The organism is Pseudomonas sp. ME-P-057 (assembly GCF_030208975.1).
GTDB classification, from domain to species: domain Bacteria; phylum Pseudomonadota; class Gammaproteobacteria; order Pseudomonadales; family Pseudomonadaceae; genus Aquipseudomonas; species Aquipseudomonas lutea.
Window position 1 is genome coordinate 1 of the sequence record NZ_JARVSX010000020.1, and the last position, 115,343, is coordinate 115,343.

The 115,343-nt window shown below is 60.1% G+C and carries 87 protein-coding genes, 7 tRNA genes, 2 pseudogenes and 1 riboswitch (1 of these 97 running past the window's edge); of the genes and pseudogenes, 60 read left to right on the forward strand and 36 right to left on the reverse strand.

Annotated features, from left to right (window positions below):
- Positions 1 to 579: 579 nt before the first annotated feature.
- The 13 genes from aotJ to astE all read left to right on the forward strand — a co-directional run bounded on the left by aotJ (position 580) and on the right by astE (position 14,174).
- Positions 580 to 1,356: an L-arginine-binding protein AotJ gene (gene aotJ, locus QRN48_RS10370; protein ID WP_285350441.1), complete on the forward strand. Its 777-nt coding sequence runs from the start codon at positions 580 to 582 to the stop codon at positions 1,354 to 1,356.
- Between the two features lie 90 nt (positions 1,357 to 1,446).
- The gene (locus tag QRN48_RS10375; protein WP_037013746.1) at positions 1,447 to 2,136 is read left to right on the forward strand and encodes an ABC transporter permease; all 690 of its coding nucleotides are present in this window, start codon (positions 1,447 to 1,449) and stop codon (positions 2,134 to 2,136) included.
- Positions 2,133 to 2,831 (forward strand): ABC transporter permease, encoded by a 699-nt coding sequence (locus QRN48_RS10380; protein WP_191944801.1) that lies wholly within the window; start codon positions 2,133 to 2,135, stop codon positions 2,829 to 2,831. The genes QRN48_RS10375 and QRN48_RS10380 overlap by 4 nt, the downstream gene beginning before the upstream one ends.
- A 1-nt stretch (position 2,832) precedes the next feature.
- Complete coding sequence (locus QRN48_RS10385) at positions 2,833 to 3,945, forward strand: succinylglutamate desuccinylase/aspartoacylase family protein (protein ID WP_285350446.1); 1,113 nt, start codon at positions 2,833 to 2,835, stop codon at positions 3,943 to 3,945.
- A gap of 21 nt (positions 3,946 to 3,966) precedes the next feature.
- Positions 3,967 to 4,731 (forward strand): ABC transporter ATP-binding protein, encoded by a 765-nt coding sequence (locus QRN48_RS10390; RefSeq protein WP_285350449.1) that lies wholly within the window; start codon positions 3,967 to 3,969, stop codon positions 4,729 to 4,731.
- 147 nt (positions 4,732 to 4,878) lie between these two features.
- Positions 4,879 to 5,862: a transcriptional regulator ArgR gene (argR, locus tag QRN48_RS10395; RefSeq protein ID WP_285350450.1), complete on the forward strand. Its 984-nt coding sequence runs from the start codon at positions 4,879 to 4,881 to the stop codon at positions 5,860 to 5,862.
- Positions 5,863 to 6,086: 224 nt separating this feature from the next.
- Positions 6,087 to 7,307 carry an aspartate aminotransferase family protein gene (locus QRN48_RS10400; RefSeq protein ID WP_191944798.1) on the forward strand — a complete coding sequence of 407 codons (1,221 nt, stop codon included), beginning with the start codon at positions 6,087 to 6,089 and terminating at the stop codon, positions 7,305 to 7,307.
- A 173-nt stretch (positions 7,308 to 7,480) separates the two neighbouring features.
- Positions 7,481 to 8,512 carry an arginine/ornithine succinyltransferase subunit alpha gene (gene aruF, locus QRN48_RS10405; RefSeq protein WP_037013740.1) on the forward strand — a complete coding sequence of 344 codons (1,032 nt, stop codon included), beginning with the start codon at positions 7,481 to 7,483 and terminating at the stop codon, positions 8,510 to 8,512.
- Between the two features lie 111 nt (positions 8,513 to 8,623).
- Entirely contained in the window at positions 8,624 to 9,649 is a 1,026-nt protein-coding gene (astA, locus tag QRN48_RS10410; RefSeq protein ID WP_037013739.1) for an arginine N-succinyltransferase, read from the forward strand.
- Entirely contained in the window at positions 9,646 to 11,115 is a 1,470-nt protein-coding gene (astD, locus tag QRN48_RS10415; protein ID WP_285350455.1) for a succinylglutamate-semialdehyde dehydrogenase, read from the forward strand. Before astA ends, astD begins: the two co-directional genes overlap by 4 nt.
- Positions 11,116 to 11,428: 313 nt before the next feature.
- The gene (gene astB / locus QRN48_RS10420) at positions 11,429 to 12,775 is read left to right on the forward strand and encodes an N-succinylarginine dihydrolase (protein WP_285350456.1); all 1,347 of its coding nucleotides are present in this window, start codon (positions 11,429 to 11,431) and stop codon (positions 12,773 to 12,775) included.
- Positions 12,776 to 12,853: 78 nt separating this feature from the next.
- Positions 12,854 to 13,147, forward strand: coding sequence for a hypothetical protein (locus QRN48_RS10425; RefSeq protein ID WP_037017250.1), 294 nt, complete (start codon positions 12,854 to 12,856; stop codon positions 13,145 to 13,147).
- Positions 13,148 to 13,166: 19 nt separating this feature from the next.
- Positions 13,167 to 14,174 (forward strand): succinylglutamate desuccinylase, encoded by a 1,008-nt coding sequence (gene astE / locus QRN48_RS10430; protein ID WP_191944795.1) that lies wholly within the window; start codon positions 13,167 to 13,169, stop codon positions 14,172 to 14,174.
- Positions 14,175 to 14,578: 404 nt separating this feature from the next.
- Here astE and QRN48_RS10435 read toward each other — a convergent pair whose 3' ends face one another.
- A complete protein-coding gene (locus QRN48_RS10435; protein WP_191944794.1) occupies positions 14,579 to 15,073 on the reverse strand; it encodes a 6,7-dimethyl-8-ribityllumazine synthase in 495 nt (164 codons plus the stop codon).
- 124 nt (positions 15,074 to 15,197) lie between these two features.
- Positions 15,198 to 15,357, reverse strand: a riboswitch (FMN riboswitch).
- Positions 15,358 to 15,542: 185 nt separating this feature from the next.
- On the opposite strand from QRN48_RS10435, the gene ltaE reads away from it, so the two are divergent.
- The 7 genes from ltaE to QRN48_RS10470 all read left to right on the forward strand — a co-directional run bounded on the left by ltaE (position 15,543) and on the right by QRN48_RS10470 (position 21,554).
- A complete protein-coding gene (ltaE, locus tag QRN48_RS10440) occupies positions 15,543 to 16,547 on the forward strand; it encodes a low-specificity L-threonine aldolase (protein WP_285350609.1) in 1,005 nt (334 codons plus the stop codon).
- Positions 16,548 to 16,689: 142 nt separating this feature from the next.
- Positions 16,690 to 19,311, forward strand: a complete 2,622-nt coding sequence (gene alaS / locus QRN48_RS10445) for an alanine--tRNA ligase (protein ID WP_285350460.1) — start codon at positions 16,690 to 16,692, stop codon at positions 19,309 to 19,311.
- Positions 19,312 to 19,401: 90 nt separating this feature from the next.
- The gene (locus QRN48_RS10450; protein ID WP_037013734.1) at positions 19,402 to 20,634 is read left to right on the forward strand and encodes an aspartate kinase; all 1,233 of its coding nucleotides are present in this window, start codon (positions 19,402 to 19,404) and stop codon (positions 20,632 to 20,634) included.
- Between the two features lie 178 nt (positions 20,635 to 20,812).
- Entirely contained in the window at positions 20,813 to 21,001 is a 189-nt protein-coding gene (csrA, locus tag QRN48_RS10455) for a carbon storage regulator CsrA (protein ID WP_037013733.1), read from the forward strand.
- A gap of 62 nt (positions 21,002 to 21,063) precedes the next feature.
- Positions 21,064 to 21,154, forward strand: a tRNA-Ser gene (locus QRN48_RS10460).
- Positions 21,155 to 21,261: 107 nt separating this feature from the next.
- Positions 21,262 to 21,338, forward strand: a tRNA-Arg gene (locus tag QRN48_RS10465).
- A gap of 139 nt (positions 21,339 to 21,477) precedes the next feature.
- Positions 21,478 to 21,554 (forward strand) — tRNA-Arg (locus tag QRN48_RS10470).
- A gap of 40 nt (positions 21,555 to 21,594) precedes the next feature.
- Here QRN48_RS10470 and QRN48_RS10475 read toward each other — a convergent pair.
- Complete coding sequence (locus QRN48_RS10475) at positions 21,595 to 22,074, reverse strand: DUF4124 domain-containing protein (RefSeq protein WP_285350463.1); 480 nt, start codon at positions 22,072 to 22,074, stop codon at positions 21,595 to 21,597.
- Between the two features lie 321 nt (positions 22,075 to 22,395).
- On the opposite strand from QRN48_RS10475, the gene mgtE reads away from it, so the two are divergent.
- Positions 22,396 to 23,838, forward strand: a complete 1,443-nt coding sequence (gene mgtE / locus QRN48_RS10480) for a magnesium transporter (RefSeq protein ID WP_037013731.1) — start codon at positions 22,396 to 22,398, stop codon at positions 23,836 to 23,838.
- 141 nt (positions 23,839 to 23,979) lie between these two features.
- Here the strand turns inward: mgtE and QRN48_RS10485 are convergent, their stop codons facing one another.
- From QRN48_RS10485 to QRN48_RS10495, 3 genes are all read right to left on the reverse strand, one after another.
- The gene (locus QRN48_RS10485; RefSeq protein ID WP_037013730.1) at positions 23,980 to 24,306 is read right to left on the reverse strand and encodes an Arc family DNA-binding protein; all 327 of its coding nucleotides are present in this window, start codon (positions 24,304 to 24,306) and stop codon (positions 23,980 to 23,982) included.
- 431 nt (positions 24,307 to 24,737) lie between these two features.
- Positions 24,738 to 24,935 carry a PA3371 family protein gene (locus tag QRN48_RS10490; protein ID WP_285350465.1) on the reverse strand — a complete coding sequence of 66 codons (198 nt, stop codon included), beginning with the start codon at positions 24,933 to 24,935 and terminating at the stop codon, positions 24,738 to 24,740.
- 60 nt (positions 24,936 to 24,995) lie between these two features.
- Complete coding sequence (locus QRN48_RS10495; RefSeq protein WP_285350466.1) at positions 24,996 to 25,229, reverse strand: hypothetical protein; 234 nt, start codon at positions 25,227 to 25,229, stop codon at positions 24,996 to 24,998.
- Positions 25,230 to 25,511: 282 nt separating this feature from the next.
- On the opposite strand from QRN48_RS10495, the gene QRN48_RS10500 reads away from it, so the two are divergent.
- Positions 25,512 to 25,583 (forward strand) — tRNA-Arg (locus QRN48_RS10500).
- A 71-nt stretch (positions 25,584 to 25,654) separates the two neighbouring features.
- Here the strand turns inward: QRN48_RS10500 and QRN48_RS10505 are convergent.
- The 4 genes from QRN48_RS10505 to QRN48_RS10520 form a co-directional block, all read right to left on the reverse strand.
- Positions 25,655 to 27,238 carry a sensor domain-containing diguanylate cyclase gene (locus QRN48_RS10505; protein ID WP_502944593.1) on the reverse strand — a complete coding sequence of 528 codons (1,584 nt, stop codon included), beginning with the start codon at positions 27,236 to 27,238 and terminating at the stop codon, positions 25,655 to 25,657.
- Between the two features lie 24 nt (positions 27,239 to 27,262).
- Complete coding sequence (locus tag QRN48_RS10510) at positions 27,263 to 27,859, reverse strand: chemotaxis protein CheB (RefSeq protein ID WP_191944788.1); 597 nt, start codon at positions 27,857 to 27,859, stop codon at positions 27,263 to 27,265.
- 219 nt (positions 27,860 to 28,078) lie between these two features.
- Positions 28,079 to 29,719, reverse strand: a complete 1,641-nt coding sequence (mqo, locus tag QRN48_RS10515) for a malate dehydrogenase (quinone) (protein WP_285350467.1) — start codon at positions 29,717 to 29,719, stop codon at positions 28,079 to 28,081.
- Positions 29,720 to 30,096: 377 nt separating this feature from the next.
- Complete coding sequence (locus QRN48_RS10520) at positions 30,097 to 31,737, reverse strand: methyl-accepting chemotaxis protein (RefSeq protein ID WP_191944786.1); 1,641 nt, start codon at positions 31,735 to 31,737, stop codon at positions 30,097 to 30,099.
- 307 nt (positions 31,738 to 32,044) lie between these two features.
- Between QRN48_RS10520 and QRN48_RS10525 the strand changes: the two genes are divergently transcribed.
- Both QRN48_RS10525 and QRN48_RS10530 read left to right on the forward strand, forming a co-directional pair.
- Positions 32,045 to 33,649 carry a tetratricopeptide repeat-containing response regulator gene (locus tag QRN48_RS10525; RefSeq protein ID WP_037013721.1) on the forward strand — a complete coding sequence of 535 codons (1,605 nt, stop codon included), beginning with the start codon at positions 32,045 to 32,047 and terminating at the stop codon, positions 33,647 to 33,649.
- Entirely contained in the window at positions 33,646 to 34,338 is a 693-nt protein-coding gene (locus QRN48_RS10530; protein ID WP_037013720.1) for a sensor histidine kinase, read from the forward strand. Before QRN48_RS10525 ends, QRN48_RS10530 begins: the two co-directional genes overlap by 4 nt.
- 90 nt (positions 34,339 to 34,428) lie before the next feature.
- Here QRN48_RS10530 and QRN48_RS10535 read toward each other — a convergent pair whose 3' ends face one another.
- Together QRN48_RS10535 and QRN48_RS10540 are read right to left on the reverse strand one after the other, a co-directional pair.
- Complete coding sequence (locus QRN48_RS10535; RefSeq protein ID WP_037013719.1) at positions 34,429 to 35,151, reverse strand: FadR/GntR family transcriptional regulator; 723 nt, start codon at positions 35,149 to 35,151, stop codon at positions 34,429 to 34,431.
- A gap of 238 nt (positions 35,152 to 35,389) precedes the next feature.
- Positions 35,390 to 37,132, reverse strand: a complete 1,743-nt coding sequence (locus tag QRN48_RS10540) for an IlvD/Edd family dehydratase (RefSeq protein WP_285350472.1) — start codon at positions 37,130 to 37,132, stop codon at positions 35,390 to 35,392.
- 230 nt (positions 37,133 to 37,362) lie between these two features.
- On the opposite strand from QRN48_RS10540, the gene QRN48_RS10545 reads away from it, so the two are divergent.
- The 8 genes from QRN48_RS10545 to QRN48_RS10580 all read left to right on the forward strand — a co-directional run bounded on the left by QRN48_RS10545 (position 37,363) and on the right by QRN48_RS10580 (position 44,592).
- Complete coding sequence (locus QRN48_RS10545) at positions 37,363 to 38,676, forward strand: MFS transporter (protein ID WP_037013716.1); 1,314 nt, start codon at positions 37,363 to 37,365, stop codon at positions 38,674 to 38,676.
- A gap of 48 nt (positions 38,677 to 38,724) precedes the next feature.
- A complete protein-coding gene (araD1, locus tag QRN48_RS10550; RefSeq protein WP_285350473.1) occupies positions 38,725 to 39,717 on the forward strand; it encodes an AraD1 family protein in 993 nt (330 codons plus the stop codon).
- Between the two features lie 307 nt (positions 39,718 to 40,024).
- Entirely contained in the window at positions 40,025 to 41,350 is a 1,326-nt protein-coding gene (locus QRN48_RS10555; protein ID WP_285350476.1) for an MFS transporter, read from the forward strand.
- Positions 41,351 to 41,432: 82 nt separating this feature from the next.
- Entirely contained in the window at positions 41,433 to 41,738 is a 306-nt protein-coding gene (locus tag QRN48_RS10560) for a DUF5629 family protein (protein WP_285350478.1), read from the forward strand.
- 363 nt (positions 41,739 to 42,101) lie between these two features.
- Positions 42,102 to 43,271, forward strand: coding sequence for a lactonase family protein (locus QRN48_RS10565; protein WP_285350480.1), 1,170 nt, complete (start codon positions 42,102 to 42,104; stop codon positions 43,269 to 43,271).
- Between the two features lie 183 nt (positions 43,272 to 43,454).
- Entirely contained in the window at positions 43,455 to 43,637 is a 183-nt protein-coding gene (locus QRN48_RS10570; RefSeq protein ID WP_037013707.1) for a hypothetical protein, read from the forward strand.
- 515 nt (positions 43,638 to 44,152) lie between these two features.
- On the forward strand, positions 44,153 to 44,344 hold the full coding sequence (locus QRN48_RS10575) for a hypothetical protein (RefSeq protein ID WP_191944779.1): 192 nt from the start codon (positions 44,153 to 44,155) through the stop codon (positions 44,342 to 44,344).
- Positions 44,341 to 44,592 (forward strand): hypothetical protein, encoded by a 252-nt coding sequence (locus tag QRN48_RS10580; protein WP_037013705.1) that lies wholly within the window; start codon positions 44,341 to 44,343, stop codon positions 44,590 to 44,592. Before QRN48_RS10575 ends, QRN48_RS10580 begins: the two co-directional genes overlap by 4 nt.
- Here QRN48_RS10580 and QRN48_RS10585 read toward each other — a convergent pair.
- From QRN48_RS10585 to QRN48_RS10635, 11 genes and pseudogenes are all read right to left on the reverse strand, one after another.
- Positions 44,589 to 45,218, reverse strand: coding sequence for a glutathione S-transferase (locus QRN48_RS10585; protein ID WP_285350484.1), 630 nt, complete (start codon positions 45,216 to 45,218; stop codon positions 44,589 to 44,591). The genes QRN48_RS10580 and QRN48_RS10585 overlap by 4 nt on opposite strands.
- Positions 45,219 to 45,220: 2 nt before the next feature.
- Positions 45,221 to 45,730 (reverse strand): peptidylprolyl isomerase, encoded by a 510-nt coding sequence (locus QRN48_RS10590; RefSeq protein WP_037013702.1) that lies wholly within the window; start codon positions 45,728 to 45,730, stop codon positions 45,221 to 45,223.
- A 101-nt stretch (positions 45,731 to 45,831) separates the two neighbouring features.
- On the reverse strand, positions 45,832 to 49,479 hold the full coding sequence (locus QRN48_RS10595; RefSeq protein WP_285350486.1) for an AAA family ATPase: 3,648 nt from the start codon (positions 49,477 to 49,479) through the stop codon (positions 45,832 to 45,834).
- Positions 49,476 to 50,717: an exonuclease SbcCD subunit D gene (locus QRN48_RS10600; RefSeq protein ID WP_285350487.1), complete on the reverse strand. Its 1,242-nt coding sequence runs from the start codon at positions 50,715 to 50,717 to the stop codon at positions 49,476 to 49,478. Before QRN48_RS10600 ends, QRN48_RS10595 begins: the two co-directional genes overlap by 4 nt.
- Before the next feature lie 142 nt (positions 50,718 to 50,859).
- Entirely contained in the window at positions 50,860 to 52,542 is a 1,683-nt protein-coding gene (locus tag QRN48_RS10605; protein ID WP_285350488.1) for a BatD family protein, read from the reverse strand.
- A gap of 379 nt (positions 52,543 to 52,921) precedes the next feature.
- Positions 52,922 to 54,284: pseudogene (locus tag QRN48_RS10610) on the reverse strand (vWA domain-containing protein); the annotation flags it as partial.
- A complete protein-coding gene (locus QRN48_RS10615) occupies positions 54,281 to 55,348 on the reverse strand; it encodes a vWA domain-containing protein (RefSeq protein ID WP_285350491.1) in 1,068 nt (355 codons plus the stop codon). The gene QRN48_RS10615 and the pseudogene QRN48_RS10610, both read right to left, overlap by 4 nt.
- Positions 55,341 to 55,832, reverse strand: coding sequence for a DUF4381 domain-containing protein (locus QRN48_RS10620; protein ID WP_285350492.1), 492 nt, complete (start codon positions 55,830 to 55,832; stop codon positions 55,341 to 55,343). The genes QRN48_RS10615 and QRN48_RS10620 overlap by 8 nt, the downstream gene beginning before the upstream one ends.
- Positions 55,829 to 56,773: a DUF58 domain-containing protein gene (locus tag QRN48_RS10625; RefSeq protein ID WP_037013689.1), complete on the reverse strand. Its 945-nt coding sequence runs from the start codon at positions 56,771 to 56,773 to the stop codon at positions 55,829 to 55,831. The genes QRN48_RS10620 and QRN48_RS10625 overlap by 4 nt, the downstream gene beginning before the upstream one ends.
- 4 nt (positions 56,774 to 56,777) lie before the next feature.
- Positions 56,778 to 57,737 (reverse strand): AAA family ATPase, encoded by a 960-nt coding sequence (locus tag QRN48_RS10630; protein ID WP_037013687.1) that lies wholly within the window; start codon positions 57,735 to 57,737, stop codon positions 56,778 to 56,780.
- Between the two features lie 187 nt (positions 57,738 to 57,924).
- The gene (locus QRN48_RS10635) at positions 57,925 to 58,287 is read right to left on the reverse strand and encodes a hypothetical protein (protein WP_285350493.1); all 363 of its coding nucleotides are present in this window, start codon (positions 58,285 to 58,287) and stop codon (positions 57,925 to 57,927) included.
- A 1,074-nt stretch (positions 58,288 to 59,361) separates the two neighbouring features.
- On the opposite strand from QRN48_RS10635, the gene QRN48_RS10640 reads away from it, so the two are divergent.
- Positions 59,362 to 64,218, forward strand: a complete 4,857-nt coding sequence (locus tag QRN48_RS10640) for an NAD-glutamate dehydrogenase (RefSeq protein WP_285350494.1) — start codon at positions 59,362 to 59,364, stop codon at positions 64,216 to 64,218.
- Between the two features lie 707 nt (positions 64,219 to 64,925).
- Here QRN48_RS10640 and QRN48_RS10645 read toward each other — a convergent pair.
- Entirely contained in the window at positions 64,926 to 65,438 is a 513-nt protein-coding gene (locus tag QRN48_RS10645; protein WP_502944594.1) for a GNAT family N-acetyltransferase, read from the reverse strand.
- 518 nt (positions 65,439 to 65,956) lie between these two features.
- Here QRN48_RS10645 and QRN48_RS10650 point away from each other — a divergent pair.
- From QRN48_RS10650 to QRN48_RS25380, 3 genes and pseudogenes are all read left to right on the forward strand, one after another.
- The gene (locus QRN48_RS10650; RefSeq protein WP_285350496.1) at positions 65,957 to 70,291 is read left to right on the forward strand and encodes an RHS repeat-associated core domain-containing protein; all 4,335 of its coding nucleotides are present in this window, start codon (positions 65,957 to 65,959) and stop codon (positions 70,289 to 70,291) included.
- Between the two features lie 2 nt (positions 70,292 to 70,293).
- The gene (locus tag QRN48_RS10655; protein WP_285350497.1) at positions 70,294 to 70,692 is read left to right on the forward strand and encodes a hypothetical protein; all 399 of its coding nucleotides are present in this window, start codon (positions 70,294 to 70,296) and stop codon (positions 70,690 to 70,692) included.
- A 196-nt stretch (positions 70,693 to 70,888) separates the two neighbouring features.
- Positions 70,889 to 71,881: pseudogene (locus tag QRN48_RS25380) on the forward strand (RHS repeat-associated core domain-containing protein); the annotation flags it as partial.
- 611 nt (positions 71,882 to 72,492) lie between these two features.
- On the opposite strand, the gene acnB reads toward QRN48_RS25380, so the two are convergent.
- Positions 72,493 to 75,093 (reverse strand): bifunctional aconitate hydratase 2/2-methylisocitrate dehydratase, encoded by a 2,601-nt coding sequence (gene acnB, locus QRN48_RS10670; protein WP_037013682.1) that lies wholly within the window; start codon positions 75,091 to 75,093, stop codon positions 72,493 to 72,495.
- 426 nt (positions 75,094 to 75,519) lie between these two features.
- On the opposite strand from acnB, the gene QRN48_RS10675 reads away from it, so the two are divergent.
- From QRN48_RS10675 to QRN48_RS10700, 6 genes are all read left to right on the forward strand, one after another.
- Entirely contained in the window at positions 75,520 to 75,993 is a 474-nt protein-coding gene (locus tag QRN48_RS10675; protein ID WP_191946130.1) for a DUF1289 domain-containing protein, read from the forward strand.
- Between the two features lie 120 nt (positions 75,994 to 76,113).
- A complete protein-coding gene (locus QRN48_RS10680; RefSeq protein WP_037013679.1) occupies positions 76,114 to 76,722 on the forward strand; it encodes a MiaE family protein in 609 nt (202 codons plus the stop codon).
- Between the two features lie 273 nt (positions 76,723 to 76,995).
- Entirely contained in the window at positions 76,996 to 77,469 is a 474-nt protein-coding gene (locus QRN48_RS10685; RefSeq protein WP_285350500.1) for a MarR family winged helix-turn-helix transcriptional regulator, read from the forward strand.
- Entirely contained in the window at positions 77,466 to 78,962 is a 1,497-nt protein-coding gene (locus QRN48_RS10690; RefSeq protein WP_285350502.1) for an efflux transporter outer membrane subunit, read from the forward strand. Before QRN48_RS10685 ends, QRN48_RS10690 begins: the two co-directional genes overlap by 4 nt.
- A 10-nt stretch (positions 78,963 to 78,972) precedes the next feature.
- A complete protein-coding gene (locus tag QRN48_RS10695) occupies positions 78,973 to 80,238 on the forward strand; it encodes an HlyD family secretion protein (RefSeq protein WP_285350503.1) in 1,266 nt (421 codons plus the stop codon).
- 69 nt (positions 80,239 to 80,307) lie between these two features.
- The gene (locus QRN48_RS10700) at positions 80,308 to 81,840 is read left to right on the forward strand and encodes a DHA2 family efflux MFS transporter permease subunit (protein ID WP_037013673.1); all 1,533 of its coding nucleotides are present in this window, start codon (positions 80,308 to 80,310) and stop codon (positions 81,838 to 81,840) included.
- A gap of 1,226 nt (positions 81,841 to 83,066) precedes the next feature.
- Here QRN48_RS10700 and QRN48_RS10705 read toward each other — a convergent pair.
- Together QRN48_RS10705 and QRN48_RS10710 are read right to left on the reverse strand one after the other, a co-directional pair.
- The gene (locus QRN48_RS10705) at positions 83,067 to 83,792 is read right to left on the reverse strand and encodes a UDP-2,3-diacylglucosamine diphosphatase (protein WP_285350506.1); all 726 of its coding nucleotides are present in this window, start codon (positions 83,790 to 83,792) and stop codon (positions 83,067 to 83,069) included.
- Complete coding sequence (locus tag QRN48_RS10710) at positions 83,789 to 84,292, reverse strand: peptidylprolyl isomerase (protein WP_037013664.1); 504 nt, start codon at positions 84,290 to 84,292, stop codon at positions 83,789 to 83,791. The genes QRN48_RS10705 and QRN48_RS10710 overlap by 4 nt, the downstream gene beginning before the upstream one ends.
- Positions 84,293 to 84,565: 273 nt before the next feature.
- Here QRN48_RS10710 and QRN48_RS10715 point away from each other — a divergent pair, with 273 nt between their 5' ends.
- Entirely contained in the window at positions 84,566 to 86,263 is a 1,698-nt protein-coding gene (locus QRN48_RS10715) for a glutamine--tRNA ligase/YqeY domain fusion protein (protein WP_285350510.1), read from the forward strand.
- Between the two features lie 10 nt (positions 86,264 to 86,273).
- Positions 86,274 to 87,656, forward strand: coding sequence for a cysteine--tRNA ligase (cysS, locus tag QRN48_RS10720; RefSeq protein WP_285350513.1), 1,383 nt, complete (start codon positions 86,274 to 86,276; stop codon positions 87,654 to 87,656).
- 201 nt (positions 87,657 to 87,857) lie between these two features.
- Here the strand turns inward: cysS and QRN48_RS10725 are convergent, their stop codons facing one another.
- The 3 genes from QRN48_RS10725 to QRN48_RS10735 form a co-directional block, all read right to left on the reverse strand.
- On the reverse strand, positions 87,858 to 88,235 hold the full coding sequence (locus tag QRN48_RS10725; protein WP_191945781.1) for a type II toxin-antitoxin system VapC family toxin: 378 nt from the start codon (positions 88,233 to 88,235) through the stop codon (positions 87,858 to 87,860).
- Positions 88,232 to 88,471, reverse strand: coding sequence for a type II toxin-antitoxin system Phd/YefM family antitoxin (locus tag QRN48_RS10730; RefSeq protein ID WP_191945780.1), 240 nt, complete (start codon positions 88,469 to 88,471; stop codon positions 88,232 to 88,234). The genes QRN48_RS10725 and QRN48_RS10730 overlap by 4 nt, the downstream gene beginning before the upstream one ends.
- Before the next feature lie 334 nt (positions 88,472 to 88,805).
- A complete protein-coding gene (locus QRN48_RS10735; protein WP_285350516.1) occupies positions 88,806 to 90,653 on the reverse strand; it encodes a sigma-54-dependent Fis family transcriptional regulator in 1,848 nt (615 codons plus the stop codon).
- A 341-nt stretch (positions 90,654 to 90,994) separates the two neighbouring features.
- On the opposite strand from QRN48_RS10735, the gene QRN48_RS10740 reads away from it, so the two are divergent.
- The 6 genes from QRN48_RS10740 to QRN48_RS10765 are packed head-to-tail and all read left to right on the forward strand — an operon-like array spanning position 90,995 to position 97,022.
- Entirely contained in the window at positions 90,995 to 92,089 is a 1,095-nt protein-coding gene (locus tag QRN48_RS10740) for an ABC transporter ATP-binding protein (RefSeq protein ID WP_037013655.1), read from the forward strand.
- Positions 92,089 to 93,219 carry an ABC transporter ATP-binding protein gene (locus tag QRN48_RS10745; RefSeq protein ID WP_037013654.1) on the forward strand — a complete coding sequence of 377 codons (1,131 nt, stop codon included), beginning with the start codon at positions 92,089 to 92,091 and terminating at the stop codon, positions 93,217 to 93,219. The genes QRN48_RS10740 and QRN48_RS10745 overlap by 1 nt, the downstream gene beginning before the upstream one ends.
- Positions 93,212 to 94,078 (forward strand): carbohydrate ABC transporter permease, encoded by an 867-nt coding sequence (locus tag QRN48_RS10750; RefSeq protein WP_037013653.1) that lies wholly within the window; start codon positions 93,212 to 93,214, stop codon positions 94,076 to 94,078. Before QRN48_RS10745 ends, QRN48_RS10750 begins: the two co-directional genes overlap by 8 nt.
- Positions 94,079 to 94,105: 27 nt before the next feature.
- Complete coding sequence (locus QRN48_RS10755) at positions 94,106 to 94,906, forward strand: carbohydrate ABC transporter permease (RefSeq protein ID WP_037017234.1); 801 nt, start codon at positions 94,106 to 94,108, stop codon at positions 94,904 to 94,906.
- An 11-nt stretch (positions 94,907 to 94,917) separates the two neighbouring features.
- Positions 94,918 to 95,190 (forward strand): DUF2160 domain-containing protein, encoded by a 273-nt coding sequence (locus QRN48_RS10760; protein WP_037013651.1) that lies wholly within the window; start codon positions 94,918 to 94,920, stop codon positions 95,188 to 95,190.
- Between the two features lie 59 nt (positions 95,191 to 95,249).
- Entirely contained in the window at positions 95,250 to 97,022 is a 1,773-nt protein-coding gene (locus QRN48_RS10765) for an ABC transporter substrate-binding protein (RefSeq protein WP_037013648.1), read from the forward strand.
- 89 nt (positions 97,023 to 97,111) lie between these two features.
- Here the strand turns inward: QRN48_RS10765 and folD are convergent, their stop codons facing one another.
- A complete protein-coding gene (folD, locus tag QRN48_RS10770; protein ID WP_037013646.1) occupies positions 97,112 to 97,966 on the reverse strand; it encodes a bifunctional methylenetetrahydrofolate dehydrogenase/methenyltetrahydrofolate cyclohydrolase FolD in 855 nt (284 codons plus the stop codon).
- Positions 97,967 to 98,275: 309 nt separating this feature from the next.
- Between folD and QRN48_RS10775 the strand changes: the two genes are divergently transcribed.
- The 10 genes from QRN48_RS10775 to QRN48_RS10820 all read left to right on the forward strand — a co-directional run bounded on the left by QRN48_RS10775 (position 98,276) and on the right by QRN48_RS10820 (position 108,021).
- Positions 98,276 to 98,352, forward strand: a tRNA-Arg gene (locus QRN48_RS10775).
- A gap of 59 nt (positions 98,353 to 98,411) precedes the next feature.
- A tRNA-His gene (locus tag QRN48_RS10780) sits at positions 98,412 to 98,487 on the forward strand.
- Between the two features lie 57 nt (positions 98,488 to 98,544).
- Positions 98,545 to 98,629, forward strand: a tRNA-Leu gene (locus QRN48_RS10785).
- A gap of 375 nt (positions 98,630 to 99,004) precedes the next feature.
- Complete coding sequence (gene tig / locus QRN48_RS10790; protein WP_191945778.1) at positions 99,005 to 100,315, forward strand: trigger factor; 1,311 nt, start codon at positions 99,005 to 99,007, stop codon at positions 100,313 to 100,315.
- Between the two features lie 91 nt (positions 100,316 to 100,406).
- Positions 100,407 to 101,048, forward strand: a complete 642-nt coding sequence (clpP, locus tag QRN48_RS10795; RefSeq protein WP_037013642.1) for an ATP-dependent Clp endopeptidase proteolytic subunit ClpP — start codon at positions 100,407 to 100,409, stop codon at positions 101,046 to 101,048.
- A 115-nt stretch (positions 101,049 to 101,163) separates the two neighbouring features.
- Complete coding sequence (gene clpX / locus QRN48_RS10800; protein ID WP_037013640.1) at positions 101,164 to 102,447, forward strand: ATP-dependent Clp protease ATP-binding subunit ClpX; 1,284 nt, start codon at positions 101,164 to 101,166, stop codon at positions 102,445 to 102,447.
- A gap of 222 nt (positions 102,448 to 102,669) precedes the next feature.
- A complete protein-coding gene (lon, locus tag QRN48_RS10805; RefSeq protein WP_037013639.1) occupies positions 102,670 to 105,066 on the forward strand; it encodes an endopeptidase La in 2,397 nt (798 codons plus the stop codon).
- 121 nt (positions 105,067 to 105,187) lie between these two features.
- Positions 105,188 to 105,475 (forward strand): HU family DNA-binding protein, encoded by a 288-nt coding sequence (locus QRN48_RS10810; RefSeq protein ID WP_272631174.1) that lies wholly within the window; start codon positions 105,188 to 105,190, stop codon positions 105,473 to 105,475.
- Between the two features lie 237 nt (positions 105,476 to 105,712).
- Positions 105,713 to 107,587, forward strand: coding sequence for a SurA N-terminal domain-containing protein (locus tag QRN48_RS10815; RefSeq protein WP_285350521.1), 1,875 nt, complete (start codon positions 105,713 to 105,715; stop codon positions 107,585 to 107,587).
- 95 nt (positions 107,588 to 107,682) lie between these two features.
- Positions 107,683 to 108,021 carry a hypothetical protein gene (locus QRN48_RS10820; RefSeq protein WP_191945776.1) on the forward strand — a complete coding sequence of 113 codons (339 nt, stop codon included), beginning with the start codon at positions 107,683 to 107,685 and terminating at the stop codon, positions 108,019 to 108,021.
- A 185-nt stretch (positions 108,022 to 108,206) separates the two neighbouring features.
- Here QRN48_RS10820 and fabI read toward each other — a convergent pair whose 3' ends face one another.
- The 6 genes in view from fabI to QRN48_RS10850 are tightly spaced (at most 19 nt apart) and all read right to left on the reverse strand, a layout consistent with a single transcriptional unit that may run on beyond the window.
- Positions 108,207 to 109,001, reverse strand: coding sequence for an enoyl-ACP reductase FabI (fabI, locus tag QRN48_RS10825; RefSeq protein WP_037013635.1), 795 nt, complete (start codon positions 108,999 to 109,001; stop codon positions 108,207 to 108,209).
- 19 nt (positions 109,002 to 109,020) lie between these two features.
- Entirely contained in the window at positions 109,021 to 110,631 is a 1,611-nt protein-coding gene (locus QRN48_RS10830) for an ABC transporter ATP-binding protein (RefSeq protein WP_191945775.1), read from the reverse strand.
- 1 nt (position 110,632) lies between these two features.
- Positions 110,633 to 111,652 carry an ABC transporter permease gene (locus QRN48_RS10835; RefSeq protein ID WP_191945774.1) on the reverse strand — a complete coding sequence of 340 codons (1,020 nt, stop codon included), beginning with the start codon at positions 111,650 to 111,652 and terminating at the stop codon, positions 110,633 to 110,635.
- 1 nt (position 111,653) lies between these two features.
- Positions 111,654 to 112,727 carry a microcin C ABC transporter permease YejB gene (locus QRN48_RS10840; protein WP_037013631.1) on the reverse strand — a complete coding sequence of 358 codons (1,074 nt, stop codon included), beginning with the start codon at positions 112,725 to 112,727 and terminating at the stop codon, positions 111,654 to 111,656.
- 1 nt (position 112,728) lies between these two features.
- Complete coding sequence (locus QRN48_RS10845; RefSeq protein ID WP_191945773.1) at positions 112,729 to 114,624, reverse strand: extracellular solute-binding protein; 1,896 nt, start codon at positions 114,622 to 114,624, stop codon at positions 112,729 to 112,731.
- Positions 114,621 to 115,343: the 3' end of an extracellular solute-binding protein gene (locus tag QRN48_RS10850; RefSeq protein ID WP_420850632.1), read on the reverse strand. 1,104 nt of this gene lie beyond the right edge of the window; only the last 723 of its 1,827 coding nucleotides appear in the window; the start codon falls outside the window, past its right edge; it ends in the stop codon at positions 114,621 to 114,623. Before QRN48_RS10850 ends, QRN48_RS10845 begins: the two co-directional genes overlap by 4 nt.

Consider the following 115,343-nt stretch of genomic DNA (forward strand, 5'->3'; position numbering starts at 1 on the left):
AAGTAACTCGCCGAAGGCGAAACAGTCGAGCCGTTAGGCCGACGCTCTTGATCCTAAAGCTGTTCAAACGCAACTCGCCGAAGGCGAAACAGGCGAGCCGTTAGGCCGACGCTCTTGAGCCAAGGCCCTAAGCCGCCCCCCAAGAACCGGGAATTATCGATTTGTTACCGAACACCCAACCCGGTAACTTCGCGCACCGGAGTGGGGCATTTCGACTCGACCGCAACGCATTTTATCGGCCTGCAGAAACCTGCTCCCACGCTGCGCTTGCCGGATCACAAGGCTTTGCCAATAATGGGCGCGTTATTTGCTTCGTTGATAGGTTTGCCCGGTCGGGCAGTTTCACAAAGCTTTTTGGATGTCAATCGTGTGGTTGTAGTTTTCATGCGCTTCTGTAACTAGTTGTCGCATTGAAGAAATATCGACTTTCCGCCTGCCGCTAAAATGCCGATCACTCGCCGAAGGCCTGTCGGGACTGATACCTGACGGCACATCGCGTCGCAATTTCTGATTCCTCCTGCTCATTGAGCGTTTTCGCTCACTGCCATTTGTCGCGTTATACCGATGGAGTTCCAAGAAATGAAAAAGCTCATGCTGCTGGGTGCGCTGGCACTGTCCGTACTGGCACAGCCAGCGTTCGCCGATGAAAAGCCCCTCAAAATCGGTATCGAAGCGGCATACCCTCCATTTGCTTCGAAGGCGCCGGATGGCAACATCGTCGGTTTCGACTACGACATCGGCAACGCCCTGTGCGAAGAGATGAAAGTCAAATGCGTATGGGTCGAGCAAGAATTCGACGGCCTGATCCCTGCTCTGAAAGTGCGCAAGATCGACGCCATTCTGTCCTCGATGTCCATCACCGAAGACCGCAAGAAGTCCGTCGACTTCACCAACAAGTACTACAACACCCCGGCCCGTCTGGTCATGAAGCAAGGCACTGCCATCAGTGATGGCATGACCGAGCTCAAGGGCAAGAACATCGGCGTGCAGCGCGGTTCGATCCACGAGCGTTTCGCCAAGGAAGTCCTTGCTCCGCTGGGTGCTGAAATCAAGCCCTACAGCTCGCAGAATGAAATCTACCTGGACATCGGCGCCGGTCGCCTCGATGGCACCCTGGCGGATGCAACCTTGCTGCAGGACGGCTTCCTCAACACCGATTCCGGTAAAGGTTTTGCCTTCGTCGGTCCGGCCTTCACCGACGTCAACTACTTCGGTGACGGCGTCGGCATTGCCGTGCGCAAGGGCGACAAGGCTGATCTGGACAAGCTCAACGCAGCCATCGCGGCCATTCGTGCCAATGGCAAATACAAGACCATTCAAGACAAGTACTTCGACTTCGACATCTACGGCAAGTAACGTGGTTTGAAGCCGTCAATGGCGCAAGCAGCAGGTCCCGTACCGACTGATTGCGCCATTTTTCTATCCCGCGCTTGAGGGCCAAACAACATGTTGAAAGGTTACGGAGCCGTCATTCTCGACGGCGCATGGCTGACCTTGCAGCTCGCTCTGTGCTCCATGGCGCTGGCGATCGTGCTCGGCCTGATCGGCGTGGCATTGCGGCTGTCGCCGGTGCGCTGGCTGGCGTGGCTGGGCGACCTGTATTCCACCGTGATCCGCGGCATTCCCGATCTGGTGCTGATTCTGCTGATTTTCTACGGCGGTCAGGACCTGCTCAACCGCATCGCGCCACTGCTCGGCCATGACGACTACATTGACCTGAACCCACTGGTGGCCGGTATCGGCACGCTGGGTTTCATTTTTGGTGCGTACCTTTCTGAGACCTTTCGCGGCGCATTCATGGCGATTCCCAAGGGACAGGCCGAAGCCGGCATGGCCTATGGCATGAGCGGCGGGCGGGTGTTTTTCCGTATCCTGGTACCGCAGATGATTCGTCTGGCGATTCCCGGCTTCACCAATAACTGGCTGGTACTGACCAAGGCCACGGCGCTGATTTCCGTGGTTGGTTTGCAGGACATGATGTTCAAGGCCAAGCAGGCGGCAGATGCCACCCGCGAACCCTTTACGTTCTTTCTCGCAGTCGCGGCCATGTACCTGGTAATCACCAGTGTCTCGCTGCTGGTACTGCGCTACATCGAAAAGCGCTACTCGGCTGGCGTAAGGGTGGCGGACCTATGATCTTCGATTACAACGTGGTCTGGGAAAACCTGCCGCTGTATTTCGGCGGCCTGCTGGTTACCCTCAAACTTCTCGCCCTGTCGTTGTTTTTCGGCTTGCTTGCAGCGTTGCCGCTGGGCCTGATGCGCGTGTCGAAAGTCGCTTGGGTCAACCTGCTGGCCTGGAGCTACACCTACGTCATCCGCGGCACGCCGATGCTCGTGCAGTTGTTCCTCATCTATTACGGGCTGGCGCAATTCGAGGCGGTGCGTGAAAGCGTGCTGTGGCCGTGGCTGTCGAGCGCGACGTTCTGCGCCTGCCTGGCCTTCGCGATCAACACCAGCGCTTACACCGCCGAAATCATTGCCGGCAGCCTCAAATCCACGCCTCCGGGCGAGATCGAAGCGGCGCGCGCCATGGGCATGTCGAAAGCCAAGATGTACCGCCGGATCCTGCTGCCATCGGCCTTGCGTCGCGCATTGCCGCAGTACAGCAACGAAGTGATCATGATGCTGCAGACCACCAGCCTGGCGTCCATCGTCACGCTGATCGACATCACCGGCGCGGCGCGCACCGTCAACGCGCAGTTCTACTTGCCGTTCGAGGCCTACATCACGGCAGGCGTGTTCTACCTGTGCCTGACGTTCATTCTGGTGAAACTGTTCAAGCTGGCCGAGCGCCGCTGGCTCAGTTACCTCGCACCGAGGAAGCACTGATATGCAACGCATCGATCACGACCTGCCATGGGGCAACCTTGGCACCCAGCGTACGTTGAGCGTGTTCCGCTTCGGTCAGGGCGAGCGCAAGGCCTACATTCAGGCCAGCCTGCACGCCGATGAACTGCCCGGCATGCGCACCGCCTGGGAGCTGAAGAAGCGCCTTGTTCAGCTCGAAGAGCAGGGCTTGCTCAACGGCGTCATCGAGCTGGTGCCGGTCGCCAACCCGATTGGCCTGGGCCAGCTGTTGCAAGGCAATCACCAGGGACGTTTTGAATACGGCAGCGGCAAGAACTTCAATCGCGATTTCACCGAGTTGAGCGCGCCGGTGGCTCAAGCACTGGCGGGCAAGCTGGGCGATGATCCCCACGCCAACACTCGACTGATTCGTCAGGCCATGGCCGATGTACTCGCCCAGTTGCCACCTGCCGGCAGTGAGCTGGCCGGCATGCAGCGGGTGTTGCTGAGTCACGCCTGTAGCGCTGATGTCGTGCTGGACCTGCATTGCGACACCGATGCGTCGCTGCACATGTACGCCTTGCCGCAGCACTGGCCGCAGTGGCGTTCGCTGTCCGCGCATCTGGGGGTGACCGTCGCGCTGCTGGCCGAAGATTCCGGCGGCAGCTCGTTCGACGAAGCCTGTTCGCTGCCGTGGTTGCGGTTGTCCAAGCAATTCCCCGACGCGCAGATCCCTCTGGCGTGTCTGGCGACCACGCTGGAGCTGGGCGGCCAGGCCAACACCGGCAAGGCCGAGGCCGAGGCTTACGCTGAAGGTATTCTGGCGTTTCTGGCCGAGCAGGGGCTGATCAGCGGCGAGTGGCCGCAGCCTGGCCATGAGGCCTGCGAAGGCATGCCGTTCGAAGGCACCGAAATGATTTACGCGCCCCATCCCGGCGTGCTGACCTTCCTGCGCCCGGCCGGGGCCTGGGTGGAACCCGGCGAGCCGCTGTTTGAAGTCATCGACCCGTTGACCGATCGCGCCACGACCGTCTGTGCCGGCACGGCCGGGGTGTTGTTTGCCATCGAAAAACTGCGTTACGCCCAGCCGGGTTTCTGGATGGCCAAAGTGGCCGGCCGCACGCCCCTGCGCAGCGGTCGCCTGCTCAGCGACTGATTACTTGTGAGAACCGACATCATGAACAAACTGGAAGTCCAGGACCTGCACAAGTGCTACGGCAGTCACGAAGTGCTCAAAGGCGTTTCGCTGACCGCCAAGGCCGGCGATGTCATCAGCATCATCGGCTCCAGCGGCTCGGGCAAAAGCACGTTTTTGCGTTGCATCAATCTGCTGGAACAACCCAAGTCAGGCCGTATCCTGCTCAACAACGAAGAGCTCAAGCTTGTTTCCAACAAGAACGGCGGTCTGAAAGCTGCCGACCCGAAACAGTTGCAGCGCATGCGCTCGCGCCTGTCGATGGTGTTTCAGCATTTCAACCTGTGGTCGCACATGACTGCGCTGGAAAACATCATCGAAGCGCCTGTCCATGTACTGGGTGTACCGAAGAAAGAGGCGCTGGAAAAGGCCGAACATTATCTGAACAAGGTCGGTGTTTCGCACCGCAAGGACGCCTATCCAGGGCATATGTCCGGCGGCGAGCAGCAGCGCGTGGCAATTGCCCGCGCGCTGGCGGTTGAGCCGGAAGTCATGCTGTTCGACGAACCGACGTCCGCCCTGGACCCGGAGCTGGTCGGCGATGTGCTGAAGGTCATGCAGGCGCTGGCTCAGGAAGGCCGGACCATGGTGGTGGTCACCCACGAAATGGGCTTCGCCCGTGAAGTGTCGAACCAGCTGATTTTCCTGCACAAGGGCCTGGTCGAAGAGAGCGGTAACCCACGTGAAGTGCTGGTCAATCCGAAATCCGAGCGTTTGCAGCAGTTCCTGTCGGGTAGTTTGAAGTAACCAGCCCGCCCTGCGAGAGCGGTGCGTTTTGCTTCAGAACGGTTCATGCTGCGCGTCATTCAGGCCGCAGCCATTGACTGAACGTTACAGATTCCCATCGCACCTGACGTGCGACTCCTTTTAGCGACACGTTTCGGATTGCACGCCATGACTGCCCATCGAATCGGATTTCTCATCTGGCCCGGCACCAAAGCCTTGACCCTGGCGCTGGCGGAGGAAGCCCTGCGTGTTGCTCAGCGCGTTCACCCCGAAGTGGTTTACGAACTGTCGTTCCTGCAGGCCGAGCCCCCCGTTGACTGCACAGGTTGGCAGTTGCCGGGCGAGCCGTGGATCGGTCGTCTGGAAGGGTTTCAGAAGCTGTTTCTACTGGCTGACGAGCCCCCTGCGCCCATGTCGTCTGCGCTGGGCGGTTCGCTCAAACAGCTGGTCCGCGCCGGCTGTGTCATCGGCGGGCTGTCGGCGGGCGTCTATCCACTGGCCCAATTGGGCCTGCTGGATGGCTACCGGGCCGCAGTGCATTGGCGCTGGCAGGACGACTTCGCTGAACGCTTTCCCAAAGTCATTGCCACCAGTCATTTGTTCGACTGGGATCGCGACCGCTTGACGGCGTGCGGCGGGATGTCGGTTCTGGACTTGTTGCTGGCGGTGCTGGCGCGGGACCATGGCGCCGAACTGGCCGGCGCCGTGTCCGAGGAACTGGTGGTCGAGCGCATCCGCGAAGGCGGCGAGCGCCAGCGCATTCCGTTGCAGAACCGTCTGGGTTCCAGCCACCCGAAGCTGACCCAGGCCGTGCTGTTGATGGAAGCCAACATCGAAGAGCCGCTGACCACTGATGAAATCGCTCAGCACGTGTGCGTGTCCCGACGCCAGCTGGAGCGCATCTTCAAGCAGTACCTCAACCGCGTGCCCAGCCAGTATTACCTGGAGCTGCGCCTGAACAAGGCGCGGCAGATGCTGATGCAGACCAGCAAATCGATCATCCAGATCGGCTTGTCATGTGGGTTCTCTTCGGGGCCGCATTTCTCCAGCGCCTACCGCAATTTCTTCGGTGCAACCCCACGCGAGGACCGCAATCAGCGCCGCAGCAGCAGCCCGTTCGAATTGTCATCGGTGCCCGCCGAGCGCGGTTGAGACGTGCGTCGGTCCTGTTGCATCGCAGCACTGCTACAGCCACGCGCCAACGTTTAAACTGCGCCATTGCGACGCAATTTGTCGCATTGCCGAAAACTCCGGAAAAACCCGGTTTGGCGCTATAAGAAGTTGTCGCTTGGCGGCAAGGCCCGGCCCGAATCAGTCCTTACAATCCTTCCATCGCTCGCCAGTTCCAGGCAGGCGTTCCTCTTCAGGAGACTCCGATGTCCGTTGAGCAAGTACCGGTGCAACGTGCCGATTTCGACCAGGTAATGGTTCCCAACTATGCCCCGGCAGCGTTCATTCCTGTCCGTGGGCAGGGCTCTCGTGTCTGGGACCAGTCGGGCCGTGAATTGATCGATTTCTCCGGCGGCATCGCAGTCAACGTGCTGGGCCACGCACACCCGGCGCTGGTCGGCGCGCTGACCGAGCAGGCCAACAAGCTGTGGCATGTCTCCAACGTATTCACCAATGAGCCGGCACTGCGCTTCGCCAAAAAACTGGTCGATGCCACGTTCGCCGACCGCGTGTTCTTCTGTAACTCCGGCGCTGAAGCCAACGAAGCTGCCTTCAAGCTGGCGCGTCGCGTGGCCCATGACCTGTACGGCCCGGACAAGTATGAAATCGTCGCTGCCCTGAACAGCTTCCATGGCCGCACGCTGTTCACCGTGAGCGTCGGCGGTCAGCCGAAGTACTCCGATGGCTTCGGTCCAAAAATCACCGGTATCACTCACGTCCCGTTCAATGACCTCGATGCGCTGAAAGCCGCCGTCTCGGACAAGACCTGCGCCGTGGTGCTGGAGCCAATCCAGGGCGAGGGCGGCGTATTGCCTGCCGAGCTGGAATACCTGCAAGGTGCGCGCAAGCTGTGTGACGAGCACAACGCGCTGCTGGTGTTCGACGAAGTGCAAAGCGGCATGGGCCGCAGCGGCCATCTGTTCGCCTACATGCATTACGGCGTGACACCGGACATCCTCTCCAGCGCCAAGAGCATCGGCGGCGGCTTCCCGATGGCGGCCATGCTGACCACTGAAAAACTGGCCAAGCATCTGGCCGTTGGCGTTCATGGCACCACTTACGGCGGTAACCCGCTGGCGTGCGCGGTGGGCGAGGCGGTCATCGACGTGGTCAACACCCCTGAAGTGCTGGCGGGTGTGAAAGCCAAACATGAGCTGTTCAAGGCCCGTCTGGAGAAGATCGGCCAGCAATACGGCGTATTCACCCAAGTGCGTGGCATGGGTCTGTTGATTGGTTGCGTGCTGACGGACGCCTGGAAAGGCAAGGCCAAGGACTTTTTCAACGCTGCCGAGCAGGCGGGTGTGATGGTGTTGCAAGCCGGTCCCGACGTGGTGCGCTTCGCGCCAAGTCTGGTGGTTGAAGACGCCGATATTGAAGAAGGCCTGAATCGCTTTGAACGCGCGGTTGCCCAGCTCACTGGCGCGTGAAATCGCTTTAAATCGGTAGGGGCCGGCTCGCTGGCGGACGCGTTGCGTCGGCGACGTCATGGTCGATTGTCCCGACGCCTCGCCAGCAGGCCGGCTCCTACAGATCGTAGACACGCAGCATTTTTTATCTTTCGCCGTTTAACCGGCCCGATTTTTTTCCAAGGAGTGACACCATGCTGGTGATGCGCCCCGCGCAAATGGCCGATCTGAGCGAGGTCCAACGACTCGCTGCAGACAGCCCGATTGGTGTCACGTCCCTGCCGGATGACGCTGGACGTCTGAGTGACAAGATTGCGGCGTCCGAGGCTTCCTTCGCTGCAGAAGTGAGCTTCAACGGCGAGGAGACTTACTTCTTCGTGCTCGAAGACACCGAATCCGGGCGTCTTGTAGGCTGCTCCGGGATCGTTGCGTCGGCGGGCTATTCCGAGCCGTTTTACAGCTTTCGCAACGAAACCTTCGTGCATGCCTCCCGCGAGCTGAAGATCCACAACAAGATCCACGTGCTTTCTCAGTGCCATGACCTTACGGGCAACAGCCTGCTGACCAGCTTCTACGTGCTGCCTGAACTGGTGGGCACACTGTGGTCGGAACTCAACTCGCGCGCACGTCTGTTGTTCGTCGCCAGCCACCCGGAGCGCTTCGCTGACTCGGTCGTCACCGAGATCGTCGGCTACAGCGACGACAACGGCGACTCGCCGTTCTGGGACGCCATCGGCCGCAACTTCTTCGACATCAACTACGCCGAAGCCGAGCGGCTGTGCGGGCTGAAAAGCCGGACGTTCCTCGCCGAACTGATGCCCCATTATCCGATCTACGTGCCCCTGCTGCCTGACGCCGCTCAGGAGGCCATGGGTCAGGTCCATCCGCGCGCGCAGATCACTTTCGACATCCTCATGCGCGAGGGCTTCGAAACCGATCACTACATCGACATCTTTGACGGCGGCCCGACGTTGCACGCCCGTGTCTCCGGCATTCGCTCGATTGCCAACAGCCGCGTCGTGCCGGTCAAGGTCGACACCGTGAGCACTGGCGACGCCGTCAAGGGTGGCCGGCCTTATCTGGTGTCGAACGGGCAGTTGCAAGACTACCGTGCAGTGATGCTGGAGCTCGACTGGGTGCCGGGCAAGCCCGTCGCCCTGAGCCTTGCAGCTGCTGAAGCGCTGGGAGTCGGTGAAGGCGCCAGCGTGCGCATTGTTGCGGTCTGACGACCGGGCCAGATGAGTCGACGGTGACGGGCGCTGCAATGGCGGGCCCACGCCGTAAAGCAGGTTAGCGAGTTCGCCGGTGGTGGCATCATCCCGGCTTGAGGAGAAAGCATGATCGTTCGTCCCGTACGCAACAGTGACCTTCCGGCGTTGATCGAGCTGGCGCGCAGCACCGGCGCTGGCCTGACCACGCTGCCGGCCAATGAAGAGCGTCTGGCGCACCGGGTCGGTTGGGCCGAAAAAACCTTCCGCGGCGAAGCCGGGCGGGGCGACGCCGATTACCTGTTCGTACTCGAAGATGACGACGAAAAAGTGGTCGGTATTTCGGCGGTCGCCGGCGCGGTGGGGCTACGTGAGCCCTGGTACAACTACCGGGTCGGCCTGACGGTCAGCGCTTCTCAAGAGCTGAATATCTACCGCGAGATCCCGACGCTGTTTCTGGCCAACGACCTCACCGGCAACTCCGAGTTGTGCTCGCTGTTTCTTCACGCTGACTACCGCAATGGTCTCAACGGTCGCCTGCTGTCCAAGGCGCGGATGTTGTTCATCGCGGAATTCCCTGACCTGTTCGGCAAAAAAATCATCGCTGAAATGCGCGGCATCTCTGACGAGCAGGGCCATTCGCCATTCTGGGAAAGCCTGGGCCGGCACTTTTTCAAAATGGAGTTCAGTCAGGCCGATTACCTCACCGGGGTCGGCAACCGTGCCTTCATCGCCGAACTGATGCCCAAGTTTCCTCTGTACAGCTGCTTCCTCTCGGAGGCGGCGCGCGAGGTCATCGGCCGCGTACACGTCAGCACCGAACCGGCCCTGACCATGCTCAAGGCCGAGGGCTTCAGCTATCAGGGCTACGTCGATATCTTCGACGCCGGGCCAGCCATTGAGTGCGAGACCAGCAAGATCCGCGCAGTGCGCGACAGCCAGGCACTGGTGCTGGCTGTCGGCACACCGGGCGACGACGCGACGCCCTTCCTTATCCATAACCGCAAGCGCGAAGACTGCCGCGTCACGGCAGCTCCCGCGCGTTTTGCCGCCGGCACCCTGGTGGTCGATCCGCAAACCGCCAGGCGCCTGCGCCTCAGCGCCGGTGATCAGGTGCGAGCGGTGCCACTGTCGCCCGCTCGGGAGAGTATTTGATGAACACTTTATATATCGCCGGCGCCTGGCAGGACGGGCAGGGCGATGCATTTGAATCCCTGGATCCGGTGACCCAGCAGGTGATCTGGTCCGGTAGCGCTGCGACTGCCGCGCAGGTCGACGCAGCGGTCAAATCTGCCCGTCAGGCGTTCCCGGCCTGGGCAACACGTTCGCTGGATGAGCGCATTGCCGTGCTTGAAGCGTTCGCTGCTGCACTGAAGAGCCGTGCCGACGAAATCGCCCGATGCATTGGTGAGGAAACCGGCAAGCCGCTGTGGGAGTCGGCGACAGAAGTGACGAGCATGGCCAACAAGGTGGCGATTTCCATCCAGAGCTATCGCGAGCGGACCGGCGAGAAGAGCGGCCCCCTGGGTGATGCCACCGCTGTCCTGCGGCATAAGCCCCACGGCGTGGTGGCGGTCTTCGGGCCGTACAATTTCCCGGGGCATCTGCCGAATGGCCACATCGTGCCAGCCCTGCTGGCGGGCAACGCCGTGGTGTTCAAGCCCAGTGAGCTGACCCCCAAGGTTGCCGAACTCACCGTGCAGTGCTGGATCGAAGCCGGGCTGCCTGCGGGCGTGCTCAACCTGCTGCAGGGCGCACGCGATACCGGCGTTGCCCTGGCGGGTCATTCGGGCATCGACGGTCTGTTTTTCACGGGTTCCAGTCGCACCGGCAATGCCCTGCACCAACAGTTCGCCGGTCGACCGGACAAGATCCTCGCGCTGGAGATGGGAGGCAACAACCCGCTGGTGGTCGATCAAGTCGCCGATGTCGATGCGGCGGTGTACACCGTGATCCAGTCCGCGTTCATCTCCGCCGGGCAGCGTTGCACGTGCGCCCGTCGCCTGCTGGTGCCCGAGGGTGACTGGGGCGACGCGTTTCTGGCGAGGCTGGTGGAGGTCACATCGACCATTCAGGTCGGCGCGTTCGATCAACAGCCTGCGCCTTTCATGGGCTCGGTGATTTCCCTCGGCGCCGCGCGTGCGCTGCTGGATGCTCAGGAGCTGATGCTGGCCAACGGCGCGATAGCATTGCTCGAAATGACCCAGCCCGACGCGCATTCGGCGCTGCTCACGCCGGGCATTATCGACGTCAGTGACGTGGCCGATCGTGCCGATGAAGAACTGTTCGGCCCACTCCTGCAGGTCATTCGCTACGCTGACTTCGACGCTGCCATCGAAGAGGCCAATGCCACTCAGTACGGCTTGGCGGCGGGCCTGTTGTCAGACTCGCAGGCGCGTTACCAGCAGTTCTGGCTGCAGAGCCGGGCCGGCATCGTCAACTGGAACAAGCAGTTGACCGGCGCGGCGAGTACCGCACCCTTTGGTGGCGTAGGCGCTTCGGGTAATCATCGCGCCAGCGCTTATTACGCGGCTGACTACTGCGCGTACCCGGTGGCATCGCTTGAGACTGAGAGCCTGTCACTGCCTGCCAGCCTGACGCCTGGCATCACCCTGAAGTGAGTCTGCATCCTGCGCAGCCGCCCAGCGGGTGTAGCAGCGAACACGGACTTTAGGAACCGGCTTGCTGGCGTGGTAGCGAACGCGGACTGTAGGAGCCGGCTTGCCGGCGTGGTAGCGAACGCGGACTGTAGGAGCCGGCTTGCTGGCGAAAGCGTTGGGTCATTCGACATGAATGTGTCAGGTCAAACCCTGCGCCAGCAAGCCGGCTCCTACAGGTGACCGGCGTTTACAGGTGAAGTGTTATGGCGGTGATTGCAGCTGGCCACGCGACTTTTGATGTTTATAAAAAATTCAGATCCACGGAGCCTCACCGATGAAATCCTGCGAAGTCAACTTTGACGGTCTAGTGGGCCCGACCCACAACTACGGTGGGCTGTCCTTCGGCAATGTCGCGTCCCAGAACAACTGCCAGCAAGCCTCCAATCCGCGCGAGGCTGCGCTGCAGGGCCTGGCCAAAATGAAAGCCCTGATGGAGATGGGATTTGCCCAGGGCGTGCTGGCGCCGCAGGAGCGGCCCGACGTGGCGGGTCTGCGCCGACTTGGCTTCAGCGGCAGCGACGCGCAAGTCATCCAACGCGCTGCAAAAGAATCCATGCCGCTACTCGCCGCCAGTTGCTCTGCATCCAGCATGTGGGTGGCCAACGCCGCCACGGTCAGCCCGAGCGCCGATACCGCCGATGGCCGCGTGCATTTCACTGCCGCCAACCTCAACTGCAAATACCACCGCAGCATCGAACACCCGACCACCAGCCGCGTATTGGGCGCAATGTTCGCCGATCAGCAGCATTTCGCGCACCACGCAGCGTTGCCTGCCGTTGCCCAGTTTGGCGACGAGGGCGCGGCCAACCACACACGTTTCTGCCGCAATTACGGCGAGGCCGGCATCGAGTTTTTTGTATTCGGCCGAGCGGCGTTCGACAGCCGCTTCCCCGCACCGCAGAAGTACCCGGCGCGACAGACCCTCGAAGCTTCCCAGGCGGTGGCTCGCCTGCATGGCCTAAACGCAGAGGGCGTGGTTTTCGCCCAGCAGAATCCGGCGGTGATCGATCAAGGCGTGTTCCATAACGACGTGATCTCGGTCGGCAACGGCGAAGTGCTCTTCTATCACGAGGACGCGTTTCTCAACACCGAGCCGATGCTGGCCGAGCTGAATGACAAGCTCGGTCGCCGGGGCGGGCGCTTCCAGGCCATTTGCGTGCCGCGCAGTGAAGTCGGCGTGGAAGACGCGGTGCGCTCGTACCTGTTCAACAGCCAGTTGTTGTCCCGCGCCGACGGCTCGATGCTGCTGATCGTGCCGGAAGAGTGCCGCAGCAACGAACGCGTGTGGAACTACCTGCAACGCCTGTTGGCCGATGACAGCCCGATCCGCGAGGTCAAGGTTTTCGATCTCAAGCAAAGCATGCAGAACGGCGGTGGCCCTGCCTGCCTGCGTCTGCGGGTGGCGCTGAACGAGACCGAACTGGCCGCGGTCAATCCGGGCGTTATCATGACCCCACCGTTGTACGAGACGCTGAGGCAGTGGGTCTACAAGCATTATCGTGATCGCATGAGCGACAGTGATCTGGCCGACCCGCAACTGCTGACGGAGTGCCGTAACGCTCTGGATGAGCTGACTCAGCACCTGAAGCTGGGCGCGGTCTATCCTTTCCAGATCGATTGATCCACCCCATCCGTGAGCCATGTGCCCGAGCGGCGCATGGCGACGATGTTTTTGCTTTTGAAGAGAGAGAGTTTTGCCATGACCGACGCGCTGCGTTTGATCCTTGAAGACACCGACGGTACTCAGCTGGAAACGTCCTGCACTCGTTTTGCCGTTATCTGGCAGGGCAAGGAAGTCTGGATTCAGCAGGACGGCCGCGGCCAACTGCTGATTGGCGTTGATGTGGAAGAAGGCGACGCCGAGTACGCCAACCTGCTGCTGCGCCCACTGGCCACCAACCTGGTCAGCCTGCAGCTGGAAATGGAACCGGCTGACATGAGCGGCGACGATGAAGACGGCCATGTGCACGGCCCCGATTGCAACCACGACTAAGCCCGCACAGGACCGTCCCATGCTCGCCCTCGGCAAATTGCTTGAACTGACACTCGCGGGTCGCGAACCTGCGGAAAAGACTCAGCTGACCGTCGACGGCGTGCGTCTGCGCTGGCTGGCTGAAGGGGCGCTTGAAGTCAGGCCCCCCGAGGCGCGCGACAACGGCACTGACCTGCTGCTGTCCGCCGGCATCCATGGCAATGAAACTGCGCCGATCGAGTTGCTCGATGCGCTGATTCACGCCATTGCCCGGGGTGAACTCAAGCCGCGGGCGCGTATTCTGTTTCTTTTCGGCAACCCTGAAGCGATGCGCCGTGGAGAGCGTTACGTCGAGCAAGACGTTAATCGCCTGTTCAACGGCCGTCACGAGCACAGCGGGGGCAGCGAAGCGCTGCGTGCCTGCGAGCTCGAACGCCTGGCGGCGAGCTTCTTCAGCATCGCGGGCCGTTACCGTTTGCACTACGACCTGCACACTGCGATTCGCGGCTCGAAAATCGAGCAGTTCGCCCTGTACCCGTGGAAGGAGGGCCGCGCGCATTCCCGACGCGAGCTCGCGCGGCTGCGAGCAGCGGGCATGGAAGCGGTGTTGTTGCAGAACAAGTCATCCATCGTCTTCAGTGCGTACACCTACGACAAGCTGGATGCCGAAGCCTTCACGCTGGAGCTGGGCAAGGCGCGCCCCTTCGGGCACAACCAGCAGGTCAATCTGCAAAAACTGCAGGCCTGCCTGGAGCGGTTGATTACCGGCAATGAAATCGATGACGGTGTTGGGCTGGACGGATTGCAGTTGTTCAGCGTCGCCCGTGAAATCATCAAGCACAGCGATGCCTTCCATCTGCATTTGCCGGTGGACATCGAGAACTTCACTGAGCTCGAAAAAGGCTACGTGCTCGCCGAAGATCTCGCCGACTCACGCTGGGTGATAGAAGAAGAGGGCGCCCGGATAATCTTCCCCAACCCGAAAGTCAAAAACGGCCTGCGGGCCGGGATATTGATCGTGCCGGCGACAGACGAGACGCTGGTTTAGTGCAGCCGGCTTGCTGGCGAAACTAGGCATTCCGGCCACCGCTGACGACCGCCGACCTCTGTAGGAGCCGGCTTGCTGGCGAACCTGTCGTGCCAGCCGACATATCGCTGGCTGTCCGCTCCATTCGCCAGCAAGCCGGCTCCTACAGGTTTACACCGTGTGCACGGCAAAGCTGGGGCAGGGACCCTACGCAGTCCGACTACCGCCGGCCACCGCTAACCACCGGTGACGACCGACGGCCACCGCTGACGACCGACGACCATCGCTGACGACCGCCGACCTCTGTAGGAGCCGGCTTGCTGGCGAACCTGTCGTGCCAGCCGAGATATCGCTGGCTGTCCGCCCTATTCGCCAGCAAGCCGGCCCCTACAGGTTTACACCGTGTGCACGGTAAAGCTGCGGAATCAACCCGCCGCCTTCTGCACCTCACCGACCCGACGCACCGCGCGCAATTTGGTCAGCGTGTCGGCGCAGGTTTTTGCTGCTTCCTGACCCTTGTGTACGAAATGATCGAAGAAGAACTTCTGATGCTCTTCACCGGCATGGAAGTGATGCGGCGTCAGCACAACTGAGAACACCGGCACCTCAGTTTCCAGCTGGACCTGCATCAGCGCGCTGATCACCGACTGCGCGACGAACTCGTGGCGATAGATCCCGCCGTCGACGACCAGGCCTGCGGCCACAACGCCGCCGTAACGGCCTGACTTGGCCAGCAACTTCGCATGGAGGGGGATTTCAAAGGCGCCGCCGACTTCAAAAAAATCGATATCGGTTTCGGCATAGCCGTGCTGAGCCATTTCGGCGACGAAGCCCTTGCGCGCCTGATCGACGATTTCCTTGTGCCAGCCGGCTTGAATGAAAGCGACGCGCTCGTGAGCGTGAATGGCGGTAGGTTGCATGTGTTCTGACTCCTGTTTAATGAAAAAAACAGGGCGTTTGGATCGAATGGGATGCCAGGGTACGCTCGAACGTGTGCCCGACGCCATGCGCCCGGCCCGTCTCGATACGATCCTGTTGTGCCAGTCCCGTTCTCTCTTCATCCGGACTATGACCGTCGGCCCCGGAATCACACCGGGTCTGCTGTCCTTGCATCGACGCTGAAGTCGCTGCAAGCGCTCGCGGGCTAGACGCATTGCGCGCCATTACCGCCGGTGGGGAATCGCACCCCGCCCTGAGAACGTTGCCGACGGCAATCTCCGTCGGCGTGCAGTTTGTAACATAGATTTCCGTGATTCGCTTGGAGCCTTTTTGATGGGTTTCATCAGCTTTTCTTCTAAGGCGGCTTGGCATTGCGCCCCCAAGCCTTGATTATCGTTGCCCCGGGCCTTAGAACAGAGGCTTGACCCTTTTTGCATGGGAGCTTTCATCGTGGCGGTTATCGATCTGCGCAGTGACACCGTGACCCAACCCTCGGCCGGCATGCGTGACGCCATGGCAAGCGCGCCTCTGGGCGACGACGTGTATCGCGAGGATCCAACGGTGAATCGGCTGGAGTCCTGGCTCGCGGAGCATCTCGGTTTCGCCGCCGCGCTGTTCGTGCCCACCGGGACCATGAGCAACCTGCTTGGTCTGATGGCCCATTGCGAGCGCGGCGACGAGTACATCGTTGGCCAGCAGGCCCATACCTACAAATACGAGGGTGGCGGCGCGGCCGTGCTGGGCTCGATTCAGCCTCAGCCGCTCGACAACCAGGCGGACGGGTCCCTTGATCTGGAGCAGGTCGCCGCCGCCATCAAGGCGGACGACTTTCATTTCGCCCGCACCCGATTGCTGGCCCTTGAAAACACCATGCACGGCAAGGTCCTGCCGCTTGAATACCTCGCGTCGGCACGGGCATTCACCCGCGAGAAAGGCTTGAGCCTGCACCTCGATGGCGCTCGTCTGTACAACGCCTCGGTCAAACTGGGCGTCGACGCGCGTGAGATCACCAGCCATTTTGATTCCGTTTCCGTGTGCCTCTCAAAGGGGCTCGGCGCGCCGGTCGGTTCAGTGCTGTGCGGGTCAGACGCGTTCATCGGCAAGGCCCGACGCTTGCGCAAGATGGTCGGCGGTGGCATGCGGCAGGCGGGCTTGCTGGCCGCGGCGGGTCTTTACGCACTTGAGCATCAAGTCCAGCGTCTGGCCGAGGACCATGCCAATGCGGCAGCCCTCGGTCAGGCCCTTGCGGAGCTTGGCTTCGACGTCGAACCGGTGCAGACCAATATGGTTTATGTGCAACTTGGCGATCGCGCTCAATCCCTCAAGGCACTGTGTGCGGAGCGGGGGATTGTCCTGAGCGCCGCGCCGCGCCTGCGCATGGTCACTCATATGGATGTGACGAGTGCGCATCTGGATCAAGTGGTCTCGGCGTTTGCCGAATTCGGCGTTCGCTGATGGTGCCATCAGCCCGATTGCCGGTTTCTATCGAATAACACGCTGTACCGAGCGTACAACGCCTATATAATGCGGCCCTTTGCCGTCGCTGCGTCGAATGACGCTATGCATGTGCCAGGCCGAAGTTTCCGTGGAAGAACCTATGAAAAGCGCAGAAATCCGTGAAGCCTTCCTTCGCTTCTTCGAAGAGCAAGGCCACACCCGAGTCGCCTCCAGCTCCTTGATTCCGGGTAACGACCCGACCCTGCTGTTCACCAACGCAGGCATGAACCAGTTCAAGGATTGCTTCCTCGGCCAGGAAAAGCGGGCCTACACCCGCGCCGTCAGCAGCCAGAAGTGCGTCCGGGCCGGAGGCAAGCACAACGACCTGGAAAACGTCGGCTATACCGCGCGTCACCACACCTTCTTCGAGATGCTGGGTAACTTCAGTTTCGGTGATTATTTCAAGCGCGACGCCATTACTTACGCCTGGACCTTCCTCACCGGCGTGCTGAACCTGCCCAAGGAAAAACTCTGGGTCACGGTATACGCGTCGGATGACGAAGCGTACGACATCTGGACCAGGGAAATCGGCGTGCCGGCCGAGCGCATGGTGCGCATCGGTGACAACAAGGGCGCGCCATACGCCTCCGACAATTTCTGGACCATGGGCGACACTGGCCCGTGCGGCCCTTGCACCGAGATTTTCTACGACCACGGCGCTGACATCTGGGGTGGCCCGCCAGGTTCGCCGGAAGAGGACGGTGACCGTTACATCGAGATATGGAACAACGTCTTCATGCAGTTCAACCGCACGGCCGATGGCGTTCTGCACCCGTTGCCAGCGCCATCGGTTGATACCGGCATGGGCCTTGAGCGCGTGAGCGCCGTGCTGCAACACGTCAATTCCAACTACGAAATCGACCTGTTCCAGAGCCTGCTGGCCGCTGCTGCCAACGCCATCGGTTGCAGCAACGACAATCAGGCGTCCCTGAAAGTCGTCGCCGACCACATCCGTTCGTGCGGCTTCCTGATTGCCGACGGTGTGTTGCCGTCCAACGAAGGCCGTGGTTACGTGCTGCGCCGCATCATTCGCCGCGCCTGCCGTCACGGCAACAAGCTGGGCGCCAAGGGCAGCTTCTTCTACCAGATCGTCGCGGCACTGGTCGCCGAAATGGGCGAAGCGTTCCCTGAGCTCAAGAACCAGCAGGCGCACATCGAGCGCGTATTGAAGGCCGAAGAAGAGCAGTTCGCCAAGACCCTGGAGCAGGGCTTGAAGATTCTGGAGCAGGACCTCGCCGAGCTCAAAGGCACCATCGTCCCCGGCGACGTGGTGTTCAAGCTGTACGACACCTACGGTTTCCCGATGGACCTGACCGGCGATATCGCCCGCGAGCGCAACCTGACCCTCGACGAGGCCGGTTTCGAACGTGAAATGGACGCCCAGCGTGAGCGCGCGCGTTCTGCCAGTTCCTTCGGCATGGACTACAACAGCCTGGTGAAGGTTGATGTGGCCACGCAGTTCACCGGCTACAAGGCCACCGCAGGTGAGGCCAAGGTCGTCGCGCTCTACAAAGACGGCATCGCGGTCGAGCAGCTAAGTGAAGGCGAGGACGGCGTCGTCATCCTCGACCAGACCCCGTTCTACGCAGAATCGGGCGGCCAGATCGGCGACAGCGGTTACCTGACTGCCGGTGGCGACGTACGCTTCGACGTGAGCGACACCACCAAGACCGGCGGCGCGTTCCTGCACCACGGTGTTCAAGTGTCGGGCAGCCTGAAAGTCGGCACCACCGTCAGCACCGAAGTCGCGGCCGAAGTTCGTCAGGCCACTTCGCTGAACCACTCCGCCACGCACTTGCTGCACGCCGCGCTGCGCCAGGTGCTGGGCGACCACGTCCAGCAGAAAGGCTCGCTGGTCGACAGTCAGCGCCTGCGTTTCGACTTCAGCCACTTCGAGGCCATCAAGCCCGATCAGATCAAGGCGCTTGAAGACATCGTCAATGCCGAAGTGCGCAAGAACACCGCCGTCGAGACCGAAGAAACCGACATCGAGACCGCCAAGAAGAAGGGCGCCATGGCGCTGTTCGGCGAGAAGTACGGCGACAGCGTTCGCGTGCTGAGCATGGGCGGCGGTTTCTCGGTCGAGCTGTGCGGCGGCATCCACGCCAACCGCACCGGCGACATCGCGCTGTTTAAAATCGTCAGCGAAAGCGGCGTGGCCGCAGGCGTGCGCCGTATCGAAGCAGTCACTGGCGCCGTGGCGCTGGAATACCTCAACGCGGCTGAAGAGCAACTGAAGGAAGCCGCGAACCTGGTCAAAGGCAACCGCGACAACGTTCTGGACAAGCTGTCGGCAGTCCTGGAGCGAAATCGTCTGCTGGAAAAACAACTCGAACAGCTACAGGCCAAAGCGGCCAGCGCTGCGGGCGACGACCTGTCGGGTTCGGCTGTCGATGTCAAAGGCGTGAAGGTGCTTGCTGCCCGTCTCGACGGTCAGGATGGCAAGGCGCTGCTGGCGCTGGTTGATCAATTGAAAAACAAGCTCGGCCGCGCAGTGATCCTGCTCGGCGGGGTGCATGAAGACAAGGTCGTGCTGGTGGCAGGCGTCACCAAAGACCTGACTGGCCAACTCAAAGCCGGTGATTTGATGAAGCAGGCAGCTGCCGCTGTTGGCGGTAAAGGCGGCGGTCGCCCTGACATGGCGCAAGGCGGCGGTGTTGATGCTGCCGGACTCGAAGCAGCGCTGGCACTGGCTGTTCCGTTCGCCGAACAAGGTATTTAAGTCGACCCACCCGGGGTCCGTCGTTCGGGCTCCGGCGCTTCGCGGTTTGAATGATAACGGGCGCCCTTCATGGGCTGAGGCGGCTTTGAGATGGCTCTAATCGTACAAAAGTTTGGCGGCACCTCGGTAGGCTCGGTAGAGCGTATCGAACAGGTGGCCGACAAGGTCAAGAAATTCCGTGATGCGGGCGATGATCTGGTGGTCGTGCTGTCGGCCATGAGCGGCGAAACCAATCGCCTGATCGAACTGGCCCGGCAGATCAGTGATCAGCCGGTGCCGCGCGAGCTGGACGTAATTGTTTCCACCGGCGAGCAGGTCACCATTGCGCTGCTGGCCATGGCGCTGATCAAGCGTGGTGTTCCGGCAGTGTCGTACACCGGGAATCAGGTTCGCATCCTGACCGACAGCGCTCACAACAAGGCGCGCATCCTGCAGATCGACGACCAGAAAATTCGCACCGACCTGAAGGCCGGCCGGGTTGTGGTGGTCGCCGGATTCCAGGGCGTTGACGAAGACGGCAACATCACGACTCTCGGCCGTGGCGGCTCTGACACCACGGGTGTCGCGCTTGCAGCCGCGCTGAAAGCCGACGAATGCCAGATATACACCGACGTCGACGGCGTCTACACGACGGACCCGCGTGTGGTGTCTCAGGCCCAGCGTCTGGACAAGATCACATTCGAAGAAATGCTGGAAATGGCGAGCCTGGGCTCCAAGGTCCTGCAAATCCGCGCGGTGGAATTCGCCGGCAAGTACAACGTCCCGCTGCGCGTACTGCACAGCTTCAAGGAGGGTCCAGGTACCCTCATTACCATTGATGAAGAGGAATCCATGGAACAGCCGATCATTTCGGGCATCGCCTTCAATCGCGACGAAGCCAAGCTGACCATCCGTGGCGTGCCAGATACCCCGGGCGTTGCGTTCAAGATTCTGGGCCCGATCAGCGGTGCGAACATTGAAGTCGACATGATCGTGCAGAACGTTTCGCACGATAACACCACCGATTTCACCTTCACCGTGCATCGCAATGATTACCAGGCTGCACTTCAGGTATTGCAGAACACCGCGAATGAAATTGGTGCGCGTGAAGTGATTGGCGATACCAAGATCGCCAAGGTCTCCATCGTGGGTGTCGGCATGCGTTCCCATGCCGGTGTGGCCAGTCGCATGTTCGAAGCGCTGGCCAAGGAAAGCATCAACATCCAGATGATTTCTACTTCCGAGATCAAGGTGTCGGTGGTGATCGAAGAGAAGTACCTGGAACTGGCGGTGCGCGCACTGCATACGGCGTTCGAGCTCGACGCCCCGCGTCAGGGCGAGTAAGCCCCGGCGAAAGGCGCGGTCATGACCGCGTCCTCGCCTGGTCGAAGTGCGAGAGAAGCTGTTCTTTTTCCGGCGCTGGTCGATACACAGGTATGGACCTGCGTCGCTTGCGGCTCGGGCCTGTGCCGTTTGTTGTGCAGACTGTAGTCCCTCGAATGCAAGCCGTAAGGAGATAGGTATGCTGATTCTGACGCGCCGTTGCGCGGAAAGTCTGATCATTGGTGACGGCGAAATCACCGTGACCGTGCTCGGTGTCAAAGGTAATCAAGTACGCCTCGGGGTTAACGCGCCCAAGGAAGTGGCTGTTCACCGTGAAGAGATTTACCTGCGTATAAAGAAGGAGAAGGACGAAGAACCAAGCCATTAATTTTTATTGAATTTTTGGTTTGCAAACGGGGAAAAGGGTGGTTATTATACGCCCCGTGTTGCGGAGAGCTGGCCGAGTGGCCGAAGGCGCTCCCCTGCTAAGGGAGTACACCTCAAAAGGGTGTCGGGGGTTCGAATCCCCCGTTCTCCGCCATTATTTGCTTAGTACGTTGTAATCTTGCTTGATCGGTAAGTTGTTGAATTTACTAGAAAAAGTGCTTGACCAAGAGATTTGACGGCCTATAATGCGCGGCAACAAATGCACTCGTAGCTCAGCTGGATAGAGTACTCGGCTACGAACCGAGCGGTCACAGGTTCGAATCCTGTCGAGTGCACCATTTAAGCGTTGCTTGTAGTGATACAAGTGACTGTCTTAAGTTAGAAAGAGCCTGGCTTCAACAGGTCTTCGGAAGCACCACTCACTTCCGGAAGTAAAACGCAGTAGCCAGAGGTGAACTGGTTTATCAAGCGCCATCTGCACTCGTAGCTCAGCTGGATAGAGTACTCGGCTACGAACCGAGCGGTCACAGGTTCGAATCCTGTCGAGTGCACCATAAAGGAAAAGCCCGCATGCAAATGCGGGCTTTTTGCTGTCTAGCGTTTACCTTTTACGCAGCCGTGCTCGTCGAAGATGACTTGCCTGCTGTGTCCTTTCTTCTCGCTGTAGACATACCTCACCTCAGCGTTGCGGCTGACAATTTTGTCTGGCTTGCCCAGCAAGCTCTCCACGTCTCGTTTGGTCATGCCCGTCGGTGTCTTGGAATTGATGATCGCCTTGCGGCGTTGTTGTGCGTTCAAGACATTGCCGCATCCATCATCACGCTGCCCCACGACGACCGCCTCCCTGGTTCTGAGCGGATGCAGTGCGTCTGCTTTCGTCGTCGGAGGGGTGAAGGTCATGCCTGATGCCGGGTTGATATTCACGGCTGTTGTGTCCTGTCCCGCACCGCAACTCAACGTTGTGAAGGTCACATTCCCGCCTTGATCGTGGCACCGATTGACTGTTGTGGCTGCGGCGGCAAGCGGCAGCAAAAGCAGCAGGCCGGTTAAAGAAAGCATGGGGTGTATTGGCATTGCAGTGTCCTCCTTGACGAACGTCGAGGAAGGTTAGCGACGGGTGTTTATCGCGGCGAGCGGGTTTTGTTCACGGGATGTGACGCCATTGGGATTGCGACTCGGCGGGTTATTAACATTGTGTTGCAACCGGTTGTTCCACGTTGAATTTTTAGCCTTCCCCCGCAGCAAGCGGTGTATGATTGCGCCCGTCAGCCCCGCCGGGGCTTGTGGAATACCTCCATGGACTTACCCAGTAGTCACTCAACACTAAGTTTCACCAATCAAGAATCGACTGATTGATCTTCTGGCGTGTTCCACTGCTGGGAGTGGAGTTCGCCTATGACCGAAGTAGAAGTAAAAAAAACGCAGGAAAGCCTGCAGGATCGTCTGGCCCAGGTCGTCGATCTGCTGCAGCGTCAGCGCATCGTCGAAGACCTGACTCATCGTCAGGAAGGCCAGCATCAGGACCGTGTCGAGAACCTCGTTCATCGGCAAAACCTCGTCGAACTGCAGCGCAAACTCGATGATCTTCACTCCGCCGACGTCGCCTACATACTCGAAGCACTTCCCCTCGAAGACCGCCTGACGGTCTGGCAGCTGGTGAAGGCCGAGCGCGACGGTGACATCCTCCTTGAAGTGTCCGACTCCGTTCGGGAAACCCTGATCGCCGACATGGACGATCACGAGTTGCTTGCGGCAGCCAAGGAGATGGACGCCGACGAGCTCGCCGACCTTGCACCAGAACTGCCGCGTGACGTCGTCCATGAGTTGATGGAGGCGCTGGACACTCAGCAGCGCGAGCGGGTCCGCTCGGCACTGTCGTATGACGAGGAGCAGGTCGGTGCGCTGATGGACTTCGAGATGGTGACCATCCGTGAGGATGTCAGCCTGGAAGTGGTTCTGCGTTATCTGCGCCGCCTGAAGGAGCTGCCGGGTCATACCGACAAATTGTTCGTAGTTGACTCCGACGGCATACTCAAAGGTGTGCTGCCGATCAAGCGTTTGCTGGTCAATGACCCCGAGAAGCAAGTGTCGGAGGTGATGGCCAGTGACCCGGTAAGCTTCCATCCCGACGGCGATGGTTACGAGGCGGCGCAGGCGTTCGAGCGATATGACTTGATCTCCTCCCCGGTGGTCGACAAGAACGGCAAGCTGATTGGCCGTCTGACCATCGATGAAATGGTCGATCTGATCCGTGAGGAAAGCGAAACCGAAGTCCTCAATATGGCGGGTTTGCGCGAAGAGGAAGACATCTTTGCGTCGGTGTGGCGTTCATTGCGTAACCGCTGGTCCTGGCTGGCGGTGAACCTGGTCACAGCCTTCCTCGCTTCCCGGGTCATCGGGCTGTTCGAGGGCTCCATTGAGAAGCTGGTGGCGCTCGCAGCCTTGATGCCGATTGTGGCAGGCATTGGTGGCAACTCCGGCAACCAGACCATTACGATGATTGTTCGGGCAATGGCGCTGGATCAGGTGAGCACCGGCAATACGTCCCGTTTGATGCGCAAGGAGCTGGCGGTGGCACTCATCAACGGTCTGGTATGGGGTGGGGTGATCGGTATCGTGGCTTACCTGCTTTATAACAGCTGGTCACTGGGTGTGGTCATGACCGCGGCGATGACATTAAATCTGCTACTTGCAGCGTTCATGGGGGTATTGATTCCGATGACACTCGTTCGATTCGGGCGCGACCCGGCGATGGGGGCAAGTGTCATGATCACGGCCATGACCGACAGCGGCGGCTTCTTCATCTTCCTGGGATTGGCCACGCTCTTTCTCTTGTAACCGCGTCCGCCTCATGTGTTTTAAACCATAAAACCGCCCATTCAGGCGGTTTTTTATTGTGCGCTTTCCGGCGGCTCAATGCCTTTCGAACACAAAAAAGCCAGCTTGGCGCTGGCTTTCAATTCTCTGGATGAACCGACTTTATTCTTCGTCGTTCGCCAGGCTAGTGTCATGAGCGATCAGCGAAACCAATGCATTCTGTTGGCGGTGGGCCAACTGACGGAAGCGTTGCAGAAGCTCACGTTCATGCAGCGAGAGCTCCGGGCTGTCCAGACGCAGGCTTGGCTCGTCGCCCAAAGCGCCTTCCTGAAGCAAGCTTTGCTCGATGCGCGCGATGATTTCCGAGTTCATGCTGCGGTGATGCTGTTTGGCGACGTCAGCAATACGTTCGCGCATACCTTCCGGAAGGCGAACGACGAACTTGTCAGCTGTGCGACTTGAATAATTGGCCTGTTTCATAGGGCTCATATATTTAACCGAATTAGTTCAAAAGAAAGAGGCGGTTCTTGCATTAGGCCGCGAGATGTCAGTCTCTGACTGTCTTTCGCCCAAAATGTTCAACCGGCCCGCATAAAGGATCGCCATCCTGCACCAATGCGTCGAATCCTTGGCGTCAAATGTGTGACAAATATTGAACTAGATAAAGGCGATTAGCCAGCACCAATCATCAGAAATGCGCCCCAGTTTGCAAACATACACGCCGGGAGCCCTGAAAGTGCTGGACGAGCGCCATGATGGCTATCTGTCTTCAGCGTAGTGGGAAAGTGAGAAGAATACGAGGGGAGAGGTGAGAAAAGGACGAAGGGTCTTACAAAAAGTCAGCAACGGAAGTGCGGAGCCGGCGGTGAATGACGCTGCGGTCTGCGGCAACGACGCTCCATAGAGCGACGTGGGGTGAATCAAGGCTTGGCTTGGCGCAATACCGGATCAAATTTGATGCGGCGACCGACGAAGAGCGCGGCGATGAACAGGCTCGCAAAAATGCCAGCGGCGGCTTTCGCCAAGGTGCTCAGACTTTCCGCGGAGGGAAGCAGCAACTGATCTGTAGCGACGGCCATCAAGGCCAGAATCAAAAAGGAAATTGCTGCTTTGGACATGGCTGCTCTCTAAAAATTTGCTTGGGCTTATAAGGCTGGCTGGCGTGCTTTGAACAGCAATCAGAACACCCAACGCTCTGACCGTGGCACTGCAACCGATTCCTCGCTGTCGTGGGCCAAGATGGCCTCACTGCTTTGGCTAGGCATCGTCGCGAAGCGCGGCCCCTGCTGCATCAGGTGGTGAGGCTGAGCTTGAACCGCCACGCTCTCCGGTTTGCCACCATCAGCCTGGAAGTGAAAAGCTACCAATGCGATGAGTGCGGCGGCGTTGAGCAGGGAGAGCGTCATGTTCATCTCGGATACCTTCGCGATGGCGGCGTTAGTGGGCAATTCGCCAGGATACTAATGCAGCCTGCATGCCAAATTCAAAGCGCAGTAAATTCGTTATAAATCAATTGGATATAAAGCTATTCACGGATTGTAGGGTTGCGTTTTGCAATGATGTCACTAGGCCTCATTGCAATCTGCACGATGGCGCGATGATATGCACGGAGATGAAGGGCTAACACTCGGGTTGTGAATGACGACATGACAAGCCAGCGCCTTGTCGTTAAGATGCACGCCGTCCGATTTGGTGTCCTCTTAGTTCAACGGATAGAACGAGCCCCTCCTAAGGGCTAGATGCAGGTTCGATTCCTGCAGGGGACATATCCGCCTTGTTCGCACGCCGCTCCCGCTGGCCAGCTCGCCCTCACAGGCTGCCTCAGTCCCGTCTTCCCTCAAACTTTACCTTCAGCGCCCGCCTGCACATCCTTGTCCGCGTACCAGCGGTTGCGCCCGTTGTTTTTGGCGAAGTACAGGTAGGCATCCGCGGCTTTGATCATCCCTGCCGGGGTCGTGTCTTCAAGCGCAGGTGATCTGACCGTAACGCCGGCGCTTGCGGTAACGAACTGTTCAGGGTGATCCGCGTGCTCCAGAGCCAGTCCTCGAATAGCCTGCAGGATGTTCTCGGCAAGACTGCCCGCGCCGCGTATGTCAGTGTCCGGCAGGAGCACGGTGAATTCCTCACCGCCGTAACGGACTGCAAGGTCAGCAGGGCGCCTCAACACGCCGTTGATAGCCTGGGCGACCTGACGCAGGCAGTCGTCGCCTGCCGCATGCCCGTAGCGGTCGTTGAAGCGCTTGAAGTAGTCGATGTCCAACATGATCAGCGCGAGCGGATAACGCTGTCGTTTCGCGCGTCCGATCTCGCTCTGCAGCGCCATGTCCAGACGCCGCCGGTTGCCCAACCCCGTCAGGCTATCGGTCAGCGCCATGTCCTTGACTGCCTGATGGGCGAGACGAATCTCGCTTTCCATGGCCATCCGGCTGCGCAACTGGCTGAGCACGATGAAGGCAAACCCGATGAATACCGCAACCAGCAACAACAGCACCAGTCCTGATTTGAGGAGGTCATGCCGCCAAGGCCCGACGAATGATTCCCTCGACAGCCCCGCCTCGACCACCAAAGGGTAGCTGGAGAGCGCGCGAAACCCGTACAGCCGGTGGGTACCGTCCACAACCGCTTTGACTTCCGCAACGCCCTCGTTGGCATAAGGCAGATAGTTCTTGAACACTTCACTGTCCGCCAGGCTTTGGCCTACCACCGAATCCACAAAAGGGCGCCTGACCAGAATTGTTCCGTTACGCATTGCCAGGACCAGTGCCCCGCGATCATCGATCTTGAAATCGCCGTAATAGTCCATGAAGTAACTGAGCTTGATCGTCCCCAGGAGCACGCCGGCGAATGAGCCGTCAGGGTTATTGAGCCTTCGGGACACGGGAATGATGAGCTCGTCGGTGGAGCGGCTTTTGACCACATTACCGATGCGAACGCGGTGATCGGTGTGGGTGCGGTGATAGTTGAAATACTCTCTGTCCGCGTTGTTTGCCGTGTCCGGGGTCACGTCCTTGTCGGTGACGATCCAGCGACCGTCGGCACCATAGATAAACAGGCCATGCAGCTGGGGCATGATTCTGGATTGCTGCACCATCATGGCGTGGATGCGCGGAACGTCGATGGTCGCCAGGCCGTCGCCCTCAACGCGCTCCCCCAACGTATAGGTCAGGATGTCAACCTGCCTGATGGCGTCTTCGGCATGCTGCGCCGTGGCGCGTGCCAGGTTGGTCACCGAGTCCCGGGCGAAGTCGTAGGCGTGCCTGTAGTCGCGCCAGGCACGCCATCCCTCAACCGAGATGAACGTCACCAGCACCAGGATCATGAAGGCCAGCGTGAGGCGAAACACCGTTGTGTTCCGTCCCGGGCCCAGGTCGAGCAGATCGAAGGCGCCTGGCGCTGGCTGATGGTGTTCGCCTCCTGGCATTCTCTCGATCCTCCTGTTAACGCGTCAGCGGCGGATGCTGCCGACCGCTGTGGATAACGTATCCGCCAACTCCGCTACGCCCACACTCACGCTGGAAGGACCCTTCTGCATGGCTTGAATGGGCATGCTCGGCACCGCTGCTTCCTCGGGCCGCTGTACGAAGCTTAGCCCCCCGGCGTTCAAAACAGCCACCGCACCGTCCGAACCATCGGAGTCACCGCCTGACAGTACCAGACTGATGACCCGGCTTCCGTACACCTCGGCTGCACTCATAAAAAGCTGATCGGCAGCGGGGCGGGCAAAATTCACTTTCGGGCCATCGCTCAGGCGGATGATGCCCGGCGCCATGACCTCCAAGTGGCGGTCGGCCGAGGCGAGGTAGACGTGGCCTGGCAGCACGGGCTGGCCATGTTCGGCGTATTCGACGGGCAAGTTGGAGTAGCGATTGAGTACCGAAGCCAAATAGCCGGGACTCGACGGGCTGGTGTGGATCACGATGAGGATCGCGGCCGGGAAATCGGCGGGTAACTGTGCAAGCATGATCCGCAGCGCTTCCGTCGCGCCTTGCGAACCTGCCACTACAACGATATCTCTCAATACATCAGTGTTTTGAGCGTCCATACCTTTCTTCCTGAAGGGTTGTACACGGTGGACACGGCAAACGCGCTTGCCGTTCCTTCGGAACTGGCGACTGGAGGTCTGGATGCGCGTGTTGGCAGGCGAGAAGGTCGTAGCCGTCGACAAAGGCGCTATGAGCGGGCAATAAAAAAGCCACGAGACGCGAGTCTCGTGGCTTCAATGAACGGCGGCATTAACATCGATGCGACCCGTTCGGCGTTATTAGAGCGCCATGTCGCTGGCAGCTTTGCTCTCGGCAGGCTTGCCCGGAGCAGCAGTGCTGGTGCCGACACTTGGGTCAAGCACAGGCGGTTTGCCCAGTTGCAGGACTTCGGCGGTGTAGTTCCACTCTTGCTGAACCGCGGCCGGTGAGTCGTTCAGCTTGGTGCCGTAGCTCGGCACGATCTGATGGATCTTCGCTTGCCACTCTGGCGTCGCGACCTGAGTCTTGAACAGTTTTTCCAGTACGTTGAGCATGATCGGTGCAGCGGTCGAGGCGCCTGGCGATGCGCCCAGCAGCGCGGCAATAGTGCCGTCCTGGGAGGAAACGACTTCAGTGCCCAGCTTCAGCACGCCGCCCTTGTCGGCATCACGCTTGATGATCTGCACGCGCTGACCGGCTTGCCACAGGCGCCAGTCTTCTTTTTTGGCATGCGGGAAGTATTCCTGCAGCGCCTTGAAGCGATCGTCGTCAGACAGCATCAACTGCCCGGCGAGGTACTCCACCAGTGGGTACTGTTCGATGCCCACTTTAGTCATTGGCCAGAAGTTGTGGGTGGTCATGCTGCTGAAGAGGTCCAGGTACGAACCTTCTTTCAGGAACTTGGTGGAGAAGGTTGCGAACGGGCCAAACAGGATCACGCGCTTGCCGTCGAGCACGCGGGTGTCCAGGTGTGGAACCGACATGGGCGGCGCGCCCGTGGAGGCGATGCCGTAGGCCTTGGCCATGTGCTGCATGGCGACGGTCGGGTTCTCGGTCACCAGGAACGAGCCGCCAACCGGGAAGCCTGCGTACTCCTGAGCTTCAGGGATGCCGGATTTCTGCAGCAGCTTCAGCGCCCCGCCGCCTGCACCGATGAACAGGAACTTGGCGTCGGTACCGGTGGTGGTGCCGTCTTTCAGGTTCTTGTATTCAACGTGCCACGAGCCGTCGTCGTTGCGCGTGATGTCGTTGACTTCGCTGGACAGCTTCAAGTCAAAGTTCGGGCGGGTCTGCAGGTAGGACACGTACTGACGGGTGACTTCACCCCAGTTGACGTCGGTACCGATCGGCGTCCAGGTGGTCGCCAGCTTCTGCGAAGGATCGCGGCCTTCCATCATCAGCGGGACCCACTTGGCGATTTGCGCCGGGTCTTCGGAATACTGCATCGGGCGGAACAGCGGGCTGGTCTGCAGCGCGTCGTAACGCTTCTTGAGGAATTTGATGTTGTCATCGCCCCACACGAAGCTCATGTGCGGAGTGGTGTTGATGAACGAAGGCGGGTTCTTCAGGACGCTCTGGCGAACCTGCCAGGAGAGGAACTGACGGGTGACCTGAAAGGCTTCGTTGATTTCGATGGCTTTGGCGATGTTGACCTTGCCGTCTTTGTCTTCCGGCGTGTAGTTCAGCTCGGCAAGGCCAGAGTGACCGGTGCCGGCGTTGTTCCAGCCGTTGGAGCTTTCTTCTGCGACGGCGTCGAGGCGCTCGACCATTTCCATCGACCAGCTCGGCTCCAGCTCATTGAGCCATACGCCCAGGGTCGAACTCATGATGCCGCCGCCGATCAGCAGTACATCGACTTTCTTGCTTTCTGCGGCATGGGCTTGCAGGAAGGTTGCCGAAATCGCCAGGCCCAACAGAGCCGTGCTGGTTTTCTTGAACATCGAATCATCCACTAGATAAAAAGTTATCCGCCTGCCGCATTCGTCGCGCAACGTCCTGCGTTGGCGGGCGCCGGTTGCGGCGCGAACGTCAGGCAGGCTTCGCTCTCGGAAAACGAGGAGGAAGGGTCATGAGGCCAGTGAAACGGGTCGACCTCGTGTTCCATGTCCCTTGGCGCTGTGCTTTTTATTCGATCATTGGATTCAGCAGCTTGGGTAAACATGAGTCACCGCAGAACCTGGTCATCAGGTCCATCCCCTGCGGCGGGCGGGGATTGTACCCGAAATGTCATTTTCGACAAATCGGACGACGAATTAGTCAATACGCCATTTTGTCTCAGGGTGGCGATTGGCTGGCTTGGCGCAAAGTCGCCGGCCACTTACAGGGTGAATTTGCCGACCATTGAATGAAACGACACCGCCAGGCGCGAGAGTGCCTGACTCGATGCGCTGGTCTGATTGGCGCCCGCCGCCGTTTGCGTCGACAGGTCCTGAATGTTCACCAGATTGCGGTCCACCTCGCGGGCGACCTGCGCCTGCTCTTCGGCCGCGCTTGCGATCACCAGGTTGCGCTCGTTCATCTGGCTGACGCCTTCGCTGATGCGCTCCAGCGCATGTCCGGCCTCGGTGGCCAATGACTGGGTGTGCACGGCGATCGCCTGACTCTTGCCCATGGCCTGCACGGCTTCGTCGGCGCCATTGCGCACCTTGGTGATCATCGATTCGATTTCGCCGGTAGAGGTTTGAGTGCGGTGGGCCAGGGCGCGTACTTCGTCTGCCACCACCGCAAAGCCTCGACCCTGCTCGCCGGCACGGGCGGCTTCGATGGCCGCGTTGAGTGCCAGCAGGTTGGTCTGTTCGGCGATGCCGCGGATCACGTCCAGCACTTTGGTGATGTCACGGATCTGCCCAGCCAGCGCTTCGACACGCTGGGTCGATTCGGTGATTTCCACCGTCATCGTGTTCATCGCGCTGACCGCCTGCTGCACTTGTTGCTGACCCTTGATGGCATCCTCGGAAGTCTGCGCAGACACTTGCGACGCGCTCGCGGCATTGCGCGCCACTTCTTCCACTGCGGCGGTCATCTCGTTGACGGCCGTCGCGGCTTGCTGAATTTCATCGTTCTGACGCATCAGCCCGCGGTTGCTGTCGTCCGTCACCACCGTCAGTTCCTCGGCCGCGGACGCGAGTTGGTCAGACGCGCTGGCGATTTGCTGGACCGTGCCCTTGAGGCTGCCCTGCATGTCGGCCAATGCCTTGAGCAATTGACCGGTTTCATCCTGGCCGCCGAGCTGGACGGCCTGACTCAAATCGCCGCCCGCTACTCGGGTGGCGCTGGCCACCGACTGGTAGATCGGCCGCGTAATCATCCGCGTCACCAACAGGCCAAGGGTGATGGCGCAGATCACTGCAATCAAGGAGCCGATGATCAGCGTCCACGTCACCTGGCGATCAGTTTCAACCCCGGCCTGGGCCTGTTCCCTGGCTTGCCTGGCGTTGGACTCAATCATGATCTTGAGCTCGCCCATGGTCTTGCGATAGCTCGGCGTCACGCTGCTGGCTGCCAATTTGCTGGCCTGGTCCAGATCCCCGCTTTGCACCACCGTCAGTGCGCCAAGCGCAGCGCTGATGTAGGTCACCCAGTCACGCTCGAAGTCGTCGCCAGCGGCTTTTTCATCGGCCTGCAGGGGTGTGGCCCGGTAAATCTTGAAGTCGGCTTCGGCCTGGGCCTGGTTTTCTTTCAGCGACTGGATCGCCGCATTGATATCGTCGGGGCTGGCTTTGAGTGCGCTCAGGCCGATGACTTTAAAGAAGTCGCGGTTGGTCGCAATGACATTGGCTTTGACCGAGTCAATCTTGGCAATCGAGGCCATGTTGTTGTTGACGGTGCCCTGGAACAAATCGTACAGCCGGGCGATACCACTTTGCCCCAGCACGCCCACCACGACGGTGATCAATGCGCACAGGCAAAAAGCCGAGAGCAGCTTGGTCTTCAATTTCAGGTCGGTCAGCCAGGACATGGAGAGCACTCGGATGAGGATAGGGGTTACGGCTGTTGGGCGATGCATTGCATGAATGGATATCGGCGGCGCCCTCAAGGACTTTACCCATGAAATCGCGCCCAGATGGCCACCGGCCACACTTCGACGGAGCCCGAACCGCATCACATTCCGGCGTTGCGTGGCTAAGTTTTGCTTCGCTGCCGCCGATAACTCGGACAAGCGGCACATGCCGCACCTTCATTGGCTATTTCCGCCGAGTACCGCGCGGATGGCCGACTTCATGTAAGTGCCCCAGGGCCGACTTTTATCCGTTGCAGGAATCTCGATGCTGGCGTGGAATCAAAAAACCTTTCTGATCGTCGATGACTTTTCCGACTTCCGCAGCTCGGTCCGGTCGATGCTGCGCGAGCTGGGTGTCAAGGAAGTGGACACCGCCGACACCGGCGAACAGGCGCTGAAGATGTGCTCGCAGAAGCGCTACGACTTCATCCTGCACGATTTCAATCTGGGCGACGGCAAGAAGAATGGCCAGCAGGTGCTTGAAGACCTGATGACCGATCGGCTGATCAGCCACGAAAGCGTGTTCGTCATGGTCACCGCCGAGAACAGCCAGGCCATGGTGATGAGTGCGCTGGAGTGGGAGCCGGATGCCTACCTGACCAAGCCGTTCAACCGCGCGAGCCTGGCCCAGCGGCTGGAAAAGATTGTCCAGCGCAAAACCCTGCTCAAGCCGATTCTGCAGGCGCTGGACCGGGGCAATCCGGCCGAAGTGCTGACCGCCTGTGTAGCCCTGACCAAGCAGGACCCCCGGTTTGCGCCGCTGTGCCTGCGCTACAAGGCCGATGCGCTGCGTGATCTCAACCAGCACGAGCCGCTCGAAACGTTCCTCAAGTCAATTTTGGCCGACCGGCCGCAACCCTGGGCGTATGTGGCGCTGGGCAAGCTGCTGTTCAAGCGCGGGCGCAATCCCGAAGCGCAGACCGTGTACGAAGAGGCCATTCGCGCCTTCAATGCCATGCCGGTGTTGTACGACGGGCTCGCCGATGTGTTGATGGCCAGCGGCGATAACAAGCGTGCACAAAAGATGCTCGAAGAAGCGGTGCGCCTGTCGCCTTATGCGGTACGGCGTCAGCGGCTGCTGGGCAAGCTGGCACTGGAGAATCAAGACTTCGACGGCGCCTCAAAGGCCTATCGCCAGGCCGTTTCCCAAGGCCAGTTTTCACGGTTCAAAGACCCTGAAACCAATCTGGGCCTGGCTCAGGCGTTGATCAGCCGGGGCGGTGAGCGCGGGCTGGATGCGCGCACCCGCGTGGAGATCAACCAGACCCTGACCGAAGTGGCCAAGGAGAACGGCAACGACGCCGGGCTGCAAGTGCGCGCGCGCCTGATGAAAGCCACCAGCGTCGCGTCTTCGGACCCTGAAATGGCGGCCAAGCTGACCGAGCAGGCGATGGAACGCCTGGAAGGCATGGAGCAGTTCCTCAGCGCTGATGCTGCACTGGCCGTGGCGTCGCAGCTGAAGTCGCTGGGTCAGGCAGATGCCGGCGCTGGTATTCTGAAAAGCTGTGCCGAAATTTATGGCGACGATCCACTGGTCATGCAGAACATTGCCAAGCAGACCGACGACCCGGAGATCCTTGGCGCCGGCAAGGCGGCCATCGACTTCAACCTGCAGGGGATTCGCTGCTACCGCGCCGGCAAGCTGGGCGAAGCGCAGGATCTGTTCCGTCAAGGGTTGGCCTTGCAGCCGAAAAATATCAGTATCGCCCTCAACATGGCGCAGTCTTTGTTGCACATGGGCGTGAAGAATCTCGACGCGGCGAGTCTGGCCGAGTGCCAGAACAGCCTCAAGCTGGTCGGCAAGATGCCGGAGACCGATCCACGCTTCGAGCGCTTCCAGAAACTACGAATCAGGGCTTTCGGCGAATGAAAGATGAGGATCTCGGGCTCGACTTTTCGATGGTGATTGCGTCCACCGTTCACGACATGAAGAACTCGTTGGGATCGTTGATTCAGGCTCACGGTCAGTGGGTCAAGCAGCTTCCCGAGGCTTATCGCGGCACGCCGGAGCAAGGCGTGATCGATTACGAGTTCGCCCACCTGAATGGCATGCTGGTGCAATTGCTGGGGCTGTACAAACTGGGGGTCAACCAGTTGCCGTTGCGCCCGGACTACCACGAGCTGGACGATTTCATCGAGGCGCAGCTGGCGTTCCATCAGGAAGTGCTCAATAGCCGTGGCATCGCCGCGCGCTATGCGCTGGATGACTTCGGTCTGCCGGGCTTTTTTGATCGAGAGCTGGTGGGGTCGGTGGTTTCCAACGTGGTGATCAATGCGATTCGCTTTGCACGCCGCGAAGTGTTGATCACAGCGAGGCAAGTCGGCGAGCAACTGGTGATCAGCATCAACGACGACGGTCCGGGCTTTCCTGCGCGCATGATCGATCAGCAGACCGATTACGTGCTGGGCATCAACCAGAACAGCGGCAGCACCGGGTTGGGCTTGTATTTCGCGGCGAACATCGCCCGACAGCATCAGCGCAAGGGCGTGCACGGCCACATTGAAATCGCCAACGGCGGAGAATTGGGCGGTGGGTTGTTCAGTATCTATCTGCCCTGAGCTTCACATCGCCTTGGCGGGATAAACAGGAGTCCAGAGGCTTCCCGGCTAAAGCCGGTCCTACGGGCTGCGCGCGTGGTTCTCGTGGAACTACAGCTTTACACCTTGGCCCAGTACCACGTTGAGTGCGTTGCGGGCGTCGTCCAGCTGCACCAGCGTGGCGTGATGAGCGCCCAGCGCGTCGCGGTTTTCAATGGCCGTGAGGATGGCGCGATGACGGGGTAAGGCCAGTTCATGCAGGTTCGGGCGCTTGTTGGAATGTTTCAACGCCTCGCGCAGGGCCAGCGACAACATGTTGCACAGGTGGGCAAGCAGATCGTTGTGGGTGGCGTCGGCAATCCGGCTGTGAAAATCGAGGTCGGGCTGGAGCACGTCTTCAACGGTTGGCGCGGCGGCCATGCGCTCGTAGGCTTCGCCGATGGCGGTGAGGTCTTCAGGCGTCGCGTGTTGCGCGGCCAGTGCGGCGGCGGCCGGTTCGATGATGCTGCGCACGCTGGTGAGCAGGGCGAAGAATTCGTTCTGCGGCGAACTTTGCATCAGCCAGTGCAGGACGTCCGGGTCGAGGATGTGCCATTCGCGGCGTGGCTTGACCACTGTGCCCACCCGCGGCCGTGAATACACCAGACCTTTGGCGACCAAGACCCGCGTGGCTTCGCGCAGCACCGGGCGACTGACTGCATATTCTTCACAGAGCAAGGCTTCGGCGGGGAGTTTGTCGTCCGGTTTGAAACGGCCCGAGACAATCTGCATGCCGATGTCCTGGACAATGCGCGAGTGCATGCTTTTACGGTCGGAGGGCTTACGGTAATCCATGGGGCGCGGGACGATCCTGAGCGGTGAATGCGGCGCATCATAGCATTGGCGGGTCACGCCCGGATGGGCCTGCTTTTGCAGCAGCGTGGTGCATTGATTTTCAGGTGAGACGCCGATCCCTGTAGGAGCCGGCTTGCTGGCGAACGCGGCGTTTCAGTCGGCAACAGATTTGCTGACACACCGCGTTCGCCAGCACGCCGGCTCCTACAGTTCAATGCCCCGGCCGTGGGGCCTCAGATTAATGCGAATGCCGCGGCACTTCCGAGCCGCGCATGCCGACCAGAAAGTCGAAGTCGCAACCCTGATCCGCCTGCATTACATGATCGATGTACAGCTGACGGTACCCGCCGATCAACAGCTGTGGCGGCGCTTGCCAATCGGCCAGACGCGCGGCCAATTCCGCTTCCGGAATGTCCAGGTGCAAACGGCCGGTCGCGCAGTCCATTTCGATGAAGTCACCTTCCTGCACCACCGCCAGCGGGCCGCCGGCAGCAGCCTCGGGCGCGACGTGCAAAACAACCGTGCCGTACGCCGTGCCACTCATGCGCGCATCGGAAATACGCACCATGTCGGTCACGCCCTGGGCCAGCAACTTGGCTGGCAGCCCCATGTTGCCCACTTCCGCCATGCCCGGGTAACCCTTGGGCCCGCAGTTCTTCATGACCAGAATGCTGCTGGCGTCGACGTCCAGATCCGGATCGTTGATGCGCGCCTTGTACATGTCGAAATTCTCGAACACCACGGCGCGACCCCGATGCTTCATCAGCGCAGGTGTCGCGGCAGAGGGCTTGAGCACCGCGCCCAGCGGCGCAAGGTTGCCGCGCAGGACGCAGATCCCGCCATCAGCGACCAGCGGATTATCGATGGCGCGGATAACCTCGTCGTCACCGTAGATCGGCGAGTTCTGCACGTTTTCCCATAAGGTTTTGCCGTTGGCGGTCAGTGCCTCCGGGTGCGGGATCAGGTTGTTCTCGCCAAGACGACGCAATACGGCAGGCAGGCCGCCGGCGTAGTAGAACTCTTCCATCAGGAAGCGCCCGGACGGCTGCAGGTCAACCAGCGTCGGGGTGCCGCGGCCAATACGGGTCCAGTCGTCGAGCTCCAGCTCTACACCGATACGGCCGGCGATGGCTTTCAAGTGGATCACGGCATTGGTCGAGCCACCGATGGCGGCGTTGACACGAATAGCGTTTTCAAAGGCTTCGCGGGTCAGGATTTTCGACAGGCGCAAGTCCTCATTCACCATCTGCACCGCGCGCATGCCGGACATGTGCGCCAGTACATAACGGCGTGAGTCGACGGCGGGAATCGCAGCGTTGTGTGGCAAGGAGGTGCCAAGTGCTTCAGCCATGCAGGCCATGGTCGAGGCGGTGCCCATGGTGTTGCAGGTGCCCGCGGAGCGCGACATGCCTGATTCAGCCGACAGGAACTCGTCGAGGCTGATCTGTCCGGCCTTGTAGGATTCGTGCATCTGCCAGACGATGGTGCCGGCGCCGATGTCCTTGCCCTTGTGCTTGCCGTTGAGCATCGGGCCGCCGGTCACGACGATCGCCGGAATGTCGCAGCTGGCAGCGCCCATCAGCAGGGCAGGGGTGGTCTTGTCGCAACCGGTCAGCAGAACCACGCCGTCGATGGGGTTGCCGCGGATGGCTTCCTCGACGTCCATGCTCGCCAGGTTACGCGTCAGCATGGCGGTGGGGCGCAGATTGGACTCGCCGTTGGAGAAGACCGGGAATTCGACCGGGAAACCACCGGCTTCGATGACGCCACGTTTGACGTGTTCGGCGATGGTGCGGAAGTGGGCGTTGCACGGGGTAAGTTCGGACCAGGTGTTGCAGATGCCGATGATGGGCTTGCCCTGGAACTGATGGTCGGCGATGCCCTGGTTCTTCATCCAGCTGCGGTACATGAAGCCGTTCTTGTCGGCGGTGCCGAACCATTGGGCGGAGCGCAGGACGGGTTTCTTATTGGAATCGGACATAAATCAGCACTCTTATTGTAAGGCTTTATTTGTAAGACTAAAGGCTGCGGCTGACGACTAAAATAGGCCGAAAATGTCGCCAGTGGAAGAGTTGTCACCTTAAATAGTAATACTATATAGTCGATCCAGACCGAGGGACGACCCTGCCAGCCTTATTCGCAGCAATGCGCACACGAGGGCAGAGGCGATCACCGCAGGCTTCCATAACAAAAACAATGAGGACCGCATCCATGAGCCAGGAACTCAGGCTTATACGTCGCATCACCCTGAAACTCATTCCCTTTCTGATCCTGCTTTACCTGATTGCCTACGTTGACCGCTCCGCCGTCGGCTTTGCCAAGCTGCATATGGGCGCAGACGTCGGCATCGGTGACGCGGCCTATGGCATGGGCGCGGGCCTGTTCTTCATTGGCTATTTTCTGTTGGAAATCCCCAGCAACCTGATGCTTGAACGCTTCGGCGCGCGCCGCTGGTTCGCGCGCATCATGCTGACCTGGGGTGCTATCACCATGGGCATGGCGTTCATTCAGGGGCCAACCAGCTTTTATGTGATGCGCTTTCTGCTCGGTGCGGCCGAGGCGGGCTTCTTCCCGGGCGTGCTGTATTACATCACTCAGTGGTTCCCGGTCCGCCATCGCGGCAAGATCCTGGGCCTGTTCATTCTTTCTCAACCCATCGCGATGATGATCACCGGGCCGATTTCCGGCGGCTTGCTGGGCATGGAAGGTGTGGCCGGTCTGCACGGCTGGCAGTGGCTATTTCTGTGCATCGGCGCGCCGGCGATTCTGCTGACCCTGCCGGTCTTGCGCTGGCTGCCTGACGGCCCGAAAGACGTGAAATGGATGGACCCGGTGGAGAAGGACTGGCTCGCCGGCGAGCTGAAAAAAGATTTGGAAGAATACGGTCAGACCCGCCACGGCAACCCGCTGCATGCGCTGAAAGACAAGCGCGTCCTGCTGCTTGCGCTGTTTTACCTTCCCGTGACTTTGAGCATTTATGGCCTGGGACTGTGGTTGCCGACGCTGATCAAACAGTTCGGCGGCAGCGACCTGACAACCGGGTTCATTTCGGCCGTACCTTATATTTTTGGGATCGTTGGCTTGCTGATCGTGCCGCGCAGCTCGGACCGGCTCAACGACCGCTACGGTCATCTGGCCGTCCTTTATGTGATTGGCGCGATCGGCCTGTTCCTCAGCGCGTACCTGAGCGTGCCGGTGTTGCAGCTGGCGGCGCTGTCGCTGGTGGCGTTCTCGCTGTTTTCCTGCACGGCGGTGTTCTGGACATTACCCGGGCGCTTCTTTGCCGGTGCCAGCGCAGCGGCGGGCATTGCCCTGATCAACTCGGTGGGCAACCTGGGCGGCTATATCGGCCCGTTCGTGATCGGCTGGCTGAAAGAGCTGACCGGCAACCTCGCCAGCGGCTTGTACTTCCTTTCCGGCGTGATGATCTGCGGGCTGATCCTGACAGGTGTGGTCTACCGTGTCCTGGAGCGCAAGCACGTCCTGCCCGAGTCGAAATTTGCCGCCAGCGCGCGTCCGCGTTAACCCATGCGTCTCCCACGGAGACCGTGTAGACACCAATAGGAGAAACCCATGCATTTAGTACAGTTCGAACTGGGCAACGGCCAGCGTCGGGTCGGTTTGGTAGACGGCCCGCTGGTGCGTGAGATTCAGGGCGCAACCAGCACCCGTGATCTGGCGCTGGCGGCGATCGACAAAAACATTTCCCTGGCCGAGCAGGTCGACAGCCTGGGCCTGGGTGACAACCACGATTATTCCCAACTGCGCGCCGATCTGATGATCCTCCCGCCGCTGGACCACCCCGATCCTGCGCATTTACTGGTCAGCGGTACAGGGCTGACCCACTTGGGCAGCGCCTCAGCGCGGGACAAAATGCACCAGCATGGCAACGACGAGTCGGCCATGACCGACACCATGCGCATCTTCAAATGGGGCCTGGAAGGCGGCAAACCGGCGGCGGGCCAGGCTGGCGTGCAACCGGAGTGGTTCTATAAAGGCGATGGCAGCATCGTCATCCGTCCCGGTGAGTCGTTCCCGCAGCCGCCTTTCTCCGAAGATGCCGGCGAAGAGCCCGAGCTGAGCGGGCTTTATGTGATCGGTCACGACGGCAAGCCTTATCGTCTGGGTTTCGCCATCGGTAACGAATTCTCCGATCACATCATGGAGCGCAAGAACTACCTGTACCTCGCCCATTCCAAGCTGCGCGCGTGCTCGTTCGGCCCTGAGCTGCGCGTCGGCGATCTGCCGCAGAACCTTGCCGGTACCAGCCGCATCCACCGCGACGGGCAAGTGCTGTGGGAGAAGGAGTTTCTCAGCGGCGAGGCCAACATGTGCCACAGCCTGGAAAACCTTGAATACCACCATTTCAAATACGCGCAATTCCTGCGGCCGGGCGATGTACACGTGCATTTCTTCGGCACCGCGACGCTGTCGTTTGCCGACGGCATCAAGACCCAGCCAGGGGATAAATTCGAGATCAGCCAGCATGAGTTTGGTGCGCCGTTGATCAACGGCATCAAACCGGCCGAGGCGGTTTTCCAGCCGGGTGGTATCAAGCAGCTTTGATGCTTCAAACCCTGCAGCAGCGCTAGCCGGTCCCACTGAGTGCGTGGGTTTTGGGCTGCACGTGGGGCAGGGCGTGAGCGAAATAATGTTCGCTTACGCGGATTTTGTAGGAGCGACCGGGGTGGCGCTCCACCTTGCCCGCGAAGGCGTAGGTAAGGACTGCCGATATGCGTCGGATGTACCGGCCTCTTCGCGGGCAAGCGCGCTCCTGCAGTTGGCCGCGTTAGTCCTCACTCCTGCAGGGTTTTTCGGCTCCGCGTCCTGCACACCCCGGACACCCACATAAAAACAAAACGAGGTGCGACCCATGACCGCCACTGCCATCCCGCTGGACCAGCTCGACGCCGACGCGCTCGAGGACAGCATCTATCGCAAGGTGAGCTGGCGCATCGTGCCGTTGTTCATCGCCTGTTTCCTGTTTGCGTACCTGGACCGCGTCAACATCAGCTTCGCCAAGCTGCAGATGGCCAGCGACCTGGGCTTCAGCGAAACCGTCTATGGCCTGGGCGCGAGCTTGTTCTTCGTCGGCTACTTCCTGTTTGAAGTGCCGAGCAACGTGCTGCTGCACAAGATCGGCGCGCGGATCTGGATCGCCCGGATCATGGTCTCGTGGGGCATCGCATCTGCCTGCATGATGTTCGTGCAGACCGAATTCTGGTTTTACACGCTGCGCTTTCTGATCGGCGTGATGGAGGCAGGGTTCGTCCCCGGCGTGCTGTACTTCTTTACCCAGTGGTATCCGGGTTCGCGTCGGGCACGGGTCAACTCCTACTTCAAAAGCTCCATTTGCCTGTGCGGGATTGTCGGCGGTCCGATTGCGGGTCTGATCCTTGGCCATTTCGATGGCGTCATGGGCCTGGCCGGCTGGCGCTGGCTGTTCCTGATCGAAGGCATCCCGTCGATTCTGCTCGGTGGTGTGGTGTTCTGGCTGGTCAAGGACCGTATCGAAGACGCCACCTGGCTCAGTGAGCAGGAAAAGCAGGTGGTGCTGGCGCGTATGGCCAAGGAAGCCAAGCCCGCTGTCACGCAGAAGGTCAAAGACATCTGGAAACACCCGACCACCTATGTCATGTCCGGCATCTACCTGTGCCTGGTCATGGCGTTGACCGGGCTGCTGTTCTGGATGCCGCAACTGATCAAGACCGCCGGCGTAACCGACACCCTGAACATCGGGCTGCTGACGGTGATCCCGTATGTGGGCGCGGTGATCGGCAACCTGTTGATTGGCGCCAGCTCCGACCGCCACGGCGAACGCCGTTGGCACATGGCCGGCTGCGCGACGATGACGGCGGCGGGTTATCTGGTCTGCGCGCTGTTTCCGGGTCAGTTGGTGCCGTTGATGATCGGCATGACATTGATCATGACCGGGATCATTGCCTGGATGCCGATTTTCTGGACCATCCCGCCGCGTTTTCTGACCGGCATCGCTGCCGCCGCCGGCATCGCGTTGATCAACTCCCTCGGCCAACTGGGGGGCATCATTGCGCCGTTCATGGTCGGACGCATCAAGGACCTCACCGGGACGGCCACCCCTGCGCTTTTCGCCTTGTTTGCGGTGAGCGTGCTGGCCATCGCGTTGATCGTCTGGGGTATTCCCGCGCGCTACTACGCCAGGGAAGGGGTGCAGGACTGAGCCACATGAAGCAAGCGTCGAGGCCAGCGCTTCGACGCTTTTTCACCTATCATTCGCGCTTTCACTGATGCGAACCACTGCCATGACCACCACGCCACATTCTCTGCGCACTGAACTCCAGACCGCACTGACCGCCCACAGCATGCTGGAGATCGATGGCTTGCACGCCTTCGACTTCAGCCTCGACGAAATGCTGCAGATTGAAAGCATGGACGGACGCGAGCGCAAGGTCTGGCGCTTCTCACTGGCGCAGATCGACGCTGCGGAATACGACAGCCAGTTGCAGAGCTGGGTCATCAACGACGGCAATGCCGACCACCGCATCGTGGTGCTCAATGGAATTTCGGCGAGTGATGAGGATGAAGATGAAGAGGGCGTGCAGGGCTAACTCGGCATTGCCTTCGTAGACCTTGCGGCAATGAATCGGCATTTTTATGGCTGACCTGCCTGACCTGCCTGACCTGCCTGCCCTTGCTCACCTGCCTGACCTGGGTGATTGAATACGCGGCGATGGAGGTCCTCTGTAGGAGCCGGCTTGCTGGCGAACCCATTCTTCCAGTCGCCGCAGCGGTGACAGATTCACCCGGTTCGCCAGCAAGCCGGCTCCTACAGATATGTTTGCGTGCCCGGGGGCGCGGCTTGCCGTGCAACCCACAGCACCCGCCAGGCAACTACTCTCAGCAACATGCTGTCATATCCGTGAACTTCCGCGTCTACGGCGCGCCAACAACTCCAAAAAGAGAACAGCCCCATGACTCCCAGAATTCTGCCGTGGTTAGCGCTCGCCAGCAGCCTTGCCGCGCTCACTGCTCAGGCCAAGCCCATGACTGATTACGACGTACTGGTCGGCTCCTACACTGCCGGCGCCAGCGAAGGCATCTACCGATTCGGTTTCAACACCCAAACCGGCCAGCTCGACGCCAAGCCGCGCCAAGTGATTAAAAGCGAAAACCCGTCATGGCTCACCCTGTCCAAAGACCAGCGCCACATGTTCGCGGTCAACGAGAACGGCCCCGGGCAAACTGACGTTGTCGGTAAGGTCAGTAGCTACGCCATCGACCCCAAGACCCATGCGGTGTCGTTCATCAACCAGATCGAAACCAAGGGCGAAGAGCCTACCCATTCCAGTCTGAGCCTGGACGGTCGCTTTCTGTTCGTCGCCAACTATGCGGTTCATCCTGATCCGGGTGGCGTACTCGCCGTGGTGCCGGTCGGCAAAGACGGCAAGCTTGCGCCAGTCGCGCAAACGGCAACCCACGAGGCGAGCAAGGTCAACCCTGAGCGCCAGGCGTCGTCCCACGTCCACGCCGCTGTGCCGACCCCGGATGGCAAATACCTGATTGCCATGGATCTGGGCGCGGACAAGATGTTTGTCTTCAATTACGACGGCAAAAAAACGCAGCCGCTGCAGCCCGCGAAAATGCCTTCGGTTGATTTGCCGCCGGGCAGCGGTCCGCGTCACCTGACGTTCAGCAAAGACGGCAAGCACGCCTGGTTGACCATGGAAATGAGCGCCCAAGTGGCCGTGTTCGATTACCACGACGGCGTGTTCAAGCGTACCCAACTGGTCGAACTGGCCAACAAGGACGGTCAGCAAAACCGCGCCGCGGGTGGCCTGCACACCTCGACTGACGGCAAATTCCTTTACGTCGCCAACCGTGGCGAAGTGAACGAGCTACTGGTGTACTCCATTGACGCCGGTACTGGCCAGTTGAAGGAAGTGCAGCGCCGTACCGTGGAAGGCAAGGAACCACGCGAGTTCGCCTTCGACCCTACCGGCCATTTCGTGCTGATCGCCAACCAGAAGAGCAACCAGATCGTCACCCTGCGCGTCGACCCGAAAACCGGCCTGTTGGGAGACACCGTGCAGAAAGTCGACTTCGACTCGCCGTCTGACTTCCATTTCCTCACTGCTCACTGACACCCTGCGACGCTTTGACGCAGTCTGAGCCCTTGATTTTCAAGGGCTTTTTTTATGTATCAATTGAAGTGATAAGGGCTAGTGCCAGAAAAGATTTTTTCTGGAACAGGCGCGAGCGTAACTTTCATTCCACGGCCACGACGGTCAAGACTTGAAACGACACACCACAGCGAGGTACCCATCATGAACTTCAATATCTTCTCCATCATCGCCGCGTCCGCCATCTCCGCCACTGTCGCATTGCCCGCCAGTGCCAGTGTTGAAGCGACCGACAAAAAAGTCAGCTCGACCCAGAGCTACACCCCAAAGTACCTGCAACAAAGCGCCAACTTCTATGCCGCTCTGGATCACAAAGTTCAGCAATGAATAGAACGCCGAAGTGAATCCATTCCCCGTTAACGAATGTATCGTTGCCGGGGAATGGATTTGTAAGAGTCCAGGTTAAAACCGCAATCTTTGGTTTCAGGAAAACGCTTTCGCGAGCAACTTCGTCTTCAACAGGTTGATGCGACCCACTGACCACTGCGTGTCAGGCCATGCATCAAGTGCCGGCGAGCTTGTTCGCGAAAGCGTTGAATTCCCTCCCTTTGGTCCCCGTCTGCTGCATAAGCGATGGGGATTTTTTATGCGTGAATATTAGGTGGCGGTGCAAAACCCCGTACATTCGCCAGCAAGCCGGCTCCTACAAGGGCCTTCCTTCAACACATTATCCGCGTCGGCTCCCATCTGTAGGAGCCGGCTTGCGAGCGAACCTATTGGCCCGATTGAATACTTAAATAATTAACCACATCGATCTTTTGAATTGCCAGCCATCGTTTTTTAATACTCATCGCTTCACGCATTCTGGGCGCCTGAAATAAACATGTCCCGGAGCTGCATCCATGGCCACTGCCATTCTTGATTCAATCAAACACGGCGCTTACACCGCCATCGCGCTGTATGTCGTATTCATCGCAGTGGTGACCGTTGTCAGCATGAACCCACAACTTAACTCACCGTCGACTGTGTCAGCGCAAACGGCATCCGTTGAAATCAGTCGTGCGGCTGTTCAGTCCCAGGGGCGTGCATCGTGAAAGGCGCGAACTTCTGGGTAATCGTGTTCTTCGCAGTGATCAACAATGGCTGCTCATTGCTTGGCCATGGCGAAGGCTCAGTGGGCGGCGTGGCGCGGAGTATGGAGTTCAAGACCGAGGTCGCCGAGGCGGTGGAGATGCAGCGTTCGCAGAAGCTCAACGCGGGTAATCCGCCTCCCAGGCACGGCGAGATGATTTCGTCGATCTTTCAGTGGGACGTCGTGGAGGGATGGAGCGACCGCGTTTAGCGCTTGGCCATTGCGGCAACGAACAGCTCGGATTCGAGAAAGCGGCCCAACCAGCGTTGCAGGTGAGGGTAGGGGCTTTGCCAGAACCAGTCTGCGTCCACCGAGCAGAATTGCCGAATGAAGGGCGCGATGGCGATATCGGCGTGGGTCAGTCGGTCGGCGATCAGAAAGGCTCGTGACGCCAGCAGGTCATCGAGACGACGCAGGAAGTGCTCACCCTGAGATCGGTAGGCTTCCGGGGGGTGTTCGGGGTAACGCACCGAGTATTTATAGCGATCCAGATCACGCTTGAAGCGGCTGTCGTTTTCTTCGATCAGCTCGGCAATGAGTCGCTGCGCTTCGTCATTTCCGGTCATGGACCAGTCATCCGGGTCGTGTTGTGCCAAGGCCCAACGCATGATGTCCAGGCTCTGCTCCAGCACGTTTTCTTGCAGCACCAGAACCGGCACGGTGCCTTTCGGCGAGCGTTCCAGCATCTCTGGCGGTTTGGCCTTGAGGCTGACTTCGACGGTATTGACCGTTACGCCGCAATACCCCAGCGCCATGCGCGCACGCATGGCGTAGGGGCACCGGCGGAACGAGTAGAGCGTCGGCGTCTTCGATGTGGCGTGAGGCGCCGACGTCATGCTCAGGCCTCGGTCAGCTCGCCGCAGTCGGCGATGACGACTTTCTTGCTGGTGCGACCGGACTGCGAGCCCAGCGCTTCGATGGCCTTGACCACGTCCATGCCTTCAATGACTTTACCGAAGACGACGTGTTTGCCGTCCAGCCACTCGGTCACGATGGTGGTGATGAAGAACTGGCTGCCGTTGGTGTTCGGGCCAGCGTTGGCCATCGACAAATCACCCGGGGCGGTGTGCTTGAGGGTGAAGTTTTCGTCTTCGAACTTGTTGCCGTAGATCGACTTGCCGCCGGTGCCGTTGTGGTTGGTGAAATCGCCACCTTGCAGCATGAAGTTCTGAATGACGCGGTGGAACGAGGAGCCTTTGTAGCTCAGGCCGTCGCCTTTCTCACCGGTGCACAGGGCGCGGAAGTTCTCGGCGGTTTTCGGCACGACGTCGTTGTGCAGTTCCATCACGATGCGGCCCATTGGCTCGTCGTTGGCGGTGATGTCGAAAAATACTTTGGAGTTTGCCACGTGGTTTTACCTTCTATCGAGTTTGGCGCGACTGTCGCGCAAGGGGTATAGGGTTGCACAGAAACGCCATTGGGCGTGTCCGTGCGTCGTGAAAAAAAGCTTCAGCCGCCGCTGACCTCGACTGTGCTCAGGCCATTGCCCTGGCGCCGAACCTGAATCTGCACGGGAATTCGCTCGTGCATTTCCTGCACGTGGGAAATCACCCCGACCTTACGGCCCTGCGCCTGCAGCCCGTCAAGGGCGTCCATGGCCAGTTGCAGTGACTCGGGATCCAGGCTGCCAAAGCCCTCGTCGATGAACAGCGATTCGATCTTCAGCGTGCTGGACGCCATGGACGCCAGGCCCAGCGCCAGCGCCAGGGACACCAGGAAGGTTTCACCGCCCGAAAGCGAGTGGACCGAGCGCAGTTCGTCGCCCATTTCGGTGTCCATTACCAGTAAGCCGAGCATGCTGCCGCCGCGCTTGAGGCGATAGCGCCGCACCAGTTGCTTGAGTTGCGCGTTGGCGTGGTGCACCAGCAGATCCAGATTGTAGGCCTGGGCGATCTTGCGGAAGGTGTCGCCGGTGGCGGAGCCAATCAGCGCATTGAGCCGGCCCCAGCGCTGATACTCGGCCTGCGCCCCGGCGATGCGTGATTGCAGTTCGCTGCTGGCATCGCGTCGGCGGTTGTCTTCGCTCACTTGCGCGCGCAGGTCCGCGCACAGCTGGTCCTGAACCCCCGACTGCGCCTGCACGTCGGTCAAGGTGGCGAGCAACTGCTCGGCATCGACGCCATCACTGTGATGCGCCTGATGTTGCTGCAATTGCGCGGCGCGCTCGTCCACCAGCACCCTGGCTTGTTCCAGCGCTTTTTCGCTGCTCTGCAGCTGCTGGCGCAAGCCGCTGACATGCTCGTCGCTGAGGCCCAGTAAGGTGTCCAGTGCGGCATCGTCCAGCTCGCTGTGGCTGGCGCGCCACTCCGCGATCTGCCGTTCGAGCTCCGTCAGTTCCTGTTGCAAAGCCTGCAGCCGCTGCTGTTCACCGTCGAGCTCTGCGGTCAGCTTGATCAATTCGCCCCGTGCGATCTGCAATCCGTCTGCGTTGGCCGCCAGGGCCTGGCGCGCGTGCTCCACGGCTTGCTCAAGCGCTTGCTGCCAATGCTCCGGCGAGCGGTATTCGCCTAACACCTGTGCCAGTCGCTGCTGCGCCGTCTGTTGCAGCTCGCGACGGCTGTCCACGTGCGCCTGCAGCTTCTGATGCTCAGCTTGCCGCGCCTGCTGGGCTGTCTGCTCACGCTCCAGTTTCAGCGCGCGCTCGGCGTGCTCCTGCTGCTCGGTCTTCTGCTGGTCGAGCTGCTCGACGCGCGCGGCGATGTCGTTGTCCAGCTGCATGAAACTCTGCGTCGCCGAGTCGCGCCATTGGGTCAGGCTCTCGGCAGGCAGCAGCGGCTCGAACTCTTGCAACGCCGCCTCGAACGCCTGATTGTCCAGCGCGATGTTGCGCTGTTGATCGTCCAGCCCTTTCATCGCCTGCTGACTGGCTTCGCGCGCGTCCAGCACCTGTTGCTGCAGTGACTCGGCGTCGCGCTGCACTTTCAGCAAACGGGCCTGGCGCTGCTCGGCGGTGAGGATGTCCTGCGCCAGTTGGTGCAGACGTTCGCTCAGCCAGTCCCCCCGCAGGTGCTCGGGCTGTTCAAGCAGGCGCGGGTACAGCGGGTGTGCCTCCAGCTCAGGGGCGAGGGTTTGCAGCTGTTCGGCCAGCTGATCGTGTTGCGGCTTGGCCTGCTTGAGCTGGTTGTTCAGTTCGGCGACTTCCGCGCGCAGCTCGGCGAGCTTCTCACTGAGCTGCCCGACGGCTTGCCGCGCGCGCGCTTCTTCGCCGTCGTCGTGGCCCGACAGCGCTTCAAGCAGCGCCTCGGACTGGTGATACGGATGTTCTTCGCTGCCACACACCGGACACGGTTGCTGATCGATCAATTGCCCGCGCAGCTCTTCGACGCTGGCACTGCGCGCAAGCCGCTGACGCTGCAGCAGTTCGACGGTGACCTTCAGCGCTTGCTCGGCGGTCTCTTGCTCGGCCTTGAGTTTCAGGCCCTGGGCGATGCGCGCGGCACGACGCTCGGTGGCCTCTTGCTGGCGCGTTTGAAGGTCGAGCAGGCGGTTGGCGACCTCCTGATGACGCTGCCACAGGCGTTCAAGGGTGTCGCTGGCACCGTGCTGCTGACGATTGTCCTGCAGCAACTGCCCCAGCCGTTCCACTTCCTGACTGACCGCATCTGCCTTGACTTCGGCGGTGTCATAAAGCGCCTGCAAAGCGCTGCGGCGTTCGCTGAGCGTCTGCTCGGCAAGGGTGGCGTTTTTCTCCAGCTGCGGAAGCTCGGCGCGCCCCTGGATCAGTCGCGCGCTGAGCTGCACGGTCTGTTGAAGGCGCGGGCGGTAGGCGTTCCATGACTGACTCAGGGTGCTCAGCGCTGCGCTGTGCTCCAGTTGTTCGGCAATGACCTGCAGGCGTGCTTCAAGCTGCCGTTGCTGCTCGGCGAGTTGATCAAGCGTTGCCTGCCCCTCGCGACTGGCATTGGCCGCAGCCTGCGCCTGTTCGTCGAGTTGCTGCAGTTCCTGATTCAGGTGAGCGAGGCGGGTCTGCTGCTCGAACGCTTCACTCAAGCCAAGTCGTGCCTGGCCAAGCTGTTCCTGCGCCTGCTGGAAGGCGAGCTCGGCGTGAGCTTTTTGGCTGTCCAGCTCTGCAATTCGGGCATCGAGTGCGGTCTTATGCACGTGGTGAGCTTGTATGGCCGCCGTCAGCGGTTGGACCTGCGCTTGAAGCCTGGCCCGCTGGGCAAACAGATGCCGCTGTGGCGCCAGCCGCTCCAGCAGGCCCAGTCGTTGGCGGTCCGCGCTGTGTGCGTCCCAGGTTTGCTGTGCGCTGGTCAGTTGTTCGTTGGCGGCCTGATGGCTGTCTCGCAACCGGCTCAGCTCCTTGAACCATTGCTGCTTGAGCTCCAGTTCGCGCAGCTGTGCCTGAACCTGCTTGAGCTGCTGTTGAGCTTCGGCGAAGCGCTGTTCCAGTTCGGCGCGCTGTTCAGTCTCCATGGGTGTCAGCGTGCCGGCCTGGGCCTGAAGGGTTTTCAGTGCTTCTTCGGCTTCCTTGCTTTTGCTGTAGGCGCGACGACCCAGCTGGCTATAGATCGCCGTGTCGGTGAGCTTTTCCAGCAGTTCGCTGCGTTCTTTGTCGTCGGCCTTGAGGAAGGCGCTGAACTCACTCTGCGCCAGCATCACGGCGCGGGTGAACTGCTCGAAGTTCAGGCCCAGCCGCGCTTCGAGCAGGGTTTTGTACTCGGTCTTGTTCTGCGTGCTGAGGATCTGCTCGCTGTCCAGATCGATCAGCGTCTGGCGGCTCGCCTGGAGCTTTTTCGTGGCGTTGTCGCGGGCGCGGTTGGCTTCCCAGCGTGCGCGGTAACGGCGCTTGTCAATGCCGACGAAGTCCACCTCGGCGTAACCGCTGCCGGTGCCGCGACGCAGCAGGTTGCGCGGGTCGTTGGTGCTGATGTCGCCATCGATCTCCGGCACACGAGACTGGCCGATGTTGTTTAGTCGGGGAATCGCGCCGAACAGCGCCAGGCACAGGGCATCCAGCAACGTGCTCTTACCCGCGCCGGTGGGGCCGGTAATGGCAAACAGGCCAGCGCTGGCAAGGGGTTCGGCGGTGAAATCCAGCTCGAACGGGCCGGCCAGCGAAGCCAGGTTTTTCAGGCGGATGGCGAGGATTTTCATGGTTGCTCGCTCTCCAGCTGCACGTCTTGAAGAAGGGTGGCGAAATCCTGGAGGGTCTGTTCGTCGACCTCGCTGCCGTAGCTGTCCTGCCAGGCGCGGCTGAACAGCTCCTGTGGGCTCAGTTGGTCGAGTTCGATCAGGTCCTGCCGGGCGTCTTCATCGCGACCGCCCTTGCCAGCGTATTCGGCTGCGATGCGCACCAGCCGCACGGCCTTGTTTTCCAGCGCAGCCTCGATCTGGTTGCGCAGGTCGGGTTGCGGCTCGTCAAGGCGTACGCGGACTTCGAGCCACGGCTGACGGTCGACGTCCGCCAGGAGGTCGATGTCCGGAAGGTCAAGCAGTTGCAACAAGAGCTCGGCCAGCGGCGCCGGGCCTATGCGTTGCAGGTTCACCGCGCGCGGGATCAGCAGCGGTTTGACGCTGACGAGCTTGTCGCCTTCGCATTCGATTTCGAGGATCTGGTGCTGGTAGCCGATTTCCGAAAAGGACAGCGGAATGGGCGACCCGCTGTAGCGAATCCGGTCCTCGCCGTTGACGCGCTGCGGCTTGTGCAGATGCCCCAGAGCGACGTAGGTGATGCTTTCACCAAACAGACTGGCGGGCAGGGCTTCGGCGTTTCCGATGATCAGGCTGCGTTCGGAGTCTTCCGACACCGAGCCGCCGGCCATGTGCGCGTGGCTGATGGCGATCAGTGCCTGGCCTTTCTTGCGCCGTTGATTCGCCGCAGCGATGAGCATCTCGTGGACCTGACCAATGCCGCGCAGGTAGTTGTCGCCCAGGGCGGCACCCGTCACTTCGGCCGGGCGCAGAAAGGGCAGCGCCAGGCACCAGCCCAGCACTTTGCCCTTGGCGTTGGTCAGTGGCAGCAGCAAGCGATCAACGTCCAGCACGCCATCGTCGAGCCAGAGCACGCGGCCCAGCGCGTGGGTGCGCAGGCGTCGCATCAGCGGCGCGGGCAACTCGATGCGCGAGCCGGAGTCGTGGTTGCCGGCGATCATCACGATGGTCACCTGGGGGTTCTGCTCGTGGGCGCTGACGATGAAGTCGTAAAGGCGCTCCTGGGATTTGACCGGCGGATTGACCGTGTCGAAGATGTCGCCGGCAATCAGCAGGACATCCGGCTTGCGTTCGGCCAGGCGGGCCAGCAGCCAGTTGAGGAAACCGGCATGTTCGAAATCTCGCTCCTGACCGTGAAGGTTCTGGCCAAGATGCCAGTCGGATGTGTGGAACAGACGCATGGGGGTACCTTGGTTTAACGATCAACACATCCTGTGGAAACGCGCTTGCCCGCGATGGCGGTGGGTCTGTGCCAGGTTCGCGACCCGACACCCTGTTCATGGGCAAGCGCGCTCCGACGGTGGGACGCGCTGATCGGTGAAATTATTTCGGATACAGCGGCGGCAAGCTGTCGCCTCCGCCCGGGTCCTGGGTTTTTTCGATGGCGGGCAGCGCTTTGACAGCGCGCCAGAGGTCTTCACCCAGCCACAGTTTTTCGGTCTCGCTATAAAGCGCCCCGTTCAGCCCGTCCAGTGCATTGGACAGCGGCACGAAGCGTGCGGCCATGTCGGGAAGGGTTTCGGGCTGCTGACGCGCCCAGGCATCGAGTGCCTGGCGGGTGGCATGCGGGTCGTTGGCCAGACTCGCGCGTTTCAGGTCGTCGAGCACTGTACGCGGACTTGGGCCTGTTTGCGCGACCCGCGCCAGGGCCGGCTGCCAGCGCCCACGCCACCACAGGCCAAAGCCCAGCAGCGTGGTAAAGCTCAGCAGCACCGTGCTGAGCTGCCAGGGCCAGACCGGCGGGCCGATCACGGTGACGTTGTTGTCGCTTACCGGCGTGTCCACCGCAAGTGCGGGGTTGATGCTCACTTGCAATGTGCGGGCGGGCAGGGCGCTGTGCTCCAGATGATCTTCCTGCGTGTTCCACCAGACCAGATCCACCGCCGGAATGTCGATGGCACCGGGACGATTGGGCACCAGGGCCTCGCGCTCCTCGCGCACGCCGGTCAAGCCTCGCTCACCGGGCTGATTGCTCAACTGCGGCTGGTCCGGGTAGCGCCGCAACGCGCTGACGTCGGTGGCCGGAAGCGGCGGTAACTGCGCGCTCGAAAGGCCTTCGGCCTTGAGTTGCAAGGTGCGGGTGAGGGAATCACCGACCTGGCTATGGGCCGGCTCCGGGCTCCAGCTTTCGCTGAGGCTGACGCTGCGCGCGGGCAGCCACGGCACGTCAGTGGGGTAGTGCGCCGGTTGCGGCCTGACGTTAAGCGTCAACGGCAGCGACGTGACGTGCATCAATCGACCGGGTTTCGGCCCGCTTGCAACCGCTCCCGGCCCCATGGCCGCCGCTGCTGTCGCATCGGTGGTGTCCTGAACCAGCGTCGCGCTGAACGCTTGCGCCGGTATGGTCAGGTCGCCGCTGTGCTGCGGGTACAGCGCGTAGCGCATCTCGATGACGCCGTGGCGAATGCCGTTGATCTGCTTCTCGTAGGTGCGCGTGTCGCCGAGCTTTTCAACGCGCGCATCCGGCACTTGCAGCGGTGTCAGGCTACTGTCGTCGAACAGCGACACCGAGTGATAGATTCGCACGGTCAGCAGTGCCTGGGCCTGAACGTACACACTGTCCTGGTCCAGGCTCGCCTCCATGAATACCGGGTCGAGTTTTTGCGCCTGGCCCTGCGCCGCCGGACCGACATCGACCACCTGCAGCACAATCGGCTGGCTGGTCATTTCCCCCAGCTTCAGCGGCGGGATTTCAATCGATCCGCTGTGGCGCGGCATCAACGTAATCAGCCAGCGCGTGGTGGCGTGGACATTGCCTTCCAGCGTGGTGAGGCTGTTGAGCTGACGCGTGTCGCGCACTTCGAAGTCAGCGTCGAGCCCGCTCATGTCGGGCCTGCCGAAGACCGTGGCGTCGTCGGTTTCAAGGGTCAGTTCGACGGTCTCGCCGGTGTTGACGCGCGTGCGGTCGACGCTTGAAAGCAGCGTCGAGCCAGCGCTGTCGGCCTGGGCCAGCCCTGCGCACAGGCATAACATCCCTGCGATCAACCACCTGTGCAGACGACTCATCGGGTCTTTTCCTGATGCTGCTGTTGTTCGTACCAGAATTTGCGCCGCAGCAGTTCGCCGGGTTCGTCGGGAATCTGCCTCAGCCACTGTTCAAGCGCCTGTTTCTGTTCGCCATCAACCTGCCCTTCGGCGGGCCTGCCAGCGGCGCGGGCCGGACCGTCGGCGTCGCCACCCGCACCGGAAGCCTCCTGGTCGGCAGCATTTTGCTCAGCCTCCGGCGGGCGGTTTTCATCCGGGTCGCGCGGTGCTGACGACGCGCTCGACGATGAATCCCCGGCACTGCCCTGGCGCGCGTTATTGCCGTTCTCGTCGGTCTCGGTCTCGGTCTCGGCCTTGGTCTCGATTTCCGACGGGTTCGCCGTTTTGTTCAGCTCCAGCACTTGTTCCACCAATGCCTTGTTGGCCAACGCTGCCGGGAAGTCCGGCTGACGATCCAGCGCCTGTGCGTAAGCGTCGATGGCGCCTTCGAGCTCACCGCTGCGGGCCAGCGCATTGCCGCGATTGTAATGGTCGACGGCGCTGCTGCCTTGGGCAAAGCGCTGGGCGGCGCCTGCATAATCTCCCGCCTGGTAGAGCGCAACGCCTTGCCAGCGCGGGTCCTGGAAATGCCGCGCGGCTTCTGCCGGGTGATGACGTTTCAGGAGGCGCTCACCCTGTTGGTCCGGCCGGCGCCACAGGTCCTGGAAATCAAAGGCATAGCTGGCTTGAGGCACGGTCATCAACAACAAGGGCAGGCACAACAGCCAGCCGCGTCTTCCGGCACAGCCGGCCAGCAGCAACAGCGGCAGCAGCAGCCAATAACCCTGATCGGCCCAGCGGTCGAGCCGCACTTTCTGGCCCTCACTGATGAGACTTTTCGGGCCGTCGAGCAGCCCGAGGTCGTTCAAATCCTGATTGTCCAGGCGCAGGGCGGTGTAGCGGCCGGCCATGCTGTCGGCGAAGTCTTTCAGTACCGGCCCGTCAAGACGCGGTACCAGAATGCCGCCCTGAGCGTCTTTCAGAAAGCCGCCTTTCTCCTGGGTGACCGGTGCGCCTTCCGCAGTGCCGACACCCAGCATCAGTAACGCAGGCGCGTCGCGGCCGGTCATGGCCGCGCGGATACCCTGACGCTCGGCCTCGCTGAGGGATGAACCAATCCACAGCAAACGCCCCTGACCGAGGTCGCCCTGTTCAAGCAGGTCAAGCGCCTTGCGCACGGCCAAGTCAGCGCGCTGACCGGCCTCGGGCATGATCGACGGCCTGATTGCATCAAGCAGATTTTTGCTGGTCGCCAGATCGTCGGACAGTGGCACCAGCGTATGGGCGCTGCCGGCGTAGACGATGATCGCGGTCTGTGAGTCGCTGCGCGCTTGCAGCAGGTCGAGAAGCTTGCGACGCGCCTGCTCCAGTCGCGTGGGCGGGCTGTCGGCCGCGAGCATTTCCGGGGTCAGCTCAAGCATGACCACCAGCGGGTCGACCGGCCGTTGGCTGTTTTGCTCGACCCGCTGCCAGCTGGGACCCAGCAAGGCCAACACCGCCAATAACCAGCCAATCCCCAGCACGATCCATGGCAGCTTGCTTTCCCGGCCGCCACCGCCACTGAGCAGCGCCGAGTGGAAAGCGCTGGGCAAAATCATCTGCCAACGGCCCACGCGCTTCTGCCGGTTCCACAATCGCCACAACAGCCAGCCGAGCAGCGGCAGCAGCAGTAGCCAGCCGGGGCGCAGCCAGTGAGGCCAGAGACTGGCGAGAAATTCCGTCATGGGCGCCTCAGCAGGCGCTGCACGCGTTGACGCCAGCGCGCGACCTGCGCAAACACCGGGGCGAAGGCAAACAAGCGATACAGCGCGTTGTTCGGCCAGCGTTCCTGGATCACCAGCAAAAGGCTCAGCAGCAGCGCCATTGCCAGCGGCCAGTGATACAGCGAGTGGGCAGGGCGCGCCTGGGTCGGTTGTTGCGCGACAGGCTCCAGCCGGTCCAGCGCCTTGCCTATACCGGCCAGTTCGACGCCGTTGCGCGCCCGGAAGTACTGCCCGCCGCTGACAGCGGCGATTTCCCGCAGGGCCGGCTCGTCCAGGTCGAGGCTCGGGTTGAGGCCCAGAATGCTGGTCGCCCCCTTGTCAGGATCGGCACCGATACCAATCGGGTAGATCTTCACGCCCTCGCTGGCCGCCAGACGTGCAGCGGTTCTCGGGTCGATCTGGCCCGCGTTGTTGGCGCCATCAGTGACCAGGATCAGAACGCGACTCTGGGCCGGGCGTTGGCGCAGGCGTTTCAGGGCCAGGCCGATTGCATCGCCGATGGCGGTGTTCTTGCCGGCGATGCCGATCCGCGCTTCGTCCAGCCAGACGCGTACGGTTTTGCGGTCGAAGGTCAGCGGCGCCTGCAGATAGGCCTGGCTGCCGAACAGAATCAGGCCGATGCGATCGCCCTGGCGGTGCTCAAGAAAATCCCCCAGCAGCGTCTTTACCAGCGCCAGGCGGCTGACCTCGTCGTTTTTCCACATCATGTCCGGGTAATCCATCGAACCCGATACGTCCACGGCGACCAACAGGTCGCGGCCACTGGCAGCCACCGGCAAAGGCTCCCCCAGCCATTGCGGGCGGGCGGCGGCCATCAGCAGCAGGAGCCAGATAGCAATAAACGGAAGCTGCCGTCGCCAGCCCGGCAGATGTGTTCGCGCACGGCGGCCGGCGAGACCTTCCAGCTCCTGAAGAAAGCTGACCTTCAAAGCAGCTTCGCCACTGTCTGCGGGGGGCAGCAACAGGCGCATCACCCACGGCAGCGGCAGCAGGAGGAAAAGCCACGGCCAGGCGAACTCAAACATGCTTGCGAATCCAGGTCTCGACCGACTGAGTCAGGCCGTTGATGGCCTTGTCGTCCAGCTTGCACTCAGGCTTGTAGGCGCCTTCGACGAGAATCATCCAGCGCGTCAGGCCGGCCGCCGGGCAGCGGTTATCGAGAAAGGCCAGCCATTTGCGTCCGTTGAGCGTGTGGCTCTGGCTGTAGGGGTAATGATTGCGGCACAAGCGCTTGAGCAGACCGTTGATCTGCTGCAGCCAGGCACCGGCTGGCGCACCGTCGTAAGGTTTGGGCATCTGCGCGAGTTCGACCAGGGCGGCCTGGCGCAGCGGATCCAGCGCTTCAACGGTCTCGCGCGGGGCTTTTTTCGGCAGCAGCGTGCGTGCGCGCCACACGCCGTAGGCCAGTGCCGGCAGCAAAATCAGCAGCAACCACCATCCGGGTGCAGGCGGCCAGACGCTTATCGGCTCCGGCAGAATCAGCGGCTGCAACTGGTCCAGAGCACTCATGGCTGTTTCACCGGACGTTGACCGTTGAGGTATTCGCGCAGTTGCTCGACCATTTCGCGCTGGGTGCTCAGTGGCATCATCAGCACCCGCAGCTTCTGCGCGAGCAGTTCCCAGCGCGCCTGACGCGCTTCGCCCTGGGCACGGTAGCTTTGGCGCAAATCGGCATTAAGGGTGTCGAGTTCCAGGTGTGCGCCCCGGTCGGCAAAGCGCAACAGGCCGGCGGCCGGCAACGCATGATCCAGCGGATCGGACAGCGGCAACAGCAGCAGGTCGCAGTGGCGCGACAGCAAGGCCAACTGCTGCTCGGCGGAATCGGTCAGCGCGCGCTCGTCGCAAAGGATGATCGCCAGGCTGCCCGGGCGCATGACCTCACGCGCGCGGCGCAACGCTACCCCGAACGTGTCGCGGTCGGCAGCGGCCTCGGTGTGCAGCGATTGATTGACCCGCACCAGCCGGTTCAGCAGCTGCAGCAGGCTTTGCTTGCTGCGTCGGGGTTTGATTTCGTAATGCTCGTTGTCACCAAACACCAGCCCGCCGACGCGATCGTTGTGCCCCAGCGCGGCCCATCCCACCAGCGCCGCGGCCTGCGCGGCGAGCACCGATTTGAACATCAGCCCGGAGCCGAAAAACAAACGCCGGCTCTGTTCGACCATGATGAAGATCGGCCGCTCGCGTTCTTCATGGAACAGTTTGGTGTGGGGCTCCTGCGTGCGAGCGGTGACGCGCCAGTCGATGGTCCTGACGTCGTCGCCCGCCTGGTACACCCTGACCTGATCGAAGTCGACGCCGCGCCCGCGCAGTTTGGAGTGGTGCAGACCAATCAGCGGGCTGCGCTGGCTGGGGGTCGAAAACAACTGCACTTCACGCACGCGATGCCGCATCTCGATCAGCTCGGCAAGGCTGATGCGGATGCCCGGTTGGGAGATCAGGTAGGGTTGCATGGGGTCAGGCGACGGCCACGACGTCGAGGATGCGCTGGATCACACGGTCCTGGTCGATGCCAGCCGCCTCTGCTTCGAACGACAGGATGATGCGGTGGCGCAGGACGTCGAAGACCATCGCCTGGATGTCTTCGGGACTCACGAAGTCGCGTCCTGCCAGCCAGGCATGGGCGCGGGCGCAGCGGTCGAGTGAAATCGAACCCCGCGGGCTGGCGCCATAGCCGATCCACTCGGCCAGTTCGGCGTCGAACTTGGCCGGCGTACGGGTCGCCATCACCAGCTGCACAAGGTATTCCTCCACCGCATCGGCCATGTACAGGCCGAGAATTTCCTTGCGTGCAGCGAAGATAGCCTGCTGGCTGACCCGGCGCTCCGGCTTGGTTTCGCCGTTGAGTGCTTCACCACGGGCCTGCTGGAGAATCTTGCGTTCGACGGTTGCGTCAGGAAAGCCGATCTTGACGTGCATGAGGAAGCGGTCGAGCTGAGCTTCTGGCAACGGGTAGGTGCCTTCCTGCTCGATAGGGTTTTGTGTCGCCATCACCAGAAACAGCGGCGACAGGTCGTAAGTGCTGCGCCCGACGCTGACCTGGCGCTCGGCCATGGCTTCCAGCAGCGCCGATTGCACCTTGGCCGGCGCGCGATTGATCTCGTCCGCCAGCACCAGATTATGGAAGATGGGGCCTTGCTGGAACACGAAGCTGCCGGTTTCGGGGCGGTAGATTTCGGTACCGGTGATGTCGGCGGGCAGCAGGTCGGGGGTGAACTGGATGCGGTGAAACTGGGCTTCGATGCCTTCGGCCAGCTCTTTGATCGCCTTGGTCTTGGCCAGGCCGGGTGCGCCTTCGACCAGCATGTGGCCGTCGGCCAACAGCGCGATCAGCAGGCGCTCAACCAGTTTCTCCTGCCCGAGGATCTGGGTGGAGAGAAAGGTTCGCAGCGCGATCAACGCTTCACGATGTTCCATCGATGACAGTTCCTGGCAGGAGAGGCAGCAGCGCCAGGTGGCGCCGAAGCTGGGGGCGTTACTTTAATCCATCGCAAGGGCGCCGACTAATCGGCCGGTGGCTTTTTTCGGCTTTTCAGCCAGGGACTGGGCAAAAACAAGAACTGTCTTACATTTGTGTCACTGGGCGCCCGTAGTTGACAGGCTCTCAGTTGATCTGGCTGACGTAGGTGCCGACGTCCTTGAGGATGATTCGCAACGTGGCGTCCAGCTCGGCCAGTTCGTTGGCGGGCGTGCTGTGGGTGATGTCGTAGGCCGTGTCGCCGCCCAGGGGTTTGGCATCGCTGGCGTCGATTTCCACCAACAGCCGAGTGGCGCTGAGCGTGACGGTGATGTTGTCTTCGACGTGGATAGTGTCGTCACGAAAGGTAATATCGACCTCATCCTCGTCGGGAAAGCGCGCGAGCAAAAACAAATCACCCGTGCTGCTGCCATGACAGCATGCCAGCGCCATGTCGTCTTCTTCTTCGTCGCATGGGTTGTAGATGAAGCTGTCGGTGGTCATGTGCATGGCGGCAAGTTCTCTGTCGTGGTTCAGGGCAGCTGGGATTTTGCCAGTCCTGCACGAGATTTGCTGAAGATTGCGTTTGTTCGCCGGCCAGATTACCGAGTGGCGCCTGACCCGACGCGTTCGCCAGCAAGCCGGCTCCTACGATTTTGAGTGTGTCCGCACCGGCCACTTCCCGGCTAAAGCCGGTCCCACTAAGAGCAACGCGTACACCCTGTGGTACCGGCTTCAGGTGACGCGGAGCGTCACAGGATGCATACCCACGCGGAGCGTGGGGACGATCAAGCGCAGAGTTGAGGGCGACTGGGCCGGCCTCTTCCCGGCTAAAGCCAGTCCCACTAACAGCAGCGCGTGCAGTCAGTGACATTGGCGCTGACTGTAGGACCGGCTTCAGCCGGGAAGCTGTTGATCTGCTTCAAGAGCGCTTTTGATCTGCTTTTGATTTTCGTACGCAAAACGTCCAGGCACCGCCAAACGCGACTTTGGTGCAGGCTGAACGGAGGCCTCGTAGAGTGGGTCGAGCCGCATGGATGCGGCGAGAGCTGCCCCCCGCCATGGATGGCGGATGGCAGCGGGCCCACGGCGCGAGGCCGGAGTGAAGGAACCCCGACGAAGGAGGGGCCCAACCGAGAGCAGGCACTTTTGGTTACTTTTAGTTGGTCCGGCTCCCGGCTTTTTAAAAGTAACTCGCCGAAGGCGAAACCCGAGGCCGTTAGGCCGAAGCTCTTGATCTTCACGACACAGGCCCAGCGAAACACCTCGCCTGCAACCCGATGTCCGAATATGTCGCAGCATCGCAAGCAGATTCAGCCCCCCTGTCGTTAAGCTGCGCAGCAAGTGCACAAAAGCGCGGCGGAGCCTGCCTGGGCAGAAACCGCACCGACGTACACCCAAGCCGAACAAATGTGACGGCACACACACCAAAAGCGTTAGTAATTCACGCAGTGCGAATCGCATTGCCCACTGTCACGTTATGCTGACTATCATCGACCAGACGCAAACGTGACAAACGCACCAGCTCCACCCGACACACGCATCTCTCCTATATAAAAGCTCAAGCCAAGCGGAGTACCACAGATGGCGTTCTTCACCGCAGCCAGCAAGTCCGACTTCCAGCACCAACTGCGAGCGGCACTGGCTCAGCACATCAGTGAACAGGCACTGCCACAAGTGGCGCTGTTCGCCGATCAATTCTTCGGCATCATTTCCCTCGACGAACTTACCCAGCGCAGACTGTCCGACCTGGCCGGCTGCACCCTCTCGGCCTGGCGCCTGCTCGAACGCTTCGAGCACGGCACGCCGCAGGTGCGGGTCTACAACCCCGATTACGAGCGCCACGGCTGGCAGTCCACGCACACCGCCGTTGAAGTTCTGCACCACGACCTGCCGTTCCTGGTGGACTCGGTGCGTACCGAGCTCAACCGTCGCGGTTACAGCATCCACACGCTGCAGACCACCGTGCTGAGCGTGCGCCGTGACGCGAAAGGCCAACTGCTCGAACTGCTGCCAAAAGGCACCAGCGGCGACGACGTGCTGCAAGAATCGTTGATGTACCTGGAGATCGACCGCTGCGCCAACGCCGCGGAGCTGAATGTGCTGGCCCGTGAACTTGAGCAAGTGCTGGGCGAAGTGCGCGTCGCGGTAGAAGACTTCGAGCCGATGAAGGCCAAGCTGCACGAACTTCTGGCGGGCATCGACGCCACCGAATACAACGTCGACCCCGAAGAGAAATCCGAGGTCAAGGTGTTCCTCGAGTGGCTGGTCAACAACCACTTCACCTTCCTCGGTTATGAAGAATTCACGGTCAGCAGCGAAGACGAAGGCGGGCAGCTCAGCTATGACCCGTCGTCCTTCCTGGGCCTGACCAAGCTGCTGCGCGCAGGACTTACCGCCGAAGACCTGCACATCGAAGGCTATGCGGTGAACTACCTGCAGGAGCCGACCCTGCTGTCCTTCGCCAAAGCCGCGCACCCGAGCCGTGTTCACCGCCCGGCGTACCCGGACTACGTGTCGATCCGCCAGATCGACGCCGACGGCAAGGTCATCAAGGAATCGCGGTTCATGGGCCTGTACACCTCGTCGGTGTATGGCGAGAGCGTGCGCGCCATTCCTTACATCCGCCGCAAGGTTGCCGAAGTCGAGCGCCGGTCCGGGTTTGACGCCAAGGCGCACCTGGGCAAGGAACTGGCGCAGGTGGTCGAAGTGCTGCCGCGCGATGACCTGTTCCAGACCCCGGTGGACGAGCTGTTCACCACCGTGATGTCGATCGTGCAGATTCAGGAGCGCAACAAGATCCGCGTGTTCCTGCGCAAAGACCCGTACGGCCGCTTCTGCTACTGCCTGGCGTACGTGCCGCGCGACGTTTACTCCACCGAAGTCCGTCAAAAAATCCAGCAAGTGCTGATGGAGCGCCTGAAGGCCAGTGACTGCGAGTTCTGGACCTTCTTCTCCGAGTCGGTGCTGGCGCGCGTGCAGTTGATCCTGCGCGTGGACCCGAAAGTCACCCTCGACATCGACCCGCAGCAACTGGAAAACGAAGTGATCCAGGCGTGCCGGTCGTGGAAAGACGACTACGCCAGCCTGGTGATCGAGAGCTTCGGCGAGGCGCAGGGCACCAACGTCCTGGCCGACTTCCCGAAAGGCTTCCCGGCCGGCTACCGCGAGCGTTTCGCGGCGCACTCAGCCGTTGTGGACATGCAGCATGTGCTGAGCCTGTCGGAAGCCAACCCGCTGGTGATGAGCTTCTACCAGCCGCTGTCAGGCGACAAGGCGCAGCTGCATTGCAAGCTGTACCACGCCGACACCCCGCTGGCGCTGTCCGACGTCTTGCCGATTCTGGAAAACCTTGGGCTGCGCGTACTGGGCGAATTCCCCTACCGCCTGCGCCATACCAATGGCCGCGAATTCTGGATTCATGATTTCGCGTTCACCTACGGCGAAGGCCTGAAGCTGGACCTGCAACAACTCAATGACACGCTGCAGGACGCGTTCGTCCACATCGTCCGTGGCGAAGCCGAGAACGATGCTTTCAACCGTCTGGTGCTGACGGCCGGTCTGCCGTGGCGCGACGTGGCGTTGCTGCGGGCCTACGCGCGTTACCTGAAGCAGATCCGCCTGGGCTTCGACCTTGGCTACATCGCCAGCACGTTGAACAACCATGCCGACATCGCTCGTGAGCTGACGCGTCTGTTCAAGACCCGTTTCTACCTGGCGCGCAAATTGAGCGGCGGCGACCTCGATGACATGCAACAGCGTCTCGAACAGGCCATTCTGACCGCGCTCGACGGCGTGCAAGTGCTCAACGAAGACCGCATCCTGCGTCGCTACCTTGACCTGATCAAGGCGACCATGCGCACCAACTTCTACCAGGCCGACGCCAACGGTCAGAGCAAGAGCTATTTCAGCTTCAAGTTCAACCCGCGTCTGATCCCCGAACTGCCGAAGCCGGTACCGAAGTTCGAAATCTTCGTTTACTCGCCACGTGTTGAAGGCGTGCACCTGCGCTTCGGCAACGTGGCCCGCGGCGGCCTGCGCTGGTCCGACCGCGAAGAAGACTTCCGTACCGAAGTCCTCGGGCTGGTCAAAGCCCAGCAGGTGAAGAACTCGGTCATTGTGCCGGTGGGCGCCAAAGGTGGCTTCCTGCCGCGCCGTCTGCCGACCACCGGCACCCGCGACGAGATCCAGGCCGAGGCGATCGCCTGCTACCGCATCTTCATTTCCGGGCTGCTGGACATCACCGACAACCTGAAAGAAGGCGCTCTGGTGCCGCCTGCCAACGTCGTGCGTCACGACGATGATGACCCGTACCTGGTCGTGGCCGCCGACAAGGGCACCGCGACCTTCTCCGACATCGCCAACGGCATTGCCATCGATTACGGCTTCTGGTTGGGTGACGCCTTCGCTTCCGGCGGCTCGGCGGGTTACGACCACAAGAAGATGGGCATCACCGCCAAGGGCGCGTGGGTCGGTGTGCAGCGCCACTTCCGCGAGCGCGGCATCAACGTCCAGCAGGACAGCATCAGCGTGATCGGCGTCGGTGACATGGCCGGCGACGTGTTCGGCAACGGCTTGTTGATGTCCGACAAACTGCAACTGGTGGCGGCGTTCAACCACCTGCACATCTTCATTGATCCAAATCCGGACCCGGCGAGCAGCTTCGCCGAGCGTCAGCGTCTGTTCGACCTGCCGCGTTCGGCCTGGACCGATTACGACACCAGCCTGATGTCCGAAGGCGGCGGCATCTTCCCGCGCAGCGCCAAAAGCATTGCGATCACTGCGCAGATGAAAGCACGCTTCGACATTACCGCTGACAAGCTGACCCCGACCGAACTGATGCACGCGCTGCTCAAGGCGCCTGTGGATCTGCTTTGGAACGGCGGCATCGGCACCTACGTCAAAGCCAGCAGCGAAAGCCATGCCGATGTGGGTGACAAGGCCAACGACGCATTGCGCGTCAACGGCAATCAGCTGCGCTGCAAAGTGGTGGGCGAGGGCGGCAACCTCGGCATGACCCAACTGGGCCGCGTCGAGTTCGGCCTGATGGGCGGCGCGACCAACACCGACTTCATCGACAACGCTGGTGGCGTGGATTGCTCCGACCACGAAGTGAACATCAAGATCCTGTTGAACGAAGTGGTCCAGGCCGGTGACATGACCGAGAAGCAGCGCAACCTGCTGCTCGAAAGCATGACCGATGAAGTGGGCAACCTCGTCCTCGGCAACAACTACAAGCAGACTCAGGCCCTGTCGCTGGCGGAGCGCCGCGCCTACGAGCGCATCGCCGAATACAAGCGCCTGATGAGTGATCTGGAGTCGCGTGGCAAGCTGGACCGTGCCATCGAGTTCCTCCCGGCCGAAGACCAACTGGCCGAGCGCATCGCGGAGAAGAAAGGTCTGACCCGCGCGGAGCTGTCGGTGCTGATTTCCTACAGCAAGATCGACCTCAAGGAAGCGCTGCTGGAATCCCGCGTGCCGGATGACGATTATCTGGCCCGCGACATGGAAACCGCGTTCCCGCCGTCATTGGGTGCGAAGTTCTCGGAGTCGATGCGTCGCCACCGTCTGAAGCGTGAAATCGTCAGCACGCAGATCGCCAACGATCTGGTCAACCACATGGGCATCACCTTCGTGCAGCGGCTCAAAGAGTCGACCGGCATGACGGCAGCCAACGTGGCCGGTGCGTATGTGATCGTGCGCGACATTTTCCACCTGCCGCACTGGTTCCGTCAGATCGAGGCACTGGACTACAAGGTCCCGGCCGAGATTCAGCTGGCGCTGATGGATGAGCTGATGCGCCTGGGCCGCCGCGCGACCCGCTGGTTCCTGCGCAGCCGTCGCAACGAGCTGGACGCGGCGCGCGATGTTGCGCACTTCGGTCCGCACATTGCGGCGCTGGGCCTGAAACTGGACGAGTTGCTGGAAGGCCCGACCCGCGAGGTCTGGCAGACGCGCTACCAAGAGTACGTCGCCGCCGGTGTGCCGGAGTTGCTGGCGCGGATGGTCGCGGGCACCAGTCACTTGTACACGCTGTTGCCGATCATCGAAGCGTCTGATGTCACCGGTCAGAATGCGGCGGATGTGGCGAAGGTGTACTTCGCGGTCGGCAGTTCGCTGGACGTGACCTGGTATCTGCAGCAGATCAGTGCCTTGCCGGTGGAGAACAATTGGCAGGCGCTGGCGCGTGAGGCGTTCCGTGATGATATCGATTGGCAGCAGCGGGCGATTACGGTCTCTGTGTTGCAGATGCCGAACGGTCCTGCGGACATCGAGGAGCGCTTGACGCTGTGGCTGGAGCAGCACGTGCAGATGGTTGAGCGCTGGCGCGCGATGTTGGTTGAGTTGCGCGCGGCGAGTGGCAATGACTATGCGATGTATGCGGTCGCCAACCGTGAGTTGCTGGACCTGGCGATGAGTGGGCAGACGTCGGTGGTTTGATGGTTAGCTTGCTGTAAACAGAGGCCCCGTATCGCAAGATGCGGGGCTTTTTTGTGGCTTCCAAGATTAAGGTCAAATCAGAGCGTCTGCCTAACGGCAGACCGTTTCGCCTTCGGCGAGTTACTTGATAAAGCCCCGCTTTCGGTTTCAAAGAGCAGCCAAGGGCTGTGCTCCTGGTTTGGTTCCTCCTTCGTCGGAATACCCTCACTCCGACGATGCTCCGTGGACCCGCGCCGAACGGACATCCCTGTCCTGACGGCGCTCTCGCCGCGTCCATGCGGCTCGACCCACTGCGCATCGCCTGCGTTCGGCCTGCACCCAAGTCGCGATTGATGGTGTTTGGGCTTTACGCGTATGAAGATCAACAGCGGATTTGAAGCAGATCAGAAGCAGATCAATAGCTTCCCGGCTGAAGCCGGTCCCACAGGGGTGCGCCATCGGTGCGGCTGAATGCACGCCCGCTGTCTAGTGGGACCGGCCTTAGCCGGGAAGGGCCGACTTGGGCGCGACCAAATGCACTGGGTGAATGCAGTCTTCTGTAGGAGCCGGCTTGCTGGCGAACGCGAAGGGTCTGCTGGGAAGATGCCGCCTGACACACTGCTTTCGCCAGCAGGCCGGATCCTGCATTCTGCGTTGATCGCGCCCTCACTTTGCGTTGGCATGCATCCTTTGACGCTTTGCGTCGCTCTCTCGACAACGCGACGTGGTTATTTCAATCGCGCCATGCTGATGGCGTCGACCAGCACCCCGTCACGAATGGCGTAGTCCCGCAGACGGCCTTCGGTTTCGAAACCGAATTTGCGATACAGCGCCAGCGCGGCTTCGTTGTCGGCAAATACGGTCAGTTCGACACGGTGCAGGTTCATCCAGTTGTCCGCGACTTCCAGCACGGCAGCCATCAGCCGCGACCCAACCCCTTTGCCCTGCCACGCCGCTGCCACGCCCATACCAATGGCGCCTACATGACGCTGCCGAATGCGCGCGTATTGCTCCAGCCCGATGTTGCCGATCACCTGGCCCTGATGCAAAGCCACAAGCTTTACCGAACGCTCATCCGCGCCCGCCAGCCGCTTGCGCCAGACCTCAGCGGATTGATACGGCATTTGAAGCACCTGACGGCACACCACGGGGTCGTTATAAAGGGCCGTGACGGCCTCGATATGGGACTCGGTAAAACGATGGATCACCACCTGATCGACAGCCGCATTCACTGGATTCATCCTTTGAAAACAGAAAGAAGAGGCAGTCTAAGCGGCCAACTGCCCACGTGGCTACGCCGACCAGCAACCGGAAGAGGTGACAGCCTGCACGGTGACGCGGAGCGTCGCGGGATACATGCCTACGTGGAGCGTGGGCCCGATCAACAGCGTCATGCCGCCAGATTGCCGTTGCCCACCCCGGCGTCCTCCCGGCTAAAGCCGGTCCCACCAACAGCAGCGCGTGCATCCAATGGCGCCGGCCGCGACGCCCGTAAGACAGGCTTCAGCCTGTAGGCCTTCTCCCAGTTTGCTTTTGGTTGGGCCTCGACTTCGTCGAGGTTCCTGCACACCAGCGACGCTCCGTTCTGCCCGAACGTACTGGTCGTTGTGCGGTTTTGTCCCTTCCTGAATAGGATTTAGGAATCAGTCCTGTAGTCCTTTTCTGAAAATTTCGCAGTCCTGTCTTTTTGTGTTTCAGCCCTCAGACAGGGCCGCATGAAATCCTTACATTCCGCTGCTTTCTCAGCGCGGATCACGGAATGTCTGACGCCCAAAACGCCGCCCGCCAGGGCGATGCGATCGTTCACTGCTCGATCATGGCCGATGCCCTTGGGGGTTTTCTAGAGGTCGCCGCAGGCGTGGCTGTCGGAGGTGCTATAGCGGCGGCTGTCGTCGGTGCCGCAGGCCTGACCCTCGCCACGGGCGGGCTTGGCGCCTGTGTACTGGGCGCAGCGGTCAGCATCGCCGTGGGGGTCGGCATGAGCGCGACGGGCACCGATGCAAGCATCGGTCAGTTCTGCTCGGACTTGGCCAACGACCTGTTCCCGCCTGAGGTGTGCGGGTACATCAGCAGCGGTTCGCCCGACACCTTTTTCAACAGCCTGCCAGCGGCTCGGGCGGCGGGAAACCTCTCGTCTGACCCGTCCAAGCTGCCGGAAGATGCCGTCCCGGAAGTCACCTTTCTCGACATGGCCAAGGGCTTTTTCTCGGAGCTGTGGCGTCCCACCCAGGCGTCTACCGCCCTGGGGGCCCTGCCCCGTCCGATGGATGAGGTGCACTGCAGCCGCCATCCGCCGATGCCGCCGCAATTCCTCGCCGAGGGCTCGGGCAAGGTCTTCATCAACGGCCAGCCCGCCGTGCGCAGCCGCGACACGAGTACCTGCGGCGCGCTGGTGACGTCTTCCGGGCAGATATCGCCCAACATCGTCATTGGCGGTGACCCGGTGGCGGTGCGCCCGATCCGCAGCGGCACTACGCCGGGCGTGGGGCTGGCAGTCAATGCGCTGATGCTGCTGCGCGGCGGGCCTGGCAAATTTGTCAGCAACCTGCCTTGCATGTTGCTGGGTGGCGTGAACGGCTATGGCGTGAGTCAGGTCACCGGGGCGCTGACACGCGCGGTGACCGGGTCGCCCAATCCGGTCCATGTGGCCACGGGGGCCAAGGTACTGGGTGGTCCTGATGAGCTGGACTTCGTGCTGCCGGGTGTGATGCCGTTTGTATGGCAGCGCTTTTACAACAGCCGGGATGAGCGCCGCGAAGGAATGTTCGGTGCAGGCTGGAGCGTGGGGTTCGAAGTGTGCGTGCGCATCGAGGCGCATCCTGCCGGTGGCGAGCGGCTGACGTATATCGATGAGCAGGCACGCTCGATTGATCTGGGTGTCATTTCGCCGGGCGGGGCCGTGTTCAGCGCCGGTGAAGGGCTGGTGGTGCGGCGTCATGCCCAGGGGCGGTTGCTGATAGAAAGTGGGGATGGGGTCTATCGGCTGTTTGAGCCGGTCTCGGGTGATCGTGATTCGTTCCGACTGACACAACTGGGCGACCGTAACGACAACCGCATTCATCTGGATTACGACGATCAGGGACGACTGACGCAACTGAGCGATACCTTCGATGTACCTCGCGTGGGGCTGGTGTATTCGGGGCGATGGCCACGCCGGGTGAAGCGGATTGAGCGCATATTGGCCGATACCACCCGTGAGACGCTGGTGAGTTATGGCTATGACGATATTGGTGATCTGGCCGAAGTCCGAGATGGTCTGGAAAATGTCATGCGCCGTTTTGTCTATCACGAACGGCGGATGGTCGAGCATCAACTGCCCACTGGCCTGCGTTGCTTTTATGACTGGGCCTTGGTCGGCGATTTGGAGTGGCGGGTTGTACGCCACTGGACCGATGACGGTGATGTATATGTGTTTGATTACGACCTCGACGCTGGGCTGACGGTCGTCACTGATGGCTTGAACCGAGTCAGCACACGCCGCTGGAACTCCCAACACCAGATCACCGACTACAGCGACAGCCTTGGCCAGCGCTGGCAGTTTTGCTGGAACGACGAGCGTCAGTTGCTCGGCGCCGTTGATCCTCAGGGCGGGCGATGGCGCTATACCTACGACGAAGCGGGCAACCTCAGTGCAACCGAAGATCCCCTGGGGCGCATCGAGTCGACGCTGTGGCTGGAGCACTGGTCGCTGCCCAAGGTCGAGACCGACCCGGCCGGCAACAGCTGGCATTACCGGTATGACGCGAGGGGCAACTGCACCCACGCCGTCGACCCGCTGGGGCATATCACCCGCTATCTCCATGACGACCGCGGTCAGGTCATCGAGATCATCGATGCCGCCGAAAAAAGCCAAAAGCTGCGCTGGAACGACTTGGGCCAGATTGAGGTCCAGACCGATTGTTCTGGTTACCAAACGCGGTTCAAGTATGACGCGCGAGGCTTTCTGCAAAGCGTCGCTGACGCCCTCGGTCAGCAGACGCTTGTTCAGCATGACCTGCGTGGCCACCTGTTACAGCGCACATTGCCGGATGGGCGGGTCGAACGTTATGAGCGCGACGCCAGCGGGCAGCTGACGGGATACATTGATCCGGCGGGCGACACTACCCGCTATCACTATGACCGGCGAGGTCAGGTTCGGCAGCGCTTCGATCCTCATCGACGACAGGTGCAGTTCAGCTACGACGCCTATGGCCGCCTGCATTCGCTGACCAACGAGAACGGCGAAAGTTATCGCTTTGCGTGGGATGCCGGGGATCGGCTGGTGGCCCAGCAGGATCTGGATGGCAGTCAGCGACGGTATCAATACGATGCGCTCAACAACACAATACGCGTCGAACAATGCCCTTCAACGCTTGATGCAGAACCCGCTTCAGAGCCGATCATCTATTCGCTGGAACGTGACGGGCTGGGCCGATTGACCGCAAAAATTACCGCTGATGGCCGGACCGAATACCACTACGACGCTCTGGATCAACTGATTGAGGTGAGGTTTACCGATCAAGAAGGCCAGCAGCAGAAAATCGGCCTTGCCTATGACGCTCTCGGTCAGTTGCTGGAAGAACACACCTCGAACGGATCGCTGAAACACCGCTACGGCGAACTCGGCAACCTGACTCAAACGCTACTGCGTGATGGCCGCTGGCTCAATCGCCTGCATTACGGCAGCGGCCATCTGCACCAGATCAATCTCGACGGGCAGGTCATCAGCGACTTCGAACGTGATCGTCTGCATCGCGAAGTGCTGCGCAGCCAGGGACAGATCAGCACGCGCAGTCAGTACGACCGCACCGGGCGTCTGCGTACCCGGTCGCGTCGGGCTACTCATCAACCGCCGCAACTGCCTGCCGAATCGAGCAAGGAGTTTGAATACGATCCCGCCGACAACCTGATCGGACGACTGCATCGCAACCGCCAGCGTGACCAGCGAACGCTGCTGCACTACGACGCGACGGCGCGGATCATGGCCAGCCTTGAGGGCCACAGCGAAACCTTCGCCTACGACGCCGCCGCCAACCTGCTCGACGGCCCGCAATCCCGCGCCGGGCGCGTGGTGCACAACAGACTGCTGACGTATCAGGACAAGCGTTATCGCTACGACGGCTTCGGGCGGATGATCGAAAAGCGCAGTGCCCGGCACGGTACCCAACGGTTTGCCTACGACGCCGACAGCCGCCTGATCGAAGTGCGCAACCCGAACGGCCACGTTGTGCGCATGACTTACGACCCGTTGGGCCGACGCATCGGCAAACGCGAACACGATCAACACGGCCAATTGCTCGGCGAAACGGTCTTCACCTGGGACGGCCTGCGCCTGCTGCACGAACAGCGCAACAGCCTGACCAGCCTGTATGTGTACGCCCATGGTAGCCACGAGCCCCTTGCCCGCATCGACGGAAGCGGCGCCCTGCAAAAAATTCGTTACTACCACAACGACGTCAACGGCCTGCCCGAACAACTCACCGAATTTGACGGCCATGTCGTTTGGCACGCCCGTTACCAGGTCTGGGGCAACACCGCCGAAGAGGTTCGCGAGCCGTACTTCATCGAGGAACAGAATCTCAGATTTCAAGGCCAGTACCTTGATCGCGAGACCGGACTGCACTACAACACCTTCCGGTTCTACGACCCGGATGTGGGAAGGTTCACGACGCCGGACCCGATTGGGTTGGCGGGTGGGGTCAATCTCTACCAGTACGCGCCGAATCCGGTTGGTTGGATAGATCCTCTGGGGTGGAAGCCGTGCTTCCGGGACACTAAAGCTCAGGCTCATGCCGAGTCGATCATCATGAAACATGGTGGTGTTGCGGCTGGTGAGAACAGATACAAAATGCCTAACCGGCGCGCTGCCCGTCAGGCTGCGTCAGAAGTTGCTGGCGATTTGGGTTCCACCCCGATAACTACGAGGAAGCCAGACTTTAGAGGCGGACCCCGTACCTGGCAAACATCAAAGGGAAGAATCGGTGTTGGGAATCAAGGCAAAACGTCAGGCTGGCGTGACGATGAGCTAGGGCATCCTGAGTTTGGCGCAGGACCTCATGTCAACGCTTGGAACAATGAAAAAGGCATTTTCTACAACTTGCATTTGGATTACTGAAAATGGAAAAGATTGTGCTCTTATCCGACTCCAACCACGAAAAAGCGCGTGAAAAAGGCCAGCCATCATCTTGGTACACCGTAGTTCACGATACCGATGACGTGATTGATGCGACGAAGAAAAACCCATGGAGCCTGGATGAGTCAATTTACGAAAAACGATGTTACCTCTTGGATGACTGTGTCGTTTCGCTCCGACCAGCCCGCTTCGAAGACCGTATCAGCAAACAACAGGATTACAACAAAGGGTTTTATTTTTTAGAGATAGCAAATCAAGAGGGATCTCAGATTTTTACTTCAAGAAACGTCTATACATGGGAAAAATCACTTGAGCTGATCGGATATTTTAAAGATCTTTCTTTCACCGCTGCCACTCGCGTCTGGAAAGTAAAAAGGCTGTAGCCCGCTAACATTTTTACTATTGTGGCCTGAGCGATAAATGTCTGCCCCTCTACGCAGCCCGCCTAGGAGACGCCCTTTCCCACACCTGGATGATGGCAGACATCCTCGGCGATGTGCTTGAGGTTGCGGCTAAGCGGCCATCACTGCGCTGGCAACGGCTGCCGCGGTGGGGGATGCCGGGGGGCGGTCGATGGGCTACGACGGCTTCGGGCGGATGATCGAAAAGCGCAGTGCCCGACACGGTACCCAACGGTTTGCCTACGACGCCGACAGCCGCCTGATCGAAGTGCGCAACCCGAACGGCCACGTTGTGCGCATGACTTACGACCCGTTGGGCCGACGCATCGGCAAACGCGAACACGATCAACACGGCCAATTGCTCGGCGAAACGGTCTTCACCTGGGACGGCCTGCGCCTGCTGCACGAACAGCGCAACAGCCTGGCCAGCCTGTATGTGTACGCCGACGGCAGCCACGAGCCCCTCGCCCGCGCCGACGGAAGCGGCGCCCTGCAAAAAATTCGTTACTACCACAACGACCTCAACGGCCTGCCCGAACAACTCACCGAATCTGACGGCCATGTCGTGTGGCACGCGCGTTATCGGGTTTGGGGAAACACCGCCGAAGAGGTCCGCGAGCCGTACTTCATTGAGGAACAGAATCTCAGATTTCAGGGCCAATACCTTGATCGCGAGACCGGACTGCACTACAACACCTTCCGGTTCTACGACCCGGATGTGGGACGGTTCACGACGCCGGACCCGATTGGGCTGGCGGGTGGGGTCAATCTCTACCAGTACGCGCCGAATCCGATCGGGTGGGTGGATCCGTGGGGGTGGAGTTGCACCCCCAACAAGAAGACGTCATACCAGGCTTCCAGCAGGAAGGATGCTTTTAGGCAGGCTAAGGGGGATGCCAATATTCCGCTGAGTCAATCGCCATATTCGGTAGTTAAAGAAAAACTGATGGATGGATACGGAGGATATGTCTATAAGGCCGGGCGAATGGTTTATACAAGAGAATATTATTTTTTAGATGTTAAAGGAGCACGATTGATGATTCAGGACCATAGCTATGGTCATCTGAAGGCGACGCCGCTGCGAGGTGCGGAACCGCATTTTAACGTTAGGCCGATTATTAATCCTAAAACTGGGAATGTTGGGGGTACGCATGGACACTATAACTATTAACTCAATATCATTCGCGGAATGCGCGGGTAATAGTCTATTCATAGAAACTCTTTATCCCGATGGATTAGGAGAGGTGCTGATAGGCCAGTTTGGACTGGATCAAGGCCGATTTAGCGTGAATGTGCATGTTTACACCGAGCCAGCCAAGAAGGTACCTAAATGGGGGGTGTGGGGGAAAACTATAACGCCGTAGTTTTAGAGTTTCTGGGTCATGGGTTGAAGGAAATAGTGGTTGATAACTGGGATGGTTTTAGCAAGGCAGAGCTCCTGCTAGGGAGGGAAGGCGAGCTATTTTCGCTTTCTCAGATAGGTACGAGCTGGCAATTTAAAGTTGTATTCGGTGTATTGGTCTTTCAACGTAGTAGTACCTATGTTGACGGCAAGATTTAAGGTAATAAGCTGTTGACGCGATCACTATGCTACGCACTCGGTCTACCAGATAATGGAGTGTTGCGAGAAGATATAAAAGCGAGCTTGCGGCGAACGCGCCCGGCGACAATCAAAGCAGATGCCTTAAGTCGACAGCCCCATACACCCACGAATTCAACCATCAATAACCACAAACCAAAAAAACCCCGCCGAAGCGGGGTTCTTTCAACACGGTTCAGCTATTACGCCTGAACAACCGGAATATTAGCGTTGGCCGCAGCTTCACGGAACTCCGCGATCTGATCGAAGCTCAAGTACCGGTAAACATCGGCAGCCATGCTGTCGATCTTGCCCGCGTACTCCATGTACTCCTCGACCGTCGGCAGGCGACCCAGAATCGACGCAACGGACGCCAACTCGGCCGAAGCCAGGTAAACGTTCGCACCATCGCCCAGACGGTTCGGGAAGTTACGAGTCGACGTCGAAACGACTGTCGAATTCGGCTCAACACGCGCCTGGTTACCCATGCACAGCGAGCAGCCCGGCATTTCCATGCGCGCGCCAGCCTTGCCGTAAATCCCGTAGTAACCTTCCTCGGTCAACTGGTGAGCGTCCATCTTGGTCGGCGGCGACAGCCACAGACGCGTCGGCAGCTGGCCTTTGACCTGCTCCAGCAACTTGCCCGCAGCGCGGAAGTGGCCGATGTTGGTCATGCACGAACCGATGAACACCTCATCGATCTTCTCGCCAGCCACGCTGGACAGCAGACGGGCATCATCCGGGTCGTTTGGCGCGCAGAGCACAGGCTCTTTGACGTCAGCCAGATCGATCTCGATGATTTCCGCGTATTCGGCGTCAGCATCGGCTTCCAGCAATTCTGGGTTGGCGACCCAGGCTTCCATCGCCTGAGCACGACGCTCCAGCGTACGCGGATCACCGTAGCCTTCGCCGATCATCCAGCGCAGCAGGGTGATGTTGGATTTCAGGTACTCGGCGATCGACTCTTTCGACAGCTTGATGGTGCAGCCGGCGGCGGAGCGTTCGGCCGAGGCGTCGGACAGTTCGAAGGCTTGCTCGACGGTCAGGGTTTCCAGACCTTCGATCTCCAGAATGCGACCGGAGAAAGCGTTCTTCTTGCCCTTCTTCTCGACCGTCAGCAGACCCTTCTGGATCGCGTAGTAAGGGATTGCATGAACCAGGTCACGCAGGGTGACGCCTGGTTGCAGCTTGCCTTTGAAGCGAACCAGAATCGACTCCGGCATGTCCAGCGGCATGACGCCGGTGGCAGCGGCGAACGCGACCAGACCTGAACCGGCCGGGAACGAGATGCCGATCGGGAAGCGGGTGTGCGAGTCACCACCGGTGCCGACGGTGTCCGGCAGCAGCATGCGGTTCAGCCAGCTGTGGATGATGCCGTCGCCCGGACGCAGGGAAACGCCGCCGCGGGTCATGATGAAGTCAGGCAGCGTGTGGTGAGTCTTGACGTCGATCGGCTTCGGATAGGCCGCGGTGTGGCAGAAAGACTGCATCACCAGATCGGTCGAGAAGCCCAGGCACGCCAGGTCTTTCAGTTCATCACGGGTCATGGGACCGGTGGTGTCCTGAGAACCGACGGTGGTCATCTTCGGCTCGCAGTAGGTGCCCGGACGGATACCGTCGGTGCCACAGGCCTTGCCGACCATCTTCTGCGCCAAGGTGAAGCCTTTGGTGCTGGCCACTGGAACGTCGGGCAGCTTGAACAGCGTCGAAGGCGGCAGACCCAGCTCGGCGCGTGCCTTGCCGGTCAGGCCGCGACCGATGATCAGCGGAATACGGCCACCGGCGCGAACTTCGTCAAGCAGCACTGGCGTCTTCAGTTCGAAGGTTGCCAGCACGTCGTCGGTGCCGTGTTTGGTGACTTTGCCGGCATACGGGTAAACGTCGATCACGTCGCCCATGTTGATGTTCGAGACGTCGAACTCAATTGGCAATGCGCCCGCATCTTCCATGGTGTTGTAGAAGATCGGAGCGATTTTGCTGCCGAAGCAGAAGCCGCCGGCGCGCTTGTTCGGCACGTTCGGGATGTCGTCGCCGAAGAACCACAGCACCGAGTTGGTGGCTGACTTACGCGAGGAACCGGTACCGACCACATCACCGACGTAAGCGATAGGGAAGCCCTGACCGCGCATGTCTTCGATCTGCTTCATCGGGCCGATCGAGCCTTGCACGTCGGGCACGATGCCGTCACGGGCCATTTTCAGCATGGCGAGGGCGTGCAGCGGGATGTCCGGACGCGACCAAGCATCAGGCGCAGGCGACAGGTCGTCGGTATTGGTTTCACCGGTGACCTTGAAGACGCGCAGGCTGATCTTTTCGGCCAGGGTCGGACGCTTCTGGAACCACTCGCCGTCGGCCCAGGACTGCATCACGCCTTTGGCGTGTGCGTTGCCGTTCTTGGCTTTTTCAGCGACGTCGTGGAAGGCGTCGAACATCAGCAGGGTGTGCTTCAGTTGTTCTGCGGCCACCGGTGCCAGCTCGGCATCGTCCAGCAGCTCAACCATGGTGACGATGTTGTAGCCGCCCTGCATGGTGCCGAGCAGTTCGACAGCGCGCTTCTTGTCCAGCAGAGGGGAATGAACTTCGCCCTTGGCCAGGGCAGAAAGGAAACCGGCTTTGACGTAGGCCGCTTCGTCAACTCCCGGTGGAACGCGATTGGTGATCAGGTCAAGCAGGAAAGCTTCTTCGCCAGCCGGTGGGTTTTTCAGCAGCTCGACCAGGCCTGCGGTTTGTTCGGCGTTAAGCGGCTGGGGCACGATACCCTGGGCGGCACGCTCTTCGATGTGTTTACGGTAGGCTTCAAGCACAGTATTACCCTCATCAGTGGTCCCAAATGGGTGTCCGGGACGCTCATCCGGAAAAGGTCCGCATCGATGCTCTCGAACTTTTTAAAGTTTCTTGGCAGGAAGCTGACGATCTCCAACAGAAGCTGTTTTCAAAGTTTTACGCCTGCATGATCGGCTGGGGAGGGGACGCGAACCTTTCGCGTCAAACCGGACTGCGGGGCGGGCTTTGGGCAATAAGTAGCTGGGCGACTTACCGGACAAAGCCCTGACTGTGCTCGTGACGCTTTGAAAACAGCTTCCAACGGACATTGGCGCCTTAAAAGGCCCGGTGATTCTACGGGAAAAAACCGCTGAAGGTAAGTTAGCCCCCACAGGTTGAAGGGTGTACCTCGTTAGACAAAGGGCTAACATGCCGGCTTGTTCCGTTCGCCGTCGTGTTGTTTTGCCATGCCCAATCAGATCATCAAAACGCCCTGCGTGGGCCTGTGCTCCACCGTTTACGGCGATCTTGTGTGCCGTGGATGCAAACGTTTCCACCACGAGGTCATCCATTGGAACGGGTACAACGAAGACGAAAAACGCGCGGTCTGGCTGCGCCTTGAACAGCTGCTGGTGCAGGTCATGGCGGCGAAGGTCGAAGTCTTCGACCCCGTGAAGCTGCGCCAGCAGCTGGAACAACGCAAGATCCGTTTCGTCCCGCACCAGTCGGAATATTGCTGGGCCTATCAGTTGATTGCGCGGGGCGCTCGGGTGATCAACCAGCTCGACGCCTACGGCATGGTGCTGCTGCCGGAGTTTCGCGACTGGTCACTGCCCGAACTGCGCGATGCCATTGATCGGGAATTCTTCCTGCTGTCCGAAGCGCATTACGAGCGTTACATCGCGCCGGGTTTCCTGAAGGACGCGATGGGCGCGCGCTGATCGTTTCGGCCCGGCAGCGGGGCAAGCAAAAATCCCCGGCTGTCGCTGCCAGGCAGGCTGGTTCTGTCCGTCAGGCTCCGTATAATGCTGCGCCTTTCCCAACCCGCTATTTGTGAACCCATGCAGACCTATCCAGACGTCGACGCTTTCCTGCTTTGCCCCACCCCGGACAGCTGGGTGCAGGCTGCCTTGCAGAACCTGGATATCCTGCTGATTGACCACGCCAACAATGAAAAGAAAGCCGCCGGCGCGGCGTTTCAGTTCATGTTTCAGTACAACGACAAATTTGACCTGCTCGCCAAAATGTCCCGGCTGGCCCGCGAGGAGCTGCGCCACTTCGAGCAAGTCATCGGCATCATCAAGAAGCGCGGCATTCCGATGGCCAACATCAGCTCCGCGCGCTATGCCGGTTCGTTGCGCAAACTCGTGCGCACCCATAACCCTTATCGGCTGACCGACGCGCTGGTCGTCGGCGCCATTGTGGAAGCACGTTCGTGCGAACGCTTTGCTGCGCTCGTGCCGCATCTGGATGAAGACCTGGCGAAGTTCTACGCCAGCCTGCTCAAATCCGAAGCCCGTCATTTTCAGGACTACCTGAAGCTGGCTTACACGTATGGCACTGCGGCGGACGTCGACGCCAAGATCGAAGAAATCCGCCTCGCCGAGCGTGAGCTGATCGAAAGCCCCGATGAAGACTTCCGCTTCCACAGCGGTGTACCGGCGGCGTAAGCCTTTTAGGGCAGACACCGATTCGCAGGAGCGCGCTTGCGCGCGAATCGATCTCCCGCCCGACATTCTTAGCGTCTGACCGACCGCGCTCGCGTTCGCCAGCAAGCCGGCTTCTACGGAGGCCGCTGCCACTGCATAAAAACTCCTCGCCAATTCGTCGAATCACGTTCGTCCGAATCCGTACACCTTAAATATTGTTTCATTGTGTGTTTACTGCCTAGGCAGTAAGATCCTCCCCATTCACTGCCTAAGCAGATAATGGGTGGCTACCAAATGGCGCATTTCACTCCTGAAAATTTTCACGACAGTCTGCTCGGCATGTTGCTCGGCCGGACTGAACAGCTGAAAAACCGCATCCTCGATCGGCATCTGGAGCCCCACGGCGTCACCGCGCAGCAGTTCAAGGTGCTGGTGATGATCGCGCGCTTCTGCGCCGAAACCCCGGCCGACATCTGTCGCATGCTGAACCTGGACAGTGGTTCCATGACCCGCATGCTCGACCGTCTGGAGCAGAAAAACCTGTTGTCCCGCGCGCGCTCGGAATCCGATCGGCGTCAGGTGCAACTGGTGCTGACCGATGAAGGCAGGGAGCTCTCCGACCTGTTGCCGGAAATCGGCGCACACGCGATGAACGAGATGGTCGGGGTGCTGGAAGACAGCGAGCTGCTGGCGCTGGAAAAGATTCTGACGAAAATTCTGGTTGCCTCGGGCGACCCCATCACGATTGCCCGGATTGCCGAACGATGAGCACTCATATCCAGCAGGGTTCGACCCTGCGCACGTCCCTGAGTCTGGTATTCGTGGCGCTGGTCCTGGCCGGTTGCGCCAGCTCCAAAGGCCTGAAGACCGAAGGCGTCGGCATTGATGCCAACCACCTGCAAACCGCCCAAAGCCTCAACGGCATTCAGCTCTCGCCGGCGGCCTGGCCAAAGCGCGATTGGTGGACCAGCCTCGGCGATCCACAGCTCAACACGCTGATCACTGAAGCGTTGCGCGACAGCCCGGACATGCAAATCGCCGCTGCTCGCACGCATCAGGCGACCGCGCAGGCGAATGCCGCCGATGCCGAACGCATGCCGACCGTCGATGCCGACGCCAGCATCAGCCGCTCGCGTCTGGCCCGCGATCAGGATCCGACTGGCGCAGGCGGACGCTACAGCACCTTGCGCAGCTTGAGCGCGGGCTTCAATTACAACTTTGATCTGTGGGGTGGACAGCGTGCGGCCTGGGAAGCGGCGTTGGGGCAGGCCCGCGCCAGCGAAGTCGATCAGCAAGCGGCGCAATTGACCCTCGCCGCTGACGTGGCTCGCGCCTACAGCGACCTTGGCCAGGCCTACATCGTCCGCGATCTGGCGGCCGAGGACCTCAAGCGTACGAGTCAACTGCTGGATTTGGGCGCGCGGCGTTTCAAGTCGGGCATCGACAGCGAATACCAGTACGAGCAGACCCAGAGCCTGGAAGCCAACTCTCGCGAATCGCTGGCGGACGCGGACAAGAGCCTGCGCAGCGCCAAAATCCAGTTGGCCGTGCTCATGGGCAAAGGCCCGGACCGTGGCGAACAACTGCGTCGGCCTGCGGTGCTGCAACCTGCTGTCGTGGCCCTGCCTTCAGTGGTGCCCGCCGAGTTACTGGGCCGTCGCCCGGACCTGGTGGCAGCGCGCTGGCGGGTTGAGGCGGCAAGCAAAAACATCGACGTCAGCAAGACCAACTTTTACCCCAACCTCAACCTCAGCGCCTCTGCAGGCGCCGAGTCGCTGCTGGGCGATGCAATGTTTGGTTCGGCGAGTCGCTTCTTCAATGTTGCGCCGACGGTCTCGCTGCCGATTTTCGACGGCGGACGTCGCCGTGCCGACCTTGACGCTCGGGACGCCGACTACGACCTCGCGGTGGCGCAGTACAACAAGACACTGGTCCGGGCGCTGGGCGATGTCAGCGATGGCATCGGCCAGTTGCGTGACATCCGCCGTCAGATCGAGGCGCGTCAGCAGGCGACCGATGTGATTCAGAAATCCTACGACACCGTCGTTCAGCGCTACTCATCGGGCATCGGCAATTACCTGGACGTCCTGAGCGTCGAGCAACAACTGCTGCAATCGCAACGCCAACAGGCTGATCTCAACGCGGAACGAATCGATCTTTCGATCCAGTTGATGCAGGCCCTCGGGGGAGGCTTTGAAGACAGCAAGCCCGGCGACAACGCCGCCCCGGACGTCCCGTCAACTGCTTCGATGACTCATTAAGGTAATCGACATGGCCACTGCCACTACCGAAAACAACGCTACACACGAACAAAAGGACAACGCCGGCCCTGACGCCGGGAAGGGTGCCGACAACAAAGCCGGTCAGAACACACCGACGAAAAACCCGCGCAAGCGCAAGCTGCTGCTACTCGGCCTGCTGTTGGTGGTCGTACTCGGGGTGATTGGCGTCTGGGCCTGGTACGAAATGTACGGGCGCTGGAGCGAAAGCACCGACGATGCCTATGTGAACGGCAACGTGGTGGAAATCACTCCGCAGGTGACCGGCACCGTGGTGAGTATCGGCGCCGACGATGGCGACCTGGTTCGTGAAGGTCAGGTGCTGGTCCAGTTCGACCCCAACGATGCCGAGGTGGCGCTGCAAAGTGCCGAAGCCAATCTGGCGAAAGTAGTGCGTCAGGTGCGCGGTCTGTACAGCAACGTCGACGGCATGAAAGCGCAACTGGCGGCACAGCGCGCCGAAGTTCAGAGAGCCCAGGACAACTACAACCGTCGTCGCAGTCTGGCTGCGGGCGGGGCGATTTCCCAGGAAGAGCTGTCCCACGCCAAGGATGACCTGACCACCACGCAGAACGCGCTGACCAACATTCAGCAGCAGTTGGCGACCAGTACCGCGCTGGTGGACGACACACAGGTGTCTTCGCACCCGGACGTGAAATCCGCTGCCGCACAGTTGCGTCAGGCCTATCTGAGTAACGCGCGCAGCACGCTGATCGCGCCGGTCACCGGCTATGTCGCCAAGCGCACGGTGCAGCTGGGCCAGCGGGTGCAGCCGGGCACTGCGCTGATGGCGGTGATTCCGCTCGACCAGCTGTGGATCGACGCCAACTTCAAGGAAACCCAACTGGGCCAGATGCGGATCGGCCAGCCGGTGGATATCGAAGCGGATCTGTACGGCAGCGACGTCAAGTACAGCGGCACCGTAGACAGCGTCGGCGCCGGTACTGGCAGTGCGTTTGCCTTGCTCCCCGCGCAGAATGCCACGGGTAACTGGATCAAGATCGTGCAGCGCGTGCCGGTGCGCATTCACATCAATGCTGACGAGCTGTCGAAGCACCCGTTGCGAATCGGCCTGTCGACCACCGTTGACGTGAACCTGCACGACCAGAGCGGTCCGGTACTGGCGCAGCAAGCGCCTAAACAGCCGTTGTTCACCACCGACGTCTATGCCAGGCAACTGGCCGATGCCGACACGCTCATTGCACGCGTGATCCACGAAAACAGCGCCTCTTCGAGCGGCAAGACCGCTCAGCGCTGATTCGCCAATCCATCTCCCCAGACCCGTTCACGCGGGCCTGGGTGATCTTCGAGTGTCAAAGGATTCGCGATGAGTAATAACGCTCCCGCTTCTTTCACGCCGCCAAGCCTGTTGCTGACCACCATTGGCCTGTCGCTGGCGACGTTCATGCAAGTGCTCGACACCACGATCGCCAACGTGGCCTTGCCGACCATCTCCGGCAACCTGGGCGTCAGCTCGGAGCAGGGCACGTGGGTCATTACCTCGTTCGCGGTCAGTAACGCCATCGCATTGCCGCTGACCGGTTGGCTCAGTAGGCGCTTCGGCGAGGTGAAGCTGTTTCTGTGGGCCACATTGCTGTTCGTGACGGCGTCCTTCCTCTGCGGCATCTCGACGTCGATGCCTGAACTGGTGGGCTTTCGGGTTATTCAGGGCATGGTGGCCGGTCCGTTGTACCCCATGACCCAGACGCTGCTGATTGCGGTTTATCCCCCGGCGAAAAGGGGGATGGCATTGGCATTGCTGGCCATGGTGACGGTCGTGGCGCCCATCGCCGGGCCGATCCTTGGCGGCTGGATCACTGACAGCTACAGCTGGCCGTGGATTTTCTTTATCAACGTACCGATCGGTCTGTTCGCCGCCTTTGTCGTTCGTCAGCAGATGGCCACACGGCCGGTGACCACCAGCCGGCAACCCATGGATTATGTGGGTCTGATCACGTTGATCATCGGGGTCGGCGCCCTGCAGATCGTGCTCGACAAGGGCAACGACCTGGATTGGTTTGAATCGAACTTCATCATCATCGGTTCGGTTATCTCGGCGATTGGCCTGGCGGTGTTTGTGATCTGGGAAATGACCGACGATCATCCGGTGGTCAACCTGCGGCTGTTCGCCTTCCGCAATTTCCGCTTCGGGACCATCTGTCTGGTGCTGGGTTACGCCGGTTTCTTCGGCATCAACCTGATCCTGCCGCAGTGGCTGCAGACGCAGATGGGCTACACGGCCACCTATGCGGGGCTGGCGGTGGCGCCGCTCGGGGTGCTACCGGTGCTGATGTCGCCCTTCGTCGGCCGCTATGCCCACAAATTCGATTTGCGTCTGTTGGCCGGCCTGGCATTCCTGGCCATCGGCCTGAGTTGTTTCATGCGGGCGGATTTCACCAGTCAGGTGGATTTCACCCACATCGCGCTGGTGCAATTATTCATGGGGGCGGGCGTGGCGCTGTTCTTTATGCCGACCTTGAGCATCCTGCTGTCTGACTTGCCGCCTTCGCAGATTGCGGACGGCTCGGGCCTTGCGACGTTCTTGCGTAACCTGGGTGGCAGCTTCGCGGCCTCGTTGACCACGTGGATCTGGATACGCCGGGCTGACCAGCATCACGCGTATCTCAGCGAGAGCGTGAACGCCTACGAGCCCACGACACGGCACGCACTCGAAACCCTGGGCGGGGCGAGTAATCAGGCCTATGCGCAGCTTGATTCGATGGTGACCAGCCAGGCCTACATGATGTCGACCGTGGACTACTTCTACATGATGGGTTGGATCTTTCTGTCGCTGATCCTGATCATCTGGCTGGCCAAACCGCCGTTCACAGCGAAGGCGGCGCCTGGGGGAGGGCATTGATCGTCCGCCGGGCTGCGCAACTGCTTCGCCCTTACCGGCGTGTTGCCTGTCCGTGAGCGCCCGGGAATACCCGGTCGCAACCTTGTGAATGCGGCTTTAACGGGTGTGCCGCCTCATCTGTGACCAACGTAGATCTTTGTAGGAGCGCGCTTGCCCGCGAATGCGTTTTCTCAGACGCTGCTTATCTGAATGACCCACCGCAATTCGCGGGCAAGCGCGCTCCTACAGTTCCATGTCCAGCGATGAACGTGCATCCGACCTTGACCTGTCGCCAACGCGGCTGTCGCTGGAACGCCATTGCCCGCCAATTGCGTAGTACCAGACGCTACAGCGTTAATGCTCTACCGCGGGGGCAATCGGCACATGCGATGGGAGGTGAGGCGCCACAAAAGCCACGACTGACGGAGATCATTGTAGGAGCGCGCTTGCCCGCGAACGCGTTTTCTCAGACGCGACTTGTCTGAACGACCCACCGCAATTCGCGGGCAAGCGCGCTCCTACAGGTCGATGTCCGGCGATGAACCTGCGTCCGACCTTGACCTGTCGCCAACCCGGCTATCGCTGGAACGCATTGCCCGTAAATTGCGTAGTGCCAGACGCTACAGCTCTGAATGCTGTAATGCAGGGGCAATCGGCACATGCGATGGAGGTGAGGCGCCACAACAGCCACGACTGGCGAAGATCGTTGTAGGAGCGCGCTTGCCCGCGAATGCGTTTTCTCAGACGCTACTTGTCTGAATGACCCACCGCAATTCGCGGGCAAGCGTGCTCCTACAGGTCCGTGTCCGGCGATGAACCTGCGTCCGACCTTGACCTGTCGCCAACCCGGCTATCGCTGGAACGCATTGCCCGTAAATCGCGTAGTGCCAGACGCTACAGCTCTGAATGCTCTACTGCAGGGGGCGGCACATTCGATGTGGGTGAGGCGCCACAACAGCCACGACTGGCGAAGATCATTGTAGGAGCGCGCTTGCCCGCGAATGCGTTATCCCAGACGCCACTTGTCTGAATGACCCACCGCAATTCGCGGGCAAGCGCGCTCCTACAGGTCGATGTCCGGCGATAAACCTACATTCCTAACAGGTCGATGTCCGGCGATAAACCTGCATTCCTAACAGGTCGATTTCCGGCGACAAACTGCATTCCTGCAGGGCATCGCCCGGGGGCAGTTTGTGTCCAGCCTTGATGTCCGGCTAACAGGCTATTACTCGTCAACCAAAAAACGACTACGGCTCGAATGCGAACGATTCCAGATGAAAGCCCTGTTCATCGATCTGAAGCAGCCATCCTTCGCGGTCCCAGTCACCCAGCACGATGCGTTGGGCTGTAGTGCCGTCGAGCTGCACGTCATGAACCGCAGGCCGGTGGGTGTGGCCGTGGATCAGCGTCTTGACGCCGGACTCCATCATCACCTGTAGCACTTCATCGGGCGTGACATCAACAATGTCGTTGGCCTTCATCCGCGTCTGCGCACGGCTTTCGCTGCGCAGTTTGCGGGCCAACTTGTGCCGCGTACTCAACGGCAGATGCCGGAGCACCCACAGCGTCATGGGGTTGCGCAAGTAACGGCGCATGCGCATGTAGGCCTCGTCCCGCGTACACAGGCTGTCCCCGTGCATCAGCAAGACCGGCTCGCCGTTGAAGTTCACCACGCTCGGGTCCTTGAGCAAGGTGCAGCGGGCCGCTTTGCAAAACGCCTTGCCGATCATGAAGTCGCGATTGCCATGCATCAGAAAGACTTTCGTGCCGCTGTCACTCAATGCGCGCAACACCTGGCAGATGGAGCGCTGAAACGGCGACATGGCGTCGTCACCGATCCAGGCCTCGAAAAAATCCCCGAGGATGTACAGCGACTCGGCGGTGCGTGCGCGCCCGGCCAGCAGACCGAGAAACGCCCGGGTGATGTCCGGGCGTCCTTCTTCAAGGTGAAGGTCGGAGATCAGCAATATCACTCAACGATCTCGGCTTTCTCGATGATTACGTCTTCAGCCGGCACGTCTTGATGTCCCGCCTTGGACGTAGTGGCGACGCCCTTGATCTTATCGACCACATCAGTGCCTTCCACCACCTCGCCGAACACCGCATAGCCCCAGCCCTGTACGGTTTTGCCCGTGTGGTTGAGAAAGCTGTTGTCGGCGACGTTGATGAAGAACTGCGCGGACGCTGAATGCGGCTCCATGGTGCGGGCCATGGACACCGAGTACTTCTTGTTCGGCAGGCCGTTGTCGGCTTCGTTCTGGATGCTCGGGCGCTTGTCTTTTTTCTCTTTCATGCCCGGCTCGAAGCCGCCGCCCTGGATCATGAAATTGCCAATCACGCGGTGAAAGACAGTGTTCTCGTAGTGTCCGGCCTTGACGTATTCGAGGAAGTTGGCAACGGTCAGCGGGGCCTTGTCAGCGTTCAATTGCAGAACGATTTCACCGTGATTGGTGGTCAGCTTTACTTTCGACATGTGTCAGCTCGCTCTTTGAAGTCGTGGTGGGAGGTGGTGAGCGCAGAACCGGGCGCACGTCGTGACGGGCCACAGTTGCAGGTTCACCCCAGGCGTGCAGTTTACAGAGGCTAGCCGCAGGACGGGTAGTTGCGATTGAACGGCCGTGGCAACCGGCCTCAAGCCCATCTCCGCAGTTTTGTCACGGCGCGCTGTCAGGGGCTTGACAGCTTCGGCTATGATAGGCGCTTTGATTTAACCGGCCTTCCTGGCCGCGACCCGTACAAGGATCCTATGAGCAAGCCCACTCAAGACGCCGCTGCGAACTCCAAGGCAGGCCCTGCAATTCCAACCAACTTCCTGCGCCCGATCGTGCAGGCTGACCTGGATTCGGGCAAGCACACCCAGATCGTGACCCGCTTCCCGCCGGAGCCCAACGGCTACCTGCACATCGGTCATGCCAAGTCGATCTGCGTCAACTTTGGTCTGGCTCAGGAATTCGGCGGCGTGACGCATCTGCGCTTCGACGACACCAACCCGGCGAAGGAAGACCAGGAATACATCGACGCGATCGAAAGCGACGTCAAATGGCTGGGTTTCGAGTGGTCCGGCGAAGTGCGCTACGCCTCGCAATACTTCGACCAGCTGTACGCCTGGGCGGTCAATCTGATCGAGGCGGGCAAGGCCTACGTCGACGACCTGACCCCCGAACAGGCTCGCGAATACCGTGGCACGCTGACCGAGCCCGGCAAGAACAGCCCGTTCCGCGAGCGCAGCGTCGAGGAAAACCTTGATCTGTTCAGCCGCATGAAAGCCGGCGAGTTCGAAGACGGCGCTCGTGTCCTGCGCGCGAAAATCGACATGGCTTCGCCGAACATGAACCTGCGCGATCCGATCCTCTATCGTATTCGCCACGCTCACCACCACCAGACCGGTGACAAGTGGTGCATCTACCCGATCTACGATTTCACCCACGGTCAGTCGGATGCCATCGAAGGCATTACCCATTCGATCTGCACCCTGGAGTTCGAGAGCCATCGCCCGCTTTACGAGTGGTTCCTCGACAACCTGCCGGTGCCGTGCAAGCCGCGCCAGTACGAGTTCTCGCGCCTGAACCTGAACTACACCATCACCAGCAAGCGCAAGCTCAAGCAGCTGGTCGATGAAAAACACGTGCACGGCTGGGACGACCCGCGCATGTCGACGCTGTCGGGCTTCCGCCGTCGCGGTTACACCCCGGCGTCGATCCGCAATTTCTGCGAGATGATCGGCACCAACCGTTCCGATGGAGTGGTCGATTTCGGCATGCTGGAATTCAGCATCCGTCAGGACCTGGACCACAACGCCCCGCGCGCCATGTGTGTGCTGCGACCGTTGAAGGTTGTCATCACCAACTACCCGGAAGGCCAGGTCGATCACCTCGAACTGCCGCGTCACCCGCAGAAGGAAGAACTGGGCGTGCGCAAGCTGCCGTTCTCCCGCGAGATCTACATCGACCGCGACGATTTCATGGAAGAGCCGCCCAAGGGCTACAAGCGTCTGGAACCGAACGGCGAAGTGCGCCTGCGTGGCAGCTATGTGATTCGCGCCGACGAAGCCATCAAGGACGCCGACGGCAACATCGTCGAACTGCGCTGCTCCTACGACCCGGAAACCCTGGGCAAAAACCCTGAAGGCCGCAAGGTCAAAGGCGTCGTGCATTGGGTGCCGGCCGCTGAGAGCATCGAATGCGAAGTGCGTCTGTATGACCGCCTGTTCCTGTCGGCCAACCCCGAGAAAGCAGAAGAGGGCAAGACCTTCCTGGACAACATCAACCCGGGCTCGCTGCAGGTCCTGACCGGTTGTCGCGCTGAACCGTCGCTGGCTGATGCTCAGCCGGAAGACCGTTTCCAGTTCGAACGTGAAGGCTATTTCAGCGCGGATCTGAAGGACTCGAAACCCGGTCATCCGGTCTTTAACAGGACTGTGACACTCCGCGATTCGTGGAGCTAAGGTAGGCAACGTGCTTTCTATCTACAACACGCTCAGCAAGAGCAAAGAAGTCTTCAAGCCACTGGATGGCAACAAGGTGCGCATGTACGTCTGCGGCATGACCGTGTACGACTATTGCCACCTTGGCCACGGCCGCAGCATGGTGGCCTTCGATCTGGTGACCCGCTGGCTGCGTTTCAGCGGCTACGACCTGACCTATGTGCGCAACATCACCGACATCGACGACAAGATCATCAATCGCGCCCGTGAAAACGGCGAGGCATTCGATGCCCTGACCGCGCGCATGATCGACGCGATGCACGAGGACGAAGCGCGGCTGAACATCCTCAAGCCGGACATGGAACCGCGCGCCACCGATTACATCGGCGGCATGCATGACATGATCCAGAGCCTGATCGACAAGGGTTATGCTTACGCGCCGGGCAACGGTGACGTGTACTACCGCGTCGGCAAATTCCTCGGGTACGGCAAGCTCTCGCGCAAGAAAATCGAAGATTTGCGCATCGGTGCGCGGATCGAGGTGGACGAAGCCAAGGACGATCCACTGGACTTCGTCCTCTGGAAGGGCGTCAAACCCGGCGAGCCCAGCTGGGAATCGCCATGGGGACCCGGGCGTCCGGGGTGGCATATTGAGTGCTCGGTAATGTCCACCTGCTGCCTGGGTGAGACGTTCGACATTCATGGCGGTGGCAGCGATCTCGAATTTCCGCACCATGAAAACGAGATTGCCCAGAGCGAAGCCGCGACCGGCAAGACGTACGCCAATGCCTGGATGCACTGCGGCATGATCCGCATCAATGGCGAGAAGATGTCCAAGTCCTTGAACAACTTCTTCACCATTCGCGACGTGCTGGACAAATACCATCCGGAAGTGGTGCGTTACCTGTTGGTGTCGAGCCACTACCGCAGCGCGATCAACTATTCCGAAGACAGCCTGAAGGAATCGAAAGGTGCGCTGGAGCGGTTCTACCATGCGCTGAAGGGGCTTCCGGTCGCTGAGCCCGCAGGCGGCGAAGCATTCGTCGAGCGCTTTTCTGCAGCCATGAACGACGACTTTGGCACGCCGGAAGCCTGTGCCGTGTTGTTCGAAATGGTCCGCGAGATCAACCGTCTGCGCGACAGCGATGTCAATGCAGCGGCAGGTCTAGCCGCGCGTCTGAAGGAACTGGCCAGCGTGCTGGGTGTGTTGCAACTGGAAGCCGACGACTTCCTGCGCGCCGGCGCGGAGGGGCGTGTCGACGCTGCCGAAGTCGAAGCCCTGATCGCCGCCCGCCTGCAAGCGCGCACGGACAAGAACTGGGCCGAATCCGACCGCATCCGCGACCAGCTCACCGCCATGGGCGTCGTGCTGGAAGACGGCAAGGGCGGGACGACCTGGCGCTTGGCGGATTGATCGTCGGCGCCAGTTGATACCCTTCGCGGGCACGCGCGCTCCTACACGTGGGAGCGCATCCTCTGACGCTCCGCGTCACCGTTGACGCCGGGCGTCAAAGTCGGGGGTTACCTCGCGAAGCGTGGGGACGATCAGTGTCCCGAAGTTCAGTCTGCAAAATGATAGCGTCTGGGGGCCTGCTGCTTTTGGCGCCTAGGTGCTTTAGGCCAGTACTGCAAGTGACGTGTACTTGGCAACCATCGGGTCTGAGGTAATCAGCTTCATCGGTTCAGTGATGGCGGCAGCAACGATTAGCCTATCAAATGGGTCGCGATGATGGTGTTCGAGGTCTTTGACTGCGATTGCATGTTCAACGCTGACAGGCAGCTCGATAAAGCCGCTGTCCCGGCAGTACTCACGAATCTCCTCGAGATCGGCCGTTAGTTTCCCCAACCCAATCTTTATCGACATCTCCCAGAACGTGGCGGCGCTGATGTAAACCTCAGTAGCGGTTTCGATCAGTTTTTTTGCTTTAGGAGAAAGCTTCGGGTCGTCTGTCAGAGCCCACAGAAGAATATGAGTATCCAGCAGTATCCTCATGAGCGACTGCCTTCGAAATCATCAAGCACCGCGTCAGAAAGCGGTGCATCGAAGTCGTCGGGTAGTTGAAGAATACCTTTCATAGCACCGATGCGTTTACCGGTGGGCCGCCCGATCGGGACGAGGCGCGCCATTGCGCGACCATGTTTAGCGATCGTGATGGTCTGGCCCGCTGCAGCGTCATCTACCAGTTTTGACAGATTGTCCTTGGCCTCACCGAGGGGGACGATAATCATGATGTATGCTCGCATTCGGAAATATTGGCCAAATATAGCCATATAATTCTTCTTGCCCAAGCCACCGTTACAATTCTGTGCTGATTGTGGCGACGCTCCGGGTGGGAATGCATCGTCTGACGCTCCGCGTCACGTTTGATGTCCAGCGCACGGACGATTGGATATTGGAACTGTAGGAGCCGGCTTGCTGGCGAATGCGATGAATCACCCATGGAGTGATCCACTGACCCACCGTTTTCGCCAGCAAGCCGGCTCCTACAGGGCTCTGTGTTTCGCCAGCAAGTCGGCATTCGCAGGGGCTGAGTTTCGCCGCAATATGTCAGCCGGGCTCAGGCTAAAACCCCTGTTCCCGCAGCCGCTTGTACAGCGTATTGCGGCTGACCCCCAGTTGCTTGGCCAACTGCGAGATGTTCCCGCCGGCCGCCTGCAGCAACTCGTTCAGCTCTTCCGGCGTGTCCAGCGCGGCCCTGCGGTTCAACGCTGTCTCGGGCTCAACGCTCTCGCAACCTATCGCCAGATCAGCGAAAAAGTCCTCCGGCAGATGCTCCGTGGAAATAGGCTGATCGTCCGCCAGCGCCAACGCCACCTGAATCACGTTGCTCAACTGGCGCAAATTACCCGGCCACGGATGACGTTCGAACAGCTCCATTACTTGAGGCTCGAAACCTGCCGTTTGTTGAGGTTCGCGGTGCTGTTCCCAGATGGCAAGCACCAGCCCGGCCTTGTCACTGCGCTCACGCAGCGGCGGCAATTCCAGGTTCAGCCCGCTGATGCGGTAGTAAAGATCCTGCCGAAACCGCCCGTTCTGAACATGTTCACGCAATGAGCAGTGGGTGGCGGAAATCACCCGGATGTCCACCGGATAAAGCTCGCTGCTACCCACTGGCTGCACGCAACGTTCCTGCAATACGCGCAGCAGGCGCGCCTGAACCGCCAGCGGCATGTCGCCTATTTCATCCAGAAACAGCGTGCCCTTGTCGGCCTTGCGGATCAGCCCGATGCTGCCTTTGTGGTGAGCGCCGGTGAACGCACCTTTTTCATAGCCAAACAGCTCGGCCTCGACCAGCTCCGACGGAATCGCCGCGCAGTTGACCGCCACCAACGGCTGATCGGCTCGCGAGCTGGCGCGGTGCAGGGCTTTGACGAACACTTCCTTGCCCACACCCGTCTCGCCCAGGACAAGCAGCGGCACGTTCTTCTCCAGCAACCGCTGACCCTGACGCGCGGCTTTCTCGACACGCTCATCTGCAGCGCAGAGCGCCACCGACGTGGGAACGGAAGCCCGCGCAGCCTGGGTAACAGGTACGGCCCGAAGCTTGAGAACAGGCGCCTTGGGCCTTTTCAGCACGCTGTGAAAGCGGTTATGGCCCAGCGCCTGGAGCGGGAAAGGCTGGCCTTCGACCTGATCCAGCAAATGTTCAATGGGCGCCTTGAACAGGTTCTCGATGTGAGCGTTCAGCAAGCTGACCCCCAGGAGATTGTCAGCGCGCCGATTGGCGCACAGCACCCGGCCGCTTTCATCGAACACCAGCAACCCTGCCCACTGGCTGTCCAGATTGTTGAGGCCGGTATTGAAAATGAGCTGGAAATAGCCGTCCTGAAACTGGTCGAGGATCAGTCGGTTTTCGATGGTCTGGCTCATCATTTTCACCATCCCAAGGGTATGGGAAGGCGGCAGGAAGCTGTCGCTGGACACGTCCAGCACCGCAATCATCCGTCGCGACGCATCGAAAATCGGCGCGGCAGAACCGGTCATGAAGCGGTTGGCTTTCAGAAAGTGTTCATCGTGTTCAATGTGAACAGCCTGTTCACAGGCAAGCGCAGTACCGATGGCATTGGTGCCAGCCCCTTGCTCCAGCCAGCTGGCGCCTGCGACGAAGCCCGGTTGCTGGTCCGGCTCGACGAAGCGCTTATTGCCCCAGGAGTTGAGCACCTGGCCTTGTTGATCCGCAAGCAGGATCAGGCAATTGGAATTGCTCAGAATGTTCTCGTAAAACGGCAGCACCTGCTGGTGGGTGGTTTGCACCAGCGAATGGTGACGTTCCAGCAGTTGCGACACTTGTTGTTCGGGCAAACGGCCGAAGGAGGGGCGTGACTGGTGGTCAAGGCCGAACTCGCGGCAGCGGGCCCACGAATCCTGAATGATGGTGTCGTGGCTGGGGGATGCGCCTGGTGTGGCCATTGAATGGCTCCGTCCGAGTACTTCTTATTGTTGTCGAGATGCCGGTTGGGCGGAGCATCCCTGCTCGAAAACGTCCACCCATTGTTGTTCAGGATTGTTCAAAGTCAACGTTCATTTTGTTCAAGTGTTCAGCCTTTGCTGTTCATTTAAGTTCGCCTGTGAACGCCCATCCGTGCGAATAAGCAGCATAACCGCTCTGGTACGGGCTTTTCAGCGCTTGGGCTGAGGGTGAAGCGGATTGGCACGATTGTCGCTATCCAACAAGCGGTCGGCGAATGTCACGACCCGCCGCAAGGCAAAACACGCAACACCCCGAACAAAACAAATAAAAAGGGCACGCCATGTCTCTCACGCTTGAGCACGTCAGCCGCGCAGTCGACGGTCAGATCTGGATCGACGATGCGTCGCTGAGCTTCGAACCCGGCTCATTCAATGTATTGCTGGGGCGCACCTTATCAGGCAAAACCAGCCTGATGCGCTTGATGGCCGGTCTGGACAAACCAGACAGCGGCCGGGTACTGATGAATGGCAAAGATGTCACCCATGTCGCGGTGCGTCATCGCAATGTTTCGATGGTTTATCAGCAGTTCATCAACTATCCGAGCATGACCGTTTACGACAATATCGCCTCGCCACTGCGCCAGGCCAAGATGTCGAAAGAGGAAATCGACCGCCGCGTGCGGGAAACCGCCAAGATGCTGCGCATCGAGAAATTTCTCCCTCGTTACCCCCTTGAGCTGTCCGGCGGCCAGCAACAGCGCACCGCCATGGCGCGGGCACTGGTCAAGGACGCTGAATTGATTCTGTTCGACGAGCCTCTCGTCAACCTCGACTACAAATTGCGTGAAGAACTGCGGCAGGAGATGCGCCAGCTGTTCGAGACGCGCAACACCATTGCCATCTACGCCACCACCGAGCCGAACGAAGCGCTGGCGCTGGGCGGCACCACAACGATCCTGCATGAAGGCCGGCTGATCCAGAGCGGCAGAACACCCGAGGTGTATCACCAGCCGAAAACCGTGCTGGCCGCCGAATTGTTCTCCGAGCCACCGATCAACCTGATGCCGGGTCGCATTGAAGGCAACGAAGTCAGCTTCGCCAACTTCGCTCACTTCCCGCTGAACGTTGACCTGCGCCGCATTGGCGATGGCGACTACCGCTTCGGCGTGCGCCCGAGCCATCTGAGTCTGGTGCCCTCCAACGACGACGACCTCGAACTGGCAGTGACCGTCGAGCTCGCCGAGATCAGCGGCTCGGAAACATTCCTGCACGTGCGCAACGAGCATTTCTCGCTGGTGCTGCATTTGCCGGGCGTTCACGAGTACGACGTGGACACGCCGATTCGCGTGTACATCCCGACTCACAAACTGTTCGTATTCGATCAGCAGGGCGGCCTTATCCAGGCGCCGGGCCTGCGCATGGCGAGGGTTGCCTGATGGCCGAGATCCGCTTGCAACAACTCGCACACAGTTACAGCGCCCACCCGTCAGGTCCTGAAGACTACGCGATCCGTGAAATGACCCACATCTGGGAGCAGGGCGGTGCTTACGCTTTGCTCGGCCCATCCGGCTGTGGCAAATCGACCCTGCTCAATATCATCTCCGGTCTGCTCAGTCCTTCCGAAGGCAAGGTGATGTTCGACGAGACTGTGGTCAACGACATGTCGCCGGAGGAGCGCAACATCGCTCAGGTTTTCCAGTTCCCGGTGGTCTACGACACCATGACGGTGTACGACAACCTGGCGTTTCCTCTGCGCAATCAGGGCATGCCGGAAGCCAAGGTCAAGATCAAGGTGCATGAAATCGCCGATGTCCTGGACCTGCAGCCGCTGCTGAAGAAAAAAGCCAAGGGCCTCACCGCTGACGAAAAACAGAAAGTCTCGATGGGTCGCGGCCTGGTCCGCGACGATGTGTCGGCAATTCTGTTCGACGAACCGCTGACCGTAATTGACCCGCACCTGAAGTGGAAGCTGCGCCGCAAGCTCAAGCAGATTCACGAGCAGTTCAACATCACCATGGTTTACGTCACTCACGATCAGCTGGAGGCATCGACCTTCGCCGACAAGATTGCAGTGATGTACGGCGGTCAGATCGTGCAGTTCGGCACGCCACGCGAGCTGTTCGAAAAACCGCATCACACCTTCGTCGGTTACTTCATCGGCAGCCCCGGCATGAACCTCATTGAGGTCAAGCCTGAGGTGGGCGGTGTGGGTTTCGGCGGCATTCATCTGCCTCTGTCCGATGCCTTGCAGCAGCGGCTGGCCGCGACTCAGTGGAGCACCTTGAAAGTCGGGATTCGTCCCGAATTCGTGCATGTCTGGGACGGACCCGTTGACGACGCCATGCAGGCTGAAGTGACCTACGTCGAGGATTTGGGGACCTACAAGATCCTCACCCTCAACCTGGCCGGCCAGCTGTTGAAAGTGCGCATGCAGGAAGACAAGCCGGTGCCCCAGGGCCAGGCATGGATCAGTTTCCCTGCGCAGTGGCTGATGCTGTACGCCGATGAATTTTTGCTGGAGGCCGCTACCCAACCAGTGCCGGCCGGCGAGGTGCCCCATGAGTAAAGTGCAGAACAACAAAGCCTGGTGGCTGGTCCTGCCGGTGTTCCTGCTGGTGGCGTTCAGCGCCATTATTCCGATGATGACCGTGGTCAACTATTCGGTGCAGGACATCTTCGATCAGTCCAGCCGCTACTTCGTCGGCGCCGACTGGTTCCGCCAGGTGCTGCAGGATCCGCGGCTGCACGATTCGCTGCTGCGCCAGTTCATTTACTCCGGCTGCGTACTGCTGATCGAAATCCCGCTGGGCATCGCGATTGCGCTGACCATGCCGACCAAGGGTCGCTGGTCTTCACTCTGTCTGATCGTGATGACCATCCCGCTGCTGATTCCCTTCAACGTGGTCGGGACCATCTGGCAGATCTTCGGCCGTGGTGACATTGGTTTGCTTGGCTGGATCCTCAATGACGTACTGGGCATCAGCTACAACTACGCGGCCAACGCGTCGGACGCCTGGGTGACCGTGCTGGTCATCGATGTCTGGCACTGGACCTCGCTGGTGGCATTGCTGTGCTACTCGGGTCTGCGCGCGATTCCGGATGTGTACTACCAGGCCGCGCGTATCGATCGGGCGTCCAACTGGGCCGTGTTCCGTCACATCCAGTTGCCGAAGATGAAGAGCGTGCTGTTGATTGCGGTGATGCTGCGCTTCATGGACAGCTTCATGATCTACACCGAGCCGTTCGTGCTCACCGGTGGCGGGCCAGGCAACTCGACGACCTTCCTCAGCCAGACCCTGACGACCATGGCCCTCGGCCAGTTCGACCTGGGGCCTGCGGCGGCGTTCTCGCTGGTGTATTTCCTGATCATTCTGTTGGTCTCGTGGGTGTTCTACACCGCCATGACCCACAGCGAAAAGAACTGAGGCACGCCCATGAACAAGCGCGAAAAAGTGTCGTTCAAAAAGCTCATACCGCTGTGGATCTACCTGCTGTTTCTGCTGGTGCCGATCTACTGGCTGGTCAACATGTCTTTCAAGACCAACACCGAAATCCTCGGCGGGCTGACCCTGTTCCCACGGGACTTCACGTTGGCGAACTACAAGGTCATCTTCACCGACGAAAGCTGGTACAGCGGCTACATCAACTCGCTGTACTACGTCTGCCTGAATATGGTGATATCGCTGAGTGTCGCATTGCCAGCGGCCTATGCGTTTTCACGCTATCGTTTCCTCGGCGACAAGCACCTGTTCTTCTGGCTGCTGACCAACCGGATGGCGCCGCCAGCGGTTTTCCTGCTGCCTTTCTTCCAGCTGTACTCGTCCATCGGCCTGTTCGACACGCACATTGCGGTAGCGTTGGCGCACTGTTTGTTCAACGTACCGCTGGCGGTGTGGATCCTTGAAGGCTTCATGTCCGGTGTTCCGAAGGAAATTGACGAAACCGCCTACATTGACGGCTATAGCTTTCCCAAGTTCTTCGGCAAGATTTTTATTCCGCTGATTGGCTCGGGCATCGGTGTGACTGCGTTTTTCTGCTTCATGTTCTCGTGGGTCGAGTTGTTGCTGGCGCGTACGCTGACCTCGGTCAACGCCAAGCCGATCGCGGCGGTCATGACGCGTACCGTTTCGGCATCAGGTATCGATTGGGGGGTGCTGGCAGCGGCGGGGGTGTTGACCATCCTGCCGGGCATGCTGGTGATCTGGTTCGTTCGTAATCACGTGGTCAAGGGCTTTGCTCTTGGTCGTGTCTGAGGAGTCGAAAAATGGAGTGGATGTCCTGGACCCTGCCGACTGCTATTTTCTTCGCGTCCATCGCTGCGATTCTGGTGGCGATGACCGCGTGGGAACTGCGCTCGGCGAGCATTGAACGTCGCGGGTTTTTGCCGATTGCCACGACGCGAGGCGATCGTTTGTTCATCGGCCTGCTCGGCAGCGCCTATCTGCACCTGCTGGTGATTGGCGCGACCAGCTGGAATATCTGGGTCGCCTCCGGGCTGTCCCTGGTGTGGCTGTTGGTGGTGATGCGTTGGGGTTGAGAAGGCTTTAGCGAAGGTTGAAACGCGGGATCACATAAGAATCAACACAAGAGGTGTCTATGTTCAATAAGAAAAACAAGCTGCGACATAGTGTGACGGTAGCAACGATGGTGATGCTCAGTGGCTTGAGCGTTTCGGCCTGGGCCGACCAGTACGAGGATGCCGCCAAGAAATGGGCCTCCAGCGAATTCAAACCGACCACGCTGTCCGATGCCGACCAGCTCAAGGAGCTGGAGTGGTTCATCAAGGCGGCCGAGCCGTTCCGTGGCATGGACATCAAGGTGGTTTCCGAAACCTTGACCACCCACGAATATGAATCCAAAACCCTGGCCAAGGCGTTCACTGAAATCACCGGCATCAAGGTCACCCACGACCTGTTGCAGGAAGGTGATGTGATCGAGAAGCTGCAGACTGCCATGCAGTCCAACCAAAGTATCTATGACGGCTGGGTAAACGACTCCGACCTGATTGGTACTCACTTCCGCTACGGCAAGGCGATGTCTCTGACAGACCTGATGGCGAGCGCCGAGGGGTCGAAAGTCACTTCCCCTACGCTTGACCTCAAGGACTTCATTGGTACGTCTTTCACCACCGCGCCAGACGGCAAGCTTTATCAGTTGCCCGACCAGCAGTTCGCCAACCTGTACTGGTTCCGCGCCGACTGGTTCGACCGTGCTGACCTCAAAGAGAAGTTCAAGGCCAAATACGGCTACGAACTGGGCGTCCCGGTCAACTGGTCGGCCTATGAAGACATTGCCAAGTTCTTCAGCGAGGACGTCAAGGAACTGGACGGCAAGAAAGTCTACGGCCACATGGATTACGGCAAGAAAGATCCATCCCTGGGCTGGCGCTTCACTGACGCCTGGTTTTCCATGGCCGGCAGCGGCGACAAGGGCCTGCCCAACGGTCTGCCCGTGGACGAGTGGGGCATTCGCGTAGAAGCCTGCCACCCGGTCGGTTCGAGCATCACCCGCGGCGGCGACACCAACGGCCCGGCCGCTGTGTATGCCACCCAGAAGTACATCGATTGGCTCAAGGCCTACGCGCCGCCTGAAGCTGCAGGCATGACCTTCTCCGAGTCCGGCCCGGTGCCGTCCCAGGGTAACGTCGCGCAGCAGATCTTCTGGTACACCGCCTTCACCGCCGACATGACCAAGCCTGGTCTGCCGGTCATGAACGCCGACGGCACGCCGAAATGGCGGATGGCGCCATCGCCAAAAGGTCCTTACTGGAAAGAGGGCATGAAGCTGGGTTATCAGGACGTGGGCTCCTGGACCTTCCTCAAGTCCACCGAAGAGAAGAAGCGCCTTGCGGCCTGGCTCTACGCGCAATTCGTAACGTCGAAGTCGGTCTCGCTGAAGAAAACTATCGTGGGCCTGACGCCGATTCGTGAATCGGACATCAACTCCAAAGAGATGACGGCCCTGGCGCCGAAGCTCGGTGGTCTGGTCGAGTTCTATCGCAGCCCGGCCCGTGTGCAGTGGTCGCCGACCGGCACCAACGTACCGGACTATCCGAAGCTGGCTCAGCTGTGGTGGAGCCATGTGGCTGAGGCCGTTACCGGCGAGAAAACCGCCCAGGCGGCTCTCGACGGTCTGGCCAAGGATCAGGATGCAATCATGACCCGCATCGAGCGCTCCAAGGTTCAGGATGCCAGCGGTTGCGCACCGAAGATGAACCCGGAAACCTCGGCTGAGGAGTGGTACACCAAGGCAGAGAAGAGCAACGGTGCGTTCCTGGCGCCGCAACGCAAGCTGGCCAACGAGAAGCCGAAGGGCGAAACCATCGCTTACTCCGACCTCTTGAAGAGCTGGGAAGCGGGCAAGAAATAAGCTGGCTGGAGAGACTTCCGGCGAATAAAAAACGGCACCCTCGGGTGCCGTTTTTCATTGGTGCGCTTTGCTGCGCAATACGGGAGCGATCAGCCGTGCAGCGTCTCGGCGGCATACAGCGTGTTTTCCAGCAGGCAGGCGCGGGTCATCGGGCCCACGCCACCGGGCACGGGTGTAATCCAGCCTGCACGGGGCAGGGCGGTTTCGTACACCACATCGCCTACCAGTTTGCCGTCGTCCTGACGGTTAATGCCGACGTCAATGACAATCGCCCCCTGCTTGATCCACTCGCCCTTCACCAGGCCCGGTTTACCCGCGGCCACAACCACCAGATCGGCGCGGCCGACGTGCCCGGCCAGATCCTGAGTGAAGCGGTGCGTTACGGTCACGGTGCAGCCTGCCAGCAGCAGTTCCATCGCCATCGGACGACCGACGATGTTGGACGCGCCGACGACCACTGCGTCCTTGCCGTACAGATCAACGCCGGTGCTTTCCAGCAGGGTCATGATGCCCTTGGGGGTGCAGGGGCGCAGCAGGGGAATGCGCTGTGCCAGACGGCCGACGTTATACGGATGAAAGCCATCGACATCTTTGTCCGGACGAATGCGTTCCAGCAGGCTGGACGACTCCAGGTGCTCGGGCAGTGGCAGTTGCAGCAGGATGCCGTCAATGGCCGGATCGTCGTTGAGGCGATCGATAAGGTCGGTCAGTTCGGTCTGGGTGGTTTCACTGGGCAGGTCATAGGCCTGCGAGATGAAGCCGACCTCTTCGCAGTCTTTGCGTTTGTGCGAGACGTAAACCTGAGAGGCGGGGTCGCTGCCGACCAGAATCACCGCGAGGCCGGGCGTGCGCAGACCTTGCTCGCGACGCTGGGCGACTCGTTGGGCGATCTGCTGGCGCAGGTTGGCTGCGATCGCTTTGCCGTCTATTAGTTTTGCAGTCATTACGCGTGATTAACCATCGGAAGGGAGGGAAAAAGAGCGCGCATTCTCGCATGACCTGACCCAAGGGCAAAGACGGTTGGTTCGCTTAATAAGCTAAGCCCTTTAATTAACTCAATTTTTTAGAAAAAAGTGTTGACGACCTTTTGGGCCGTCTATAAGATTCGTCGCACTTGTCGGGCACAACCCCACACAGGATTAGCCGGAGACGGCAGATCAGGTCGAAAGGTTGAATAAGTCAGGTAGAGTTAAGATCGGCTCAGCGTGATTGAAAGCTCTTGATTTGCAGTCTAAACGAAGGCAAATAAATAAGTGCCCGTAGCTCAGCTGGATAGAGCATCCGCCTTCTAAGCGGATGGTCGCAGGTTCGAGTCCTGCCGGGTGCGCCATTAGGCAGCTTTGGCACAAGTAGCATTCAGTTTGAATGCGTCGGTTACAACGCAATATGGTGGGCGTAGCTCAGTTGGTAGAGCACGGGATTGTGACTCCCGTTGTCGAGGGTTCGATCCCCTTCGTCCACCCCATATTCGAAAAGGCGCCAGATTCATAATCTGGCGCCTTTGCTTTAAGCGCTTCAAAACGCGGATGTGGTGGAATTGGTAGACACACTGGATTTAGGTTCCAGCGCCGAAAGGTGTGAGAGTTCGAGTCTCTCCGTCCGCACCAGCTACAAGCCTCGCAACACTTTATTTGAGTGTTGAGGGGATAAAGAAAGCCGCCTTGTGCGGCTTTTTTTGTTTCAACGCAGGTTTCATCGTGGCCCTCGCTTGATGTGTCCATGACACAAGGCCCACAAGGTGTGCCTCCAGGGGCTGGATCATGACTGGGCCGTCCTTTCGCTTCCTTTTATATGGGGGCGTATCAGGTGCGTCCCAGACACCTCCCGCAGGCCGAATCATCGGCTTGCGATTCCCGGGCTGCACGCCACTTTATTTACCCTTGTTCAGTAGGGTGACTTCTTGAGTTTGACCCACTAGAATGCTTGCCCTTGATTCTGGGGTCGGAAACGGCCGGCTAACGTCTGTGCAACGAGGAATATCCATGCAAGTTTCTGTTGAAAATACTTCCGCTCTCGAGCGCCGCATGACCATTGGCGTGCCTGCTGAGCGCATCGAGACTGAAGTCAACAAGCGTCTGCAGCAGACCGCACGTAAAGCCAAGATCCCGGGCTTCCGCCCAGGCAAAGTGCCTATGAGCGTGATCCGCCAGCGTTACGAAGACGGTGCTCGTCAAGAAGCACTGGGCGACCTGATCCAGGCAACCTTCTACGAAGCTGTCGTTGAGCAAAAGCTGAATCCGGCTGGCGCACCTTCCGTAGAGCCCAAGACCTTTGAAAAAGGCAAGGACCTCGAGTACATCGCGACTTTCGAAGTGTTCCCCGAGTTCTCCGTTGCCGGTTTTGAATCCATCTCTGTCGAGCGTCTGTCGGCTGACGTTGCCGATTCCGACCTGGACAACATGCTGGAAATCCTGCGCAAGCAAAACGTCAGCTTTGAAGTGGTTGACCGTGCTGCACAAAACGAAGACCAGCTGAACATCGATTTCGTCGGCAAGATCGACGGTGAAGCGTTTGCTGGCGGTTCGGCCACCGGTACTCAGCTGGTGCTGGGTTCGGGTCGCATGATCCCGGGTTTTGAAGACGGTCTGGTCGGTGCGAAGGCGGGCGAAGAGCGCGTTCTGAACCTGACTTTCCCAGAGGATTACCAGAATCTGGAACTGGCTGGCAAGACCGCCGAGTTCACCGTTACCGTCAACACGGTATCGGCACCGACCCTGCCTGAGCTGAACGAAACGTTCTTCAAGCAATTCGGTATCAAGGAAACCAACATCGAAGGCTTCCGCACCGAAGTTCGCAAGAACATGGAGCGCGAGCTGCGTCAGGCGATCAAGTCCAAGGTCAAGAATCAGGTAATGGACGGTCTGCTGGCCGCCAACCCGATCGAAGTGCCTAAAGCGCTGCTGGAAAACGAAGTAAACCGTCTGCGCGTTCAGGCTGTTCAGCAGTTTGGTGGCAACATCAAGCCTGACCAACTGCCAGCCGAGCTGTTCGAAGAGCAGGCCAAGCGCCGCGTCGAGCTGGGTCTGATCGTCGCTGAAGTCGTCAAGCAGTTCGACCTCAAGCCAGACGACACCCGTGTTCGCGAGCTGATCCAGGAAATGGCTTCGGCCTACCAGGAGCCAGAGCAGGTCGTGGCGTGGTACTACAAGAACGAACAGCAAATGAACGAAGTTCGTTCGGTTGTGCTGGAAGAACAAGTTGTGGATACTGTTTTGCAGAAAGCGAGCGTGACCGACAAAGCGGTCTCGTACGAAGAGGCAGTCAAGCCGGTTGAAGCTCCACAAGCCGACTGATCACCTTCTCTCGTTCGAAAACACCATAAGCCAGCCTTCGCGCTGGCTTATGCGTATTCAAGACATGACTATTTGGGAGTGAATGCGAGACATGTCCCGCAATTCTTATATTCAGCAGAACTCTGACATCCAGGCCGCTGGCGGCCTGGTCCCGATGGTTATCGAGCAGTCCGCCCGTGGCGAGCGCGCCTATGACATCTACTCCCGCCTGCTCAAGGAACGCGTCATCTTCCTGGTCGGCCCGGTTGAAGACTACATGGCCAACCTCATCTCGGCACAACTGCTGTTCCTTGAAGCGGAAAACCCGGACAAGGACATCCATCTTTACATCAACTCCCCTGGCGGTTCGGTGACTGCAGGCATGGCGATCTACGACACCATGCAGTTCATCAAGCCGGATGTGTCGACGACGGTGATGGGGCAGGCGTGCAGCATGGGCGCTTTCCTGTTGGCCGGTGGTGCGAAGGGCAAGCGGTTTGCGCTGCCTAACTCGCGCGTCATGATTCACCAGCCGCTCGGCGGTTTTCAGGGCCAGGCGTCGGACATCGACATCCACGCCCGGGAAATCCTGTTCATCCGTCAGCGCCTGAACGAACTGTTGGCGCACCACACCGGTCAGACGCTTGAGACCATTGAGCGTGATACCAACCGCGACAATTTCATGAGCGCCGAGCGTGCTGCTGAATACGGTTTGGTGGACTCGGTCATCGACCGTCGTCAAATGGCCAAATGATTGCGTGAAGGGCAATGATCCCGGGTGGTCGGCATCGCCGCGCCACCTGCGGACTTGAAATATCGGGCAATTGCCTTCATCTTGTGTTGCAAGCCTACCGGATTGGATCGATCGAATGACTGACACCCGCAACGGCGAGGACAACGGCAAACTGCTTTATTGCTCCTTCTGCGGCAAAAGCCAGCATGAAGTGCGTAAATTGATTGCCGGCCCCTCGGTATTTGTATGTGACGAGTGCGTCGACCTGTGCAATGACATCATCCGCGAGGAGGTGCAGGAAGCACAGGCCGAGAGCAGTGCGCATAAATTGCCATCGCCCAAAGAAATCAGCGGCATCCTTGACCAGTACGTCATTGGTCAGGAGCGTGCCAAAAAGGTTCTCGCAGTAGCGGTCTACAACCACTACAAGCGTCTGAACCAGCGCGACAAGAAAAACGACGACGTTGAACTGGGCAAGAGCAACATCCTGCTGATCGGGCCTACGGGCTCCGGCAAGACATTGCTTGCGGAAACGCTTGCGCGTTTGCTCAACGTACCGTTCACCATCGCCGACGCCACCACCCTGACCGAAGCCGGTTATGTGGGTGAGGACGTCGAGAACATCATTCAGAAGCTGCTGCAGAAGTGCGATTACGATGTCGAGAAGGCCCAGATGGGTATTGTCTACATCGACGAAATCGACAAGATTTCACGCAAGTCGGACAACCCTTCCATCACGCGTGATGTGTCGGGCGAAGGCGTGCAGCAGGCGCTGTTGAAGTTGATCGAAGGCACCGTGGCTTCCGTTCCGCCCCAAGGCGGTCGCAAGCACCCGCAGCAGGAGTTCCTGCAGGTGGACACGCGCAATATTCTCTTCATCTGCGGCGGCGCGTTCTCTGGCCTGGAAAAGGTCATCCAGAATCGCTCCACCAAGGGCGGCATCGGCTTCAACGCCGAAGTTCGCAGCAAGGAAGAGGGCAAGAAGGTCGGCGAGTCCCTGCGTGAAGTCGAGCCTGACGATCTGGTCAAGTTCGGCCTGATTCCGGAGTTTGTCGGTCGTCTGCCGGTATTGGCGACCCTCGACGAACTGGATGAGGCTGCTTTGATGCAGATTCTCACAGAGCCGAAGAACGCGCTGACCAAGCAGTATGGCAAGCTGTTCGAAATGGAAGGTGTGGACCTTGAGTTCCGCCCCGATGCGTTGAAATCGGTTGCCCGCCGCGCGCTTGAGCGCAAGACCGGCGCTCGTGGTCTTCGCTCGATCCTCGAAGGCGTTCTGCTCGACACCATGTATGAGATCCCGTCGCAGTCGGACGTGAGCAAGGTGGTGATCGACGAAAGCGTTATCGAAGGCACTTCCAAACCACTGTTGATCTACGAAAACAGCGAGCCACCTGCCAAGGCGGCACCGGACGCGTAGCCCCTCGGCAACGCACCGGGCGACTGGAAACGAAAAGGGCCCTCGGGCCCTTTTCGCGTTTCCTCCCAACACCTCACCCGACTGGGCCGCGCTGTTGCCGTTTCTGCACCGCTGGCGGATTAACTCAAAGCGGCGCTTGTTTTTTTAAGGTCCAACCCCCATCTTGATTTTCAGCTTATTTATATCTGTCCATGGCCTGAAGGCCGCCGTAGAGGCGAAATCATGAAGACGACCATTGAACTGCCTCTGTTGCCACTGCGCGATGTTGTGGTGTACCCGCATATGGTTATCCCACTGTTTGTGGGACGCGAGAAGTCGATCGAAGCCCTTGAAGCCGCGATGACTGGCGACAAGCAGATTCTGCTGCTCGCGCAACGTAATCCTGCCGATGATGATCCTGGTGAAGACGCGCTCTACAGCGTAGGTACTGTCGCGACCGTACTGCAGCTGCTGAAGCTGCCGGATGGCACAGTGAAGGTACTGGTCGAAGGCGAGCAGCGTGGCTCGGTGGAGCGCTTCATTGAGGTGGACGGTCACTGCCGCGCCGAAGTGGCGCTGATCGACGAGGTTGATGCACCGGATCGTGAATCCGAAGTCTTCGTCCGCAGCCTGCTGGCACAGTTTGAACAATACGTGCAGCTGGGCAAAAAAGTCCCGGCTGAAGTGCTGTCCTCGCTCAACAGCATCGACGAGCCGGGTCGTCTGGTCGACACCATGGCCGCGCACATGGCGTTGAAGATCGAGCAAAAGCAGGAAATTCTCGAAATCATCGATCTCTCCGCCCGGGTCGAGCACGTTCTGGCGTTGCTGGATGCCGAAATCGACTTGCTGCAGGTCGAGAAGCGTATCCGCGGTCGCGTGAAGAAGCAGATGGAGCGCAGTCAGCGCGAGTACTACCTGAACGAGCAGATGAAGGCCATTCAGAAAGAGCTCGGCGACAGCGAAGAAGGCCACAACGAAATCGAAGAGCTGAAGAAGCGTATCGATGCGGCCGGTTTGCCAAAAGACGCGATGACCAAGGCGACCGCCGAGCTGAACAAGCTCAAGCAGATGTCGCCCATGTCTGCGGAGGCGACGGTGGTTCGCTCCTACATCGACTGGCTGGTCCAGGTGCCGTGGAAGGCTCAGAGCAAGGTCCGTCTGGATCTCGCCCGCGCCGAAGACATCCTCGACGCTGACCACTACGGTCTTGATGAAGTCAAAGAGCGGATCCTCGAATACCTCGCCGTGCAAAAGCGCGTGAAGAAAATTCGTGGTCCGGTGCTGTGCCTGGTCGGTCCTCCTGGTGTGGGTAAAACCTCGCTGGCGGAGTCGATTGCCAGCGCGACCAATCGCAAGTTTGTTCGCATGGCGCTGGGCGGCGTGCGCGATGAGGCGGAGATCCGTGGACACCGCCGTACTTACATTGGCTCGATGCCAGGTCGCCTGATTCAGAAGATGACCAAAGTGGGTGTGCGCAACCCGCTCTTCCTGCTCGATGAAATCGACAAGATGGGCAGCGACATGCGTGGCGACCCGGCATCGGCGTTGCTGGAAGTGCTCGATCCCGAGCAGAACCACAATTTCAACGACCATTACCTCGAAGTCGATTACGACCTTTCCGACGTCATGTTCCTGTGCACCGCCAACTCGATGAACATACCTCCGGCGCTGCTTGACCGGATGGAAGTGATCCGTCTGCCCGGTTACACCGAAGACGAAAAGATCAACATCGCGACCAAGTACCTCTCACCCAAGCAGATCGCTGCCAACGGTTTGAAGAAGGGCGAGATCGAGTTTGAAGAGGAAGCCATTCGAGACATCGTGCGCTACTACACCCGTGAAGCGGGTGTGCGCAGCCTTGAGCGCCAGATCGCCAAGGTGTGCCGCAAGGCGGTCAAGGAGCACGCCCAAGAGAAGCGTTTCTCCGTCACTGTGACTGCAGCGACGCTGGAGCACTATCTCGGTGTTCGCAAGTTCCGTTATGGCCTTGCAGAACAGCAGGATCAGGTCGGCCAAGTGACGGGTCTGGCCTGGACGCAGGTTGGCGGCGAATTGCTGACGATCGAGGCGGCTGTTGTACCGGGCAAAGGGCAACTGATAAAGACCGGTTCGCTTGGCGATGTCATGGTCGAGTCGATCACCGCTGCGCTGACGGTTGTGCGCAGCCGTGCTAAGAGCCTGGGCATCCCCCTGGACTTCCACGAGAAGCGCGACACGCATATCCATATGCCGGAAGGCGCGACCCCCAAAGACGGCCCTAGCGCCGGCGTGGGCATGTGCACGGCACTGGTGTCGGCCCTGACGCAGATCCCGGTCCGTGCCGATGTCGCCATGACGGGTGAAATCACCCTGCGTGGACAGGTACTGGCCATTGGTGGTTTGAAGGAGAAATTGCTGGCTGCTCACCGTGGGGGCATCAAGACGGTGATCATCCCCGAGGAGAACGTTCGCGATTTGAAGGAAATCCCTGACAACATCAAGGCGGACCTGCAGATCAAACCGGTTAAATGGATTGACGAGGTCCTGCAAATTGCGCTGCAATACGCGCCGGAGCCCTTGCCGGACGTGGCTCCCGAGATGGTTGCCAAGGATGAAAAACGCGAGTCTGACGCCAAGGAGAGGATCAGCACGCATTAGTCTGGGAGGCCTTCCTTGACAGGTTTTTGGAGCCCTTGCTATAAAGCGGCTCTTTAAGCCTGTTCAGGCCGCTCAGTGTTCGTTTGGTTGCACCCAAAAAAACTTAGAAATACTCAAATACATAAGGGGACTTAGAGTGAACAAGTCGGAACTGATTGATGCTATCGCCGCATCCGCTGACATCCCGAAAGCTGCTGCTGGCCGTGCGCTGGACGCTGTAATCGAATCCGTCACTGGCGCTCTCAAGGCTGGCGACTCTGTTGTACTGGTAGGCTTCGGCACTTTCTCCGTCACTGATCGTCCTGCCCGCACCGGCCGCAATCCTCAGACCGGTAAGACCCTGGAAATTCCAGCGGCCAAGAAACCAGGCTTCAAAGCCGGTAAAGCTCTCAAAGAAGCCGTCAACTAAGTTCTTTTACTTTGCCCGCTCAGGACAGCGTTATCTCTGTTCTGGTCGTGAAGCGGCAAGTGCGGTTGGTCAAGCGCTGGACTGTCACTCGGGGAACGCACATCGAACCCCGTCCGCTTTGCAAGTTACGAGAAGGCGCATCCTCGGATGCGCCTTTCTTCTATCCGGATTCAACCCACGCTCCGCGTTACCGTGTGCCGCAGCCTGGTGAGTCGAGTACAACCCTCTGGGGGACGCATGCTGCAGAATATCAGGGACAATTCACAAGGCTGGATTGCCAAGACCATTATCGGGGTGATCATCGCTCTGATGGCCCTGACCGGCTTTGATGCCATTTTCAGGGCTACCAGCCATTCGCAGGATGCTGCGAAGGTCAATGGCGAAGAAGTGACTCAGGCTGAACTGGGTCAGGCTGTTGAAATGCAGCGCCGTCAGCTGATGCAACAGCTGGGCAAGGATTTCGATCCTGCGATGCTCAATGAAAAGATGCTGCGTGATTCAGCGCTTAAGGGCCTGATCGACCGCAAACTGCTTTTGCAGGGCGCCGCTGATTCGAAGTTCGGTTTCTCCGAGGCGGCACTGGACCAACAGATCCTGCTGACGCCTGAATTCCAGGTTGACGGTAAATTCAACGCCGATCGCTTTGACCAGGTGGTTCGCCAGCTCGGTTACACGCGTCTTCAGTTCCGCCAGATTCTGGGCCAGGAAATGCTGATCGGCCAGATTCGCGCCGGTATCGGCGGCAGTGCATTTGTGACTGACGCTCAAGTGGATGCCTTCGCGCGTCTGGAAAAACAGACCCGCGATTTCGCTACGCTGACGCTGCCCGCAGACCCGTCGAGCGTGAAGGTAACGGATGACGAGATCAAGGCTCACTACGATGAGCATGCGAAGGAGTTCTTGAGTCCCGAGCAGGTGGTGCTTGATTACATCGAGCTGAAGAAGTCGTCTTTCTTCGACAAGGTGTCGGTTAAGGATGAAGACCTGCAGGCGGCCTATCAGAAAGAGATTGCCAACCTGGCAGAGCAGCGTCGTGCGGCGCACATCCTGATCGAAGTCAACGACAAGACTACTGACGCTCAGGCGAAAGCCAGGATCGAAGAGATCCAGCAGCGAGTGGCCAAAGGCGAAGATTTCGCCGCACTGGCGAAGGAGTTTTCTCAGGATCCGGGCTCGTCCACCAAAGGCGGTGACCTGGGTTACGCCGGCAAGGGTGTCTATGACCCGGCCTTCGAAGACGCGCTATACGCGCTGAACAAGGATCAGGTATCCGCGCCTGTTCGCAGTCAGTTTGGCTGGCACTTGATCAAGCTATTGGGTGTTGAAGCGCCATCGGTGCCGACGTTCGCCAGCCTGAAGGAGAAGCTGACCAACGATCTGAAATCCCAGCAGGTCGAGCAGAAGTTCGTCGATGCGAGCAAGAAGCTGGAAGATGCTGCGTTCGAAGCATCGGATCTGGCTCAGCCTGCTCAGGATCTGGGCTTGAAAGTGCAAACGACTGTGCCATTCGGTCGTGAGGGCGGTGAAGGGGTTGCAGCCAACCGAGCCGTTATCCAGGCCGCGTTCAGCCCGGAAGTGATGGAAGAGGGCTCCAATAGCTCCGCGCTGGAACTGGACCCCGAGACGGTCGTGGTGGTGCATGTGAAGGAGCATCGTCAGCCGGAGCAACTTCCTTTGGAAGCGGTATCGGCACCGATCCGCGCGCAATTGGCGAAGCAGCATGCCAGCGATGCGGTGAAGGCACGCGGCGAGGCGCTTTTGGCAGGCCTGCGTGACGGCAAGGTCCCTTATGCAGCGACCAAGCAGGACGGTCAGAGCTGGAAGGTGGTGGAAGCGGCTTCACGCGGTCAGGAAGGTGTTGACCCTCAAGTGCTGCAGGCGCTGTTCCGTATGCCCAAACCTGAGGGCAAGGATAAGCCGTTGTATGGCAGCCTGACTGCAGCGGATGGCAGCTTTGTGATTGTGCGCTTGAATGGCGTCAATCAGGCCGCGCCGGCGACGGATGAGGAGAAGAGCCAATACCGTCGCTTCCTGGCGTCCCGTGAGGGCCAGCAGGATTTCGCGGCGTACCGCGCGCAGCTTGAAGCAGCGGCGAAGATCGAGAAGTATTGATCGACGTAGAACGCGGTTAACAGAAAGCCCCGACTCGTGAGAGTCGGGGCTTTTTTGTGGCCGGTATTTGGCCTACGTGCTTGAAGGGACCCGCAATGTTGGGTTTGAGACAAGATCACAGCAACAGCTTCTCGGCTAAAGCCGGTCCACTGGATGACCGCGATTTCATCGTAGGAGCCGGCTTGCTGGCGAATGCATTCTGTCAGTCAACGTATTCATTCCTGATCCGCCGCGTTCGCCAGCAAGCCGGCTCCTACAGAAAAATGCGTTCTGTCAGGTACAACGATGATCGGCAAAGATTGTTTAAACAGCGCGTCCTAAGTGGGATGAGCATGGCCGGGAGGCCATCTGCACTTGATCTTGATTTTCATACACATAAAGCCCAGACGACACCTATCGCGACGTGGGTGCAGGCCGAACGCCTTTCCAAGTAACTCGCCGAAGCCCGTCAGGCCGCCTATAACGAACGCCACAAAATCCGACTGGCAAACCCAGCACGAAAAAAAAACGGCAGACCCTCCAGCCAAATGGCCGTCTGATCCACCGTCTTCGCCAGCACGCCGGCTTCTACACGTTGGGCAGCGCTCCCCGAAGCAAGCGCCGGAGACCCGCTATGCGATCAACCTTCCAGATCACCCATCGCCGTGGTGTTGAAACCGCCGTCGACGTACATGATCTCGCCGCTGACACCGGAAGCCAGGTCAGAACACAGGAAAGCACCCGCGTTGCCCACTTCCTCAATGGTCACGTTGCGACGCAATGGAGTTTGAGCTTCGTTGGCCGCCAGCATTTTGCGGAAGTTGGAAATACCCGAAGCAGCCAAGGTGCGGATCGGGCCAGCCGATACTGCGTTGACGCGAGTGCCCTCAGGGCCCAGGCTGCGGGCCAGGTAACGAACACCGGCTTCAAGGCTGGCCTTGGCCATGCCCATCACGTTGTAGTTCGGCATGGTGCGCTCGGCGCCCAGATACGACAGCGTCAGCAGGCTGCCATTGCGGCCTTTCATCAGGTCGCGGCCGGCTTTGGCCAGGGCCACGAAGCTGTAGGCACTGATGTCGTGGGCGATGCGGAAACCTTCGCGGGTGGTGGCCTGGGTGAAGTCACCGTCCAGTTGGTCGCCCGGTGCGAAGCCCACGGAGTGAACGATGCAGTCCAGACCGTCCCACTTCTTGCTCAACTCTTCAAAAACCTTGGCGATTTCTTCGTCGCTGGCGACGTCGCAAGGGAAGCACAGGTCAGCGTTCGAACCCCAGCTTTCGGCGAATTCTTCCACGCGCTTTTTGAGTTTTTCGTTCTGATACGTGAAGGCAAGCTCAGCGCCTTCACGGTGCATGGCGGCAGCGATACCGGATGCGATGGACAATTTGCTGGCGACACCGACGATCAGGACGCGCTTACCGGCGAGAAAACCCATTGTTTTGTTCCTCTTCAGGTTAATCGACAGCTGCCGGCGCCAAAAAGGCGGCCTCCAGCAGCTGCTGTGTATAAGGATGTTGCGGTGCAGCGAAGATGTCTTCTGCCACACCTTGTTCAACCACTTGGCCTTGCTTGACCACCATCAGTTGGTGGCTTAACGCCTTGACCACCGCCAGGTCATGGCTGATGAACAAATACGTCAGGTTGTACTTGGTTTGCAGGGAGCGCAACAGCTCCACCACTTGCCGCTGAACGGTGCGGTCGAGGGCCGACGTCGGCTCGTCCAGCAAAATCAGCGCCGGTTTTAACACTAATGCCCGTGCGATGGCGATCCTTTGCCGCTGCCCCCCGGAAAACTCATGGGGATAACGGTGTCGGGTTGCCGGGTCCAGGCCTACTTCTTTGAGCGCTTCGATCACCGCAGCTTCCTGCTCGACCGGCGTGCCCATTTTGTGAATCCGCAGGCCTTCGCCGACGATGTCACACACCGACATACGCGGGCTCAGGCTGCCGAACGGGTCCTGAAACACCACCTGCATCTGGCGCCGCAGCGGCCTGACCTGATGCTGTGTGAGCTCGTCCAGGGCGTGGCCATGAAAGCGTATCGCGCCTTCGCTGCGAATCAACCGCAGAATCGCCAGGCCCAGCGTCGATTTGCCCGAGCCGCTTTCGCCGACAATCCCCAGCGTCTGACCCTTGGGCAGACTGAAGTGGATGCCGTCGACCGCTTTGACATGATCGACCGTGCGCTTGAACACGCCTTTCTTGATCGGAAACCAGACCCGCAGGTCCTCAACTTCGAGCAGGGGCGCACCCGGCGGATTGTTCGCCGGGCCACCTTTGGGCTCCGCGCTGAGCAGTTCACGGGTGTACGGATGCTGCGGCGCGCGGAACAGCTCTTCGCACGATGCCTGTTCGACGATGCAACCGCGCTGCATGACACATACTCGGTTGGCAATTTGCCTGACGACGTTCAAATCGTGGCTGATCAGCAGCAACGCCATGCCCAGCCGGGCCTGCAACGCCTTGAGCAATTCGAGGATTTTCAGCTGGACCGTCACATCCAGCGCGGTGGTCGGCTCGTCGGCGATCAACAGCTCGGGCTCATTGGCCAGGGCCATGGCGATCATGACGCGTTGCCGTTGACCACCGGACAACTCATGCGGCAGGGCTTTCAAGCGCTTGGCCGGTTGCGGAATGCCGACCAGCTCGAGCAACTCCAGCGTCCGCCGGGTTGCCGCTTTGCCGGTCAGCCCCTTGTGCAGGCCGAGCACCTCATTGATCTGTTTTTCGATGGACTGCAGCGGGTTCAGCGATGTCATCGGTTCCTGGAAGATCATCGCGATGCGGTTGCCGCGAATGCCCCGCAAACGTTTCTCGCTGACATGCAGCAGGTCGTCACCGGCGTAGCGGATCGTTCCGCTGGGGTGGCGCGCGAGCGGGTAGGGCAACAGCCGCAGAATCGAATAAGCGGTGACTGACTTGCCTGATCCGCTTTCGCCGACCAGGGCCAGGGTTTCACCCTTGCGGATGTCAAAGCTGATGCCCTCGACCACGCGCTGAACGTTGCTCCCTGCGACAAACTCCACCGACAGATCGCGGATTTCGATCAGATTGTCCTGGTTCATGTCATTTCCTCGGATCGAACGCGTCGCGGGCGGATTCGCCGATGAACACCAGCAGGCTCAACATAATTGCCAGCACCGCAAAGGCACTGATGCCCAGCCAGGGCGCCTGCAGGTTGGATTTGCCTTGCGCTACCAGTTCCCCCAGCGACGGCGAGCCAGCGGGCAGACCGAAGCCGAGGAAATCCAGCGCGGTCAGGGTGCCAATCGCGCCGGTCAGGATGAATGGCATGAAGGTCATGGTCGATACCATCGCGTTAGGGAGGATGTGGCGGAACATGATCGCGCCGTTTTCCATGCCCAGCGCCCGGGCGGCGCGCACGTATTCAAGGTTGCGGCCGCGCAGAAACTCCGCGCGTACCACGTCCACCAGGCTCATCCATGAAAACAGCAGCATGATGCCCAGCAGCCACCAGAAATTGGGCTGGACGAAACTGGCGAGGATGATCAGCAGATACAGCACCGGCAACCCGGACCAGATTTCCAGAAAACGCTGGCCGATCAAGTCGACCCAGCCGCCGTAGAAACCCTGCAGCGCGCCGGCGATCACGCCGATGATCGAGCTGAGGATCGTCAGCGTCAGGGCAAACAGGACTGACACGCGGAAGCCGTAAATCACTCGCGCCAGTACGTCACGCCCTTGGTCGTCGGTGCCCAGCAGGTTGTCCCGCGAGGGTGGGGCAGGTGCCGGGACTTTCAGGTCGTAGTTGATGCTCTGGTAGCTGAAGGGGATCGGCGCCCACAGCGTCCAGCCGTCTTTGGCCGCCAACAACTCCTTGATGTAGGGGCTCTTGTAGTTGGCCTCCAGCGGAAACTCACCGCCGAAGGTGGTCTCCGGGTAGCGCTTGAACACCGGGAAATACCATTCGCCGTCGTAACGCACGGCCAGCGGCTTGTCGTTGGCGATGAGTTCGGCGCCCAGGCTGGCGCCAAACAGGATGAGAAACAGCCACAACGACCACCAGCCGCGCTTGTTGGCCTTGAACCGTTCAAAGCGGCGTCGATTGAGAGGGGACAACGTCATATCAATGATCCCTGCGGTCGAAGTCGATGCGTGGGTCGACCAGCGTGTAGGTCAGGTCGCCGATCAGTTTCACCACCAGCCCCAGCAGGGTGAAGATGAACAGCGTGCCGAACACCACCGGGTAGTCGCGATTGATGGCTGCTTCAAAGCTCATCAGGCCCAGGCCGTCCAGGGAAAAGATCACTTCCACCAGCAGCGAGCCGGTGAAGAAAATGCCGATGAAGGCTGAGGGAAACCCGGCGATCACCAGCAGCATGGCGTTACGGAAAACGTGGCCGTACAGCACGCGGCGCTGGGTCAGGCCCTTGGCTTTGGCCGTGACCACGTACTGCTTGCCGATTTCGTCCAGAAAGCTGTTTTTCGTCAGCAGGGTCATGGTGGCGAAGTTGCCGATGACCAGGGCGGTGATCGGCAATACCAAGTGCCAGAAATAATCACCCACTTTGCCCAGCCAGGTCATTTCATCGAAGTTGCTGGAGGTAAGTCCACGCAGCGGAAACCAGTCGAAATAACTGCCACCGGCGAACACCACGATCAGCAGGATGGCGAACAGAAACGCCGGGATGGCGTAGCCGACGATGATCGCCGAACTGGTCCAGACGTCGAAGTGGCTGCCATGCCGCGTGGCTTTTGCGATGCCCAGCGGGATCGACACCAGGTACATGATCAACGTGCTCCACAGCCCCAGCGAGATCGACACCGGCATCTTCTCGACGATCAGGTCGATCACCTTGGCGTCACGAAAGAAGCTGTCGCCGAAGTCCAGCTGCGCGTAGTTCTTGACCATGATCCATAACCGTTCGGGCGCCGACTTGTCGAAGCCGTACATGTGCTCGATTTCCTTGATCAGCGCCGGGTCCAGGCCTTGTGCGCCGCGGTAAGTCGAGCCGGCTACCGAGACTTCGGCGCCACCACCGGCGATGCGGCTGGTGGCGCCTTCGAAGCCTTCGAGCTTGGCAATCATCTGCTCGACCGGCCCGCCCGGGGCGGCCTGGATGATGACGAAGTTGATCAACAGGATGCCGAACAGGGTCGGGATGATCAGCAGCAGGCGCCGCAGAATGTAGGCCAGCATGTTATTGCTCCGCGCCCTTGGGCTGCTCGGTGTCTGGCTGAGCCTGATCCGGCGCGACCTGCACCGGAATGGCCGGCGTCGCGTCAGGCTTGACCCACCACGTCACGGTGCCAATGTCGTAGAGCGGGGTCTTGCCCGGATGGCCCAGGTGATCCCAATACGCCACGCGCCAGGTTTTGATGTGCCAGTTCGGAATCACGTAATAGCCCCACAGCAGCGCGCGGTCGAGGGCGCGGGTGTGATCGATCAGGCTCTGGCGCGAATCGGCATTGATCAGGCCGTTCACCAGGGTGTCGACCGCCGGGTCCTTGAGGCCGATGACGTTGTAGCTGCCCGGCTTGTCGGCAGCGGATGAATCCCAGTACTCGCGCTGCTCGTTCCCCGGTGAGCTGGACTGCGGAAAACTGCCGACGATCATGTCGTAATCGCGGGAGCGGCGGCGGGTGATGTACTGCGAGACGTCGACACGACGAATTTCCAGGTCAATGCCGATGTCGGCCAGGTTGCGTTTGAAAGGCAACAGCACGCGCTCGAATTCGGTCTGGGCGAGGAGGAATTCGATGGTGACCGGCTTGCCTTCGGTGTCGACCATCTTGTCGCCAACGATTTTCCAGCCGGCCTCCTTGAGCAGCTGAAACGCCTTGCGCTGTTGCTCGCGGATGATGCCGCTGCCATCGGTCACCGGCAGTTTGAAGGCCTCGGTGAAGACCGATTCCGGCAGCTTGCCGCGCAGGGGCTCGAGGATTTTCAGCTCGGCAGGCGTTGGCAAACCGCTGGACGCCATGTCGGAATTATCGAAATAGCTTTTTGTACGGGTGTAGCTGCCAAAGAACAACTGCTTGTTGGTCCACTCGAAGTCCAGCAGCAGACTGAGGGCCTGACGCACCCGCACGTCCTGAAACATCGGTTTGCGCAGGTTGAAGATAAAGCCCTGCATGCCCTGAGGGTTGCCGTTGGCAATTTCCTCTTTGATCAGGCGGCCCTGTCTGACGGCCGGAACGTCGTACGCCGTCGCCCAGTTTTTCGCGGCCATTTCCTGCCAGAAGTCGAAGGCACCTGCTTTCAACGCTTCGAGCGCTACCGTGTTGTCGCGGTAGTAATCGGTCGACAGCCGATCGAAGTTGTAAAAGCCCTTGTTGATGGGCAAGTCCTTGCCCCAGTAATCCTTGACCCGCTCATAGCGCACCGAGCGTCCGGCCTTGACCTCGACTACCTTGTACGGCCCGCTGCCCAACGGGATTTCGAGACTGCCTTTGCTGAAGTCGCGACTGGCCCACCAGTGTTTGGGCAGGACCGGAAGCTGGCCAAGGATCAGCGGCAACTCGCGGTTATCGTTGTGTTTGAATTTGAACAGCACCGTGGTCGGATTTTCGGCAACGGCCTGGTCCACGTCAGCGTAATAGCTGCGGTACAGCGGCGAGCCGTCTTTTATCAACGTGTCGAAGCTGAACACCACGTCTTCTGCGCGGACGGGATGGCCGTCGTTGAATTTCGCTTCGGGTCGCAGGTAGAAGCGCACCCAGCTGTTGTCCGGGGCTTTCTCTATTTTTGCCGCGATCAGGCCGTATTCGGTAAACGGTTCGTCCAGGCCCTGACGGGCAAGGGTGTCATAGATCAGGCCGATGTCGTCGGCGGGTACGCCCTTGCTGATAAACGGATTGAGGCTGTCGAAACCGCCAAAGCCCGCGCTGCGCAGAATTCCTCCTTTGGGCGCATCCGGGTTCACGTAATCGAAGTGTTTAAAGTCGGCCGGGTATTTCGGCGCCTCGTTGTAGAGGGTGATGGCGTGTTGCGGAGCCGCCCGGGATGCACCTGCCACGCCCAACAGCAGCGGGGCAAGCACGAACGGGCTCAGGAACAGGCCGCCAGCGCGGGCGAATGAGCGCAGGGCAGTCATTGGGTTTTCTCCGAAGGCTTGAGCCACCACGCACGCAGGCCCAGGGTGTAGGGCGGGGTGGTGACCATGGCGAACCGGTTGCGGTACGCCAGACGATGATTGTTGAGGTACCAGTTGGGGATCATGTAGTGCTGCCAAAGCAGCACGCGATCCAGCGCGCGGGTCGCGGCCACCTGATCGTCCCTCGTTTTGGCCGCCAGCAGTTGATTGAGCAGGTTGTCCACCACCGGGTTCGCTACCCCCGCGTAGTTTTTGCTGCCTTTAATGCTGGCCTGGCTGGAGTGGAAGTACTGCCACTGTTCCAGACCGGGACTGAGGGTCTGATTGAGGGTCATCAGGATCATGTCGAAATCGAACTGGTCCAGGCGCTGTTTGTATTGCGCGCGGTCAACGGTGCGCAGATGGACATCCACGCCGACGCGCGTGAGGTCTTCGATGTAGGGCTGCAGGATTCGTTCTAGATTCGGATTGACGAGAAGTATTTCGAAACGCAACGGCTGGCCGGCGTTGTTGGTCAGGCCGCGTTCGGTGAACGTCCAGCCGGCATCGGCCAACAGGGCCAGCGCCTTGCGTATGGAATCGCGCGGAACGCCGCCGCCGTCGGTTTTCGACACCGCGAAGGGCTGCGTGAACAGATTGGCCGGTAGTTGCTCCCGGTAGGGCGCGAGCATCAGGAACTCGCGGCCCGCAGGAAGCCCACTGGATGTGAACTCGCTGTT

What these genes read in the sequence shown, in the direction of transcription:
- aotJ (WP_285350441.1), top strand. Translation starts at nt 580, where the DNA reads ATGAAAAAGCTCATGCTGCTGGGTGCGCTGGCACTGTCCGTACTGGCA.
- QRN48_RS10375 (WP_037013746.1), top strand. Translation starts at nt 1,447, where the DNA reads ATGTTGAAAGGTTACGGAGCCGTCATTCTCGACGGCGCATGGCTGACC.
- QRN48_RS10380 (WP_191944801.1), top strand. Translation starts at nt 2,133, where the DNA reads ATGATCTTCGATTACAACGTGGTCTGGGAAAACCTGCCGCTGTATTTC.
- QRN48_RS10385 (WP_285350446.1), top strand. Translation starts at nt 2,833, where the DNA reads ATGCAACGCATCGATCACGACCTGCCATGGGGCAACCTTGGCACCCAG.
- QRN48_RS10390 (WP_285350449.1), top strand. Translation starts at nt 3,967, where the DNA reads ATGAACAAACTGGAAGTCCAGGACCTGCACAAGTGCTACGGCAGTCAC.
- argR (WP_285350450.1), top strand. Translation starts at nt 4,879, where the DNA reads ATGACTGCCCATCGAATCGGATTTCTCATCTGGCCCGGCACCAAAGCC.
- QRN48_RS10400 (WP_191944798.1), top strand. Translation starts at nt 6,087, where the DNA reads ATGTCCGTTGAGCAAGTACCGGTGCAACGTGCCGATTTCGACCAGGTA.
- aruF (WP_037013740.1), top strand. Translation starts at nt 7,481, where the DNA reads ATGCTGGTGATGCGCCCCGCGCAAATGGCCGATCTGAGCGAGGTCCAA.
- astA (WP_037013739.1), top strand. Translation starts at nt 8,624, where the DNA reads ATGATCGTTCGTCCCGTACGCAACAGTGACCTTCCGGCGTTGATCGAG.
- astB (WP_285350456.1), top strand. Translation starts at nt 11,429, where the DNA reads ATGAAATCCTGCGAAGTCAACTTTGACGGTCTAGTGGGCCCGACCCAC.
- QRN48_RS10425 (WP_037017250.1), top strand. Translation starts at nt 12,854, where the DNA reads ATGACCGACGCGCTGCGTTTGATCCTTGAAGACACCGACGGTACTCAG.
- astE (WP_191944795.1), top strand. Translation starts at nt 13,167, where the DNA reads ATGCTCGCCCTCGGCAAATTGCTTGAACTGACACTCGCGGGTCGCGAA.
- QRN48_RS10435 (WP_191944794.1), bottom strand. Translation starts at nt 15,073, where the DNA reads ATGCAACCTACCGCCATTCACGCTCACGAGCGCGTCGCTTTCATTCAA.
- alaS (WP_285350460.1), top strand. Translation starts at nt 16,690, where the DNA reads ATGAAAAGCGCAGAAATCCGTGAAGCCTTCCTTCGCTTCTTCGAAGAG.
- QRN48_RS10450 (WP_037013734.1), top strand. Translation starts at nt 19,402, where the DNA reads ATGGCTCTAATCGTACAAAAGTTTGGCGGCACCTCGGTAGGCTCGGTA.
- csrA (WP_037013733.1), top strand. Translation starts at nt 20,813, where the DNA reads ATGCTGATTCTGACGCGCCGTTGCGCGGAAAGTCTGATCATTGGTGAC.
- QRN48_RS10475 (WP_285350463.1), bottom strand. Translation starts at nt 22,074, where the DNA reads ATGCCAATACACCCCATGCTTTCTTTAACCGGCCTGCTGCTTTTGCTG.
- mgtE (WP_037013731.1), top strand. Translation starts at nt 22,396, where the DNA reads ATGACCGAAGTAGAAGTAAAAAAAACGCAGGAAAGCCTGCAGGATCGT.
- QRN48_RS10485 (WP_037013730.1), bottom strand. Translation starts at nt 24,306, where the DNA reads ATGAGCCCTATGAAACAGGCCAATTATTCAAGTCGCACAGCTGACAAG.
- QRN48_RS10490 (WP_285350465.1), bottom strand. Translation starts at nt 24,935, where the DNA reads ATGTCCAAAGCAGCAATTTCCTTTTTGATTCTGGCCTTGATGGCCGTC.
- QRN48_RS10495 (WP_285350466.1), bottom strand. Translation starts at nt 25,229, where the DNA reads ATGAACATGACGCTCTCCCTGCTCAACGCCGCCGCACTCATCGCATTG.
- QRN48_RS10505 (WP_502944593.1), bottom strand. Translation starts at nt 27,238, where the DNA reads ATGCCAGGAGGCGAACACCATCAGCCAGCGCCAGGCGCCTTCGATCTG.
- QRN48_RS10510 (WP_191944788.1), bottom strand. Translation starts at nt 27,859, where the DNA reads ATGGACGCTCAAAACACTGATGTATTGAGAGATATCGTTGTAGTGGCA.
- mqo (WP_285350467.1), bottom strand. Translation starts at nt 29,719, where the DNA reads ATGTTCAAGAAAACCAGCACGGCTCTGTTGGGCCTGGCGATTTCGGCA.
- QRN48_RS10520 (WP_191944786.1), bottom strand. Translation starts at nt 31,737, where the DNA reads ATGTCCTGGCTGACCGACCTGAAATTGAAGACCAAGCTGCTCTCGGCT.
- QRN48_RS10525 (WP_037013721.1), top strand. Translation starts at nt 32,045, where the DNA reads ATGCTGGCGTGGAATCAAAAAACCTTTCTGATCGTCGATGACTTTTCC.
- QRN48_RS10530 (WP_037013720.1), top strand. Translation starts at nt 33,646, where the DNA reads ATGAAAGATGAGGATCTCGGGCTCGACTTTTCGATGGTGATTGCGTCC.
- QRN48_RS10535 (WP_037013719.1), bottom strand. Translation starts at nt 35,151, where the DNA reads ATGGATTACCGTAAGCCCTCCGACCGTAAAAGCATGCACTCGCGCATT.
- QRN48_RS10540 (WP_285350472.1), bottom strand. Translation starts at nt 37,132, where the DNA reads ATGTCCGATTCCAATAAGAAACCCGTCCTGCGCTCCGCCCAATGGTTC.
- QRN48_RS10545 (WP_037013716.1), top strand. Translation starts at nt 37,363, where the DNA reads ATGAGCCAGGAACTCAGGCTTATACGTCGCATCACCCTGAAACTCATT.
- araD1 (WP_285350473.1), top strand. Translation starts at nt 38,725, where the DNA reads ATGCATTTAGTACAGTTCGAACTGGGCAACGGCCAGCGTCGGGTCGGT.
- QRN48_RS10555 (WP_285350476.1), top strand. Translation starts at nt 40,025, where the DNA reads ATGACCGCCACTGCCATCCCGCTGGACCAGCTCGACGCCGACGCGCTC.
- QRN48_RS10560 (WP_285350478.1), top strand. Translation starts at nt 41,433, where the DNA reads ATGACCACCACGCCACATTCTCTGCGCACTGAACTCCAGACCGCACTG.
- QRN48_RS10565 (WP_285350480.1), top strand. Translation starts at nt 42,102, where the DNA reads ATGACTCCCAGAATTCTGCCGTGGTTAGCGCTCGCCAGCAGCCTTGCC.
- QRN48_RS10570 (WP_037013707.1), top strand. Translation starts at nt 43,455, where the DNA reads ATGAACTTCAATATCTTCTCCATCATCGCCGCGTCCGCCATCTCCGCC.
- QRN48_RS10575 (WP_191944779.1), top strand. Translation starts at nt 44,153, where the DNA reads ATGGCCACTGCCATTCTTGATTCAATCAAACACGGCGCTTACACCGCC.
- QRN48_RS10585 (WP_285350484.1), bottom strand. Translation starts at nt 45,218, where the DNA reads ATGACGTCGGCGCCTCACGCCACATCGAAGACGCCGACGCTCTACTCG.
- QRN48_RS10595 (WP_285350486.1), bottom strand. Translation starts at nt 49,479, where the DNA reads ATGAAAATCCTCGCCATCCGCCTGAAAAACCTGGCTTCGCTGGCCGGC.
- QRN48_RS10600 (WP_285350487.1), bottom strand. Translation starts at nt 50,717, where the DNA reads ATGCGTCTGTTCCACACATCCGACTGGCATCTTGGCCAGAACCTTCAC.
- QRN48_RS10605 (WP_285350488.1), bottom strand. Translation starts at nt 52,542, where the DNA reads ATGAGTCGTCTGCACAGGTGGTTGATCGCAGGGATGTTATGCCTGTGC.
- QRN48_RS10615 (WP_285350491.1), bottom strand. Translation starts at nt 55,348, where the DNA reads ATGTTTGAGTTCGCCTGGCCGTGGCTTTTCCTCCTGCTGCCGCTGCCG.
- QRN48_RS10620 (WP_285350492.1), bottom strand. Translation starts at nt 55,832, where the DNA reads ATGAGTGCTCTGGACCAGTTGCAGCCGCTGATTCTGCCGGAGCCGATA.
- QRN48_RS10625 (WP_037013689.1), bottom strand. Translation starts at nt 56,773, where the DNA reads ATGCAACCCTACCTGATCTCCCAACCGGGCATCCGCATCAGCCTTGCC.
- QRN48_RS10630 (WP_037013687.1), bottom strand. Translation starts at nt 57,737, where the DNA reads ATGGAACATCGTGAAGCGTTGATCGCGCTGCGAACCTTTCTCTCCACC.
- QRN48_RS10635 (WP_285350493.1), bottom strand. Translation starts at nt 58,287, where the DNA reads ATGCACATGACCACCGACAGCTTCATCTACAACCCATGCGACGAAGAA.
- QRN48_RS10640 (WP_285350494.1), top strand. Translation starts at nt 59,362, where the DNA reads ATGGCGTTCTTCACCGCAGCCAGCAAGTCCGACTTCCAGCACCAACTG.
- QRN48_RS10645 (WP_502944594.1), bottom strand. Translation starts at nt 65,438, where the DNA reads ATGAATCCAGTGAATGCGGCTGTCGATCAGGTGGTGATCCATCGTTTT.
- QRN48_RS10650 (WP_285350496.1), top strand. Translation starts at nt 65,957, where the DNA reads ATGTCTGACGCCCAAAACGCCGCCCGCCAGGGCGATGCGATCGTTCAC.
- QRN48_RS10655 (WP_285350497.1), top strand. Translation starts at nt 70,294, where the DNA reads ATGGAAAAGATTGTGCTCTTATCCGACTCCAACCACGAAAAAGCGCGT.
- QRN48_RS10675 (WP_191946130.1), top strand. Translation starts at nt 75,520, where the DNA reads ATGCCCAATCAGATCATCAAAACGCCCTGCGTGGGCCTGTGCTCCACC.
- QRN48_RS10680 (WP_037013679.1), top strand. Translation starts at nt 76,114, where the DNA reads ATGCAGACCTATCCAGACGTCGACGCTTTCCTGCTTTGCCCCACCCCG.
- QRN48_RS10685 (WP_285350500.1), top strand. Translation starts at nt 76,996, where the DNA reads ATGGCGCATTTCACTCCTGAAAATTTTCACGACAGTCTGCTCGGCATG.
- QRN48_RS10690 (WP_285350502.1), top strand. Translation starts at nt 77,466, where the DNA reads ATGAGCACTCATATCCAGCAGGGTTCGACCCTGCGCACGTCCCTGAGT.
- QRN48_RS10695 (WP_285350503.1), top strand. Translation starts at nt 78,973, where the DNA reads ATGGCCACTGCCACTACCGAAAACAACGCTACACACGAACAAAAGGAC.
- QRN48_RS10700 (WP_037013673.1), top strand. Translation starts at nt 80,308, where the DNA reads ATGAGTAATAACGCTCCCGCTTCTTTCACGCCGCCAAGCCTGTTGCTG.
- QRN48_RS10710 (WP_037013664.1), bottom strand. Translation starts at nt 84,292, where the DNA reads ATGTCGAAAGTAAAGCTGACCACCAATCACGGTGAAATCGTTCTGCAA.
- QRN48_RS10715 (WP_285350510.1), top strand. Translation starts at nt 84,566, where the DNA reads ATGAGCAAGCCCACTCAAGACGCCGCTGCGAACTCCAAGGCAGGCCCT.
- QRN48_RS10725 (WP_191945781.1), bottom strand. Translation starts at nt 88,235, where the DNA reads ATGAGGATACTGCTGGATACTCATATTCTTCTGTGGGCTCTGACAGAC.
- QRN48_RS10730 (WP_191945780.1), bottom strand. Translation starts at nt 88,471, where the DNA reads ATGATTATCGTCCCCCTCGGTGAGGCCAAGGACAATCTGTCAAAACTG.
- QRN48_RS10735 (WP_285350516.1), bottom strand. Translation starts at nt 90,653, where the DNA reads ATGGCCACACCAGGCGCATCCCCCAGCCACGACACCATCATTCAGGAT.
- QRN48_RS10740 (WP_037013655.1), top strand. Translation starts at nt 90,995, where the DNA reads ATGTCTCTCACGCTTGAGCACGTCAGCCGCGCAGTCGACGGTCAGATC.
- QRN48_RS10745 (WP_037013654.1), top strand. Translation starts at nt 92,089, where the DNA reads ATGGCCGAGATCCGCTTGCAACAACTCGCACACAGTTACAGCGCCCAC.
- QRN48_RS10750 (WP_037013653.1), top strand. Translation starts at nt 93,212, where the DNA reads ATGAGTAAAGTGCAGAACAACAAAGCCTGGTGGCTGGTCCTGCCGGTG.
- QRN48_RS10760 (WP_037013651.1), top strand. Translation starts at nt 94,918, where the DNA reads ATGGAGTGGATGTCCTGGACCCTGCCGACTGCTATTTTCTTCGCGTCC.
- QRN48_RS10765 (WP_037013648.1), top strand. Translation starts at nt 95,250, where the DNA reads ATGTTCAATAAGAAAAACAAGCTGCGACATAGTGTGACGGTAGCAACG.
- folD (WP_037013646.1), bottom strand. Translation starts at nt 97,966, where the DNA reads ATGACTGCAAAACTAATAGACGGCAAAGCGATCGCAGCCAACCTGCGC.
- tig (WP_191945778.1), top strand. Translation starts at nt 99,005, where the DNA reads ATGCAAGTTTCTGTTGAAAATACTTCCGCTCTCGAGCGCCGCATGACC.
- clpP (WP_037013642.1), top strand. Translation starts at nt 100,407, where the DNA reads ATGTCCCGCAATTCTTATATTCAGCAGAACTCTGACATCCAGGCCGCT.
- clpX (WP_037013640.1), top strand. Translation starts at nt 101,164, where the DNA reads ATGACTGACACCCGCAACGGCGAGGACAACGGCAAACTGCTTTATTGC.
- lon (WP_037013639.1), top strand. Translation starts at nt 102,670, where the DNA reads ATGAAGACGACCATTGAACTGCCTCTGTTGCCACTGCGCGATGTTGTG.
- QRN48_RS10815 (WP_285350521.1), top strand. Translation starts at nt 105,713, where the DNA reads ATGCTGCAGAATATCAGGGACAATTCACAAGGCTGGATTGCCAAGACC.
- QRN48_RS10820 (WP_191945776.1), top strand. Translation starts at nt 107,683, where the DNA reads ATGTTGGGTTTGAGACAAGATCACAGCAACAGCTTCTCGGCTAAAGCC.
- fabI (WP_037013635.1), bottom strand. Translation starts at nt 109,001, where the DNA reads ATGGGTTTTCTCGCCGGTAAGCGCGTCCTGATCGTCGGTGTCGCCAGC.
- QRN48_RS10830 (WP_191945775.1), bottom strand. Translation starts at nt 110,631, where the DNA reads ATGAACCAGGACAATCTGATCGAAATCCGCGATCTGTCGGTGGAGTTT.
- QRN48_RS10835 (WP_191945774.1), bottom strand. Translation starts at nt 111,652, where the DNA reads ATGACGTTGTCCCCTCTCAATCGACGCCGCTTTGAACGGTTCAAGGCC.
- QRN48_RS10840 (WP_037013631.1), bottom strand. Translation starts at nt 112,727, where the DNA reads ATGCTGGCCTACATTCTGCGGCGCCTGCTGCTGATCATCCCGACCCTG.
- QRN48_RS10845 (WP_191945773.1), bottom strand. Translation starts at nt 114,624, where the DNA reads ATGACTGCCCTGCGCTCATTCGCCCGCGCTGGCGGCCTGTTCCTGAGC.